At 38.7% G+C, this 115,343-nt stretch carries 114 protein-coding genes, 1 other RNA gene and 1 pseudogene (1 of these 116 running past the window's edge); 64 read left to right on the top strand and 52 right to left on the bottom strand.

Annotation, left to right across the window (positions count from 1 at the left end; genetic code table 11):
- From ligA to rpsF, 5 genes are all read right to left on the bottom strand, one after another.
- Positions 1-1,046 carry the 5' portion of an NAD-dependent DNA ligase LigA gene (gene ligA / locus BGO88_RS17300; RefSeq protein ID WP_286707722.1) on the bottom strand. It extends 952 nt beyond the left edge of the window, so only the first 1,046 of its 1,998 coding nucleotides appear in the window; the start codon lies at positions 1,044-1,046; its stop codon lies beyond the left edge, outside the window.
- Positions 1,047-1,117: 71 nt separating this feature from the next.
- Positions 1,118-1,594 carry a DUF6495 family protein gene (locus BGO88_RS17295; protein WP_056065791.1) on the bottom strand — a complete coding sequence of 159 codons (477 nt, stop codon included), beginning with the start codon at positions 1,592-1,594 and terminating at the stop codon, positions 1,118-1,120.
- A gap of 132 nt (positions 1,595-1,726) precedes the next feature.
- Entirely contained in the window at positions 1,727-2,167 is a 441-nt protein-coding gene (gene rplI / locus BGO88_RS17290) for a 50S ribosomal protein L9 (RefSeq protein ID WP_056065789.1), read from the bottom strand.
- Positions 2,168-2,226: 59 nt separating this feature from the next.
- Complete coding sequence (gene rpsR, locus BGO88_RS17285; protein WP_020211613.1) at positions 2,227-2,523, bottom strand: 30S ribosomal protein S18; 297 nt, start codon at positions 2,521-2,523, stop codon at positions 2,227-2,229.
- A gap of 5 nt (positions 2,524-2,528) precedes the next feature.
- A complete protein-coding gene (rpsF, locus tag BGO88_RS17280; protein ID WP_056065785.1) occupies positions 2,529-2,870 on the bottom strand; it encodes a 30S ribosomal protein S6 in 342 nt (113 codons plus the stop codon).
- Between the two features lie 174 nt (positions 2,871-3,044).
- Here rpsF and BGO88_RS17275 point away from each other — a divergent pair, with 174 nt between their 5' ends.
- Complete coding sequence (locus tag BGO88_RS17275; RefSeq protein ID WP_056065783.1) at positions 3,045-3,740, top strand: LytR/AlgR family response regulator transcription factor; 696 nt, start codon at positions 3,045-3,047, stop codon at positions 3,738-3,740.
- Here BGO88_RS17275 and priA read toward each other — a convergent pair.
- The 3 genes from priA to nadC form a co-directional block, all read right to left on the bottom strand.
- A complete protein-coding gene (gene priA, locus BGO88_RS17270) occupies positions 3,737-6,190 on the bottom strand; it encodes a replication restart helicase PriA (protein ID WP_286707721.1) in 2,454 nt (817 codons plus the stop codon). The two genes, BGO88_RS17275 and priA, sit on opposite strands and share 4 nt — an antisense overlap.
- A gap of 474 nt (positions 6,191-6,664) precedes the next feature.
- Positions 6,665-7,588 carry a YihY/virulence factor BrkB family protein gene (locus BGO88_RS17265; RefSeq protein ID WP_056065778.1) on the bottom strand — a complete coding sequence of 308 codons (924 nt, stop codon included), beginning with the start codon at positions 7,586-7,588 and terminating at the stop codon, positions 6,665-6,667.
- A 10-nt stretch (positions 7,589-7,598) separates the two neighbouring features.
- Positions 7,599-8,456, bottom strand: a complete 858-nt coding sequence (gene nadC, locus BGO88_RS17260; protein ID WP_286707720.1) for a carboxylating nicotinate-nucleotide diphosphorylase — start codon at positions 8,454-8,456, stop codon at positions 7,599-7,601.
- Positions 8,457-8,627: 171 nt separating this feature from the next.
- Between nadC and rlmH the strand changes: the two genes are divergently transcribed.
- Complete coding sequence (rlmH, locus tag BGO88_RS17255) at positions 8,628-9,101, top strand: 23S rRNA (pseudouridine(1915)-N(3))-methyltransferase RlmH (RefSeq protein WP_056065771.1); 474 nt, start codon at positions 8,628-8,630, stop codon at positions 9,099-9,101.
- A 299-nt stretch (positions 9,102-9,400) separates the two neighbouring features.
- On the opposite strand, the gene folP is transcribed toward rlmH, so the two are convergent.
- A complete protein-coding gene (folP, locus tag BGO88_RS17250) occupies positions 9,401-10,219 on the bottom strand; it encodes a dihydropteroate synthase (RefSeq protein WP_286707719.1) in 819 nt (272 codons plus the stop codon).
- 127 nt (positions 10,220-10,346) lie between these two features.
- Here folP and BGO88_RS17245 point away from each other — a divergent pair, with 127 nt between their 5' ends.
- The 6 genes from BGO88_RS17245 to BGO88_RS17220 all read left to right on the top strand — a co-directional run bounded on the left by BGO88_RS17245 (position 10,347) and on the right by BGO88_RS17220 (position 18,630).
- Positions 10,347-10,889, top strand: coding sequence for a DUF1599 domain-containing protein (locus tag BGO88_RS17245; RefSeq protein ID WP_056065768.1), 543 nt, complete (start codon positions 10,347-10,349; stop codon positions 10,887-10,889).
- 57 nt (positions 10,890-10,946) lie between these two features.
- Complete coding sequence (locus BGO88_RS17240; protein ID WP_286707718.1) at positions 10,947-12,044, top strand: MauE/DoxX family redox-associated membrane protein; 1,098 nt, start codon at positions 10,947-10,949, stop codon at positions 12,042-12,044.
- A 6-nt stretch (positions 12,045-12,050) separates the two neighbouring features.
- Positions 12,051-13,127 (top strand): ABC transporter permease, encoded by a 1,077-nt coding sequence (locus tag BGO88_RS17235; protein WP_056065763.1) that lies wholly within the window; start codon positions 12,051-12,053, stop codon positions 13,125-13,127.
- A 110-nt stretch (positions 13,128-13,237) separates the two neighbouring features.
- A complete protein-coding gene (locus BGO88_RS17230) occupies positions 13,238-13,735 on the top strand; it encodes a TlpA family protein disulfide reductase (protein WP_286707717.1) in 498 nt (165 codons plus the stop codon).
- Positions 13,735-14,487: a triose-phosphate isomerase gene (gene tpiA / locus BGO88_RS17225; RefSeq protein WP_056065756.1), complete on the top strand. Its 753-nt coding sequence runs from the start codon at positions 13,735-13,737 to the stop codon at positions 14,485-14,487. Before BGO88_RS17230 ends, tpiA begins: the two co-directional genes overlap by 1 nt.
- A 195-nt stretch (positions 14,488-14,682) precedes the next feature.
- Positions 14,683-18,630 carry a choice-of-anchor I family protein gene (locus BGO88_RS17220; RefSeq protein WP_286707716.1) on the top strand — a complete coding sequence of 1,316 codons (3,948 nt, stop codon included), beginning with the start codon at positions 14,683-14,685 and terminating at the stop codon, positions 18,628-18,630.
- Between the two features lie 265 nt (positions 18,631-18,895).
- Here BGO88_RS17220 and BGO88_RS17215 read toward each other — a convergent pair whose 3' ends face one another.
- Positions 18,896-20,113 carry a porin gene (locus tag BGO88_RS17215; protein ID WP_286707715.1) on the bottom strand — a complete coding sequence of 406 codons (1,218 nt, stop codon included), beginning with the start codon at positions 20,111-20,113 and terminating at the stop codon, positions 18,896-18,898.
- 178 nt (positions 20,114-20,291) lie between these two features.
- Here BGO88_RS17215 and prmA point away from each other — a divergent pair, with 178 nt between their 5' ends.
- Genes prmA through BGO88_RS17200 form a run of 3 tightly spaced genes read left to right on the top strand, consistent with a single transcriptional unit; the run spans position 20,292 to position 21,913 of the window.
- Positions 20,292-21,125 carry a 50S ribosomal protein L11 methyltransferase gene (gene prmA, locus BGO88_RS17210; RefSeq protein WP_273237847.1) on the top strand — a complete coding sequence of 278 codons (834 nt, stop codon included), beginning with the start codon at positions 20,292-20,294 and terminating at the stop codon, positions 21,123-21,125.
- Positions 21,126-21,139: 14 nt separating this feature from the next.
- Positions 21,140-21,415, top strand: a complete 276-nt coding sequence (locus BGO88_RS17205) for an ATP-dependent Clp protease adaptor ClpS (RefSeq protein ID WP_056065742.1) — start codon at positions 21,140-21,142, stop codon at positions 21,413-21,415.
- A 21-nt stretch (positions 21,416-21,436) separates the two neighbouring features.
- A complete protein-coding gene (locus BGO88_RS17200) occupies positions 21,437-21,913 on the top strand; it encodes a DUF1572 family protein (RefSeq protein WP_273237846.1) in 477 nt (158 codons plus the stop codon).
- A gap of 54 nt (positions 21,914-21,967) precedes the next feature.
- Here BGO88_RS17200 and BGO88_RS17195 read toward each other — a convergent pair whose 3' ends face one another.
- Positions 21,968-22,399 carry a lipocalin family protein gene (locus BGO88_RS17195; RefSeq protein WP_143395025.1) on the bottom strand — a complete coding sequence of 144 codons (432 nt, stop codon included), beginning with the start codon at positions 22,397-22,399 and terminating at the stop codon, positions 21,968-21,970.
- A 135-nt stretch (positions 22,400-22,534) separates the two neighbouring features.
- Between BGO88_RS17195 and BGO88_RS17190 the strand changes: the two genes are divergently transcribed.
- The 13 genes from BGO88_RS17190 (at position 22,535) to BGO88_RS17130 (ending at position 46,159) form a co-directional block, all read left to right on the top strand.
- The gene (locus BGO88_RS17190) at positions 22,535-25,336 is read left to right on the top strand and encodes a triple tyrosine motif-containing protein (RefSeq protein WP_286707714.1); all 2,802 of its coding nucleotides are present in this window, start codon (positions 22,535-22,537) and stop codon (positions 25,334-25,336) included.
- Positions 25,337-25,589: 253 nt separating this feature from the next.
- Positions 25,590-28,655: a SusC/RagA family TonB-linked outer membrane protein gene (locus BGO88_RS17185; RefSeq protein ID WP_056065734.1), complete on the top strand. Its 3,066-nt coding sequence runs from the start codon at positions 25,590-25,592 to the stop codon at positions 28,653-28,655.
- Positions 28,656-28,667: 12 nt separating this feature from the next.
- Complete coding sequence (locus BGO88_RS17180) at positions 28,668-30,143, top strand: RagB/SusD family nutrient uptake outer membrane protein (RefSeq protein ID WP_286707713.1); 1,476 nt, start codon at positions 28,668-28,670, stop codon at positions 30,141-30,143.
- A 12-nt stretch (positions 30,144-30,155) separates the two neighbouring features.
- Positions 30,156-31,712 (top strand): PKD domain-containing protein, encoded by a 1,557-nt coding sequence (locus tag BGO88_RS17175; RefSeq protein ID WP_286707712.1) that lies wholly within the window; start codon positions 30,156-30,158, stop codon positions 31,710-31,712.
- Between the two features lie 5 nt (positions 31,713-31,717).
- Positions 31,718-33,367, top strand: a complete 1,650-nt coding sequence (locus tag BGO88_RS17170; protein WP_101472294.1) for a glycoside hydrolase family 16 protein — start codon at positions 31,718-31,720, stop codon at positions 33,365-33,367.
- 85 nt (positions 33,368-33,452) lie between these two features.
- On the top strand, positions 33,453-35,747 hold the full coding sequence (gene bglX, locus BGO88_RS17165) for a beta-glucosidase BglX (RefSeq protein WP_286707711.1): 2,295 nt from the start codon (positions 33,453-33,455) through the stop codon (positions 35,745-35,747).
- Positions 35,748-35,757: 10 nt separating this feature from the next.
- Positions 35,758-36,525: a glycoside hydrolase family 16 protein gene (locus BGO88_RS17160; protein ID WP_056065725.1), complete on the top strand. Its 768-nt coding sequence runs from the start codon at positions 35,758-35,760 to the stop codon at positions 36,523-36,525.
- 242 nt (positions 36,526-36,767) lie between these two features.
- Positions 36,768-37,310 carry a helix-turn-helix domain-containing protein gene (locus BGO88_RS17155; protein WP_286707710.1) on the top strand — a complete coding sequence of 181 codons (543 nt, stop codon included), beginning with the start codon at positions 36,768-36,770 and terminating at the stop codon, positions 37,308-37,310.
- A 116-nt stretch (positions 37,311-37,426) separates the two neighbouring features.
- Positions 37,427-38,029 (top strand): TetR/AcrR family transcriptional regulator, encoded by a 603-nt coding sequence (locus tag BGO88_RS17150; protein WP_056065716.1) that lies wholly within the window; start codon positions 37,427-37,429, stop codon positions 38,027-38,029.
- Between the two features lie 418 nt (positions 38,030-38,447).
- The gene (locus BGO88_RS17145) at positions 38,448-39,590 is read left to right on the top strand and encodes an efflux RND transporter periplasmic adaptor subunit (RefSeq protein ID WP_082482133.1); all 1,143 of its coding nucleotides are present in this window, start codon (positions 38,448-38,450) and stop codon (positions 39,588-39,590) included.
- Positions 39,591-39,602: 12 nt separating this feature from the next.
- On the top strand, positions 39,603-42,767 hold the full coding sequence (locus BGO88_RS17140; protein ID WP_286707709.1) for an efflux RND transporter permease subunit: 3,165 nt from the start codon (positions 39,603-39,605) through the stop codon (positions 42,765-42,767).
- A 2-nt stretch (positions 42,768-42,769) separates the two neighbouring features.
- Complete coding sequence (locus BGO88_RS17135) at positions 42,770-44,185, top strand: efflux transporter outer membrane subunit (protein WP_101472299.1); 1,416 nt, start codon at positions 42,770-42,772, stop codon at positions 44,183-44,185.
- A 123-nt stretch (positions 44,186-44,308) separates the two neighbouring features.
- Entirely contained in the window at positions 44,309-46,159 is a 1,851-nt protein-coding gene (locus tag BGO88_RS17130) for a monovalent cation:proton antiporter-2 (CPA2) family protein (RefSeq protein WP_286707708.1), read from the top strand.
- 47 nt (positions 46,160-46,206) lie between these two features.
- On the opposite strand, the gene BGO88_RS17125 is transcribed toward BGO88_RS17130, so the two are convergent.
- A complete protein-coding gene (locus BGO88_RS17125; RefSeq protein WP_056065705.1) occupies positions 46,207-46,620 on the bottom strand; it encodes a DUF6691 family protein in 414 nt (137 codons plus the stop codon).
- A gap of 77 nt (positions 46,621-46,697) precedes the next feature.
- The gene (locus BGO88_RS17120) at positions 46,698-47,255 is read right to left on the bottom strand and encodes a YeeE/YedE family protein (RefSeq protein ID WP_056065702.1); all 558 of its coding nucleotides are present in this window, start codon (positions 47,253-47,255) and stop codon (positions 46,698-46,700) included.
- 119 nt (positions 47,256-47,374) lie between these two features.
- Between BGO88_RS17120 and BGO88_RS17115 the strand changes: the two genes are divergently transcribed.
- From BGO88_RS17115 to creD, 10 genes are all read left to right on the top strand, one after another.
- Positions 47,375-47,848, top strand: a complete 474-nt coding sequence (locus BGO88_RS17115) for a DUF4199 domain-containing protein (RefSeq protein ID WP_056065697.1) — start codon at positions 47,375-47,377, stop codon at positions 47,846-47,848.
- Positions 47,845-48,306 (top strand): 2-dehydro-3-deoxyphosphooctonate aldolase, encoded by a 462-nt coding sequence (locus BGO88_RS17110; protein ID WP_286707707.1) that lies wholly within the window; start codon positions 47,845-47,847, stop codon positions 48,304-48,306. The genes BGO88_RS17115 and BGO88_RS17110 overlap by 4 nt, the downstream gene beginning before the upstream one ends.
- 174 nt (positions 48,307-48,480) lie before the next feature.
- Positions 48,481-49,299, top strand: coding sequence for a 3-deoxy-8-phosphooctulonate synthase (gene kdsA / locus BGO88_RS17105; RefSeq protein WP_286707706.1), 819 nt, complete (start codon positions 48,481-48,483; stop codon positions 49,297-49,299).
- A 41-nt stretch (positions 49,300-49,340) separates the two neighbouring features.
- Positions 49,341-50,204 carry a hypothetical protein gene (locus BGO88_RS17100; RefSeq protein ID WP_286707705.1) on the top strand — a complete coding sequence of 288 codons (864 nt, stop codon included), beginning with the start codon at positions 49,341-49,343 and terminating at the stop codon, positions 50,202-50,204.
- A 99-nt stretch (positions 50,205-50,303) separates the two neighbouring features.
- Positions 50,304-50,927, top strand: a complete 624-nt coding sequence (locus tag BGO88_RS17095) for a hypothetical protein (RefSeq protein WP_101472304.1) — start codon at positions 50,304-50,306, stop codon at positions 50,925-50,927.
- A complete protein-coding gene (locus BGO88_RS17090) occupies positions 50,914-51,333 on the top strand; it encodes a hypothetical protein (RefSeq protein ID WP_286707704.1) in 420 nt (139 codons plus the stop codon). Before BGO88_RS17095 ends, BGO88_RS17090 begins: the two co-directional genes overlap by 14 nt.
- A 1-nt stretch (position 51,334) precedes the next feature.
- A complete protein-coding gene (locus BGO88_RS17085) occupies positions 51,335-51,631 on the top strand; it encodes a winged helix-turn-helix domain-containing protein (RefSeq protein ID WP_056065667.1) in 297 nt (98 codons plus the stop codon).
- Between the two features lie 49 nt (positions 51,632-51,680).
- Positions 51,681-52,136 (top strand): hypothetical protein, encoded by a 456-nt coding sequence (locus tag BGO88_RS17080; protein ID WP_286707703.1) that lies wholly within the window; start codon positions 51,681-51,683, stop codon positions 52,134-52,136.
- A 2-nt stretch (positions 52,137-52,138) separates the two neighbouring features.
- A complete protein-coding gene (locus BGO88_RS17075) occupies positions 52,139-52,567 on the top strand; it encodes a cytochrome c oxidase assembly factor Coa1 family protein (protein ID WP_286707702.1) in 429 nt (142 codons plus the stop codon).
- Between the two features lie 44 nt (positions 52,568-52,611).
- Positions 52,612-53,937, top strand: a complete 1,326-nt coding sequence (creD, locus tag BGO88_RS17070; protein WP_286707701.1) for a cell envelope integrity protein CreD — start codon at positions 52,612-52,614, stop codon at positions 53,935-53,937.
- Positions 53,938-54,032: 95 nt separating this feature from the next.
- On the opposite strand, the gene BGO88_RS17065 is transcribed toward creD, so the two are convergent.
- Complete coding sequence (locus BGO88_RS17065; protein WP_286707700.1) at positions 54,033-54,413, bottom strand: hypothetical protein; 381 nt, start codon at positions 54,411-54,413, stop codon at positions 54,033-54,035.
- Positions 54,414-54,504: 91 nt separating this feature from the next.
- On the bottom strand, positions 54,505-55,707 hold the full coding sequence (locus BGO88_RS17060; protein WP_286707699.1) for an NAD(P)-dependent oxidoreductase: 1,203 nt from the start codon (positions 55,705-55,707) through the stop codon (positions 54,505-54,507).
- A 310-nt stretch (positions 55,708-56,017) separates the two neighbouring features.
- Here BGO88_RS17060 and BGO88_RS17055 point away from each other — a divergent pair, with 310 nt between their 5' ends.
- A complete protein-coding gene (locus BGO88_RS17055; RefSeq protein ID WP_273237832.1) occupies positions 56,018-57,214 on the top strand; it encodes a serine hydrolase domain-containing protein in 1,197 nt (398 codons plus the stop codon).
- Between the two features lie 189 nt (positions 57,215-57,403).
- Positions 57,404-57,622 (top strand): hypothetical protein, encoded by a 219-nt coding sequence (locus BGO88_RS17050; protein ID WP_286707698.1) that lies wholly within the window; start codon positions 57,404-57,406, stop codon positions 57,620-57,622.
- An 84-nt stretch (positions 57,623-57,706) separates the two neighbouring features.
- On the opposite strand, the gene BGO88_RS17045 is transcribed toward BGO88_RS17050, so the two are convergent.
- Complete coding sequence (locus tag BGO88_RS17045; RefSeq protein ID WP_286707697.1) at positions 57,707-58,066, bottom strand: DUF4260 domain-containing protein; 360 nt, start codon at positions 58,064-58,066, stop codon at positions 57,707-57,709.
- 257 nt (positions 58,067-58,323) lie between these two features.
- On the opposite strand from BGO88_RS17045, the gene ssrA reads away from it, so the two are divergent.
- Positions 58,324-58,720, top strand: a transfer-messenger RNA (tmRNA) gene (ssrA, locus tag BGO88_RS17040).
- A gap of 136 nt (positions 58,721-58,856) precedes the next feature.
- On the opposite strand, the gene BGO88_RS17035 is transcribed toward ssrA, so the two are convergent.
- Entirely contained in the window at positions 58,857-59,447 is a 591-nt protein-coding gene (locus BGO88_RS17035) for a hypothetical protein (protein ID WP_286707696.1), read from the bottom strand.
- Positions 59,448-59,480: 33 nt separating this feature from the next.
- On the bottom strand, positions 59,481-59,888 hold the full coding sequence (locus BGO88_RS17030) for a hypothetical protein (protein WP_286707695.1): 408 nt from the start codon (positions 59,886-59,888) through the stop codon (positions 59,481-59,483).
- 611 nt (positions 59,889-60,499) lie between these two features.
- Between BGO88_RS17030 and BGO88_RS17025 the strand changes: the two genes are divergently transcribed.
- Genes BGO88_RS17025 through BGO88_RS17005 form a run of 5 tightly spaced genes read left to right on the top strand, consistent with a single transcriptional unit; the run spans position 60,500 to position 63,213 of the window.
- Positions 60,500-61,288 (top strand): SDR family oxidoreductase, encoded by a 789-nt coding sequence (locus tag BGO88_RS17025; RefSeq protein WP_286707694.1) that lies wholly within the window; start codon positions 60,500-60,502, stop codon positions 61,286-61,288.
- 2 nt (positions 61,289-61,290) lie between these two features.
- Positions 61,291-61,725, top strand: coding sequence for a DUF2147 domain-containing protein (locus BGO88_RS17020; RefSeq protein WP_277014883.1), 435 nt, complete (start codon positions 61,291-61,293; stop codon positions 61,723-61,725).
- Positions 61,726-61,730: 5 nt separating this feature from the next.
- Positions 61,731-61,931: a hypothetical protein gene (locus BGO88_RS17015; RefSeq protein WP_101472327.1), complete on the top strand. Its 201-nt coding sequence runs from the start codon at positions 61,731-61,733 to the stop codon at positions 61,929-61,931.
- A gap of 6 nt (positions 61,932-61,937) precedes the next feature.
- Positions 61,938-62,291, top strand: a complete 354-nt coding sequence (locus BGO88_RS17010) for a DoxX family protein (protein WP_286707693.1) — start codon at positions 61,938-61,940, stop codon at positions 62,289-62,291.
- 13 nt (positions 62,292-62,304) lie between these two features.
- Positions 62,305-63,213 carry a helix-turn-helix domain-containing protein gene (locus BGO88_RS17005; RefSeq protein WP_056065612.1) on the top strand — a complete coding sequence of 303 codons (909 nt, stop codon included), beginning with the start codon at positions 62,305-62,307 and terminating at the stop codon, positions 63,211-63,213.
- A gap of 185 nt (positions 63,214-63,398) precedes the next feature.
- On the opposite strand, the gene BGO88_RS17000 is transcribed toward BGO88_RS17005, so the two are convergent.
- Entirely contained in the window at positions 63,399-63,749 is a 351-nt protein-coding gene (locus tag BGO88_RS17000; protein WP_056065610.1) for a winged helix-turn-helix transcriptional regulator, read from the bottom strand.
- Positions 63,750-63,833: 84 nt separating this feature from the next.
- Between BGO88_RS17000 and BGO88_RS16995 the strand changes: the two genes are divergently transcribed.
- Complete coding sequence (locus tag BGO88_RS16995) at positions 63,834-64,592, top strand: SDR family oxidoreductase (protein ID WP_286707692.1); 759 nt, start codon at positions 63,834-63,836, stop codon at positions 64,590-64,592.
- 236 nt (positions 64,593-64,828) lie between these two features.
- Here BGO88_RS16995 and BGO88_RS16990 read toward each other — a convergent pair whose 3' ends face one another.
- Positions 64,829-66,802, bottom strand: coding sequence for a sensor histidine kinase (locus tag BGO88_RS16990; RefSeq protein WP_286707691.1), 1,974 nt, complete (start codon positions 66,800-66,802; stop codon positions 64,829-64,831).
- A gap of 325 nt (positions 66,803-67,127) precedes the next feature.
- Here BGO88_RS16990 and BGO88_RS16985 point away from each other — a divergent pair, with 325 nt between their 5' ends.
- Positions 67,128-67,250 carry a hypothetical protein gene (locus BGO88_RS16985; RefSeq protein WP_273237821.1) on the top strand — a complete coding sequence of 41 codons (123 nt, stop codon included), beginning with the start codon at positions 67,128-67,130 and terminating at the stop codon, positions 67,248-67,250.
- 22 nt (positions 67,251-67,272) lie between these two features.
- Positions 67,273-67,494: an SDR family NAD(P)-dependent oxidoreductase gene (locus tag BGO88_RS16980; protein ID WP_353743430.1), complete on the top strand. Its 222-nt coding sequence runs from the start codon at positions 67,273-67,275 to the stop codon at positions 67,492-67,494.
- Positions 67,495-67,720: 226 nt separating this feature from the next.
- Here BGO88_RS16980 and BGO88_RS16975 read toward each other — a convergent pair whose 3' ends face one another.
- The 3 genes from BGO88_RS16975 to BGO88_RS16965 all read right to left on the bottom strand — a co-directional run bounded on the left by BGO88_RS16975 (position 67,721) and on the right by BGO88_RS16965 (position 70,099).
- Positions 67,721-68,794, bottom strand: a complete 1,074-nt coding sequence (locus BGO88_RS16975) for an alpha/beta hydrolase (protein WP_286707690.1) — start codon at positions 68,792-68,794, stop codon at positions 67,721-67,723.
- 125 nt (positions 68,795-68,919) lie between these two features.
- Positions 68,920-69,657 carry a YoaK family protein gene (locus BGO88_RS16970; RefSeq protein WP_286707689.1) on the bottom strand — a complete coding sequence of 246 codons (738 nt, stop codon included), beginning with the start codon at positions 69,655-69,657 and terminating at the stop codon, positions 68,920-68,922.
- A 61-nt stretch (positions 69,658-69,718) separates the two neighbouring features.
- Entirely contained in the window at positions 69,719-70,099 is a 381-nt protein-coding gene (locus tag BGO88_RS16965; protein ID WP_286707688.1) for a winged helix-turn-helix transcriptional regulator, read from the bottom strand.
- A 90-nt stretch (positions 70,100-70,189) separates the two neighbouring features.
- Here BGO88_RS16965 and BGO88_RS16960 point away from each other — a divergent pair, with 90 nt between their 5' ends.
- Together BGO88_RS16960 and BGO88_RS16955 are read left to right on the top strand one after the other, a co-directional pair.
- Positions 70,190-71,191: an alpha/beta hydrolase gene (locus tag BGO88_RS16960; protein WP_286707687.1), complete on the top strand. Its 1,002-nt coding sequence runs from the start codon at positions 70,190-70,192 to the stop codon at positions 71,189-71,191.
- An 18-nt stretch (positions 71,192-71,209) separates the two neighbouring features.
- Positions 71,210-72,370 carry an MFS transporter gene (locus BGO88_RS16955; protein ID WP_286707686.1) on the top strand — a complete coding sequence of 387 codons (1,161 nt, stop codon included), beginning with the start codon at positions 71,210-71,212 and terminating at the stop codon, positions 72,368-72,370.
- Positions 72,371-72,382: 12 nt separating this feature from the next.
- Here the strand turns inward: BGO88_RS16955 and BGO88_RS16950 are convergent, their stop codons facing one another.
- From BGO88_RS16950 to BGO88_RS16930, 5 genes are all read right to left on the bottom strand, one after another.
- Positions 72,383-73,117: a hypothetical protein gene (locus BGO88_RS16950; RefSeq protein WP_286707685.1), complete on the bottom strand. Its 735-nt coding sequence runs from the start codon at positions 73,115-73,117 to the stop codon at positions 72,383-72,385.
- Positions 73,118-73,410: 293 nt separating this feature from the next.
- Entirely contained in the window at positions 73,411-73,560 is a 150-nt protein-coding gene (locus BGO88_RS16945; RefSeq protein WP_286707684.1) for a hypothetical protein, read from the bottom strand.
- A 51-nt stretch (positions 73,561-73,611) separates the two neighbouring features.
- Positions 73,612-74,184: an NAD(P)H-dependent oxidoreductase gene (locus tag BGO88_RS16940; RefSeq protein ID WP_286707683.1), complete on the bottom strand. Its 573-nt coding sequence runs from the start codon at positions 74,182-74,184 to the stop codon at positions 73,612-73,614.
- 84 nt (positions 74,185-74,268) lie between these two features.
- A complete protein-coding gene (locus BGO88_RS16935; protein WP_286707682.1) occupies positions 74,269-75,084 on the bottom strand; it encodes a helix-turn-helix transcriptional regulator in 816 nt (271 codons plus the stop codon).
- A gap of 341 nt (positions 75,085-75,425) precedes the next feature.
- Positions 75,426-76,925: a T9SS type A sorting domain-containing protein gene (locus BGO88_RS16930; protein ID WP_286707681.1), complete on the bottom strand. Its 1,500-nt coding sequence runs from the start codon at positions 76,923-76,925 to the stop codon at positions 75,426-75,428.
- 223 nt (positions 76,926-77,148) lie between these two features.
- Between BGO88_RS16930 and BGO88_RS16925 the strand changes: the two genes are divergently transcribed.
- From BGO88_RS16925 to BGO88_RS16910, 4 genes are all read left to right on the top strand, one after another.
- Complete coding sequence (locus tag BGO88_RS16925; RefSeq protein ID WP_286707680.1) at positions 77,149-77,661, top strand: low affinity iron permease family protein; 513 nt, start codon at positions 77,149-77,151, stop codon at positions 77,659-77,661.
- A 10-nt stretch (positions 77,662-77,671) separates the two neighbouring features.
- On the top strand, positions 77,672-78,154 hold the full coding sequence (locus BGO88_RS16920) for a CinA family protein (RefSeq protein ID WP_286707679.1): 483 nt from the start codon (positions 77,672-77,674) through the stop codon (positions 78,152-78,154).
- A gap of 167 nt (positions 78,155-78,321) precedes the next feature.
- Positions 78,322-78,564, top strand: a complete 243-nt coding sequence (locus BGO88_RS16915; RefSeq protein WP_286707678.1) for a hypothetical protein — start codon at positions 78,322-78,324, stop codon at positions 78,562-78,564.
- Positions 78,565-78,643: 79 nt separating this feature from the next.
- On the top strand, positions 78,644-79,648 hold the full coding sequence (locus BGO88_RS16910) for an SDR family oxidoreductase (protein ID WP_286707677.1): 1,005 nt from the start codon (positions 78,644-78,646) through the stop codon (positions 79,646-79,648).
- Here BGO88_RS16910 and BGO88_RS16905 read toward each other — a convergent pair.
- On the bottom strand, positions 79,645-81,213 hold the full coding sequence (locus tag BGO88_RS16905) for an FAD-dependent oxidoreductase (protein ID WP_286707676.1): 1,569 nt from the start codon (positions 81,211-81,213) through the stop codon (positions 79,645-79,647). The genes BGO88_RS16910 and BGO88_RS16905 overlap by 4 nt on opposite strands.
- A 44-nt stretch (positions 81,214-81,257) precedes the next feature.
- Positions 81,258-81,560, bottom strand: coding sequence for a hypothetical protein (locus tag BGO88_RS16900; protein ID WP_273237812.1), 303 nt, complete (start codon positions 81,558-81,560; stop codon positions 81,258-81,260).
- 229 nt (positions 81,561-81,789) lie between these two features.
- On the opposite strand from BGO88_RS16900, the gene BGO88_RS16895 reads away from it, so the two are divergent.
- Positions 81,790-82,335, top strand: a complete 546-nt coding sequence (locus tag BGO88_RS16895) for a 2'-5' RNA ligase family protein (protein ID WP_286707675.1) — start codon at positions 81,790-81,792, stop codon at positions 82,333-82,335.
- Between the two features lie 16 nt (positions 82,336-82,351).
- Here BGO88_RS16895 and BGO88_RS16890 read toward each other — a convergent pair whose 3' ends face one another.
- The 5 genes from BGO88_RS16890 to BGO88_RS16870 all read right to left on the bottom strand — a co-directional run bounded on the left by BGO88_RS16890 (position 82,352) and on the right by BGO88_RS16870 (position 86,673).
- Positions 82,352-83,317: a T9SS C-terminal target domain-containing protein gene (locus BGO88_RS16890; protein WP_286707674.1), complete on the bottom strand. Its 966-nt coding sequence runs from the start codon at positions 83,315-83,317 to the stop codon at positions 82,352-82,354.
- Positions 83,318-83,327: 10 nt separating this feature from the next.
- A complete protein-coding gene (locus tag BGO88_RS16885; RefSeq protein WP_286707673.1) occupies positions 83,328-84,485 on the bottom strand; it encodes a zinc-dependent alcohol dehydrogenase in 1,158 nt (385 codons plus the stop codon).
- 143 nt (positions 84,486-84,628) lie between these two features.
- Positions 84,629-85,369 (bottom strand): DUF72 domain-containing protein, encoded by a 741-nt coding sequence (locus BGO88_RS16880; RefSeq protein ID WP_286707672.1) that lies wholly within the window; start codon positions 85,367-85,369, stop codon positions 84,629-84,631.
- The gene (locus tag BGO88_RS16875; protein WP_286707671.1) at positions 85,366-86,097 is read right to left on the bottom strand and encodes an endonuclease; all 732 of its coding nucleotides are present in this window, start codon (positions 86,095-86,097) and stop codon (positions 85,366-85,368) included. The genes BGO88_RS16880 and BGO88_RS16875 overlap by 4 nt, the downstream gene beginning before the upstream one ends.
- An 18-nt stretch (positions 86,098-86,115) precedes the next feature.
- Entirely contained in the window at positions 86,116-86,673 is a 558-nt protein-coding gene (locus tag BGO88_RS16870) for an HD domain-containing protein (RefSeq protein ID WP_286707670.1), read from the bottom strand.
- Positions 86,674-86,913: 240 nt separating this feature from the next.
- On the opposite strand from BGO88_RS16870, the gene BGO88_RS16865 reads away from it, so the two are divergent.
- On the top strand, positions 86,914-87,219 hold the full coding sequence (locus tag BGO88_RS16865) for a SemiSWEET family sugar transporter (protein ID WP_286707669.1): 306 nt from the start codon (positions 86,914-86,916) through the stop codon (positions 87,217-87,219).
- 24 nt (positions 87,220-87,243) lie between these two features.
- Here the strand turns inward: BGO88_RS16865 and BGO88_RS16860 are convergent, their stop codons facing one another.
- Positions 87,244-87,693, bottom strand: coding sequence for a response regulator (locus BGO88_RS16860; RefSeq protein WP_286707668.1), 450 nt, complete (start codon positions 87,691-87,693; stop codon positions 87,244-87,246).
- 691 nt (positions 87,694-88,384) lie between these two features.
- Between BGO88_RS16860 and BGO88_RS16855 the strand changes: the two genes are divergently transcribed.
- Positions 88,385-89,563, top strand: coding sequence for a sensor histidine kinase (locus BGO88_RS16855; protein WP_286707667.1), 1,179 nt, complete (start codon positions 88,385-88,387; stop codon positions 89,561-89,563).
- A gap of 64 nt (positions 89,564-89,627) precedes the next feature.
- Here BGO88_RS16855 and BGO88_RS16850 read toward each other — a convergent pair whose 3' ends face one another.
- The 4 genes from BGO88_RS16850 to BGO88_RS16835 form a co-directional block, all read right to left on the bottom strand.
- The gene (locus tag BGO88_RS16850) at positions 89,628-89,876 is read right to left on the bottom strand and encodes a hypothetical protein (protein ID WP_286707666.1); all 249 of its coding nucleotides are present in this window, start codon (positions 89,874-89,876) and stop codon (positions 89,628-89,630) included.
- Positions 89,877-89,878: 2 nt separating this feature from the next.
- Positions 89,879-90,475, bottom strand: a complete 597-nt coding sequence (locus BGO88_RS16845; protein ID WP_286707665.1) for a DUF4142 domain-containing protein — start codon at positions 90,473-90,475, stop codon at positions 89,879-89,881.
- 131 nt (positions 90,476-90,606) lie between these two features.
- Positions 90,607-90,837: a hypothetical protein gene (locus BGO88_RS16840; RefSeq protein WP_245867842.1), complete on the bottom strand. Its 231-nt coding sequence runs from the start codon at positions 90,835-90,837 to the stop codon at positions 90,607-90,609.
- A 6-nt stretch (positions 90,838-90,843) separates the two neighbouring features.
- Positions 90,844-93,021: a hypothetical protein gene (locus BGO88_RS16835; RefSeq protein WP_286707664.1), complete on the bottom strand. Its 2,178-nt coding sequence runs from the start codon at positions 93,019-93,021 to the stop codon at positions 90,844-90,846.
- Positions 93,022-93,221: 200 nt separating this feature from the next.
- On the opposite strand from BGO88_RS16835, the gene BGO88_RS16830 reads away from it, so the two are divergent.
- The 3 genes from BGO88_RS16830 to BGO88_RS16820 all read left to right on the top strand — a co-directional run bounded on the left by BGO88_RS16830 (position 93,222) and on the right by BGO88_RS16820 (position 94,458).
- Positions 93,222-93,473 (top strand): hypothetical protein, encoded by a 252-nt coding sequence (locus BGO88_RS16830; protein WP_286707663.1) that lies wholly within the window; start codon positions 93,222-93,224, stop codon positions 93,471-93,473.
- Positions 93,474-93,550: 77 nt separating this feature from the next.
- Entirely contained in the window at positions 93,551-93,802 is a 252-nt protein-coding gene (locus BGO88_RS16825) for a hypothetical protein (protein WP_286707662.1), read from the top strand.
- Entirely contained in the window at positions 93,799-94,458 is a 660-nt protein-coding gene (locus tag BGO88_RS16820; protein WP_286707661.1) for an MgtC/SapB family protein, read from the top strand. Before BGO88_RS16825 ends, BGO88_RS16820 begins: the two co-directional genes overlap by 4 nt.
- A 21-nt stretch (positions 94,459-94,479) precedes the next feature.
- On the opposite strand, the gene BGO88_RS16815 is transcribed toward BGO88_RS16820, so the two are convergent.
- Positions 94,480-95,319: a mechanosensitive ion channel family protein gene (locus BGO88_RS16815; RefSeq protein ID WP_101472351.1), complete on the bottom strand. Its 840-nt coding sequence runs from the start codon at positions 95,317-95,319 to the stop codon at positions 94,480-94,482.
- Positions 95,320-95,444: 125 nt separating this feature from the next.
- Positions 95,445-96,200 carry an SDR family oxidoreductase gene (locus BGO88_RS16810; protein ID WP_286707660.1) on the bottom strand — a complete coding sequence of 252 codons (756 nt, stop codon included), beginning with the start codon at positions 96,198-96,200 and terminating at the stop codon, positions 95,445-95,447.
- A 191-nt stretch (positions 96,201-96,391) separates the two neighbouring features.
- Here BGO88_RS16810 and BGO88_RS16805 point away from each other — a divergent pair, with 191 nt between their 5' ends.
- The 4 genes from BGO88_RS16805 to BGO88_RS16790 all read left to right on the top strand — a co-directional run bounded on the left by BGO88_RS16805 (position 96,392) and on the right by BGO88_RS16790 (position 98,852).
- A complete protein-coding gene (locus BGO88_RS16805; RefSeq protein ID WP_143395031.1) occupies positions 96,392-96,625 on the top strand; it encodes a hypothetical protein in 234 nt (77 codons plus the stop codon).
- Positions 96,609-96,887 (top strand): hypothetical protein, encoded by a 279-nt coding sequence (locus tag BGO88_RS16800; protein WP_286707659.1) that lies wholly within the window; start codon positions 96,609-96,611, stop codon positions 96,885-96,887. Before BGO88_RS16805 ends, BGO88_RS16800 begins: the two co-directional genes overlap by 17 nt.
- 246 nt (positions 96,888-97,133) lie before the next feature.
- Positions 97,134-97,583 carry a response regulator gene (locus BGO88_RS16795; RefSeq protein WP_286707658.1) on the top strand — a complete coding sequence of 150 codons (450 nt, stop codon included), beginning with the start codon at positions 97,134-97,136 and terminating at the stop codon, positions 97,581-97,583.
- Positions 97,584-97,793: 210 nt separating this feature from the next.
- Entirely contained in the window at positions 97,794-98,852 is a 1,059-nt protein-coding gene (locus BGO88_RS16790; protein ID WP_056065554.1) for a 3-oxoacyl-ACP synthase III family protein, read from the top strand.
- A gap of 58 nt (positions 98,853-98,910) precedes the next feature.
- Here BGO88_RS16790 and BGO88_RS16785 read toward each other — a convergent pair whose 3' ends face one another.
- From BGO88_RS16785 to rbp, 3 genes are all read right to left on the bottom strand, one after another.
- Entirely contained in the window at positions 98,911-99,102 is a 192-nt protein-coding gene (locus BGO88_RS16785) for a cold-shock protein (RefSeq protein ID WP_056065551.1), read from the bottom strand.
- 15 nt (positions 99,103-99,117) lie between these two features.
- Positions 99,118-99,552 (bottom strand): cold shock domain-containing protein, encoded by a 435-nt coding sequence (locus BGO88_RS16780; protein ID WP_056065548.1) that lies wholly within the window; start codon positions 99,550-99,552, stop codon positions 99,118-99,120.
- 168 nt (positions 99,553-99,720) lie between these two features.
- Positions 99,721-99,996, bottom strand: coding sequence for an RNA-binding regulator (gene rbp, locus BGO88_RS16775; protein WP_056065543.1), 276 nt, complete (start codon positions 99,994-99,996; stop codon positions 99,721-99,723).
- 350 nt (positions 99,997-100,346) lie between these two features.
- On the opposite strand from rbp, the gene BGO88_RS16770 reads away from it, so the two are divergent.
- The 3 genes from BGO88_RS16770 (at position 100,347) to BGO88_RS16760 (ending at position 106,410) form a co-directional block, all read left to right on the top strand.
- Positions 100,347-102,251, top strand: coding sequence for a sensor histidine kinase (locus BGO88_RS16770; RefSeq protein ID WP_286707657.1), 1,905 nt, complete (start codon positions 100,347-100,349; stop codon positions 102,249-102,251).
- 296 nt (positions 102,252-102,547) lie between these two features.
- Entirely contained in the window at positions 102,548-105,556 is a 3,009-nt protein-coding gene (locus BGO88_RS16765; protein WP_286707656.1) for a sensor histidine kinase, read from the top strand.
- Positions 105,557-105,645: 89 nt separating this feature from the next.
- A complete protein-coding gene (locus tag BGO88_RS16760; protein ID WP_286707655.1) occupies positions 105,646-106,410 on the top strand; it encodes a LytR/AlgR family response regulator transcription factor in 765 nt (254 codons plus the stop codon).
- Positions 106,411-107,634: 1,224 nt separating this feature from the next.
- On the opposite strand, the gene BGO88_RS16755 is transcribed toward BGO88_RS16760, so the two are convergent.
- The 7 genes and pseudogenes from BGO88_RS16755 to BGO88_RS16725 form a co-directional block, all read right to left on the bottom strand.
- The gene (locus BGO88_RS16755; RefSeq protein ID WP_286707654.1) at positions 107,635-108,534 is read right to left on the bottom strand and encodes a hypothetical protein; all 900 of its coding nucleotides are present in this window, start codon (positions 108,532-108,534) and stop codon (positions 107,635-107,637) included.
- Positions 108,535-108,575: 41 nt separating this feature from the next.
- On the bottom strand, positions 108,576-109,499 hold the full coding sequence (locus tag BGO88_RS16750) for a hypothetical protein (protein ID WP_286707653.1): 924 nt from the start codon (positions 109,497-109,499) through the stop codon (positions 108,576-108,578).
- Between the two features lie 27 nt (positions 109,500-109,526).
- Positions 109,527-110,435, bottom strand: a complete 909-nt coding sequence (locus BGO88_RS16745; RefSeq protein ID WP_286707652.1) for a hypothetical protein — start codon at positions 110,433-110,435, stop codon at positions 109,527-109,529.
- Between the two features lie 261 nt (positions 110,436-110,696).
- Positions 110,697-111,602 carry a hypothetical protein gene (locus BGO88_RS16740; protein WP_286707651.1) on the bottom strand — a complete coding sequence of 302 codons (906 nt, stop codon included), beginning with the start codon at positions 111,600-111,602 and terminating at the stop codon, positions 110,697-110,699.
- A gap of 13 nt (positions 111,603-111,615) precedes the next feature.
- The gene (locus BGO88_RS16735; RefSeq protein WP_286707650.1) at positions 111,616-112,530 is read right to left on the bottom strand and encodes a hypothetical protein; all 915 of its coding nucleotides are present in this window, start codon (positions 112,528-112,530) and stop codon (positions 111,616-111,618) included.
- Between the two features lie 335 nt (positions 112,531-112,865).
- Entirely contained in the window at positions 112,866-113,774 is a 909-nt protein-coding gene (locus tag BGO88_RS16730; protein ID WP_286707649.1) for a hypothetical protein, read from the bottom strand.
- A gap of 539 nt (positions 113,775-114,313) precedes the next feature.
- Positions 114,314-115,343: pseudogene (locus tag BGO88_RS16725) on the bottom strand (hypothetical protein); the annotation flags it as partial.

The raw sequence follows: 115,343 nt of genomic DNA, 5'->3' as shown, positions 1-115,343 counted from the left end.
TTTACAATGGTTCCCGCCAATTGTACCGGCTCGAGATTAGCAACCGGCGTAATCGCTCCGGTACGTCCCACCTGATAGGAAATAGAATTCAGCCGTGTAGAAACCTGTTCTGCCTTAAATTTATAAGCAATCGCCCAACGCGGTGATTTGGAAGTATAGCCTAATTCTTCCTGATAATGCAGGTTATTTACTTTTACAACTACGCCATCGGTTTCATAAGGCAATTCATGACGGTGAATGTTCCAGTAATCGATAAAGTCAAAAACTTCCTCAATACTTTTTACCAACCTGGCCTCTTTAGGCACTTTAAACCCAAAACTTCTGGCTTTTTCAAGGCTTTCAAAATGGGTTGAGAATTTAACATCATTACCAATAAAAGTATATAGAAGGCAATCCAACGGACGTTTTGCCACTTCAGAACTGTCTTGTAACTTCAAACTACCTGATGCAGTATTTCTTGGGTTTGAATAGGGAGTTTCGCCAATCTCTATCAATTCCTGATTCATTTTGGCAAAACCTTCCAACGGCAAAATAATTTCACCGCGTATTTCAAAACTATCCGGATAATCGCCTTTTAACTGTAATGGAACCGATTTGATTGTTTTGACGTTATTGGTTACATCATCGCCCTGAAATCCGTCTCCCCGCGTTACGGCACGTTTTAATTTTCCGTGCTCATAGGTAATTGAAATAGAAGCTCCGTCATATTTCAATTCACAGGTATATTCCAGCGGCACATCTCCTAATATTTTTTGGATTCTTTTTTCCCAATCCAAAACGTCTTCTTTTGAATAGGAGTTATCCAAAGAATACATTCGGTTTTTATGGGTAATGGTTTCAAAGTTTTTGGTAATCATCCCTCCCACACGCTGTGTCGGGGAATTTTCATCAAAAAACTCGGGGTGTTTGCTTTCAAGCTCCTGCAGCTCTTTCAGTTTTGTATCAAAATCATAATCTGAGATTGTAGGATTGTCCAAAACATAATAATTGTAATTATGCTGATTTAGTTCTTCCCGCAATGATTGGATGGTACTCTGAATATCCATAAAAAAAATTGGCTAGTTTAGTTCTGTAAACAGAGCACTAAAATAACCAATTTCCAATAAATAATACGATTTTATGACGATTGAATTATGCCGTTGACCTGCAAATACAATTGGCCGTCACTTAGGATAGCTCCTTGCTGTATCAGGTTAAAAATAGCATCGTTCCGTTCCTCTTCATATTCTTTCTGCCCTATCTTAATCTCTACCGTTTCAGTAAACATATTGTCACTCAACCACTGCAATCCTTCGCGGGTCATAAAATCGACTTCCGGAATAAGCGCTTTGAGTACGATTGACTTGATTACTTTTTCCTGACAATGGAAAAGAAAGATATAGCTTTTAGAAAAATGTTCCAAATAATGAGCTCCTGTCAAAACGCCTTCCCAAATCAAATCAGAAAACACATCCAATTCCTGCTCGGCAACTTCCGGTTTTTCAGCCTTGATGGCATCCCATTCCTTCTTATCGATTGACTGCGTTGCCAAAAAATTGGCAAATTCCATATGGAGCGCTTCAAACTGTTCTTTTGTTAATCTTTTGTATTTCATTATTTTGCTGTAAGCTATAGGCTTTAAGCTCCCACAAGCGTAATGCCTACGGCTTATTGCTTAAAGCTTTTCTATAATTTAAAAAAAAATCCCGACTTTCATCGGGACTTTTATATTTCAGTATTGAAAATATTATTTTTCAGCTACGATTTCGTAAGGCAAATCAACGATAACCTCTCTGTGTAATCTTACAGTCGCATTGTATTTACCAGTACGCTTAACGATTCCAGAAGTGATGAATTTTCTGTCGATTGATTGACCTTGCTTCTCCAAAGCTTCAGCGATATCGATGTTAGTGATAGAACCGAAAAGTTTTTCACCACCAGCTTTAGCTGAAATTTTGATTTCAAGAGCTTTAAGTGCTTCTGCCAATTTCTTAGCATCTTCAACAATTTTAGCTTCTTTGTGCGCTTTTTGTCTTAGGTTTTCAGCCAATACTTTTTTCGCAGAAGGAGTTGCCATGTGAGCGAATCCTTGTGGAATTAAGTAATTACGTCCGTATCCGTTTTTCACAGTTACGATATCATCTTTAAAACCTAAATTTTGAACGTCTTTTTTTAATATAAGTTCCATGTTGTTGTCCTTATTTGTAGAAGTTAGGTTTCATTGTGAAACCAACAACTTTGTTTTTACTATTTTAATAAATCGGCCACGTATGGCATTAAAGCTAAATGTCTTGCTCTTTTAACAGCTACAGACACTTTTCTTTGGTATTTCAATGAAGTTCCTGTTAAACGACGTGGAAGGATTTTCCCTTGCTCGTTAACGAATTTCAATAAGAAATCAGGATCTTTGTAATCAACATATTTGATACCTGATTTTTTGAAACGGCAATACTTCTTAGTTTTGTTTGTTTCAATATTTAAAGGCGTAAGATATCTGATATCTCCGTCTTTTTTTCCTTTTGCTGATTGTTCAATCGTAGACATAATAATTACGCTTTAGATGCTTTTAGTTTTTCTCTTCTTCTTTCTGCCCAAGAAATTGCATGTTTGTCAAGACTTACAGTCAAGAAACGCATTACTCTTTCGTCACGTCTGAATTCAGTTTCGAAAGCAATTAATACTTCAGGAGCTACTTTGAATTCAAACAGGTGGTAAAAGCCACTTTTTTTGTGTTGGATTTCGTAAGCCATCTTTTTTAGGCCCCAATCCTCTTTTGATACCATCTCTGCACCTCTGGAAGTAAGAAAATCTTCGAATTTGCTTACTGTTTCCTTTACCTGTACTTCAGATAAAACGGGATTCAAGATGAAAACAGTTTCATAGTGATTCATAATACAATGATTTTATTTGTTATAAAATTGGGTGCAAAAGTAACTATTTATTTTTAATGCACAAGCGAAATCCAATTATATTCGATGAATTACAAAAAAATGCGGAAAATATTGTTTTTTAATAAAAAAATTGTTCTACATTTATCGTACCCAATCTATAAATTCTGATTTATTATGAAATTGAATTGTGTTGTAGTAGATGACAGTGCCATACAAAGAATGACAGTAACCAAATTGGTTGCAAATCATCCAAACCTGAACTTGGTGGGCGATTTTTCCAATGCCATTGAAACTAAAAATTGTCTTACCAATAAAGAAGTGGACCTTATTTTTTTAGATATTGAAATGCCTGTCATTAATGGATTTGATTTGCTTGACGGATTAAAAGTAAAACCACAGATTATCTTTATTACCTCAAAAGCAGAATATGCCGTCAAAGCATTTGATTATGATGCAACAGATTACCTTCAGAAGCCTATTTCACCCCAGCGTTTCAATGCTGCGGTAAAAAGAGCCATGGACCTTTATCTGCTTCGTAAAGAAAATATTGATGAAGACAGCGAACACATTTTCATCAAGAGTAACCTGAAAAAATTAAAAATCTTTACTTCTAAAATCAAATGGATTGAAGCTTATGGCGATTATGTTAAAGTAGTCACTGAAGACGAGAACCACCTTGTATTATCGACCATGAAGTCGTTTGAAAACGATTTATCAAAAGAACGCTTTATCCGTGTTCATAAATCGTTTATCATTAATATTGACAAGGTAGACAAATTCAACAGCAAGTTTGCCGAGATTGGTGTGACCAAAATTCCTTTGAGCAGAAATAAAAAAGAGGATTTGGTGAAAGCTTTGGCTTCGGCTTAATAGAAATCAACATTTACGGCCACTTTAATCGGTCTGTATTGCGATACCGTTTCAAAACTATTCAGTATTTTCTGGATAGTTTTTTTTGTGCTTCCTAATGGCTGGTTTTGGGGAATCTTGATTAGGATGGTGCGTATGTACTCATTCCTGATTCTGCCTATAGCCGGTTCTTCAGGCCCTAATACCGGCAGGTCGAGATTCTGGCTCATGACCTGATACAGCCACATGGAACCGTCTTTTAGTTTTTCAAAATCACGGTGTTTGAGTGTAATCTTGATGAGTCGGAAATAAGGCGGATATTTAAAAATATGCCGGTCATACAATTGTTCTTTGTACATCCCCATATAATCATTGTTGGTAACCTGCTGGATTGTGTTATGGTTCGGGTTGTAGGTCTGAATAATGACCTTCCCTCTTTTCCCGGAACGCCCTGCCCTGCCTGAAACCTGTGTCATCATCTGATAACTTCTTTCAAAAGCACGAAAATCCGGATGGTACAACATATTATCGGCATTCATAATACCTACCAGGGAAACATTATCAAAGTCCAGACCTTTGGCCAACATTTGGGTTCCTACCAAAATATCTATTTCCCGATTTTTAAAGCTGTCCAATATTTTTTCATAGCCGTATTTGCCACGGGTAGTATCCTGGTCCATACGGGCTGTCTTTTTATTGGGAAACAATCCGGCCAGCTCCATTTCTATCTGTTCCGTACCAAATCCTTTGGTAGTAAGGTCTACGCTTGAACAGTTATGGCAACGGGTTGGTTTTGCCATCGCATAGCCGCAATAATGGCACCTTAGTTGGTTTTTATGCTTATGATAGGTCAGGCTCACGTCGCATTGCGGACATTCAGGAACGTGACCACAGGTCATACATTCCAAAACAGGTGAATAGCCACGACGATTTTGGAACAATATTACCTGTTCGCCTAAAGCCAACGCTTCTGCCATGTATTCGAGCAGTGTATCGCTAAAATGACCTTTCATTCTTTTTCGGAAGTACTTGTCTTTAAGATCGACCAATTCAATTTCCGGTAGCATTACATTTCCAAAGCGTTCGGTAATTTCTACCAAACCGTATTTGCCTCCGGACGCATTAAAATACGTTTCCAGACTTGGCGTGGCAGAACCTAAAAGCACTTTGGATTTGAAATAGTTTGCCAGAACAATTGCCGCATCGCGGGCGTGGTATCTTGGTGCCGGGTCGTATTGTTTGAACGTCTGCTCGTGTTCTTCATCAATAATGATAAGTCCCAAGTCATAGAACGGCAGAAACAGTGCCGACCTTGCCCCTATTACAATCTTTGCTTTTGGAGAATTTTCCAATACCTGTTTCCATACTTCTACCCGTTCGTTATTAGTGTATTTGGAATGGAATACGGCGACCTGATTACCGAAATGAGCCGTCAATCGTCCGACCAATTGGGTTGTAAGCGCGATTTCCGGCAAAAGATATAACACTTGTTTTCCCGAGGCAATATAGCTTTCTATCAACCTAATATAGATTTCGGTCTTACCACTGGAAGTTACGCCATGCAACAGACATACTTCTTTCTCTTCAAAAGCGTTTGAAATTTCATCGAATGCTTTTTGTTGGGCTGTACTTAGTTGAAGGTTATTCTCTTTTTGGTTTTTATCAAAAGAAACACGGTCTTCCTGTATATAATATTCTTCAAAAATGGCTTTATCTACCAATGCCTTTACCACAGCAGATGTAGCCTGAGAATGTTCTAAAAGCTGTTTTACGGAAACAGGTTTTTGTTGAGAAGCATTGAGTTGAAAATAACTCAATAGAATTTCTTTTTGCTTTTGTGCCTTTTTATTTAGATTATCTATTAAGGCTATCAGATTCTGTTCGTCGACGTAATCTGTATGCAGACGGATATATTTAGTAAGTTTGGGCTTGTACAACTCTACTACTTCTTCCTGAACCGCCAGTATTTTTTTATCGATAAGTTTTTGGATTGTCGGAAAAACATTTTTCTTGCCTAATAAGGCTACAATATCCAATACTTTAAGAGAGCTTTGGTGTTGCAAGGCTTCATAAATAAGGAACTCATCGTCAGAAAGCTGCGTTTCGTCAACTTCGGTTTCTTTTTTCTGCGATATGATGGTTTCACTTTCTAACAGTAAAGCCGAAGGCATGGCACCACGATATACATCGCCAATGGCACACATATAATACGAAGCTATCCATTGCCAATGGGTAATCTGGATTTCGGTTACGACTGGAATTTCGTCTAAAATCTGATGGATTTCTTTGGCTTCGTATAGAGCAGGTTCATTTTGATGCAATTCTATAGACAATGCCGTATACACTTTGCTTTTGCCAAATGGCACTGCAATACGCATTCCTTTTTGAATGTAATTGTATTCTGCTTCTGAAACCCTGTAGGTAAAAGTTTTAGATAAAGACAGAGGAAGAATGACTTCTACAAAATACATTTAAAGGCTGTTTGGTTTTTACAAAGATAAGGGTTTGCCTGAATAGTTCTATATTCAATAATTATAATGCAAAACAAAACCTTAGCACATTAATCACTTAGAATCTTTAAATTGAATGCGGATTAAATCGATGACGCGGATTTTCGCGGATTTATAAATATGGATAAACAAAACCCAGAACCTCAGTAGCTTGCCCTCCTTAGAACCTTTTAAAATTAAATGCGGATTTACGCGGGTTTTCAAATCAGAATAAACAAAACTTAGAAACTCAGTAGCTTAGAGCCTTTAAAATTGAACGCGGATTAAACCGATGACGCGGATTTTCGCTGAATTTTAATATTAGAATGAACAAAACTTAGGAACTCAGTAGCTTGCCTAAACCAATGACGCGGATTTACGCTGAATTTTAATATTAGTAGAATGAACAAAACTTAGAAACTCAGCACCTTAGCCACTTAGAACCTTAGCAAAAACTCAATTAAACAAATTCTTTCTCTTTAATCGATTAATAGCTCCATTTAACTCAAAGCCCAACAAAAGAATCATACAATTCAACCAGATATAAATCATCAGAATTAGCAGTGTTCCGATAGAACCATAGAGTTCGTTGTATTTTGCAAAACGCACTACATAAATCCCGAAGATAAAGGAAGTCAGTATAATTAAAATGGTAGTAAAGACAGAACCTATGCTAAAAAAGGAATGGCGTCGGGTTTGTTTGGTTCCGAATTTAAAGAGTATGGAGGTTGCCGTCAGAATCATTAATCCAACGAATACAAAACGGCCAATGCTAACAAAATTGATGTTTTCAAACAAACCTTCGCTTTTCATACGCTGTATGATGTATTCGAAAACGACAATGGAGGAAACAGTTACAATTAACAGGAACGATAATATAATGGCTATACCTAAAGCCACAGCATACTGACGAAAAAAGCCACGGGTGACGGTAATATGTCTTGAAATTTCAAAACCTCCCAATATGGCATTGACACCGTTCGCCATCAAAAAGATAGAAAGCAGGAAACCCGAGGAAAGTAATCCGCGGTAACTGTTATTTAAAATATCATTGATGATTTTGTAGATGGCTTCATAGGTATTGGGCGGTACGCTTTCTTCTACGAATTTCAGGAAATCGGCTTGAAATCCTTCAATGGGAATGTACGGAATCAGGTTTAGGATAAAGAGCGCAAATGGAAAGAGCGCCATGAAAAAGCTAAAAGCAATCGCACTCGCCCTATAGGAGAAGGCTCCTTTGGCAATTCCGATAAAATAGAGTTCGAGCAGGTCGTAAAGCGATAATCCCTCCAGCCACGGCAGCTTGATACGCTGCGTGAGATGCATTAGCGGACGAATTACGGGAATTTTTTCGAGCTTGTCTTCTATTATCTTTGTCACCTTGTTTGTTTTAGATGGCTTTTAGGCTAAGATCCATATTATAGACTGAATGCGTCAGCGCTCCGGATGAAATGTAATTGACACCACAGTCCGCATAATTTCGGATTGTCTTTTCATTGATATTTCCTGAAGATTCCGTTTGACATTGGTCACCAATTAAAGCTACAGCTGTACGGGTCATATCATAATCGAAATTGTCGAGCAGTATTCTGTAAACGTTATCCGATTGCAGGATTTCGCGTACTTCATCCAGGTTTCTTGCTTCGACTATTATTTTTAAATCCAGATTGTTTTGCTTTAGATAGTCGTTTGTCTTTTGGATGGCTTTGGTAATTCCTCCGACAAAATCGATATGGTTATCTTTTAGCATGACCATATCATATAATGCAAACCGGTGGTTTTCTCCTCCTCCTATTTTCACCGCCCACTTTTCAATAGCACGGATACCGGGTGTTGTTTTTCTGGTGTCCAGTACTTTGGTTTTGGTTCCTTCCAAAAGTCGGGCAAAGGATTGGGTTTTGGTTGCTATGGCAGACATACGCTGCATGGCGTTTAACACCAGGCGTTCTGATTTTAGTATGGATTGTGAGCTTCCGCTAACATGAAAGACAACGTCACCGTATTTTACAGGTGTTCCATCCTGAATGAATGTTTCTACTTTCAGGTCTTTATCAACATATTGGAAAATCATTTTGGCAAATTCCACTCCGGCAATAATACCTTCGTCTTTTACCAAAAGCTTGGCTTTTCCTTGTGCTGTTGCGGGAATACAGGCTAATGAGCTATGGTCGCCATCGCCTACATCTTCGCGTATTCCGTTTTCTATGATTAGTCTTAATTCGTTTTGAAACTGTGCTTCTGAAATCATCTTGCCATTTTAATTGAAGCTAAAATAATAAAATCTTTAGACTTGAATGCTGTTTGCTTTATTTAATTGCCCACAATTTACCGGGTTTTCTATTTTTTGAATTCCTGATGAGATAGGCTTATCTTTGCCGTGCAACACTTAGAAACTTAGCATCTAAAATCTTAGAAAAAAATGAACATCAAGCTTATCGCCATTGGAAAAACCGACAATAAATCGTTACAAACGCTGATTGACGATTATCAAAAACGTTTGTCTTTCTATATTAAGTTTGAGCTGGAGATTATTCCGGATATCAAAAATGTAAAGAATCTTTCGGAAGCGCAGCAAAAGGAAAAGGAAGGCGAATTGATTTTATCAAAATTGGCTGCCACAGACCAGCTTGTGTTGCTAGATGAGAATGGTAAGAGTTTTTCGAGTGTCGGATTTTCTGAAGAATTGCAGAAGAAGATGAACTCAGGCATCAAGACCCTGGTTTTTGTTATTGGCGGCCCTTATGGTTTTTCAGAGGCCGTTTATGCTAAGGCTCAGGGAAAGATTTCGTTATCTGCCATGACGTTTTCGCACCAGATGGTTCGTTTGTTTTTTATTGAGCAGTTGTATCGAGGTTTTACTATTTTGAGGAATGAACCATACCATCATCAATAGTGGATAGTTGATAGTTTTTAGTGGATAGTTGTTGGAGTGGATAGATGATAGTGGATAGTGTTTAGTGGATAGTTGTTGGAGTGGATAGATGATAGTGGATAGTGTTTAGTGGATAGTTGTTGTAGTGGATAGATGATAGTGGATAGTGTTTAGTTGGGCTTGCGGTATAAACAAATTTATTTATAGAACCAGCTTTCTCTAAAATCTTAAATCAAAAATTCTCTAAAACAAACACTTCTTATCTAAACCCACTAATAACTAAAGCCTATCCATTATCAACTAACAACTGCTATAAACTATCAATTATCAACTGCTCGACAGAGCATAACTGTTTCTAAGGCTTCTTTTACATCGTGAACTCTTAAAATCTTTGCGCCTTTGAGTAGGGAAATTGTATTGAGGACTGTGGTTCCGTTCAGGGATTCCTGTGGTGTGGTACCTAATGTTTTGTATATCATGGATTTTCTGGAAATGCCTGACAGGATTGGCAATTCAAGCATTTGGAACAGTTCGAGTTTGTTCATTACTTCAAAATTCTGCTCAGTGGTTTTTGCAAAGCCAAAACCGGGATCGATTATGATGTCGTTTATGCCAAGGCTTCGGGCGTGGTTTACTTTTTCGGAAAAATAGTAAAGCATGTCTTTAATGATGTCATCATATTGCGTAAGGCTTTGCATCGTTTTCGGGTTGCCACGCATGTGCATCATGATATAAGGCACATTATATCTGGCTACGGTTTCCATCATTTTGTCATCTAATCCTCCGGCAGCAATGTCATTAATGATTGCCGCTCCATGTTCGATGGCATTTTTGGCCACCCCACTTCGAAATGTATCAACAGAGATAATAATTTCCGGGAAAACTTTTACCAACAGGTCGATTATGGGAATAAGCCTGTTTAATTCTTCCGCTTCGGAAACAAATTCGGCATTGGGTTTTGAGGAATAGGCTCCGATGTCAATAAAAGTAGCGCCTTCATCCAACATCTGTTTTACTTTATCAATGATAGCCTGTTCGTTGTCATTTTTTCCTCCATCATAAAAAGAATCGGGAGTGATATTCAATATTCCCATTACTTTGGGAGTTGAGAGGTCGATAAGCGTTCCTTTGCAGTTCATTTGACTGGTTCTCGTCTTTATATTTTTTATTGGATTGGAAAATTGTCTGTTGCAAGGCTTTTTGCTTTTCGCCCTAAACCTTTTTTCACTATTTTTGGACAAATTTCATACAAAGATACACCAAATAATGAATAGTACTTCTCAAGAATTTGACCGCATCATTGGCATCTGCCGCTCTTTATATATCAACAAAATGCAGGATTACGGTAGTGCGTGGCGCATCTTGCGACTGCCATCGCTAACCGACCAGATTTTTATTAAAGCACAGCGAATCAGAAGCCTTCAGGAAAACGACGTCCGTAAAGTAGATGAGGATGAAACGGGAGAATTTATCGGTATTATCAACTATTCTATCATGGCGCTTATCCAATTGGATTTGGGTGTGGTCGACCAGCCGGATTTGGATACGGAAAAAGCAACACAGCTTTATGATGAAAAGGTAGCTTTGACAAAAGCTTTAATGGAAGCCAAAAACCATGATTACGGCGAAGCCTGGCGTGATATGAGAGTGAGTTCCCTAACCGATTTGATTTTACAGAAACTATTGCGCGTCAAACAGATTGAGGACAACAAAGGAAAAACTATTGTTTCTGAAGGTATTGATGCCAATTATCAGGATATGATTAACTATTCTGTTTTTGCCCTGATTCTGATGGGTTTTGCCAAATAACAACTCATTAACAAATTAGATATAGCATTAGCTTTATTTTTGAGAAAACTTAAACTCATGGAAAACTTTAAAAAATACCTGCCCTGGACCATCCGTATCCTGATTTCTTTCTTATTTCTAATTTCGGCCGTAGCTAAATTATACCCGTCCCCTTATTTTGCTATTTCTACATTTGAAGTAAAACAGCTCTATCCGATGGGATTTTCAGAAGATTTTTCTGTTTTCTTTTCCAGAATATTAATCGGGATTGAATTGGCCTTGGGTCTTTTATTGCTCCAGCCGCATTATTTAAAGAAATGGGTAATTCCGGCTACGATATTGATGCTTGTCGTATTTACAACGCACTTAACCATTGATACCATTCAAAATGGTGGTAATACCGGAAACTGCGGTTGCTTTGGCAGCCTGCTTCCTATGACGCCAATTGAGGCTATTATCAAAAATGTTATTGCAATTGTGCTCCTGGCGTATTTGCTGTATTTGTTACCAAAAGGAGCTACAGATAAAAAGAATTTCTGGGTACTGACAACTGTTACTCTTGCGTGTATACTAGCAATTTTTATGATGGCTCCTATACAGCCAAAAGCGGTAGAAGGCAATATTGACGATGCTTCTGCCCTGCCTATTGAATCTTTAGATACTTTCCCAACACAATCTGCCGATTCTTTAGCGACAGCTCCTGCTGCGGAAACTAAAACTGCAGAAACTCCTGTTGTTGAAGCAGAAGCTAAAGCAGCCGATGAGCCTGCTCCGCAAAAATCAGGTTATGCGCAGTATTTCAGTAAGGCAGACCAAGGCAAGAAAATCATCTGTCTTTTTGTTCCGGGTTGTGACCATTGCCGCGATGTTGCAAAAGAATTGGCAGAAATGAGAGCAAAAAACAAAAACTTCCCGGAAGTATCTGTTTTATTTATGAACGAAGAACCTGAAAAGATTCCTGATTTCTTCAAATTTGCAGGTACAGAATATCCGTATAAAGTTTTGGAAGTGATTCCTTTCTGGAAACTTTTAGGCACCAGTAAAGATACTCCGGGCGTCATTTACCTTTGGAATGGAAACAAAATCAAAGAATGGGACGGTATCAACGAAAAGAAATTCGTAGGTTCTGAACTGCAGAGTGTCTTGAAAAAAAGCTATTCAGAGCTTAAAAAATAAGCATCGTTGATTAAATACTTAGTACATAAAATAGGATATGCACTGCTGACACTTTTCGGAGTTGTCACAGTCATATTCTTTTTATTTAATGTATTGCCCGGTGACCCGGCAAGAATGATGCTTGACCAGAATGAAAATTCAGAACAATTGGCAATTGTCAAGAAGAAATATGGATTTGACAAGCCTATTTCTACACAATATTTATATTACCTCAACGACCTTTCCCCTGTTTCTTTCCACAGCAAAAATCAGGAGGATTATACATTTCTTACGGAAGGAAAATACAATGCCCTGCGTTTGTTTTCAATCGGAAATAATGAAGTCGTATTAAAAACGCCTTACCTGCGCGAAAGTTTTCAGAAAAGTGGCAAGAAAGTATCGGATGTGATTGGAAATACGTTACCCAATACCTTTCTGTTGGCTTTATTTGCTATTATTATTGCCATTGTAATTGGAATTCTGCTGGGAATAGTTTCGGCACTCTACAAAGACACCTGGCTCGACCGACTTATCGCTTTGTTAAGTACACTTGGAATGAGTATTCCCTCCTTTTTCAGTGCCATTTTGTTCGCCTGGCTTTTTGGATTCCTGCTGCACGAATATACCGGACTAAACATGACAGGAAGTTTGTATGAGGTAGATGATTTTGGAGAAGGACACTACATTCAATGGAAAAACATAGTACTTCCAGCAATTGTTTTGGGTATTCGACCATTGGGTGTTGTGATACAACTAATGCGTAATTCGCTGTTAGAAACATTTGGACAGGATTATATCCGAACTGCCCGCGCTAAAGGACTATCAGAATTCCAGATTATAAGGAAACATGCTGTAAAAAACTCCCTGAATCCTGTAGTAACGGCTATTTCAGGTTGGTTTGCTTCGATGTTGGCAGGAGCTGTTTTTGTAGAATTTATATTTGGCTGGAACGGCTTGGGAAAAGAAATTGTAGAGGCTTTAAATAATTTAGACCTGCCCGTAATTATGGGTTCGGTATTGGTGATTGCTACAACTTTTGTAGTGATTAATATACTGGTAGATATGGTATATGCGTATTTAGACCCGAAGATTCGATTGCAGTAAATTTTATTACCAACCCTGGCAGGGTTTGAAACCCTGCCAGGGTGAAATATTTAATAAATCTTTCTGAAAACTTAGTAGTATATTTGCTTATCACATTAAGAAAAAAAACAATGAAAAAAATATTCTTATCACTTCTTGTCGTTTTAGGAACCATTTCTTGTTCTAAAGCGCAAAAAAGCGAATTTTCTCCGGAAGCACTGACTGAAAAATTACAGACATTAGACGGAAAAGAAATCTCTTTTAAGGAAATATTGAACAAACACAAAGGAAAAACTCTTGTAATAGATGTTTGGGCTTCCTGGTGTGGTGACTGTGTTAAGGCGATGCCGAAAGTCAAGGATATGCAGGAAAAAAGTCCAACGACAGATTACATCTTTATTTCTATGGACAAAACTGCCGACAAATGGAAAACCGGAATTGAAAAGCATGACCTTAAAGGGGAGCATTACCTGGCTCCGGACGGTATGAAAGGTAAATTTGGAAAAGCGATTGACCTGGATTGGATTCCGAGATATATCGTCATTGATAAAAAAGGAAAAATTGCTATCTACAGAGCTATTGAAACCGATTTTGATAAAATAAACGCTACTTTAAAAAAACTAAAATAATGAGACAAAAGATTGTTGCAGGCAACTGGAAAATGCACAAAAACGCTGAAGAAACAGAAGATTTACTAAATGACCTGATTGATAAACTTCCAAACGATGTAGAAGCCCATATCATTGTAGCTCCTACTTTCGTTAATCTGGCTTCTGCCGTTGACCATCTTGAATTTACCAACATTGGTGTTGCCGCACAAAATATGCACCAGGCCGAAAGTGGCGCCTTTACAGGCGAAATTTCTGCCGATATGCTTAGAAGTATTGGTGTAGGCATTGTTATTTTAGGACATTCTGAAAGAAGAGCTTACTTCCATGAAACGGATGCCCTTCTTGCTGAAAAAGTGAATACGGCACTAAAGCATGACATGCAGGTTATTTTCTGCTTTGGAGAAGAATTAAAAGACAGACAGTCCGGAAACCATTTCAATATTGTAGAAAACCAATTAAGAGACGGATTGTTCCATCTGGAAGCCAAAGACTGGGAAAATATCATTCTTGCCTACGAGCCGGTTTGGGCTATCGGAACAGGCGAAACTGCTACACCGGAACAGGCACAGGAAATGCACAAATTTATCAGAGAAACAATTACTGCTAAATACAGCGCTACGCTTGCTGAAGAAGTTTCAATCCTTTACGGAGGTAGCGTAAAACCAGATAATGCAAAGGAAATTTTCTCCAAGCCTGATGTGGATGGCGGACTGATTGGCGGTGCCGCTTTAAAGGCATCTGATTTTGCTGCTATTGTCGCTTCTATATAAGCATCAGATAAATTAACATAAAAAAGGCCCGGATTTCGTATTCGGGCTTTTTTATTAAGGCAATATTACGCCAGCATTATGCCTTAACATTTATAAAACATCCGGATAGCACCTCTTAAACATTCTTTTATGAGACAGTAATAGCTGATTAACACCACATAGTGACTTTTGTCGGAATTAATCAACTACATACTTATGTCACACAACTACACCTCAAAAACAGGAAAAGTACTCCAGATGCTTCTTCTCCTTTTTGCAGCCCAATTTATGAATGGGCAAACCCTTATCCATTATTGGAATTTTAACAACAATGCTTCAGTAGCCACTATTACGACTCCAACGCAGACATTGGTTACCGGTGCTTCGTTAACTGCCATTGCAGGAGGAATCAGTACTATTGACTTTGCAGGAGGAACCGGGCAAAATTTTGATGTACAAAATCTGAATGCCAGAAATAATGACGCTTCAGGTACACATTTACGTTTTAACGACCCGATTGGCGGTGCGTTGCAATTTGCATTGCCAACAACCGGCTATGAAAACATCATTGTAAAGTTTGCCACACGCCGTTCAGGTTCCGGAGCCGGAAACCAAAAATGGTCGTATACGGTTGACGGAACTACTTTTGTTCCTTTTGCTACCATTGCTCCAAACAACGGAAATCCTGCTTTAGAAATATTGGATTTCAGCGCTATTGCAACTGTAGATAACAATCCCAACTTTAAACTAAAAGTAGAATTTGAAGTTGGAGCCGGAGGAACTGTCGGCAATAACCGTTTTGACAACTTTACTGCTGAAGGCAATAGTGTTGGCGGTGGTGATACTGTGGCTCCAACCGTAACTTATGTTCCTGCCAATTCCAGTACCAATATTGCTGTAGATGCCAATATTACCATAAACTTTAATGAAGCTATCCAATTAGTTAATGATGCCGCAATCGACAATACGAATGTAGACGCTTTGGTAGAATTGCGTCTAAATAACGCATCTGGAGCCTTGGTTCCATTCGATGCTACTATTTCAGGAAATACCATCACGATCAACCCTACTTCAAATTTGGCTAATAACCAGACGTATTATGTTGCCTTGCTTCCAAATACGGTAGAAGATCTTAGTGGTAATGCAGTAACAGCGGTTACTTCAAGCTCATTCACTACCATTGCGGTACAAACTCAATTCCAGGCCAGCGATTTGGCCTTTGTGGGTTATAGAATGAATGCTTCCGGAACAGAAGACGAAGTTGCTTTTGTTACTTTTGTAGATATCCTTCCGGGTACTTTCCTGACTTTTACGGACTCAAAATATACGTCAAACACCCAACCACAATGTCCAAACGGAATTGTATGGACTGTAGGTGCTAACGAATGTATTCCGGCCGGTTCTGTAGTGAAAATCCAAACCTCAGCTTTAATTGCCAGCAAAGGAACCGTTACAGGTTCTGGTTTTGGATTAAGTTCTGGTGGCGATCAGATTATCGTTTATTCCGGAACAGCTGCTGCTCCTAATTATATCACAGCTCTAAGTTCAAACGGTTGGGTTACTACAAATGCTTCTTGCAGCGGAAGCTTATCGATGTTACCAGCCGGATTGGTTGATGGAACAAGTGCCTTAAACACTTCAACTGCTCCAGGCAACGATGCAGGAAATGCAGTAAACGCTTATTATAATGGTGTACAGACCGGAACTACGACTATTTTAAAAACGGCAATCCTGAATCCTGCTAATTGGGTAGCAATTGCCGGAGGTACAGCTCCTCAAACGTGGCCGGTTTGGAATTTTCCAAGTTCCTTACAGGTACAGAATGCTGTTGTAATAAACAACACTACTCTTCAGATTACATTTAACGCCAACCTTAATGTTGCTTCGGCTTCTAACGTTGCTAATTATACCGGAGTTGCTAACCTTAGTTCGGTTAACGTATCAAACAACATTGCTACTTTAACTTTCTCAGTTCCTTTTGCTCCTGCTACAAATTATGCATTAGTCATCAGCAATATCCAGGATGCTTCCGGTACTGCTATGGCTTGTCCTTATACTTACAACTTTAGCTTTAATGCTACCTTATCATTGGCTTCTAATTTTATTACTGTTAATGAAGATTCCGGAGTTTTAAATTTTGTTGTCAATCTTGCTGCTGCGGCAACGGGTTCTGTTGACCTGGTTGTAAAATCGGCTCCGTTCAGTACAGCAGATTCTAATGATTTTACGTTCACTACAAGAACATTAAACTTTACTTCTGCCAGCACTTTGGCACAGACTATCCAGATTCCGATTATTGACGATACAACTCCGGAACAGCAGGCAGAATATTTCGTATTGAGCCTTGAAAACCCTGTTGGATATACAATTACCGGAAATCCGATGGCTACCATCTATATCAAGGATAACGACAGAGCTGCAAAAGTTCCGAACAACGATATCCAGTTAAATTATATTGGAAGTTTTGACCCGTCAGGAAGCAATAGCAGCACTTGCGAAATTGTAGTACACGACCCTGCTTCTCAAAGATTGTTCACAACAAGTGCTGTGGCAGGTTATCTTGACATTATTGATTTCTCAAATCCAACAGACTTGACGGTAGTAAACTCCATCAACATGAATCCTTACGGAGGTGTGACCAGTGTTGCCGTTAAAAACGGAGTTGTTGCCGTAGCCTCACCAAATGCAAACGAAGCATTAAACGGTTCTGTAGTGTTTTTCAATACTGATGGTGTTTTCCAGAAACAGGTTACGGTTGGTGCACTTCCTGATATGATTACGTTCACTCCGGACGGCACAAAAGTACTAACGGCTAACGAAGGACAGCCCAATGCAGACTATACAGTTGACCCAGAAGGCTCTGTTAGTGTAATTGATATTTCAGGAGGAATCGCTTCCCTTTCACAATCTAACGTAACGACGATGCTGTTTACACAGTCCAACAGTCAGGAATCGGCTTTAATAGCTGGTGGTGTCAGAAAATTAAAAGCATCAAGTACACTATCACAAGACCTTGAGCCGGAATATATCACAATTAGTGCTGATTCTCAAAAAGCATGGGTTGCCTTGCAGGAAAACAATGCTATAGCCGAAATCAACCTGACAAACAATACGTACACTTCTATTTGGGCATTAGGCACAAAAGATATGAGTGTAGTTGGAAACGGAGCCGATATTTCTGATAATAACGGACAAATCCTGATTGCTAACTGGCCAATAAAATCATTCTACCAGCCTGATGGAATCGCTACTTATGCTGCTGGAGGTACTAATTATATCGTAACAGCTAATGAAGGTGACGAAAAAGAATACACAGGATTCGTTGAGCGTATTACTATCGGAGCGTCAGGTTACGGATTAGATGCTGTTGCTTATCCACAGGCAGCTATGCTAAAAGAAAGCTATAATGCAGGTCGATTCAGAGTCTCCGCCTTTTCAGGCAATACAGATGCTGATGCCGATTTTGAACAAATTTATGCTTTGGGAGGGCGTTCCTTCTCTATCTTTAATACCGACACCAAACAGCTGGTTTTTGACAGTGGTGACGATTTTGAAATGTATACTTCTTTGACACCATCTATTAATCCAATCTTTAATGCCGATCATGAAGATAACACACCAAAAGGAAGAAGCCGTGCCAAAGGTCCGGAACCGGAAGGCGTAACACTTGCTGAAATTGCCGGAAAAACTTTTGCTTTTATTGGTTTGGAAAGAATTGGTGGTGTTATGGTATATGATGTTACCAATCCAAACGACGTGAAATTCGTAGATTACAAAAATAGCCGTAGCGTTTCTGCTTATGCCGGTGACCACGGTCCGGAAGGCATTACGTATATCAAAGCTGCAAACAGCCCTACCAATAAAGATTATATTGTAGTGGCTAATGAAATCAGCGGTACGTTGACTTTGTTTGAAATAAACACAGAAAACCTTTCTGTACCTGGATTCGAAAATGAGCCTAAAACGTTCGTATTGTTCCCGAATCCGGCAGTTGACGGAATCGTATACTTTAACAGAATAGCTGATATCGAAGTTTTCGATTATACAGGAAAATCAATTCACCAGGCAAAACAAGCCCTGACAATAGATACTTCATCATTCGCATCAGGTATTTATCTGGTAAAAACTTCAGAAGGAATTACAAAGAAACTTGTTGTGAAGTAATCCTTCTTTTACCTTCCTTTCTTCAAAAGCCGGTTTCGTCCTGAAACCGGCTTTTTATTTGCTATCCCGTAAAGTTCTATCATAAAAAAGCCTGTCATATTTGAACAGGCTTTTATACTTAGCGTCTTGGCGCCTTTGCGAGCTGTTCACGCAAAGGCGCAGAGCCGCAAAAAAATAGTAGTAAAATTATGTTTTATGAGGTTTAGAATTAAAAAAGCTGGCTTCTACATTTTGAGCCAGCTTATTAACCATATATTTTTTATTCTTAAATTCCTATTTCTATCTGAAATCTCAAATACCAGTTTTGTTTAGTACTTCCGTCAAAATAATTCAGGTCGTCTAGTGTCAGCTCTCCTTGTAATTTAAAAGCATGTTCCCAGATGTATTTGGTAAGGCCAATGCTGTATTGTTTTGCATTAGGTGCATATTGCCTGATATCATCATGTACTTTTTGTGTAGAGAATCTTCCAATAATTTCATAATTGGTTGGGAAAAGATAACTCAATTGGTAGTCCATACCGCTTCCAACAAATACATACTTTATGTCCTGAATATCTTCGGGATTGACCGTAACCGGATTATTGGCAGTTCTTGACATATAGCTTGACATGGCAGCCCAACCATCATATTTTACGATGGCATCCAACAAGACTGATTTCATGGTTCGCTGTTCAAACAAGTCGTCACCCAATTGTCCTTGTGTTCTTCTGGCGTGGTTGTTTTGCTGGAAAGCTGCAGAAAGCATCAGTTTTGGCTTTTTCTCGCGGGCAATATCACCTTCAAAATAAACACCGTCTTTTGAAAATGCGCCAAATGGAAGAATCTCTACTTTTCCGGTAAGCGCTACGCCATTGTCATTGCTTTTTGTCCAGTTTCTTCCTTCACCGGTACTAACGGCTGTTTTGACATTATAGGAGAACTTTTCAGCATAATCATTTAAGTAATGTGCCTGAAAACCAAAATCCCTATCAATCGTAAACTTTGCATTATTGATAGAGCGGTCCGTTAGTTGCAAACCTCCGGATGAGTTAACCCTTTGCCTGTTTCCCGGAAGTTTGGTCTGTCCAAAACTAAAACTCCAGCTTTTGTTAGGCCTGTAATAGACTACCGCATCACGGATAATATTAATATTTTCACCTTCTTCAATTTCACCTACATCGCCCGGAGCAAAAGAAAGCTGTAAAGCGTATAGAAATTTTGGGTTTCCGACATAACCGTCAAAACGCAACCTCAATCGTCTGATTTGCCCGTCATAAGCCGCATCTTCACCTTCATTCTGTATATAAGTAACCCTATTCTGCATTCTGAAACGGATATTCAGTTGGAAAAGGCTGTCGGGAGACGTTAATCCCAAACCGCGACCGAAATTATAATAGGGTAAGGTGGGAAGTTTCAGGTCATTGTCTTTTGTAGTAACTTTAATGTCCTGTGCTTGTGCAGACAGTCCTAAGAACAATAGAAAGAGAGGAAAAATTTTCTTCATTTTAAGTTTTGATTGGTGTAATTTTCGACAAAGGTAAATTCACATTTTGGAAACACTTAGGACACAAATATTATTTTTCTTTGTGTAAAAATACACATACGTTATCATAGCGCAAACTTAATATTAATTTTAACCGCCGAATGTTATGATAATATTACCTTTGCAAAAATTTTATGTTATGGCAAATACCTATCTGGGATATCACTTCAAAGTAGAACCAAAAGAACTGGGTTCGGAAATCCTTGTAGCTGAATTGGGCGAAAAACCTTTTGAAAGCTTTATCGAGACTGAATTCGGAGTTACGGCTTATATCCAGAAAGCACTTTGGACCGAAGATGTCCTTGAGGATATTTTTATATTGACTTCACCTGAATTTACCGTAAGCTATACGATAGAAGAAATTGAGCAGGTAAACTGGAATGAAGAATGGGAAAAGAATTTCGAAGCAATTGATGTTGATGGAATTTGTCATGTACGTGCCCCATTTCATGAAAAAACGGATGCCCAATATGATATCGTTATCGAACCTAAGATGTCTTTTGGTACCGGGCATCACGAAACAACACACATGATGATTCAGCATCTGCTTGAAACGGATGTAGCGGGAAAGAAAACGTTGGACATGGGTTGCGGAACGGCAATTTTAGCCATTTTGGCTGAAATGAAAGGTGCACAACCTATCGATGCCATAGACATTGACAATTGGTGTTATTTAAATTCCATTGAAAATGCCGAGCGTAACAATTGCAAACACATTACCGTTTATGAAGGCGATGCGGCTTTACTTGCCGGACGTAATTATGATGTGATTATCGCCAATATCAACCGAAATATATTACTGGAAGACATGCAGCAATATGTTGATTGCCTGAATCCGGGAGGCACGCTTTTCCTAAGCGGTTTTTATGAAGAAGACATTCCTGTAATTGATGCTTCGTGCACAGAAAAAGGACTAACCTATGTTAAAAAACATCAAAAAAACAACTGGGTGGCCCTGAAATACGTAAATTAGCCAAAATTTTGATTATGAGCACTAAAGAAAAAATTTTAGAAGAAGTACTGGTTGAAGAACTGACTTCCTTAAACAATGAAATTATTCTTTATAATGACGATGTGAATACCTTTGACCATGTTATCGATACGTTGATACGGGTCTGCAATCATACTTCCGAGCAAGCAGAGCAATGTTCCATCATTGTGCATTATAAAGGAAAATGTACCGTGAAAACCGGTTCGCTGGACGAATTGAAACCACAGTGTACCCAGTTGTTAGAAGCCGGACTAAGCGCTGAGATAGTTTAAATAGAACAAGTTGTCCAAGAGATGAGTAGTCCAACCAAACTTGCCAACAGATTTCGCGAAGTAATTTTAAATGGTACCTGGATTGCAAATACCAATTTTAAAAATGAATTAGACGATTTAGATTGGGAAATTGCTACTGCAAAATTTCAAAATCTAAATACGATTGCTATTCTTGCTCAGCATATCCATTACTATATAAATGGAGTAAAAAATGTATTTCTTGGTGGACATTTAGAAATAAGCGATAAATACAGTTTTGATTTTCCTGACATTAATTCCCAACAGGAGTGGAAAAATTTTCTTGTAAAATTTTGGAATGATTCTACAGAATTTGCTCAACTGATTGAAAATTTGGATAAGGAAAAACTAAATGAACCTTTTGTCGACGAAAAATATGGAACTTATTTGAGAAATATTGACGCAATGATTGAGCATTCTTATTACCATTTAGGACAAATTGTTTTAATAAAAAAAATTATTCAAAATAGTCGGGGCTAAACCTCGCCGATTAGATAAAAAAAGGCTCCCATTAGGAGCCTTTTTTTTATCTAATCAGTTTTTTGTAAAAACTTTTACGACTTTCACCGGAACACCACTCACGTCAACCGTATTTTCATACCGCAATTCTGAGCCGTTTAATTTTGTAACCTGATAGGTGTCAGTCCCAATCGTTAGCGTATTCCCATTTTTAGCCCATGTCGACTGGCTGGCGTCTTCTACACAGGCATTGTTCTGGTCTTTATTCATCAAAACATTCCGGAAAACGCCTCCTTCTTTAAACTCAACATGGTCTTTTTCACAGCCGTTTTCATGACCAACATAACTTTGGTCAGTCGGAGTGCCATTTCCTGTTGTTACGATAGTTTTGTTATAATTCCATTTACCAACAATAGTTCTTTCGAAACCACCATCATCTGAATTACAGGATGCGAATAATAAGCCTGTAACGGCAGTCATGCAAAACAAAATTTTATTCTTTCTCATAGGGTTGTGTTTTGAAAATATAACTAAAAAACCGGCTAAAAATTGTGATATAGTGGCAATACATCCAAAAGAGGCTTGCAAAGTTTTCATTTCAAATCGTATATTCGTAATACTAAAACCTAACCCCAACACATTTTGTCGAAAAAATTACTCCTATTAGTCCTGTTCAGTTATTTTCTGGGTTTTTCCCAGGAACTCCCTCCTATACTGAAATATGCCTCCAACATGTATGGAGCCGGCAACCAAAACTGGATGATAACCCAGGACAGTAACCAGTTTATCTACTTTGCCAATAATGAAGGACTCCTGGAATTCAATGGTGCCAACTGGACGCTTTATCCATCGCCTAACGAAACCATTATACGGTCAGCAAAATCCATCAATAACAGGATATACACAGGTTGCTATATGGAGTTTGGCTATTGGGAGAGGAAAAAAGACGGCTTATTAAAATATACTTCGCTAAGCAAACCCATAATAGACAAAATGCTGGACGATGAACAGATTTGGAATATCATCGATTATGACCAATGGGTCATCTTCCAATCGCTCAACCAGATTTTTTTATACGATACCAAAACCTCCAAATTCAAGATTATTTCTCCGAAAGGAGCCATTTCAAGAGCCTTTAAAGTTAACGATGCTATCTATTACCAAACCTACACAGAAGGTCTTTTTGAAATTGAAAATGGTGAAGGCAAACTGATTTCCAATGACCCGGTCCTGTTAAAAAATAAAATTGTAAACATTTTTTCCAGAAATGGCGGTCTGTTATTACAAACGCAGTTCAACGGTTTTTACACCTATTCCAATGCCCGGTTCGAAAAATGGCATACCGAAGCAGATGCAGACCTTTCTGCCAGCAGTATTTACAGCAGCCAAATTCTTTCAGACGGAAGCTTTGCCCTGGGCAGCGTTTCCAATGGCATATTTATCATCTCCAAAGAGGGAAAAATGCTGTATCATATTACCCAAAACAAAGGATTAAGCAATAACACGGCACTTTCTATTTTTGAAGACCATGACCATAATATCTGGATTGGACTCGATAACGGAATCAATTGCATCAATATCAATTCGCCCGTGCGTTCTTTTGCAGACGATACCGGAATACTGGGCACAGTCTATACTTCCATTCTCCACGATGGAAAATTATATGTAGGGACCAATCAGGGATTATTTTATAAAAATTACGGTTCGGCAGAAGATTTCAAATTCATCAATGGCACCAAAGGGCAGGTCTGGACGCTCTATTCATATAAAGGCACTTTGTTCTGCGGCCATGATTCCGGTACATTTATCGTTAATGGAAACACGGCAAACTCTATTTTTATTACTTCCGGAACCTGGAAGTTTGAAAATGTGCCGGGTCGGGAAGATTTATTGCTTCAGGGCAATTATTACGGAGTTTCTGTCATCGAAAACAAAAACGGACAATGGATTTTCAGAAACAAAATAGAGGGCTTTGACTACTCCTCTAAACATTTCGAGATTACGAAAAACTTTGAAATATATGTAAGCCATGAATACAAAGGAGTTTTCCGTTTTCAGGTTGACCGCGACCTGCGAAAAACAAAGGAATTCATCACCTATTCCTATCCAACAAAAGGGAAAAATGCCGGACTGACAGAATTTAACGGCAGTATTTACTACTCCTATAAAAGCGGTATTTTTAAACTTGATCCAAAAACAAAGAAATTTGAAAAGGATACGGTTTTAAGCCGTGTCTTTGAAAAAGACGGTTATACATCGGGCAAATTGATGGTCGACAATTCAAACAGGCTGTGGTTCTTCACTAAAAATTACATCAATTATTTTTCATACGGAAAATTGAGCAGCCAGCTTAAGCACAATATTATTCCTATACCGTCTTCTCTTACCAACTCAATGCTGGGTTATGAAAACATTACTCAGATTTCTGATTCTGTTTACCTAATCGGGACTACAGACGGTTATTATACTATCAATATTGATGACCTGAAATTCAGCAAATACAAAATTTTCATGTCGGGCATTATGGTCAACAAGTCCAATGAAAGCCCAAGGCATGCATTGATAGACGGGCATTCCGACTTTAAATTTGCCGACAACAATATTACCTTTTCATATACGGTTCCTGAATTCAATAAATATATTAATGCAGAATACCAGTTTCTTCTTGAAAACTATCAGGACCAATGGAGTGAGTGGAGCAATAAGCCAACCATAAATTTTAAAAATCTTCCACCCGGTGATTATACTTTTAAGGTTCGTGCCAAAATAGGCAGCGAATTGTCTGAAAACACCATTTCTTATACGTTTACTATCCTAAAGCCCTGGTACAGGACTACCCTGGCCGTTATTATCTACATCATCATTTTTATTGTGATGGCCTATTTCATTAACCGTGCCTATAAAAATTACTACCACAGGCAAAAGGAAAAACTAATCGAAGAAAATAACCGACTGCTCGAAATCAAGGAACTGGAAAGCCAGCAGGAACTGATGAAAATCAAAAACCAGCAGCTTGAACAGGACTTTGAAAGCAAAAACCGTGAACTGGCGGCTTCTACAATGAGCCTCATCAAAAAGAACGAACTGTTAAGTCTCATTAAGGAAGACCTGAAAAGAACTTCGGAAGAAGGAAACAGGAATATCAAGTCTGTCATTACCACTATCAACAAAAACATAAGCGAAGAAGACACCTGGAATATTTTCAAGGATGCATTTAATAATGCCGATAAGGATTTCCTGAAAAAAGTTAAAAACCTGCATCCTTCCTTAACGCCAAACGACCTGAGACTTTGTGCCTACCTCCGGTTAAATCTTTCTTCAAAAGAAATTGCCCCTTTACTTAACATTTCTGTACGAAGTGTTGAGATAAAACGATATCGTTTGCGCAAAAAAATGGATTTATCGCACGAAGATGGACTTGTAGAGTATATACTTTCGATATAACAAACCACAACAAACAGCAAATTTACCTATACATTACCACAACAACAACGTTGTAATTAGCTTTTTAACAGTAAGAACGAAGGTGTTAGCGAAAGTTTAAAAATCTCTTAAATTACTGTTAACGCTCGTTTCTTTTTGTCAATAACGAAATTAAAGTCATATTTTTTTGAATTGTATATTTTTTGTTGTGGTTCTATTTGCCATATTCTCAAACAAGACTTCCTAATTTTAGATATCACAAAAAACAAAATATATGAAGTCAAACTTTTTCCTCATTGCTTTCCTCCTGATTTCATCTTTCTGCTATTCGCAGGAGTATGAAATAAGTGGTAAGGTAACTGAAGCTCAAACAGGACTGCCACTACCTGGAGCAACTGTCGTCGTAAAAAACGGGACATTACAAACAATAGCGGATTTAGATGGAAACTTTCAGATTTCCGGCGTTCCATCGGGTGCTACTTTAGTATTTAGCTACGTTGGATTCACTAAATATGAATTCAAGGTAACTAAAAACGAAACAATCACGGTAACACTGAATCCTGATGCGGAATCACTCGAAGAAGTTGTGGTGATTGGTTACGGAAGCCAAACCAAAAGAGAAGTAACAGGAGCTGTTGGAGTTGTAAGCAGCAAAAATCTTGAAGATTTGCGTCCGGTGAAAATCGAACAGGCTTTACAGGGAACTGTTTCCGGAGTGAATGTAACTACACAATCCGGAAGACCCGGCGGAAATCTTGATGTCAGAATCAGGGGTATCGCCACAAACGGTGAAAACAGACCAACCTTTATAGTAGACGGTAACATCATTAAAGATATCGGATTGCTGAATCCGAATGATATTGAAAGCCTTACCGTATTGAAAGATGCACAGGCAGCCATTTACGGAACTATTGGTGCCAATGGTGTTATCCTCATAACTACCAAAACAGGGAAGAAAAACTCAAAAACAAGAATTTCCTACAACACTTACATGGGTTCACAGGAAACCAGCAGAAAACTTCCATTATTAAATGCAACAGAATACGGACTGTTATTAAATGAAAGCTATGCCAATGCAGGCAGTCCGCTACCATTTCCTAATGTTTCTGCACTTGGAAAAGGAACCGATTGGCAGGACGAGGTTTTTGACACCGGAGTACCAATCGTTAGCCACGACCTTTCGGCCAGCGGTGGTTCAGACAAAGTTACCTACAACATTAGCGGCTCGCATTTAGATCAGGGCGGTATCATTGGCGGCTATAAATCCAATTTCTTGAGAAATACAGCGCGTTTGAACCTTAATGCTGACCTGACAGACAAATTAAGAGCCAAAGCAAACGTAATGTACCTGTATACCAGTTCACGAACTTTCAACGAAAATGCTTTGGGTTCGGTTTTATTTAATGCAATTAACACACCTTCCATCTATAAGCCTTATGACCAGAATGGAAATCTTACCCTATTGCCAAGCGGCGATGTGAATATTCCGGGTAGTAATATCGGTTTTGAGGTTATTAACCCATTAGCACAGATTGAAAACACTTTTAATTCCTATAACCTTAAAAGAGTTAGCGGTTCCTTTGCTTTGGAATATGACGTAATTAAAGATTTGACTGTTACGGGCCGTATTGGTTTTGAAACGTCAAACAGCGAAGGAAAAACCTTTAACAAGCTTATCAATTATGGTCCGGGAAAAGTCTTTAACAATCCGCGAAGCAGCGTAGACCAAAGTGCAGTCAATGACAACAGCTATACGTTTGATTTATTTGCAACTTATAAAAAGACATTGGCCGAAAACCACAATTTTGCACTAACAGCCGGTACAACCGTTTTTAAAGAATATGGAAACGGATTGAACGCAACCGGATTCGACGTACCAAACAATTCATGGCAATTTGCCGATATTTCTCTGACAACTGGTTATGTTGACAGAAAAGCAGCAGGTTCCTATGCTTATGACGAAAGAAGATTATCACATTTCGGAAGATTGCAATACGATTATAAAGGTAAATATTTATTATCTGCCATGATTCGTAGGGATTTGTCTACCAAATTCGGACCTTCCAATCGTGTAGCTTATTTCCCTTCTTTCACGGCGGGCTGGGTGATTTCTGACGAAAGCTTCTTTCCTGAATCAAAAACTATCAATTTCCTGAAATTAAGAGGAAGTTACGGAACCCTTGGTAACGACCAGATTAAATCAAATGCTTATATCTCATTATTGGGTGGTGAAGCCACTTACATCTTTAACGGTCAGCTCGTTAACGGAAATGCCATTGGATTACTGGCCAATCCGGATGTTAAATGGGAAGAAGCCAGAAAATTCGACGTAGGTTTGGATTTCCGCCTATTCAACAACAAAGTTGAAATCGCTACCGATTATTTTATCGATACCCGAAAAGACCTTCTGATTGTAAATGTGCCTATTAGTGCCATAACAGGTATTGCAGCTCCTGGAGCATCTTCGCCTGTAATCAATGCCGGAAGTGTTAGAAACAAAGGTTTTGAATTTGCAATAAACTATAGAGAGCAGGTATCAGACAACTTCTCTTTCAACATCAACTATAATGTTACCACACTAAAGAACGAAGTCACTGAAGTCAATAACGGCACCGGATTTATTGAAGGTGGTCTCTTCGGAACAAGCACCCTAACTTCAAGAATGCAGGTTGGTCACGAAATGGGATACTTCTACGGTTATAAAACCAACGGTATTTTCCAGAATCAGGACGAAGTTGACGCGCATCCGTCACAACTGGCTTTAGGAGCAGAAGCAAAACCGGGTGACCTGCGTTTTGTAGACGTCAATGGCGATAACAAAATCGATGCTAATGACAGAACTGACCTGGGAAGTCCAATTCCGGACGTGACAATGGGACTTAACTTCAGCCTGAACTACAAAGGTTTTGATTTCACTGCCTATGCTTTCGCATCTATCGGAAACGACATGGTAAGAGCTTATGAAAGAACCCAGAATGACGTTAACAGAATGAACTATACATTAGGCAGATGGACAGGCGAAGGCTCAACCAACAGCGTTCCCAGAGTAACTACGGCGGCTACAGCCAACAATGTATTCTCTGACTATTTTGTTGAAGACGCTTCGTATTTGAGAATCCAGAATGTACAATTAGGCTATACGATAAATTCAGCCTTCACAGAAAAGGCAGGAATATCCAAATTGAGAATTTATACCGGCGTTAACAACCTTTACACTTTTACAAAGTATATGGGTTATGACCCTGGAGCTTCAAATGGAAATCCGATTGGCGGTGGTGTTGACAATGGGTTCTACCCAATACCAAGAACGTATTTGTTTGGTGTAAATGTTAATTTTTAATTGATGACAAAAATGAAAAAGAATATAATCACAGCCTTTATGGCACTAACGCTCCTCACTACCGTTTCTTGCGGAGATGATTTTATTGACAGGGAAGTTCCCTATTCGATTGGGGCAGACAATTATTTCAATAATGAGCAGGAATATCACAATGCGCTGATAGCTGCTTACGATATATTACAATCTACCTATGTGAATGTTTTGTTGGGCGAAATTGCTTCAGACAACACCTTGTCGGGTGGAGAAAGTGCGAATGACGTTATCGGATTCCAGCAGGTAGACGAAATGATACATACGCCGGTAAATGCCAACGTAAAAAACGTATGGGACTGGATGTTTGCAGGAGTCAACAGAGCCAGCTACATCATGGAATTCAAAGACAAAACTGATTTCCCTAACAAACCTCAGATTATTGCAGAAGCCCGTTTCCTGAGAGCCTATTTCCAGTTTGAATTGGTAAAGTGGTTTGGAGGTATTCCATTGAAACAGGATGCACGATTTAAACTGGGAGATGAAAAGACCATTCCAAGGTCATCAAAAGCAGAAGTATATGCTTCTATTGAAAACGACCTGATTTTGGCTATTGCCGATTTAAGTCCGACTGCTCCACAGGTGGGACGTGTTACAAAAGGTGCGGCTCAGGCTTTATTAGGAAAAGTATACCTCTATCAGGACAAATTTGATTTGGCTGCCCTGACATTGGAAAATCTGATTACGGTAACCGGAGGCTATTCACTAATCTCAAACTACGATACTATTTTTGAAGAAGCACAGGAAAACGGGGTTGAATCTGTTTTTGAAATACAGTATACTGATGTTGAAGGTGCAGGATTCGAATGTCTTCAATGTAGTGAAGGAAACGTTGCCGTAGGATTCAACGGTCCAAGAAATTATTCCGGACCAAGGTTTTCATCAGGATACAGCTTTAACGTTCCAACACAGGAAGCAGTAGATATTTACGAAGCAGGCGACCTGAGAAAAGATGTTGCAATTTTGGATATTGCAGCCTGGGCAACAGCAACAGGGGCTACCTATGGTGTAGGCTACAAGCATACAGGATATTTTAACAAAAAATACATTCCAAGAACCCGAAGTGCCAATGCAGCCGGAGACTTGAACCTGACCAACCCAAACAATTACAGAGCTATCCGTTATGCTGATGTGCTTTTGATGGCAGCAGAAGCCTTTAACAGAGGCGGAATTGACGATACAAAAGCAAGATTCTACCTTAACCAGGTAAGAAGACGTGCCTTTGGAGACACCAACCATGATATCAACGGAACCGGAACAACGCTTACTTCACTGATATGGCAGGAAAGAAGAAGAGAACTTATGGGCGAAGGACACCGTTTCTTTGACCTTGTAAGAACCGGAAGGGCAGCAATTGAAATCGACGGCTTTACTGCTGACAAAAATGAAGTCTTCCCTATTCCTTTCGAAGAAATTCAGTTTTCAGCCGGAAACTGGCAGCAAAATCCCGGATACTAAAATTTAAGACTTATGAAAAAATTCAAATCAATAATAAGCTTAGTGTTGCTGACAATCCTTATAGGATGTTCCGGCGACGATACGAGCCTTGATTCTGTTACAAACGCACCAGCACCAACCAATCTCTCAGCATTGTTTACCATCACACAGGACAACTCCGGATTGGTAACCATCGCGCCAAGAGGTGAAGGACTGGTTAAGTATGATGTCTATTTTGGCGATGCTACGGCAGAGCCGGCAGAAGTTAATGTTGGAGGAACTGTAGACCACACCTACGCAGAAGGCCAATACAATGTGAAAATTGTAGCGACAGCCATCAACGGACTTACAAGCGAGGTTGAACTTCCTTTAACGGTTGCCTTCAGGGCTCCTGAAAATCTGGATGTAACTATCACTCCGGTAGTTGGAGATTCCTTTTCCATAGGCGTCACAGCTTCTGCCGATTATGAAACTTTCTTTGCAGTCACTTTTGGTGAAGACCCGCAACAGGAGCCTGTACAATTCATGCAGGGCGACCCTGCTGTAACGCATACTTATGCCAACACGGGTACTTATACCGTAACAGTAACGGCCTACAGTGGTGGTGTTGCTACTACAACCTATACTGAAAACGTGGTTATCTCCAACCCTATCTTGCTACCCTTAACTTTTGAAAACGCAGCATTGAACTATTCTTTTAGCGATTTTGGAAACGTTACTACCAGCAAAGTAAATAACCCGGATGTTTCAGGAATCAACCTAAGCTCTAAAGTAGGAAGAACAGTAAAAAACAACGGAGCAGAAACCTGGGGAGGAACTACTATGGTTTTAGATAATCCGATTGACTTCTCAACTTTAAACAAATTCAGAATCAAAGTATGGTCACCTCAGGTAGGCGCTGTTGTGAAGCTGAAAATAGAAAACCTTACAGATGCCGGAATCAACCATGAAGTGGACCAGGTTACTACAGTAGCGAATGCGTGGCAATATCTTACCTACGATTTTTCAGGAGTCAACACCTCACAATCGTATTCAAAAGTCATACTGTTTTTTGACTTTGGAAACCCGGGCAACGGGGCAAGCTATTACTTTGATGATATTTACCTGACAAACGGTGATGAACCTAAAACACTGCCATTGACATTTGAATCTTCCACAATCAATTATGGTTTTGGGGATTTTGGAGGTGCTTTTGCCACAAAAGTTACCAATCCTAACCCTTCAGGAATAAACACCACGGCAAATGTTGCCCGTGTCGTGAAAAATGCCGGGGCAGAAGTTTGGGCCGGAACAGCAATTACGCTTACAGAGCCAATCGATTTCTCAGTATACCATAAAATAAAAATCAAAGTATGGTCGCCTCAGGCAGGAATACCGGTACTGTTGAAACTCGAGAATTCGACAAATACAAACATCAACATCGAACTTCCGGTTACAACAACTGTTGCTAACGGTTGGGAAGAACTGACCTATGATTTCACAGGAATCAATACTAATAATGCCTATCAGAATGTAGTGCTCTTCTTTGATTTCGGAACCAACGGTACCGGGGCAACCTACTACTTTGACGACGTCAAACTTTCAAATTAAAAGGGATGAAAAACATACTAAAAAATATCGGAAAATTAGCCCTGCTGCTAGCTATGGTCAGCAGCTGCCAGGATGACGACAAGACTTTTGGCAGTCTCGATGCTCCAAAAAATATAGAATTAACCTATGAAATCGTAGGTAAAGATGCAGAACATCCGGATGGAGACGGTTCCGGAAAAGTAATATTAAAAGCAACCGCAGATAATGCTGTCAGCTTCAAATATCTTTTCAGTGACGGAACATCCCAAAATGCTCCGGGTGGGGTTTACACCAAAACCTTTACCCGCAACGGAGTAAACACCTACACCGTTAATGTAGTTGCTTTCGGAAAAGGCGGAACAGCCAGTAATACCTCATTTGAAGTTACCGTATTCAGTAATTTCTCAGACCCGGAAGCCATCACGCTTTTAACAAACGGAAGCTCCAAGAAATGGTATTGGGCTGCAGCCGTACCTGGCCATTTGGGTGTTGGTCAAAATGACGGGGATATTACGAAAAACTTCTATCCTAACTACTATGCTGCGGCTCCTTTTGAAAAAGCAGGTTCTCCGGACAGTAGCTGTCTGTATGACAATGAACTTCGTTTCTTCGTAGAAAACGGCGTTTTGAAATATGAATTAAATAATGGCGGTAAGACCTTCTTTAATGCTGCGTTCTTAGGTGTTGGAGGTGGTTCAGGAGGCTCAGACCTTTGCCTGAACTACAATACCAGCGGTGTCAAAACGGTTGCCCTAAGTCCTAGTGAATCGCTGGTACCGGCAGATAAAAAACGTGGTACATCGATGACCTTCTCTGACAATGGATTTATGGGGTACTACATCGGACAAAGTACTTATGAAATCATGGAGCTTACAGATAGCAAATTGGTTGTAAGAGCTGTTATGGGAGGCAATCCTGCCTTAGCCTGGTATCATACTTTCAGTAACCAGCCACCGGTTCAGGGAGGCGGAAATGACCCGGATTACACCAATATGGTTTGGAGTGATGAATTTAATGTTGACGGCGCACCAGACCCTACAAAATGGTCTTACAATCTTGGCGCCGGCGGATGGGGCAACAGTGAGTTGCAGCATTATACTGACAGACTGGACAATGCGGTTGTTCAGGGAGGCGTATTGAAAATCATTGCTAAAGCAGAGAATTTCTCCGGTTCCAACTATACTTCTGCCCGATTGGTTACAGAAAACAAATTTGAGTTCAAATACGGTAAGGTTGAAGTAAGAGCCAAATTGCCTTCGGGCGGAGGAACATGGCCTGCTATATGGGCACTTGGTGAGAACTACGCTACCAATATCTGGCCGGCTTGCGGAGAAATTGATATCATGGAACACAAAGGCAATTCACCTAACACGATACACGGAACTCTACACTATCCGGGACGTTCTGGCGGAAATGCCGATACCGGAACCACAACGGCCAGCAATGTCTCATCAGAATTCCACATATATAAAGTGATATGGAGTCCAACGTCAATTAAATTCTATATTGACGACCAGCCGGCTTACCACTCATTTGTAAATTCGGCCTCTACCCCATTCAACAGTGATTTCTTCCTGATACTGAATGTGGCTATGGGAGGAACCTTTGGCGGAACTGTCGACCCTGCATTTACTCAATCTGCAATGGAAGTCGATTACGTAAGAGTCTACCAGTAATCCAACTCTTACGCTTCTAATCAGGGAGGTTAGCTTTGCTGGCCTTCTTGATTATTGCCTATCATAAAATTTCGAAACCAATAAAATGAAATACAAAACAATACGATACGGATTTGCCGCAGCCGTGCTTTTGGCTATGGGATGCAGCAGCTCCAGACAACATAACTTTTCAGAAAAAAACAGGCTTCCCATAGACCGGAAAGTAGACTCTGTATTAAAGCTGATGACTTTGGAAGAAAAAGTCGGTCAGATGAACCAATACAACGGCTTTTGGGATGTTACCGGACCGGTTCCTAAAGACGGGCAGGCTGCAAAAAAATACGAAAACCTCAAAAAAGGACTCGTAGGCTCCATGCTCAACGTCCGTGGAGTTAAAGACGTAAGAGCTTTGCAGAAAATTGCGGTAGAAGAAACCCGCTTGGGCATTCCGTTAATTTTTGGCTTTGATGTCGTTCACGGTTATAAAACCATTAGTCCTATTCCATTGGCAGAAGCCGCTTCATGGGATTTGGAAGCCATGAAAAAATCAGCCGAGATTGCCGCAGCAGAATCTGCCGTAGCCGGATTGAACTGGACTTTTGCGCCTATGGTTGATATTTCCAGAGATGCCCGTTGGGGACGTGTTATGGAAGGTGCCGGTGAAGATCCTTACCTCGGAAGCCAGATTGCAATAGCCCGTGTGAAAGGATTCCAGGGCGACAAATTCAATGAATTCCGCCTGGCTGCCTGTACAAAACACTTTGCAGGATACGGTTTTGCCGAATCAGGCCGTGATTACAATACGGTTGACATCAGCGATAATACGCTGCACAATATCATTTTGCCACCGTTTAAAGCAACCGTTGATGCCGGGGTGTTGACTTTCATGAACTCGTTCAACGAGTTGGAAGGAATTCCGGCCACCGGAAACAGCTACCTGCAAAGAGAGCTGCTTAAAAAAGACTGGAAATTTGATGGTTTTGTGGTTTCAGACTGGGGCTCGCTGGGTGAAATGATTCCCCACGGTTACGCAAAAGACCTTAAAGATGCTGCCATGAAAGCCGCCAATGCAGGTTCAGATATGGATATGGAATCTTACGGTTATGTAAGCCATTTGGCAGATTTGGTTAAAGAAAGTAAAGTTTCTGAAGACAAAATCGATGATGCCGTGCGAAGAATCTTAAAAGTAAAATTTGAATTGGGGCTTTTCGACAATCCTTATAAATATTGCGATGAAAACCGCGAAAAAGAATACACCGGCAAAAAAGAATTCCATGAGGGTGTTCTGGACATGGCAAAAAAATCAATCGTACTCCTGAAAAATGAAAACAGCCTGCTTCCTCTAAAAAAACAAGGACAGAAAATTGCGGTTATCGGGGCGTTGGCTAACGACAAAACCAGTCCGTTAGGAAGCTGGAGAATTGGTGCCGACGACAATACTGCCGTTTCTTTTCTGGAAGGGATGGCCAACTACAAAGGCAACCAGATTACCTATGAAAAAGGAGCCGATGTAGCACTTGGCGAGCCGAGATTTATGCTGGAAACAAAAATAAATACGACTGACAAAAGCGGTTTTGAAAAAGCTATAGCAGCTGCAAAACAAGCCGATGTGGTTATTATGGTATTAGGCGAACACGGACTGCAAAGCGGTGAAGGACGAAGCCGAAGCGACATTACGCTTCCGGGTGTACAACAGGAACTGCTGGAAGCAGTTTACAAAGCCAATCCGAATATTGTACTCGTATTGCAAAACGGGCGTCCACTGGCTATTCCATGGGCCGCAAAAAATATTCCTGCCATTGTTGAAGCCTGGCATTTAGGAACACAAAGCGGCCATGCCATTGCCCAGGTATTGTATGGAGATTATAATCCTAGCGGCAAACTGCCAATGACTTTTCCTAGAAATGTAGGCCAGCTTCCTATCTATTATAATTATAAAAACACCGGAAGACCGTCTACAGACAATCCGGAAAGCGTATTCTGGTCACATTATACAGATATTGAAAACACGCCGCTATATCCTTTCGGATATGGACTGAGCTATTCTAAATTTGAATATTCGAACCTGAAACTTGATGCAAAGACATTACATAAAAACGGAAAAATAAAAGTTTCTGTCGATGTAAAAAACAACAGTACGGTTGACGGAAAAGAAGTTGTACAATTATACATCAGAGATTTGATAGCCAGCGCCACGCGACCTGTAAGAGAATTGAAAGGTTTTGAGCTTACCGAAATAAAAGCCGGACAAACCAAAACTGTCACGTTTACCATTAACGAAAAAACCATCGAATTCTATTCAGCCAGAAAAATATGGGAAGCCGAACCCGGAGACTTCCAGTTATTCGTAGGTGGCAGCTCTATGGCGACATTACAGGCCGATTTCAATTACAGCAACTAAAAAAATCATCATGAAAAAAACAGCAATCCTACTACTGCTCACCGGCTGTTCCGTTTTTGGACAGGTTAAAAAAGGAAAACTTATTTGGGAAGAAAATTTCAATGGCAACAAGCTAAATGAAAAAGTCTGGAACTATGAATTGGGTGATGGTTGTCCAAACATCTGTGGCTGGGGAAATAACGAACGTCAGATTTATACCAAAGAAAACCATAAAATTGTAGATGGCAAATTGATTATCACGGCAAAAAAAGATGGTAACCAATACACCTCTACCCGAATTACAACTGCCGGAAAAAAAGAATTCAAATACGGCTATATGGAAACACGCGCCAAAATTCCTGTTGGTCAAGGCATCTGGCCTGCTTTCTGGATGCTCGGTTCCAATATAAAACAGGTTGGATGGCCTAAAAGCGGTGAAATTGACATACTGGAATATGTTGGTAAAGAACCACATATGGTTTATACGACACTACACACCAAAGCCAATCACGGTGACAACGCCAGCTCACACAAAACCCGGTTCGATAACATCGAAGAAGGCTTTCATACATTTGGTGTAGACTGGACCAAAGACAAAATGGATTTTTATGTAGACGATACTTTAGTCTTTACTTTTAATCCGTCAGATAAAAACGAAGACGTCTGGCCTTTCAACCAGCCATTCTACTTTATACTGAATGTAGCCGTTGGCGGAAACTTTGGCGGGCCTGAAGTAGACGATACCATTTTCCCTCAAGAATTTATCATTGATTATATAAGAGTTTACTCCAATAAATAATTAGTTTAAGTTTTGAGTTAGTAGCAATCGCAGGGAATTCGTTTCCTGCGATTGTTTTTTATAAAATGACCATTTTTCATTTTGCGCCTTTGCGCCTTCGTGTTTTGCGAGCAATTATTTTCACGCAAAGACGCAGAGCCGCAAAGCCTAGAGTCACATTTATGGCCTCTATTTTGATGTATAGTTTTCTATAATCATCTCTTTTCATTTAACTTTGTAATGCAAAAGCAGAAACCCGGCTTATGATGAACAACGTTAAAACCCTAAGAGAAGCAAAGAACCTCACCCAAACAGAACTTGCTGAAAAATCCGGACTTTCCTTACGAACCATCCAAAGGATTGAAGCCGGGAGTATTCTCAAAGGTTTTACATTAAAAGCAATTGCACAATCCTTAGAAACCCAGCCGGAAAACCTGATGGTTGACACCGATGAAAATACCGGAATCGACAGGGCGAAACTAATCAACCTTTCCGCTTTATTTGGACTTATATTTCCCTACGGAAACGTTATACTTCCCTTAATCCTCACTTATAAAACCAAAGACGCAAAAAATAAAGAATTAGGGAAAAATATAGTAAGCATCCAAATTGTTTTATCGGTTATCGCATCGCTACTCATGATGGTGAGTCCGTTCCTTCAAAAAGCTTTTTTGCTACGGTTTCCGCTCTTCCTTATTTTTTTAATAGCGATTATAGGCATAAAACTAATAGTCATCATACAAAACGGAATCAACCTGAATCGAAAAAGTGAACTGTATTTTAAGCTTAAAACCAGCTTTTTATAAGGAAACACTATCTCATTTATAGTTGCATAAGAAAATTTTATAATTCGCTTGTTTCATATTATAAAAAAGCTGTAATTTTGCTTAACGGTGTTAAACCATTTAATACCCAATAAAAAATGGCAAGCAAAGATCGAATTTTACGACAAAAAGAAGAGACCCGGAATAATATTCTGGATGCTGCCTATTATATTGTGAAAGAAGAAGGCTGGCAAGGCCTCAGCATGCGTAAAATAGCAGACCGCATAGAATATACTGCACCAATTATTTACGAGTATTTTTCCAATAAGGAAGCTATACTACAGGAACTCACCAAAAAAGGTTTTTTATGCCTGACAAAAGACCTGGAAAAAGCAAAAGCAGTTTCAGCAGACCCTGCAGAACAGCTTGAGGCAATGTGGATGGCTTATTGGAACTTTGCCTTTGCAGACAAAGAACTTTATCAGGTAATGTTTGGAGTAGAAATGACTTGCTGTATGCAGCGTGTTCCTGAAGCCGAAGGACCTTTTCAATTATTTACGCAAGCAATTGCCGAAATAATGAAAGGACAAAAACCTTCTGACGACGTTATAAAGCAAAAATATTTTACTTTTTTCTCAGTTATCCACGGACTGATTTCTATCAATATCGTAGGCAATGGGTTAGCATCTAATATCAATAATCAAATATTGAAAGATGCCATCGGAGGGATAATTAAATCAATTCAGGTAGTAGAAGTCTAATTTTTTTGACATCTACTTAACACTGATAAATGATTTAATAAGAATAATTTAATAATGGATTAATCACGAAAAATTTTTTAATCCGTTACTTAACAGTGATAAATAATTTAATGCCAATCTGTAATTAACAGTTTGGCCTGAAAATCTATACCTTTTTTCGTTTACTTACTTAACAATGTTAGATTATTTAATTCAGTTATGACTATTAAAAACAAACTAATACCAATGGCAATGTAGCGCGCTGGAAACCCGTGTTGCTGTTCTCAGGAAGAACACCTCACACCAAACAAAAAAGCTGACTTTCAGGCCGTCGGCTATAAACAATTATAAAATGAATCAGCATGTTAAACGCTAAAAAAATGCAAAGCAAAAACAGAAATCAATCAAAATGTCCAACAAATTCAAAAATCATAAAACAATGAGAAATACGATTCTAACCAGCCTTCTGCTTGCAGCCATACTGATAGGATGTTCCGATAAAAACCAGGGTCAGGCTGCCCCACCTCCCCCAACTTTGCCGGTTTATGCTATCCAAAGTGCTACCACTACTACAGATTCTGAATATCCCGCTTCGATTCAGGGAACCGTTGATGTTGAAATTCGCCCACAGGTGAGTGGAAATCTGGAAAAAATTTATGTTGACGAAGGGGCTTTCGTTACTAAAGGTCAGCCGTTGTTCAAAATAAACGAACAGCCTTTTCGTGAACAGCTAAACAATGCGCTTGCCAGCCTTCACGGTGCTGAAGCGGCTTTGATAAATGCGCAGTTGGAAATTGATAAGCTAACGCCTCTTGTTCAAAACAAGGTTGTTTCTGAATACCAATTAAAAACGGCCAAAGCTTCTCACAGAATCGCCTCTGCCAATTTAGACCAGGCAAAAGCAATGGTAGGTTCAGCAAAAATCAATTTGGGCTATACTACCATTACAGCACCGGTTAGCGGTTATATCGGAAGATTGCCAAAGAAACAGGGAAGTCTGGTTTCTGCAACCGATATTGAACCATTGACAAAACTTTCAGATGTTCATGAAGTATATGCTTACTTTTCATTAGGCGAAACCGATTTTATCAATTTCAAAGCACAATATTCCGGAAACACTATCGATGACAAAATCAAAAAGCTGCCACCGGTTTCATTAGTGCTTGCAGACAACAATGTGTATGCCCAAACTGGAAAAATCGACATGGTTGACGGCCAGTTTGACAAAAACACAGGCGCCATCACACTTCGTGCTACTTTTCCTAATGCAAACGGGACTTTGCGTTCCGGAAATACAGGTAGAATCCGTTTAGGAATCCAACATGACGATGCAATTCTGGTACCACAATCTGCTACAATGGAAATGCAGGATAAAGTTTTCGTCTTTACAGTAAATAAAGAAAACAAGGTAACCAAAGCACCAATCACCATTATTGGTAAAAGCGGTAGCAACTATCTTATTAAAGACGGTGTAAAATCAGGTGACCAGATTGTACTAAGCGGCATCGACAAACTTCAGGAAGGTCAGGCAATTCAGCCTGAAAAATCGAATAAAATTGCTCAAGTAATTAACAAAAAATAATTAAAGCTAAAAATGTTCAAAATATTCATACAGCGACCTGTACTGGCCACTGTTATCTCTATCCTATTGGTAATATTGGGTCTGTTGGGACTTTCGAAATTACCCCTACAACAATTTCCGGATATTGCCCCACCGTCGGTTTTAGTAACGGCGGTCTATCCGGGAGCCAATGCTGAAACCGTCTTACGTTCGGTAGCACCTTCTTTGGAAGAATCCATAAACGGTGTCGAAAACATGACTTACATGAGTTCAACAGCCAGTAATGACGGTACTCTAGCCATTACCGTTTTCTTTAAATTAGGTACAGATGCCGACCAGGCTGCCGTTAACGTACAAAACCGTGTGGCACAAGCTACAAGCCAGTTACCGGCCGAAGTCGTACAGCAAGGTATCATTACGGCAAAACAGCAAAACAGTTTTATTATGGCAATTGGTATGTATACCGAAGACGAAGCCAAATACGACCAGACTTTTGTTGCCAACTATGCCCAAATCAATATCATTCCGGAAATCAAACGTATTCCCGGAGTAGGTTCTGCCGCTATTTTTGGAGGAACGAAAGACTATTCTATGCGTGTCTGGTTAAATCCGACACAAATGGCAACTTACAATGTAACGCCAAACGAAGTTATGGCGGCAATTCAGGACAAAAGTTTAGAAGCCGCACCGGGTAAATTTGGAGAAAGAAGTAAGGAAGTTTTCGAATATGTTATCAAATACAAAGGAAAACTGACCAAACCGGAGGATTACATGAACATTGCAATCCGTTCCAATGCAGACGGTTCTATCCTGCGCCTGAAAGATGTTGCCAGAGTCGAGCTTGGTGCCTATTCCTACAACAGTTTGACCCGTTTGAACGGTAATAAAGGTGTCGTAATTGGTATCATACAGTTGGCAGGGTCCAACTCAAACGATATTCAGATTGCGATTAACAAACTGATGGAGAAAGCCTCCAAAGATTTCCCAAAAGAAATAAAGCACAATATATTTTACAGCACAAAAGTATCTCTTGACCAGTCAATTGCTCAAGTTCAGCATACTTTACTGGAAGCATTCATACTGGTATTTATTGTCGTATTCCTGTTCCTTCAGGATTTCAGGTCGACCTTAATTCCAGCTATTGCAGTTCCGGTAGCCATTTTAGGTACGTTCTTCTTCATGCAATTATTTGGATTCTCCATTAACCTGCTGACGTTGTTCGCCTTGATTTTGGCGATTGGTATTGTCGTCGATGACGCAATTGTCGTCGTCGAAGCCGTACACGCCAAAATGGAACACAAGCATTTGTCTCCAAAAATCGCAACGCATGAAGCCATGCACGAAATTACCGGAGCAATCATCTCGATTACGCTGGTAATGGCGGCGGTATTCCTGCCGGTTGGTTTTATGGAAGGTTCAACGGGAGTTTTCTATCGACAGTTTGCCTTTACAATGGCCATTGCAATTGTAATTTCTGCTGTAAACGCCTTAACATTAAGCCCTGCCCTTGCCGCTTTATTTTTAAAAGACAATCATGAAGCGCATGACAAGGAAAAACCCTATTCCAAACCCGGATTCAAGGAAAAATTCTTTATCGGATTTAATAAAAGTTTTACCGCTTTAACCAATCGTTATGTGGGCGGATTAAAGTTCTTAATCCGTAACAAATGGGCAAGTTTGGGTGGTCTGGTTGTAATTCTGGTTGCAACAATTGTAATGGTTCAAAGAACCCCAACAGGATTTATTCCAACAGAAGATCAGGGATTTATTGCCATTGCAGTAAACACACCTTCCGGAACCTCTTTAGACGGAACCCAAAAAGTAATGACTGAAGCCGAAAATACGTTAAAAGCTTTGGAATCATCCCGATTTGTAACCGCCATTTCAGGTTTCAACCTTTTGACAAACTCCACGAGCCCATCATCTGCAGTTGTTTTCGTATTGCTGAAACCAAATGAAGAACGTGGTGCTATTAAAAACATTGATGAGATAATGAATCAGGTTCGCGGCCAATTAGGCGCCATATCCGGAGGTAATTTCTTCGTATTCAGTTTTCCAACCGTACCTGGATTCAGTAATGTGGAAGCTCTGGATTTAGTATTGCAGGACAAAACAGGCGGCAAACTGGATAAGTTTAGCGGTGTTTCTCAAAATTTCATCGGAGAATTAATGAAACGTCCTGAAATTGCTGTAGCCTTTACCTCTTTCAAAGCAGATTATCCGCAATTGCAATTGGATATCAATGATGAAAAAGCAGACCAGTTAGGCGTAAAAGTAAAAGACATTTTGCAAACAATGCAGGCTTATTTTGGTAGTGCCCAGGCTTCTGATTTCAACAGATTCGGGAAATATTACCGGGTTGTGGTACAGGCCGATATTGCAGACAGAGCCGACCCGACAACTATTGACCGTGTATTTGTAAAAAATAAAAACGGTGAAATGGTTCCTATAAATACTTTGGTAAAACTAACCCGTATTTATGGTTCTGAAACCGCTTCGAGATACAACCTGTTTAATTCGATCTCGATTAATGCGATTCCGAAACCGGGTTTCAGTTCCGGAGATGCCATCAAGGCCATTGAAGAAGTAGCTGCACAGCAGTTGCCTGCCGGTTATAGTTATGAATTTTCAGGACAAACCCGTGAAGAGATTTCATCCGGAGGACAATCAACAACCATTTTCTTATTGTGTCTGGTGTTTATTTATTTCCTGCTTGCGGCACAATATGAAAGTTATATTTTGCCTTTAGCGGTAATCTTGTCCATCCCAACCGGAATCTTTGGAGTATTCGCAGCTATTGGTTTGACCGGTATTCAAAATAACATTTATGTACAGGTTGCACTCGTCATGCTTATTGGGCTTCTCGCCAAGAATGCTATCCTAATCGTGGAATTTGCGGCACAAAAAAGAAGGTCCGGCCAGGCATTGGGCAAAGCGTCAATTGATGCGGCGAAACTGCGTTTACGACCAATCATCATGACTTCGCTGGCCTTTGTTGTGGGATTGATTCCAATGATGAGCGCCACAGGTCCATCAGCACAAGGTAACCATTCCATCAGTATTGGTGCTGCCGGAGGTATGCTTTCAGGAGTAATTCTTGGTTTATTTATCATCCCGGTTCTATTTATCATATTCCAGTATTTACAAGAAAAAGTTAGTGGAAAACCAATAGCCGTAATCCATAACGAAGAAAAATAAAAATGAAACGAAACATCAATAAATATATAGCTGTACTGGTTTTAATCACCACACTGACAGCATGTAAAGTTTCGAAAGATGTCGAAACTCCAAAAGATGCCTTGCCCGAAAACTTCAGGAATGTTAGCTCGCAGGACACTACCAGCATTGCCGACCAGAGCTGGAAGGAATTCTTTACAGAACCTTCGCTCCAAAAACTGATAGACAGTGCTATTGTCAGAAACAATGACCTGCTTATCGCTCAAAAAAATATTGAAGCAGCGCAATGGCAATTAACGCAGTCCAAATGGGGAAATGTTCCGAAGCTCAACTTTGAGGCTACGGCCACATCAACCCGGTTGTCTGACAATAGCCTGAACGGATTGAGTACCAGTACATTTTTGAAAAAGAAACATATCGAAGATTATAATGCGGCACTCAACCTGTCATGGGAAGCAGATATCTGGGGTAAAATCAGAAGCCGTAAGAAAAATGCTTTGGCGGAATACCTCCAATCTGAAGAAGCCAAAAAAGCATTGCAAACTACTATTGTAGCGAATGTTTCTACAGGATTCTATAATCTTTTGATGCTGGATGCCCAATTGGAAATAGCCAGAAAGAATCTTGCGTTGAATGACAGCACATTGTTTGTCATCAACCTGCAATATGAATCCGGACAGGTAACCTCTTTGGCTAAACAACAGGCAGAAGCGCAACAATCTGTAGCTGCACAGCTTATTCCTGAACTGGAACAGGCCATTGCCTTACAGGAAAATGCGCTGAGCATCATTACCGGAAGCTTTCCGGGTGCTAAGGAAAGAAAAACTACGCTTGGGGCCATCGCTTTAAAAGAAAATGTATCTGCCGGAATTCCTTCTTCATTAGTAAGCAGAAGACCCGATGTTAAAAATGCAGAACTGGCTTTAAAAGCGGCAAACGCAAAAGTAGGCATTGCCAAGGCATCACTCTATCCAAGCCTGAACATTACAGCTGCGGGCGGACTCACCTCTTTTAAATCGAGCAACTGGTTTAATACTCCCGCTTCGCTTTTTGGAACTGTAGCCGGAAGCCTTGCACAGCCATTGCTAAACGGAAGAAGTCTTAAAGCCCAATACGAAATTTCAAAAATCGAAAGAGAAAAAGCCGTACTCAGCTTTAGGCAATCGGTTCTTGTAGCTGTTGGCGAAGTAGCAGATGCGCTTGTAAAAGTTGAAAAACTAAAAGAACAGCAAGCAATAGCTGCGAACCGCGTTACTACATTGCAAAATGCAGTAAAAAATGCAGACATGCTTTTCAAAAGCGGTATGGCTACTTATCTTGAAGTGATTGTGGCACAAGGAAACCTGCTGCAAAGCGAGCTGGAACTTGCCACATTAAAACGCACTAGCCTTGAAGCCGATGTTGAGCTTTACCGCTCCTTAGGTGGCGGCTGGAAATAACGGCTACCCATGGCCCTTTGAAATCAATTGCCTGGAAATTCATTCAGGCAGTTGATTTTTTTATTTCCAAAAACCAAAATCTTTTTTCAAAATAGCTATTTTTATATTAAGTAAATGAATCACATGCAGGACACTTTCTTTTTTCAGGCCATGATTTATCTGGCAGGAGCCGTTATTATGGTTCCCATTGCCAAAAGACTTGGCCTGGGTTCCGTGCTGGGATATCTTCTGGCAGGAATCATCATTGGGCCGGCCTTTTTAGGACTCATAGGAACCGAAGGACATGACATTATGCATTTTGCCGAATTTGGTGTTGTTATGATGCTATTTGTCATTGGACTGGAACTCGAACCCGAACGTCTTTGGAGAATGCGGAAAAAAATAGCCGGCATGGGAGGTTTGCAGGTTGCCGGGACAACACTCGTCCTTACAGCTGCTGCACTGGCCTTTGGATTGGACTGGAAAACCGCATTGGTTTTGGGAATGATAATTTCCATGTCTTCTACCGCTATAGTCATGCAGACCCTTAATGAAAAAGGCTGGATTAAAACCGTAGCCGGACGGAGTTCCTTTGCCGTATTGCTTTTTCAGGACATTGCTATCATTCCTATGTTGGCACTGCTACCCTTGCTCGCCAGTAAGGAATTACAACAGGCAGCAGTAACCGCACATCCCACTTTGATGGATGGTTTTTCAAAATGGACACAGGCTCTTTTCGTACTTTCTTCAATAACCATAGTATTGCTTTCCGGAAAATACCTCTTACGTCCTATTTTCCATGCCATGGCAAAAACAAAACTAAGTGAAATGTTTACCGCAATGGCATTACTTGTTGTGGTAGGCATTGCTGTATTGATGACCTCTGTAGGATTAAGTCCGGCATTGGGTGCTTTCTTAGCCGGAGTCATGCTTGCCAACAGTGAATATAAACACCAGCTCGAAATTGCCATTGACCCTTTCAAAGGACTTTTGCTGGGACTTTTCTTTATTTCTGTAGGCAGTTCGATAGATTTTCAGCTTTTGCTGTCAAAACCATGGCTTATTATGGGACTCGTGGCAGGTATTATCATCATCAAAATTACAGTATTGTACCTTCTGGGTAAATTCTTCAGAATTGGACATACCCAAAACTTTATTTTTAGTTTTGGACTTAGTCAGGTGGGCGAATTCGCTTTTGTGCTTTTGAGTTTTTCATTACAGGAAAACATCCTCAGCAAAGAAATCACAGACCTTATGATGGCTGTGACCGCACTGAGCATGGCCTTTACGCCGCTGCTGATGATGTTCAATGAAAAGGTACTGATGAAATCCAAATGCTCTATGAGCGGAAACGAAGAAGAAACCGAGAGTGATGTTGATTCTGAAAGCAATCCTGTTATTATAGCCGGATACGGTCATTTCGGGAATACTGTTGGACGATTTCTAAGAGCCAATAACATACAGGCTACCGTACTCGACAATAACAGCGATAATGTAAACATGCTGCGAAAACTCGGATTCAAGGTGTATTATGGCGACGCTTCACGACATGATTTGCTGGAGATAGCCGGAGCCGGCAGAGCGCAGATTATCATTATTGCCATAGGCAATCGCGAAAAAAGAATGGAAATGATAGAAATGGTCAAAAAACATTTCCCAAACCTTTACATACTCGTACGTTCTGAAAACAGAGACGATGCCTATGACCAGATGAATGCGGGGATTATGCACATTTACAGGGAAACTCTCGACACGAGCCTGCGTGTGGGTATAGATGTCATGAAACTATTAGGACACAACACTTATGAAGCCACACGTTCTGCCAGAACTTTTTTTACACACGATGAAAAAACACTCAAGTATCTCGCCAGTATCCGCAATCAGGACGAATACATCAGTGCGGTGCGTGAAAAAATCGAAGAATTGGAACAGGTCATCCTTGCTGACAGAGAAGCCATGTCACTGGAAAACACTGAAAAATCAATGATTGCATAAAAAAGCCCCGGAAAATCCCGGGGCTTTTTTATGTTTTTAGTCGCCAATTAATGAGGCAGCTTATTTTTTAATAAGCCGTAAAGGAACGTACCAATCAAGGCACCTAAAAGTACAATCCCAATACTGTAAAAACCGGCTCCAATCAGGATAAATATAGGTCCAGGACAAGTTCCAATCATGCCCCAGCCCAATCCGAAAATGGTTCCGCCAATAATGTAGTTTTTAAATCCTTTATCCTTATCGGCAATCTGAATCTGTTTGCCATCAAGTCCAACCACTTTATTTCTTTTATAAATCTGGATTCCAACAACACCCACCGCAATAGCTGTCATGATAATTCCAAACATATGAAAAGATTCAAACTGGAACATTTCATAAATTCGGTACCAGGACACGGCTTCCGATTTGGTTAATACAATACCGAAAAGAATTCCAACAAGTAAATATTTTATAAATTTCATCGTACTGATATATTTTATTTTCCGTTTCACCCTGCCAGGGTTTAAAATCCTGGCAGGGTGAAACCGAAAATATTAAACTAAAAAATCAAAGGCAATAAAAAGTGAGCCGCAATTAATCCACCGATAAAAAAACCGATTACGGCTATCAATGAAGGCAACTGCAAATTACTCATTCCGGTAATGGCATGCCCGGAAGTACATCCGCCCGCGTATCTGGAACCAAATCCAACCAAAAGTCCACCAAAAAGCAGGAATCCGAATATTTTTGGAGTAAAAACATTTTCAGCAGAAGTAAACAATTCAGGAATCAGTTTTCCATTTGGCGCATCGATATTCATTTCTTGCAATTTGGCTACCGTAGCCGGATTCAGATTTACTCCGGAACCATCGCTTAAAAAATGTACAGCTATAAAACCGCCAATCATGGCTCCAAGTACAACTACCAGGTTCCAACGCTGCGACTTCCAGTCAAACCTGAAAAAATCAGAAAATTTTCCCGCTCCGGAAATGGAGCAAAGCGTGCGAAGATTGGACGACATTCCAAATGTCTTTCCAAAATAAATCAGTAGAAGCATTACTGCTCCGATTAAAAAACCGGAAACATACCAGGGCCAGGTGCCATAAAAACTATACATAGCTCAAATTATTTGCACAAAAATAAACATTCGCTCCCATACCTCGTAATATTCCCGTCTAAAATATAGCCCAATTAAAATAATCATTTAATTTTGACTCTGAATTATATCCACACATAATGAAAAAATTTGCGATTGAAATTAAATGGGGCATCCGGTACATCTTTTGTTATCTGGCATGGGCTATTTTGGAAAAAACGTTAGGCATTTATGGCGAAAACATGAGCTTTTATATGTTGTCTTCCCTATTGTTTTACATTTTCGCCGGACTTATCTATTCGCTGGCATTAAGAGAAAAAAAGACTAATTATTTTAACGGACACATGGACTGGAAACAAGGTTGTGCCACCGGACTTTACATGACCATTGTTATTGCCTTATTGATGCCTTTAGCACAGGCTTCCTTCCATGAACTGATTGCACCGGAGTTTTTTGAAAACATGATTAATGCTTCAAAAGACAAAGAAGCTGCCGCCAACTATTTTAATTTAAGGAGCTATATCATACAGAGTATCTTTTTTACGTTATCTATAGGAATGGTAATCTCGGCTATCGTAGCCTATTTTGTTCAAACAAAAAAGCAAACTAAATGAAAATCAGAAGCCTTATCCTGGTCTTATTAACAGGAATCCTTGCCGTTTCCTGTATCAGTACCCGTTCAACTATCAAGAACATTGATGACAACGCACCGGAACCTGTCATTACAAAAAATGGCTGGTTTTTGCTTACAGAATACAGTAAAGACAAAAAATACGGCTACGACAAGGACTATCCTATTAATGTATATTACCGAAGTGTAGCAGACGAAGACATTAATCCAAAACGCTTTTTAGATGCCCTGACCGGACCAAAAGGCGAAACCATAACGTATAAAAAAATTGAAAGCTGCTGCCCTTTCCCAACTAAAAGAAATGAAATGGGCGCCGGATTATTAGATGTTTATGAAGTCACCTGGCCCGGAATTGCAAAACCCATTCGCCTGTATTTTAATATCTTCGAAAAAGGATATCTTTATGTACCGAAAGGATTTGGACTTAAGAAAAACGAATAAAACAACAAACACGAAATCAACACCCTGATTCGTGTTTTTTTATACCCGAAAAAAGCGTTGGAAAAAAGAAAAAAGACAGCCGATAAATCCCTGTGTTTTTGCTTCTTAAAGTTTTAACAGAAATTATCTTTCGATTGATATAATTTGTAAATTTGCGCTTTCAAAAAACAACATATGAATTTACAAGATATCCCAAAAATAAAGCATCTCGACAGTAATAACTTTTTTCTTCTGGCTGGTCCATGTGCCATAGAAGGAGAAGAAATGGCACTTAGAATTGCTGAACGACTTGTTGAAGTTACCAACAAGCTGGAAATTCCTTACGTTTTCAAAGGTTCTTTCAAAAAAGCCAACCGTTCCAGAATCGACAGTTTTTCAGGAATTGGCGATGAGAAGGCCCTGAAAATCTTACGAAAAGTTTCTGAAACCTTTGATGTTCCAACCGTTACCGATATCCACACCAACGAAGATGCAGCTATGGCGGCAGAATATGTGGATGTGCTTCAGATACCTGCTTTTTTGGTTCGCCAGACAGACCTTGTCGTTGCGGCTGCCAACACAGGAAAGACCGTAAACCTGAAAAAAGGTCAGTTTATGAGTCCGGAAAGCATGAAGCATGCCGTACAGAAAGTATTGGACTGCAACAACCAGAAAGTAATGGTTACTGACAGAGGAACGATGTTTGGATATCAGGACATGATTGTAGATTACAGAGGTATTCCTACCATGCAGCAATATGCTACAACAGTCCTTGACGTAACCCACTCTTTGCAACAGCCAAACCAAACGGCAGGTGTAACCGGTGGAAGACCTGACATGATTGAAACCATCGCTAAAGCAGGAATTGCAGTTGGCGTTGACGGAATTTTTATTGAAACCCACTTTGACCCTGCCAATGCAAAAAGTGACGGAGCCAATATGCTGGACCTGAAATATTTCGAAGGACTCATGACCAAGCTGGTAGCCATTAGAAAAACCGTAAATAATTTTTAAACCGAATAACCTGATTTTTTAATAATAAATAATTCCCAATTTTGAAACATCCATTAATAGTGGGTGTACTTACTTTTTTTTGTGCTTTTTCACAGTACACCTTCGCCCAAGAGCTGGCAACGAGTCCTGAAAAATACACTGCCCACAACAAAGGAAAATTCTTTATCTATTGGGGTGGCAACAGAGAATCTTACACAAAATCAGACATTACCTTTAAAGGCGATGGTTACAATTTCACAGTAAACGATGTGAAAGCGCATGACAAGCCTAAAGGGTATCACTTAGATTACCTGAATCCGGCCAGAATGACTATTCCGCAAACCAATCTTAGGATTGGCTACTTTATCAGTGACCATTATAATGTTTCCATTGGTGTTGACCACATGAAATATGTAATGACTCAAGGCCAAACTGCCAATGTAACAGGAGAAATTAATCTTCCGGCATCAGAAGCAGGAGCCATACACAACGGCACCTATAACAATACACCAACTGTTATGTCTGAGGACTTTTTGAAATTTGAACACACGGACGGTCTTAATTATGTGCATGCACAAATCAACCGTGTGGATGATATTTCCAAGCTTTTCAGAATCTGGAATACAGACAAAATCCAGATTAACCTGACAGAAGGTATTGGAGGCGGACTTCTCTATCCAAAAACAAACGCAACCCTATTGAGCAAGAAAAGACATGACGATTTCCATATTTCCGGATACGGAGTATCTGCCCAGGTAGGTTTGAACCTGACTTTTTTCAAGCACTTTTTTATTCAGGGCGAATTAAAAGGCGGTTATATTGACATGCAGGACATTAAAACAACTGCCAGCAATGCCGATAGCGCTTCGCAACACTTTGGGTTCTTCCAAAGAATAATTACAGTAGGCGGAATCTTCAGGCTATAAGCAATTTAGAAAAATAATTTAAAGTCCCCCGAAAATTTCGGGGGATTTTTTTTGCCATTTCATTTTTATTATCTTACTTTGTTATTCAAAGTACTTTATATGGAGACAAACAAATATCTCAATGACATTTCAGAAATCAAGAATATGATGAACCGTTCTTCAAGGTTTATTTCCTTGAGCGGTCTGTCTGGTGTTCTGGCCGGTGTGTATTCCCTGATTGGTGCCTGGATGGCTTATAAGACCATTTATAGTGACAGCTCTGATTTAGGTAGTTATAAAAATCTGGTCGTTTCAGAAAGTTCCATAAAGAGACTTTTCGCTATTGCCATTATTGTTATACTCCTATCCATAGCAACGGGAATTTCTTTAAGTATCAAAAAGGCAAAAAAAGAGAATGAAAATATTTGGGATGCCTCTTCCAAAAGGCTGTTGATTAATTTTGCTATTCCTTTGGCAACCGGAGGTTTTTTCATACTGTTTCTCATTGAAAAAGAAATCTACGGATTTGTAGCTCCCCTAACCCTCATTTTTTATGGTCTTGCCTGTGTCAATGCCAGTAAATATACTTTGGGCGACGTTCGTTATCTGGGTATTACATTGATTATCATTGGCCTGATTTCTTCCTATTTCATTGGATATGGATTGTTGTTTTGGGCACTTGGTTTTGGTGTCTGCCATATTTTTTACGGGTTTAAGTTGTATTTAAAGCATGACAAAAATTAAAATTATATTTAAAGCGCTACAAATACTATCTTTGGCAGCGTTGTTTTCATGCGGAGGAACCTGGGAAAATGATGAAACGGTTTGGAAAAAGACTTTTAATTCGGAAAAGCCAAAAGAGGTGACTATAGTAAATTCAAAAATTTGGGTTTCGTCTCACTGGAGCTATGAATTTCAATCCTTTATGGAAGTAAAATCGAATAAAAAACTGTTGCATGCCTTTGAGAAACAATATGAGCTAGAAGACTCTCAGAAGTTTGAAGTTATAGAAATAACAGAAAAACCAAAATGGTTCACCCCTAAAACAGAAGAACATTATATCATAAAAAAAAGTAATCTTTATAATGACTTCAGGATTTTTATTGATAAGCAAACAAAGAATCTATTTATAACCTGTTCACAATTATAGTTTGAAAAATATCATCCAAAATATAAATAAGGCGTTCGACCACAGAATCCGACTCGGGATTATGTCTGTACTGATGGTCAACGAAGCTGCTGATTTTAATATGCTGAAAGAGCTTTTGGGTGTCACCGACGGCAATCTGGCCAGCCACACTAAGGCGCTGGAAGCTGAAAATTACATTTCAATTGAAAAACAGTTTATTGGGAAAAAGCCAAATACACGTTATATTGCCACAAAAGAAGGAAAAAAAGCCTTTAAGGAACACATTGACGCCCTTGAAAAACTAATCCAGAAAAGTTAAGATTTTTTTTATCCATTTACTTTGAAATACAAAGTACTTTTAAAATAATATGAGAGATTTATTTATCGAAAAACTATACGACATCAGTAAAAAGCCTTATCAAAAGCTTTTGAAAAAGAATGAACCCTGGAAAATTACCCATGCAGAACTGCTGCTTATGCCAAAACAAACTTTGGGATTCCATCTGGGCCAATTCCTATCCAAACACGGTTTTGAAATACAATCCAAACTCGAAGATCATGACGTGTTTCATGTGCTTACCAATACAGGAATTAAAGTTCCTGAAGAAATAGGCATGCAATACTTTTTGTTCGGAAACGGTAAACGGAGCCTGTATCTGTATATGGTAATAGCCACAGGAACGCTTTTCTATCCTGATAAAATTGGCTATTTCGAAAATCAGTACTTACGGGGTAAAAATGCGTTCCAATTCCATAATCTGGATTATTTCAAGATGCTTTCAATTCCTTTAAAAACAATACAAACCACTTTTAAAATCAAATAATTATGAAAAAACAAACAACCTTAAAAAACTGGTGGAAGATAAATTACAAATGGTCGCTTTCTTTGGCCGCCTTTATTATTGCCTGCTTGATACTGGCCTACAACATAAGCCGGGGCAGTTTCAAAGACATGGCCCAGGCCTATGCAGACCCTACCCTGTTTCAGAATGCCATAACCAAAGCCAATGAAAACACGAAAGTGATACAGGTTTTTGGAACGCTTGAGCCTATAGACAATCTGGCTATACTTGAAGGCAACACAAAATATACAAACGACAACAAGGCAATTGAGGCTACAGTAAGGGTAATCGGAAAAAAGGCACAGGGCAAAATGGACATTTCTGCCCAAAAAAACGGTTCAGAATGGACTTATGGACTTATTAAACTTAGGGTTGCAAAAACCGGACAGGAAATAACCGTCATCAAATGCTAAATATTCCAATTTTCTAAATCCGTTAACTTTAAAAATCATTTTTTATGAAAACCGAAAATTCTTTTCTTCAATCAACAACAGCCCGATTAATCCTGATAGGTGTACTTACAATTGTTCTGTTAATTCCATTGACATTTGTACAGGATTTGATTACCGAGCGTTCTTTTCGAAAACAGGAAGTCATTTCTGAAATTACAGCAAAATGGGGCGACAGCGTCCTGCTTTACGGACCAATAATCAAAATTCCTTACACGGTGCATTATCCCGTAAAGAATACGACAGAAACAGTTTCCGAAACCGAATATGCTTATTTTTTTCCGGAGCAGCTTAATGGCCATATCGATGTAAATACGACTGCGAAAAAAAGGAATAATTATGAAGCAGTGGTTTTTAGTTCGTCCATGAAGTTTGATGGAACTTTTACCAAACCCGATTTTAGCTCAAAAGATATTGCTACAGAAAATATACAATGGGATAAGGCTACTTTACTGATAAGGGCCAACAATCTTAAAAGTATAAAAGACGGTATGAAAATAAAACTGGGAGATAAAACCATGTCTTTTGAAACGGCTACCAGCGACCCTGCAACGTCAGTTTCTACTTTAGAAACACCCAACTTTGCTATTTCTGAATATTTTACAGACGAAAAACTGAATTTCAATTTTAATGTTGCCTATGATGGAAGCCAGGAATTAAAAATTGTTCCAATTGGGAAAACAACTTCTGTAAGTATGAAATCCAACTGGACATCTCCTAAATTTACAGGCTATTTTTTACCGGGCGGCAATTTAAAAAAATCGGACGATACCGGTTTTGAAGCCAGCTGGAAAATTCTTGATTTCAACAGGCCATTCGCTCAAAACTATTTTGGCGACTTTCCGGAATTGAAAAATTATTCTTTTGGGGTTGATTTTATTATTCCGGTTGACGAATACCAAAAGAATGAACGTGCTTCAAAATATGGCTTTCTGGTAATAGGCCTTACATTTCTAATCTTTTTTGTCATCCAATCCATCAGTAAAATCAGTATCCATATTTTCAATTACACCATGATTGGATTGGCTCTGGTTATGTTTTATACGCTTCTGATATCTATCACAGAACATAGCAGTTTCCTGAAGGCCTATTTAATTGCCGGAATTTCTGTAGTACTGATGATTTCGCTCTATTCTGTTTCCATATTAAAAAGTAAAAAGTTTGCGGCTTTTATAGGTCTTTCACTAACAGGTCTTTACTCCTTTATTTTTGTTATTATCCAACTTGAAAACTATGCGCTTTTGGCAGGCAGTATCGGGCTTTTTGTTATCCTGGGATTGGTAATGTACTTTTCAAGAAAAATTGATTGGAATGCGATAAAAGAAGAAGTTTAATTAGGAGTTAAAATTTAGCGTCTTAGCAACTTTGCGAGACTATTTCACGCAAAGTCGCTAAGACGCAATGTATTGAATGTTATACTTATTAAATATTACTTCTCTAATTCCCGAACCGTAATATAATTATCATCTTCCATTTTCCAGGAATTGCCTTTTATCTTAATCGTTTCGCCTATGGCTACTGTACGGTATTGTTTCGGGTCTTTCAGATTAGGAATACTGATTGTGGCATAATAAATCTTTCCGTCTTCGGCGGTCAGGATAGCCGTATAGCCGTCTTTCCCCTTGTTGATTTCATTGACTTTGCCCTGTACGGCAATCGTGTCGTTTTTTTCTTCTTTTCCTTCTTCAGGCGTCCTGATTTTCACGACTTCCGTTCCGTCTTCTTTAATAGTTGCCTGTTTGTTGGAATTACAGCCGGAAATAGCAATTGCCGCCACAAGCACAAATGATTTTAAAAATAGTCTTTTCATAGTGATATAATTTCCATAAAGATAAAGATAGCATCGTTAAAAAAGACAAAACAAGGCATAAAAAAAGCCCTGATAAACCAGGGCCTTATTTTTATTTACCATCAACAAAAGGTTGGAGATATTCAAATCTTTTGGTTAGTTTTCCATTTTCGGTTATTTTGGCACGTTGCAATATGCCGTCCTTGTCGCCATTAAAAAAGGCAGGAATGACATGTTCCATAAACATTTCACCAAAACCTTCGCTGGCATCTTTTGGCAGTTCGCATGGCAGGTTATCAACCGCCATAACTACAATAGCCGCCGGGTGATAAATCTCAACTTCCTTGTGCTCACTTGGCAAATAACCATACAATGGCTCAGCAATGGTTGAAGCTTTGATGGTTGACGCAATCGGACCGTCAACATCACAAGAAATATCGGCTACAATCTTAATTTTATTGTCTTTTGAATTAAGCATTTCTCTGGTCAGAATAACCGGAGCGCCGTTACCGTAGAAATGTCCGGCCATAAAAATATCTGCAACTTTTGAAAAACGCTCAAAATCTGAGGTATAGTCTTGCGGGTTATTATAAAAATCTTCTTTATCGATAACCTTTCCGTCAATACGTTTGTTATAATCCAATACATCAATTTGGGTATAAACAGGCTGGGTGTATTTTTTGGACAGAAAATCTTCCGGTGTTACTTCCTTTACCTTCATCCCATCAAGGATTTCCTTAGCTCCCATGCCCACTTTTCCGTGTCCGGTGAGAACTATTTTGATTGGAGGCAATATTTGTCGCTTTAATCGTGCCACCAAATCACTTTTTCCTGAAAGTGTTTCTGCTTTTGGCAGGTTAAACAATTCAAACTTAATTCCAAATGCCCTTATTCCATTATAGGCTCCAACTATTCCCGCATATCTTCCAAAACCTATAAGCCGTCTGTTATCGGTATCAACTATCGTTTCATGGTCATACAAATCGATATTTTTTTCCAGAATGGCCTGTAAAAGTTTGCGGTTATGGGGTTGTTTTTTTATGGTATGGGAAAAGAAAAAATACTTTTTCCCAGGAATCAATGCCTCAACAGGAACCTCTTTTACGCCAAAAAATACGTCACAATCTGAAACATCATCAGTTACATTCAAGCCTTGCGACCTGTATTCATCATCATTAAATATTCTGATATCAGAGCTTTCCACTTTCAGCTCCACTTCCGGGTGTTCTTTTAATAATCTTGAGGCTTCTTCCGGGGTAAATACTACTCTCCTGTCGGGTGGGTTTTTTCTTTCCTTAATAATTCCGAATTTCATAATAGTTTTTAAAAAATAAAGGGTGGTGTTTAGGTTAATTTCAGAAATGATTGAAAGCTTTTCAATATTTTAACAAAATCATTTCTTGGATTACAACTTTGTAACTACAACGTTATAATTTGTTCCAAATATAACATTAACCGCTAGCCCTCCAAAACTTTTATTCATAAAATATTGAGGATATTTTGTCATTTATACCCTAAAATGTTAAAGGAATATAACAATACAATAAGTTGCTTTTTATTTTGTTAAAGTAGAAACCATAATGTGCCTGTTTTTCTATATTTGCTTCCCAACCATTATAATTACAATGACATTTTCAAAATATATATACCCTTTGCTTGCTTCGGCATTGTTGCTTACATCATGCCAGGAAAAAAACAAACAGATTGCCTCTAACGAACCCGTTGAAAATAACACCGATGCGCTTTCACCTTACAGTATAAAATCAAAAAAACTTCCGGCCAGCTATGTTACTCCCAAACAGGAAAGTCTGGAAAAATTTTACGAAAAAAACTGGCCCAACAACTCTATGAACGGCGGTTTTCTGGTAGCCAAAAACGGGCAGATTATTTTTGAAAAATATGAGGGAAAGTCTAATTTTTCTAAAGGTGAAGACATTAGCGCCACTACTCCGCTGCACATCGCTTCGGTTTCCAAAGTATTAACAGCTACAGCCATATTGCGGCTTATAGACCGGGAAAAATTACACCTGGAAGACAAGGTGAATGCTATACTGCCTTCCTTTCCTTATGAAGAGATTACCATTAAAATGTTGCTGAATCACAGGAGCGGCCTGCCAAACTATGCCTATTTTGCTGATGATACTAAAGTATGGAACCGTTCAAAAATGCTGCACAATCAGGATATTCTTGATTTGCTGGCACAGCACAAATTCGGCCTGTATTTCAAACCTGACAGAAAATTTGGCTACTGCAATACCAATTATGCCATTCTTGCATTGGTTATTGAGAAGATTACGGGAAAAAATTACCGTGAGGCCATGAAAGAGATGATTTTTGAACCGCTCGGTATGAAAAACACCTATGTTTACGATTATTCAAAAGACAAAGAAACGGCAAGTCTTTCCTATAAAGGCAACAAAGTACTTTATGAACTGAACCATCTGGATGATGTGTATGGCGACAAGAATATCTATTCCACACCTCGCGACCTGCTCAAGTTTGATATGGCCACCTATTCAGACAAGTTCCTGAATCCGGTACTGGTTAGCGAAGCTTTCAAGGGTTACAGCTATGAACACCGCGGTACTAAAAATTACGGTCTTGGTATTCGTATGCTGGAATGGGAAACCGGAGAACAGCTGTTTTATCATAACGGATGGTGGCATGGAAACACTTCTTCTTATGTAAAGCTGAAAAAAGATACGGTAGCCTTGTTTGCCATTTCAAACAAATACACCCAAAAGACGTATAAAATCTGGAAATTGGCTCCTCTTTTTGGTACCTATCCTATTAAACTTGACAAAGACGACGTAATTAATTAGTAAAATATATTCTTTATTAAATTTTGTTGAAATGGCCTTGCATATTCAAAGGGTTAATCTTTTATAAAATATAGTAAACATGAAAAGCTAGTATATTACAACGCAATAGAGCTTTTACTAAAAAGCGTCGTTTTAATACAATTCTAAAAAAAATATCGGGTTTAATTTTGTTTTGTAATATCTCATATTATGAAAGTAGCACAAAACAAAATATCCCTATTTGCCCTGTTCATCCTTATTGTTTTTTTACTTTCCGATTGTCCAAGTAATGATAAAAATTTTCCAATAGATGCATATTGCAAAATTGACCGGAAAGACGAAGTATTTACAGGTCCTTTAGTCAACATGATTACCTGCGGTCATAATTCATCGTTTACAACGGTTTCGGATGCCAAAAGCGAACATTGACTGGTCTTGAAAATTTAAAAGTACCAATGTATATCGTCTGGAAGTAAAATCACAATACAGCGTTAAGGCATACTACCAAGATTTTCAATATTCTTTTTTGCCTATCTGCCCCAAATGAGTATTCTTAAAACTGTCATTATATTTTAATCCGTAACCCAAAATTCTATCCATCGATAAATGGGCTAATAGAATTATTCCAATCAACACGAGCAGGGAATTATGATACCAATACCCTATAACCATTACAGCAATTGCTATTAATTTATGATGGAAAAAATTATAAATCAAAGCACCCGTTCTGGAGCCAAAAAGGTAACCAATCATGGAGAAATCCGGAAGCAACAAACAAGCCGGAAAATACCACCAGGAATAATCCAATTGAGAGAATAAGGCTATTGAGAGTAAAAACTGGCCGACTTCTTCCAGTTTCAAAAGATTTTTCATTCCATTTGTCATAAGTTACTGAATGTATGAATGCTCATACAAAAATGCAAAACTTTAATATCCTGATACTGATAAAAACAATAATTTTCAATGGTATTTTTAATTCACCGTGCCATTCAAAAGACTTAAACATGAAAGAATTGGATTTTCTTTTCAGGACTTATTCACAGATTCAAAATCAAGGATTGGAAATGTATTTTTTTTAACTACTTTTGCGGTATGGTTTTTGCTTTATAGCAAGAGTTCTTAAACATATTGGGGTCGACTGGTTTTGACAGCGAGTCGAATTGAAAAGTAAGCACGTCGAGAACTGGGACAATTCTCGTTACTAAATGGTCCTACACTTTTACACGGCGAAAATAATTACGCTTTAGCTGCTTAATCTGAATTATAGTACGATTTGCCTAGTTCCTGCAAGGCAGGAAAGCTAGATTCTCCTTGAAAGCCTTGGTTTGTGGCGTTCTTAAAAGGGGAACCGTAAAAATAAACCTAGAAACAGTCAAGCTTCGGGGCTGTTTTGACAACTAAGAAGATAAGCATTGTGTGGCTGTTCCTGGCCTTGCACAATGACGAAAATCCAATCAGGAACTAAACGTGTAGAAAGCCTTTTGGTTGCTTGTTTGGACGGGAGTTCGACTCTCCCCGACTCCACGAAAAGCGACGATTTAGCTTAATAGAGCTAAATCGTCGCTTTTTCAATTAAAACACTCAAATACCTTCATCAGAGTATTTAATAGCGGTAGCCTGTTCTTCAGAATGATTGCTTAGACAGTTTTCAACTGCCAATACTTTAGATATTCTGCGATATCTTATCATTGATCATTTCATGCATTTTCCTGATATTGCCAATAGTTTCACTTTTTGTAACACTCAGTACAGGATTATTCTTAATAAAGGGTTTGGCTATCATTTTAAGCAAAAACGGCTGCCCCTTAAGCAGGCTGGTGGTATCTTTAAATGTCAACCTCATGAAAGGACTTTCGACAGGCCCCAACAGTTCAGCTTTTTTTATGTTTTCCCATGGCACAAACGCATTATAAAGCATTTGCTGGTTAATAAATATTCCATTACTGGCCACCCCAAATGAAGGCTTTTTAAGATCTTGCTTGAACCGCAAATAAAGATAGATAACCATAAAAGCAATGGCAAAACGACTACCCCACGTATATATGGTTGCAGGCCACCCAACGTCGGTTACGTACCGTAAATCTTTATATCTCCACGAGGTTACCAAGGCGCGGCGGGTATACTCCCAAAAAAACAGCCTGCAAATTGCAGCAGGAATGGCGCACACCAGTATGAGCACCGTAATATTTCGAAAGGATTTATTAATCGCTTGCCTGTTATGCGCAGCGGTTTCAATTAGATTCAGATTTTTCATTATACTGTTTATTTGGTTGATCTATATTCTCTACTACGTAATTTTAACTGGATCAGGAAAATCATTCTCCGTTAAATATGTCACTGTTATTTTTACTGGTTGCCCTTGTAGTTCCATACTTTGGAAATCTTCATCTGCTTCAACCTCACATAGAAAAGCTTCTTCCGAAATTGCATCACCCAGAATAATCCAGGGATGTCCAAATTGTGTTTCCACGTAGTAAATTTCCATTTTCGTGTTTCCCCTAGCGGATATAGTGCATCCCCCACCGGATAACCTTTGGATTTCGCCAATTAATATAAGGCTTACCAGCGTTAGCAATTCCAAAAGTAAGAAACAAAAACAAAAGGTAAGCAGATAATAAACTAACGTTAATTTCCGTGATACAAACGTTGGATATCCGCTAACAACTGTTTTTGAAGCTGATATCCCTCTTGCCATAAAAGCTAACTTAGTAATCCAGTTTTCCTATTTACGGCCATTTTTTAGTTATTAAAGTGATTTCTTTCACTTTGCGAAACAAATACCGCCTTAGCTTCTGCACCTTTACTGCCATCAGTAAGGTTTGTCGCAACACCGTTTTTCCATATTTTGGCAATTTTTTTGTGGCTGCATTCTCCTCATATCCTGCCATATATACAAATTGTTCTCATGAAAAAATACTAATAAACAAACAGCATTTTAAATTGACCAGTAGCAAATGCGTTTCCGCAATGGTTATTAAGCTATCGCAAGCGGTATTTTTTTACCTACTTAAACAAAAAAAAACTATCACTGAATACTATGAAAGGAAATTTAATAATGACATCGGAAAATGCGGATGCCTTCGAGATGAGTATCGGCATGCCGGACAACACGATAAAGGAAATGCGTCGTGTATCTTTTGAGAGAAAACTTCTTTAAAAACTGTCAAGCAGTGTTGGCTGCTTTTTATATCTACTAAAATCCAATATTATTTAACCGACTGACGTACTATGGCTACAACATTACGCCTTTCGGCTACAGTGCTCTATAGGTAATGACAGAACTTTGTATCATCAAATGTTATTACTATGGATTTAAAGAACAGTACTGTCCTCATTACAGGAGGAACCAGCGGTATAGGCCTCGAACTTGTAAAGCAGCTTACTGAAAAGGGAGCCCAGATAATTATTACGGGGCGCAGGCTTGAGGCTTTGAATGAAACAAAGAAGCAATTCAGTAACATTCACACTTTTCAGAGTGATGCGGGCAATCCGGAAGATACAAGGCGGCTTTTTGAAGAAGTTACCCGACAATTTCCAGACCTTAACATCATTATCAATAATGCTGGCGAAATGCGACTGATTGACATGTTGGACTCTTCCAAAAGCCTAGAAAACCTGATGCGTGAAATTGACATCAATCTTTCGGGAACCATCCGGATGGTACATCAGTTCCTGCCCCATCTAATCGAAAAACAATCTGCAGCTATTGTCAATGTCTCTTCTGCCATCGCATTTTTGACCTACTCTTCGGCACCTGTCTACAGCGCATCAAAGGCGGGAGTTCACGCCTTCACCATGGCTTTACGCCTGCAATTGAAGGGAACGAATGTAAAAGTGCTTGAATTTATTCCGCCGGGAGTCAATACTAATCTGCAAAATGAATGGATACTACAGCCGAACCCACGCCAGATGATGGACGCAGACAAAGTAGTGCAAGTGGCTATTAAGGGACTACAAAAAGATACGCCCGAAATCATGCCTGTTCTGGTAAAGATCATCAAGTTTCTGGGGCATATCATCCCTAAAGCACTGATGAACTTCGGCCACAGGGAATTTCAAAGATTCAGACAACTTAATAATCAACTAAAAACATAAAAATGAAAAAAAATGCTTTTGCAGTAATACTGCTACTCGTATCGATTACATCCTTTGCTCAGAAATTACCTGCCGACAAAATCGTGGGCGTTTGGCAGTGCGAAGATTATAAAATAGAAGTATTCAAATCAGGTAATACCTACTCGGCAAAGCTCTTGTGGTCCAAGGACATGTTCGAGACAGATGGCAAAACACCCAAGAGAGATAGTAAGAACCCTGACTCAAAAATGAAAAACCGACCGGTACAGGGCATCACCCATATTACGGGATTGGTATATGAAGATGGCGTATATGTAGACGGAAAACTCTACAGCATACAAGATGGCAATACTTACAGCCTCAAAGGCAAGCTTAAGACCGCCGATGAACTTGAGACCAGAGGTTATAAGGGAGTGCCGATGCTTGGGAAAACTTTTAAATGGAATCGTATAAAATAAGTAAGATGGAAACAAAAAATAACGACACACTATCAAAGTTCTGGTTCATGGCTTCCAACACTGTTCCTCCGATAGGTTTTTTTCTGTTTTTCAAGCACAGGAACCGCCACCCGAACAAAGCACGCCAGGCATTGGCAAGTGCCGTAATTGGCGTGCCAATCGCAATAGCCATGGGCTATATAATGAATGCTTACCTCCTTAAATAATATAATATGGTTAAAAATATAATTTCATTAGTTCTGCTGATTATATCGGTAGCACTTAATGTCCGACATTCTTGGAATACGTTCAATTACAAGGGCAATCCGGAGTCTGTCAAAGCAATGGCGGATCTTGGCATAGGCGAATCCGCCGTTCCTTTCCTTGGGGCCCTTGCTCTGCTGATTGCGGTACTTTTACTGATTCCAAGAACATTTTTCCTGGGAAACCTGCTCAATGCTTTTGTAATTGTCCTGATTATGTCATTGGCATTGCGTGCTGGCAATTACAAGATGGCACTGTTTGAGATTCCGTTTCTTGCAATGCCATTAATTATGATTGGGTTGGGATACCCTTTCAAAAAATAACTTAACTTGCATTATGGCAAATTCGACACCTTACAGGATAAAATCAGTATCGGAAATACACCGCTTAATGGGGCTTCCCAGCCCCTGCCATCCACTTATCAGTATTGTTGACCTTAAAGGCCTTCGGAATGATACCGGTATTGATGCGGTTATCTTTGACCTTTATGTAATTTCTATGAAAAGGGGCTGCGATGGTCTGCACTACGGGCAGCAGAAGTATGATTTTGACGAAGGGATTATGGCCTTTTTATCACCAGGACAGGTGTTGCGGGGCGAAGACGGCGGTGTGCCTCCCCATCTTGAAGGCTGGATGCTTTTTGTGCATCCTGATTTTTTATGGAATACCTCACTGGCCAAAAAGATAAAGAAGTATGAATACTTTGGATATTCGACCAGTGAAGCCCTGTTCCTTTCCGATAAGGAAGAGACTGTTATCAATGAAATTACAAAAAATATCAGGGACGAATACCATTCCAACATTGACAAATTCAGTCAGGACATTATCATTTCCAATCTTGAAACGTTACTGAATTATTCGGAGCGTTTTTATGAAAGGCAGTTCATCACACGTAAAGTCACCAACCATAAATTGCTGGAAGGCGTTGAAGAGCTGCTGGAAGATTATTTTAGCACGAACGAACAGGCATTGCACGGCATCCCTTCTGTCGATTTCCTTGCCCGAAATCTTGCAATCTCTCCAAAATATCTCAGCAGTATGCTCAAGCAGCTCACCGGGCTTACGGCCCAACAACACATACAGATGAAGATACTTGAACAAGCCAAAGAAAAGCTTTCAACCTCTGGACTTACCGTCAGTGAGATAGCATTTAGCCTTGGGTTTGAGCATTCACAATCGTTCAGCAAGTTTTTTAAAGGTAAAACAAAACTCTCTCCTTTGGAGTTTAGGCGGTCGTTCAATTGAATACTTGTTACCTCCGTTCCTGAGAGCTATCACGGCAGGCACACTACTTTCTGATTATTCGGAATACCCACTAAAAATGAAAATATACATAAAAATATCTCCTATTCACTTACTTAATATTCTTCCCAATTAAGTAAAACCAAGGTAATGCGGGCTGCTTATTCTGCTCATCACATTCCTGATGGCTAGTCACCCTTATCTTTCAACTTTTTTCGGTGGTTCCGTCCCCAGTCTCCCATAGCATTGGCTACTTCTTTCACGCTAAGCGCATATTCGGTGATCCTGTACTCTACTAATATTGGCGAAGTGTCATGCACTTTCCTGGTGATCAGCTTATTGGCCTCGAGCGCCTTAAGCTCTGCGGAAAGTACCCTGTTGGTGATCTTTGGCACAAAATCCTTTATGTCCTTGAAACGGTGGTTTCCATGCTTGATTGCGATGATTATTGGCAGTCTCCATTTTCCGCCGATTACATATAATGTGTCCTGCACGTGCAGGATCAGCTCCTTTATCTGCAATGCTACTTCTTCCGTCATGTCGGTATCCTTTAGTATATCGGTTACAAATGTATACTAAAACCAGATACCTTTGCAGGAGTAATAATTAAAATTTTAAACAATATGAAAACAGCGTTCATCACTGGAGCGAATAAGGGAATTGGCTTTGAGACCGCAAGGCAATTATTGCAACAAGGCTACCGTGTACTCATAGGCAGCCGCGACAGGAAAAGAGGAATTGAGGCCTTAGAAAAGCTTATCACCGAAGGATTTTCAAATGCAGAATTTATCCAGATAGATGTCACAGATACCGAATCTGTTGAAAGAGCCCGGGCGTCTTTGGGTGAAAAAACAGACACTCTGGATGTGCTGATCAATAATTCGGGAATCAACGGTATCGAATTCGATGGAGACAAACCCCTGATGCATACGGCAACAGAAACCGACGTAACCAAATTCAGGGAAGTATTTGAAGTAAACGTATTCGGGGTTATCAATGTAACGCAGGCATTTATGGATCTGCTCAAGAAATCAGATGAACCCAGAATTGTCAACGTAAGCTCCAGCCAAGGCTCGCTTACCCTTCACAGCGATCCTGATTTTATCCATTACAGGCACAAAGGTGTCGTGTATCAGTCCTCCAAAGCGGCATTGAACATGTATACACTTGTACTGGCCTATGAACTTAGAGACCTGCCGTTCAAGGTCAATGCAGTAAGTCCGGGCTCAACAAAGACAGATTTCAACCATCAGCTCGGGCAGGGTTCTGTTGAAGACGCAGCCAGAAGAATTATAAAATATGCAACAATAGGCAGCGATGGCCCGACAGGCAAGTTTTTTTCCGAAGATATGAATCCTGAAACAGGGGAAATTCCGTGGTAAAACCAGCAGGTAATTTTAATTCAATAAAAAGATACCAATAAGGGCAGTTTCTTATTGGTATTTTGCTTACTGCACTATTTTTGGTTTCTTTCAATTCATTCTAGCCTTTGTCATTTTAGCGCTGATTGATTTTATACAAAATGATTCCGCGATACCAATGATCGTCCATTGTTATCCGTTCTTTGATAGCATTAGGTACTTCAAAAGTCTTGGGAAAATAATAGAAATTGGAAGTATTACCGCTCATCTGGCAGTACCACAGAAAATCTGATCCTGTTTTCCTTTTGATCGACCTGAAACGTGCCTCCATTATTTTTAACGTATTCCTGGCATAATATCAGGCCAAGTCCAACGCCCTGTTCATTTCCGGTACCACGTGTAGCGCTTGCCATCTTATTCCCAATCATGTTGTCGATATCTATTCCAGGATTATCCGCAACTTCATTTTCCGTCAAAAATTGTACGCCTTCGGGTATAGATTGCAGCGTAAACCAGATCTTTCCGCCTAAGGGGGTGAATTTAATTGCATTATCGATCAGATTCCGTAACACAAGACTGACCTGATTGCGATCAGCGCTAATGATGCTATCACCTTCAACCAACTGTTCCAATTGGATACCTTTCTGTTTAATCAGAGGAAGATAGAGCACCAATAATTCATCGAATACAGCCTTTAATTCAAAACGGTCCTTTTTGGTTATCAGACCGTCCATCTGGCTTTGCGCCCAATGCAAAAGGTTATCCATCGTATAACTGACTGATTTGATTGTTTTTTTATTTTCTTCGAGTAGTTCCTGCAATTCCTCTGGAGTCAAGAGCTGCATGTCGCTCAGCGACAGGATACCTAAAAGGCTATTCAACGGGCTTCTAAGATCGTGTGCAATGATTGAAAACAGTTTGTTCTTGATGGCATTGGAACTCTCCAGCTCCTTGATAGTACTATTGAGCTGTAACGTACGTTCGTGTACCTTTTCCTCGAGGCGTTGATTCTGTGTTCTTACCAAAAACAGATTTTCGTCCCTGACCTCTTGTTCTGTTTTAATAAGCACTTTATACCGATCGCCCAGTGCGAAGGAAAGCAATAACAGTTCAAGGGTTGAGCCAATAGGCACCAGTTGAATCGTGAATTCGCTGGACGGGATAAGTCCGCCCAGGCTTAGCGTAACCATCGCTACAGTCACCCAGATAAAGAACCAGGCCACGATATAATACTTTGCAGGTCGGTGTCCGTTCCGATAGGCAATTACACCCGCAATCCATGCCACTACGGCTACTGTGACGGTCAGGAATTGAGCAATAGTTGTTGCCGTGTGTTTGAATCCCAAAGCACTGACAAAAAAAAGAATCAGACCAAGGCCACCAATCCCATAGAAAATGCCCAGCATCTTAGGTGCTCTTTGCCGCAGGTGGAGGAACTTATTGCAGAACAGTAGCGAGGCTATTACCGAAAAGCTCAGGAGAACATGTGGATACTGATTAAAAAAGATCCTTATTTCATCGCCAAAAATAAAACCGTATCCCCTGATGTAGATCAGCAGGTAGCTTGATAACGTAAGGACATATAATACGTAATAAAGATAAGTGATGTCCCTGACGCTGACAAACAGGAACAGGTTAAACAGCAACAGCCCAATCAACAACCCGATATAGATATATTCGATTCCCTGTTTGAACTCCTGCCCCTGTATCACGCTTTCTGCCGTAGCCAACTTTATTGGTGCCAGCAAGATATTATTTGTCTTCAATCGTAGATAGATCGTTTTATTTTCAATCTTTGAGGTGACCGGAAGATTCAGCATAAAGTTGTTTCGGACGATTACATTGGGCTGGGTAGTCCTAAGGGATCCCGTCTTAAAAAGGACTGTTTGGCCATTGCTATCGGTTGTGTAGGCATCGATATATTCGATATTGGGCGCATCAATGATAAGATACAGAGGTAAGTCCTGCTTTACAGTGTAACTGATTTTTATCCACCATGCCGAAGAAGTGTTACCAAAATTCAGGATTTCGTCCTTCCCTTTAGTAAATTCGGTATCGGCTAGTTTTTTGACATCGGTTAATGACATCGCTGAACTTTTATCTTCCAGGTAGTAAAGATCGTCACCTATATTTTGATAACTGAAATCATTGGTCGACTGTCCCTTGCAGCATACCGCGAAAAACATCAGGAATAAGGTTATTCCAATAGTGAAATGGATGTTTGACCTCAAGCTAATTCTATTCAGTAAACAGCTTATCAAAAAATTCCGTTGCAACATATTCCAAAATCTAAAATTAGCAGATGACAAAAATAGTACAAAACGGTATGTTCTTCGTAAGGTTCTATATCGAAGTTTTTGACATCCACACGGCACACAGTCATTTGTTAGTGTTACAGCTCTTTTCATGGAAGTTCTAGTATTAATATTAACAAAAACAAAACATTTGATAAATTCAGATGTAAGGAATGATCCCTCAAAAGGCAGCTCTGAGAGTTATTGCTATTCAATTTTTTACAAGCCTTTTTTAATACAATTCAACAGAAATCTCATCAGTATGCAGCTTGAATATAAATGCGGGCAATGTGACTGGCAACTTAGAAGCTTTCTCGATATGACTACAAATGTTCCTGATTTGGCTACATTCATAGCTAACAAAATCAGGAACTTTGCTATGTAAAATTTAAAAGATATAATTATGCATACACAATGAGAGAAAAACAGCACTGGTTTCAGGTGCTAACACTGGTGTCGGGTTCCAGATAGCCAAAGCTTTGGCTGATAATGGATACACGGTATATTTGGGCTTCAGAAACCTTAAAAAAGGAGAAGCGGCTGTTGCAGCCATCGGTGGCCTTACTAAAGCCCTTCAATTGGACATTACGGATAACGACTCTATAAAAGCGGCAGTGAACGGTCATTGAAAATGAATTCGGATACCTCACCGTACTTGTGAATAATGCTGCTATTTCAAATGCAGGAAAACCTGGACGGACTATGCAGGAAATTTTGTCAGCACAACTTGCCAGTATCACGTCGATAAATGAGATGAAGACCGTTTGGGAAACGAATATCTTTGGAACTCTGGCAATAACGCAGGCGTTTTTGCCATGGAATTGCTCCCTTATTTGCCATAAAAACTGAAGACAATTATCGTAAAATTTTACTGCATTTTTTAATTTTAGTACGCAGTCTTTTCGTTACCTCTCTCATTTCCGATTTGGACAAGTGTTTATCCTCCGCTGTATTTTTTAATGCTTCCTGATAAAAGGATTTTGCCTCTGAAACACGGTTTAAATGGAACAATGCATCTGCTTTTATTTCAAGATGACCCCAAAAACCCGGGAACTGCTTTAATTTATTGTCCTGTTCTTCCAGAATATTTATCCATTCCCATTCGTCATAAACAAAGCTAAGTCCTAATCCAAAACCTACTACCGGAGTAGCATTGTGGGCAAAGCCTGTCAAATCATTAAAACCAAAAGAAAGGTTCTTTTGATTTCTTAGTGTTTTTTGTACCTTAAACACGTTTTTTCTTAAGGAAATTTCATCCCATCTCTTATCACCAACGGCTAAGTAGAAGCTGCCATGAAGAAGGCTTGCCTTTTCAAGTAATAGTTCGATAACATCATTTTTGTTTGGCCAGTAAGCCGGACTAATTGCTATACAAGAATTAAAAACATCATTATCCTTCAGAAATGCGTACGTTGCAAAATATCCACCAAAAGAATGACCTGCTATGGTTATTTTATTTGCTTTCCCACACTTATCTTCAAGCAAAGGAATCAATTCTTCTTTAAGAAAATTTAGCAACTTGTCTTTCTCCAAAAGTTCCGTATTCCTGTTTTCGTGAATTATTCCAATCAAATAGCTCTGTGGTATTTCTTTATTAGCGATTAAATTGTTGGCAGATTGTAGAAATGACCCATTGATATTTTGGTCATCTGCATCCATATATACAATATAGTTGCTTTGTTTCTCCTCTGTCTTTGCAGGTGAGGGTTTTGTTATAATTACTTTTCTTTTGGCATCAAATACTTTTGAATGGATCGTTATCGTATCTGAAATACTCAAGTGTGAATAGCTTTGGGAAAAGCAAAAATTACAAGCAAAAAGTTGAATGAACAGAAAAATATTCCTTTTTGAAACAGTCGTTACCCAACCTGTTTTGAATGTTTTTTTAGCATTTTCTATAAAGTCTCCCAAAAGTGTAACGTATTGCATGGCATTTTTTTATATTTCAAAACTAAGCGAAACAATAACGAAAAAATTGTAAAATTGAGACATTAGCAATTTAAGGTTTTGCAATGTATTTCTTTTCCAAAACAGTTAGGTGGTAAAACAGAAATTCAATTGTGAACTCTTAATTTACGCCTGATGTGGTAGATTCTCAAAAGTATACTGTCATACCAAAGTGCCGCGGCCAGTAAGGCAACCGGAATGTATAGCGTCCTGATTCCAAGTTGGAGAAAAATAAAACCGCCCAAAAGTCCCCCTATAAAAAAGCAGCCGATAATTGCGGCTTTCAAAAGGATACTCTTTCTTAAGATAGCACGCTCAGACAATCCTCTGTAAAATAGTAATTGTGAGAGCTCTATTCCCAAATCGGTAAATAATCCGGTCAGGTGGGTGGTCCGTACTACAGATTGGGAAACTTTGGTCACAAGCGAATTTTGTAGACCCATGGCAAATAGCAGTAGACACGAAAGGAAAACTTTTGAAGGGAACTGGTCGTTGTCCATAGGCGTATCAGCAAAGCTAACCACCAGAAGCACAATAATTTCCAAACTTATAGGCAATGCATAGGAATGGATTACATTGCGTCTGGCAGCGATTTCAATTAAGATACTTGAAACGAATGCCCCGGCTAAAAAGAACACAACATAGAAAAGATATACCCAGACAAGGCCGTAATTTTTTGTGACAAATTCTTCCGATAAGAAAGCAAAATGACCGGTAACGTTGGTCGTCAACGTATTAAGACCCAGCACTCCGACAATATTTACAATACCCGCTACCGCCGACAAAAGTGAAGCCAGCCTGAGGTTGTGCAAATAGGTTCGCCCCTTTCCCGTATGTCTAAACATCCTGTTAACGCTTTAAAGTCAAATTAATAAAAACCCTACTCTATCATACAAATGGCCAATCCTACATCCCTGCGGGAATTTCTTCCTGAATTAATTTTTTATGCTTATTTCCCCAATCACTCAGTTGCTTCCAGATAGGAACCAATTCATTTGCAATCTCTGTCAGCTCATAATCTACCCTTGGAGGAACCTCAGCATGTACGGTTCTTTTTACCAAACCTGCTTTTTCTAATTCGCGGAGCTGCAATGTCAGCATTCTTTCCGTAATTCCGGTAATTCTATTTCTGATTTCGCTAAAACGGAGTTTTCCGTGTTCAAGTTTGCACAGGATAAGCAATTTCCATCTTCCCCCAATCTTACAGATAGCATACGTAAGGTCGCACTCCGTAATAATATACTGTTCATTGATGCTGTTTGTTGAATTTTCCTTTCTCTTTCCCATTACTTACAAATTTGTTCGTACCACACAATTAGCTGTGTACAATGCAAATGTATGGCTTCTATTTAATTTTGCCTAAAACTTAAATAAAACATGAAAAAACTTATCGGAATACTTATGATAGCGGGACTGATTTCCTGTAAAACAATTAACAGTAATAACAAAATGAATAAAATTGAATTGACCCCGGAACTATCCAAAATAGTGGACAATCTCCAAAAGATCCATGTGTTTGACGGCAAAAATCCTTTAGATATCAGCCGGAAAGGATATGAAACGATGGCCGTTCAGCTTGGTGGCAAAAAAGAAATGGTCAGGATGATTGAAGAATTTGAGATTTCTCAAAAGAATCACAAAATTCCGGTGAGAATCTACAGACCTAACGGAAATGAAAGTAAATCGCCCGCCATCGTTTATCTTCATGGCGGTTGGTTTGTTTCCGGAAGTTTTGAAACCCATGACGCTATTGTTCGCCAATTGGCCAATGCTACGGGCGCCGCCATTGTCTTTGTTGATTATCGTTTGGCTCCTGAATATCCTTTTCCTGCAGGCTTTGATGATGCCCAATCAGCCACTGAATGGATTATTGCTAATGCAGATTATTTAAATTTCGATAAAAATAAAATCGGAATTATAGGCGACAGCGCGGGAGGAGCTTTGGCTGTAGGTGTTTCAACACAACTTGCCCGCCAATTGAGATTTCAGGTGCTGATTTATCCTGCGACAGATAATAAATTAAATACAAAAACATGGGAAGTCTACGAAAATGGTCCCATAATTAATAAAGAAGAAGGAATAAGAGCCTGGAACTGGTATTTGTCCAGTCCCAAAGACCTGCAAAACCCTTTGGCAGTTCCTTCTCTGATCAAAGATTTTAAAAATACGCCACCAACTTTGGTTGTATTAGCTGAACACGATCCCCTGCGGGATGAAGGACAACAACTGGCAGAGAACATGAAAGCATCCGGAGTTCAGGTTAAGATTTTGGATTACAAAGAGATGGTTCATGGTTTTATGCACATGGGGGCTGTTTTAAAAGAAACCGGAGAAGCAGTTCAGCAAATCGCAGCATTTACGAAAGAAAATTCAAAATAACATTCCAAAGAGTTTTATATGAAGAAGTATGCCTATATTGGTTGTTTGGGCTTTATTGCCGTTATCACCACCGAATTCGGGGTTATTGGAATTTTACCGCAGATTGCTGAACATTATAAAATAAGTATTGATAAGGCCGGTTACCTTTTAAGTGCCTTTGCTCTGGTCATTGCACTTACAGGACCATTCATGACCTTACTGGTTTCGGGTTTTGATCGTAAAAAGATTATGCTCACCTCCATTGCCATATTTCTTATAACAGGTTTTGTCTCCTCCTTTTCGCCTCCATTCTGGATTTTGATGTTGGTGCGGATTCTTCCCGCATTTTTACAACCCGTTTATATTGCCACGGCCCTATCTGTTGCTGTTTCTAATGCTGATGATGATAAGAAAAACGAATTAATGAGTATTGTTTTCAGCGGAGTAACCCTGGCAATGGTGACTACGGTTCCTTTTGCGACGTGGCTTTCGAGTCTGTGGTCCTGGGAATATTCATTTATGCTCCAAACAGTTGTAAGCCTTATTGCCTTGTCCGTGATTTATCTTATGCTTCCTTCAATGCCTGTAAGCAAGAAAAAATCCTATGGAACACAATTGAAAATCCTGACCCAGCCGGCGTTTATTTTAAGCACCGCAGCTAACTTTTTCATGATTACTGCGTGGTTTTCCACCTATAGCTATTTTGCCGATTATTTGAATAGAGCAAAAGGAATGGACGAAACCATGATAAGTTATATGCTGTTTGTCTTTGGAATTGTTGGTGTTTTTTCAACCTGGCTTGCAGGAAAAATGCTTAACCGGAATGTGACCAAAACAACGGCTTTTTTTCTTTCCGGAACTTTAGTAATTCCCGTCCTGTTGTACTTTTCGAACGGTAATTTGTTACTAACTATTGCAGTGATTGCAATCTGGGGTTTTATGTACTCGCCAAGCTTCCTGAATGCCTCTACCTATATGATCTCGTCGGTTCCCGATTCTCTGGAATTTGCAAACAGTCTGGCAACCTCATTTGGAAATCTGGGAGTAACCTTAGGAACTACTCTGGGTGGCTGGATGATTGTAAGCAAAGGTGTAGCATACAATCCCTGGATTGGATTTGTATTTGGTTTGCTGGCCTTTCTAATGATGATATTAAGGAGCTTTTATGAAAAGAGCGATAGACAAATTATTGCACACTAATCAGTATACTATTTATTCAATTCCATATTTTAGTTTTATTTCTTTTCTCTTTTTTTCATCCGCCATCTTAAAACCAAAATCGCTGCTTTGAGAGCCAAAAACCTGATAACCATATTTTAGACCATAATACCTGTCAATCAGCATTTTCAAGGGTGTTGAACTCAACTCCTTCTCTTTTACTGCAATGTGAACAACAGGTAAGTATTTTTCCATCATTTCAATATTTGAATGCTGAATAACAGCCCACATAACACTTTCGAATTTTTCACCTACCAAACTTTTACCTATATAGGTTTTGTACTTTTTGTGCAACTCGTTTATAATTTTTTGGTTCTGGCTGTCCAGTTCTTTTTGTTTGGTTAGGAAGTCTTTGGTGTCCCTGTATTTTCGGTCATCACTATCAATCTGATAGATTTGCTGAATTAAGTTATAGTCCAGATTATTTTTCAGGGAATATTCTTTAGCATCAAAATTCTTTTGTGTTGAAATTAATTTACATTCTTCCATTTTTTTATCATACTCTGCCCGGACAATATCAAATTTGGGATTCTTGTTTAAAGAGTTTTCGAATGTAATACAGTATTCGCAACTGCCATTGGCATTCTTAAACTTTTCGAATGCAATTTTTATATTTTCATTACTTTCCTCTAGTTTGAGGAAAGCAATGAATACATTGAAATAGTCGGCAAGATTGAAATTTTCAGGACGATTCTTTGTTGCTGTTTTGGTTTCATTTAAAATCATCATTCCGTAATCAAAATCTTTTTTAGAAACATTTGAGTTTTGATTAGGGTATAAGCAAGAACCTGACTTTCAAAATTATCATAGTCAAATCTCACTGAATTTTGAGCCTTACAATAAAACGTACCTACTGTTAATAGAAGAAATATAATTTTTTTCATTTTGATTGTTCTATATTGAATTTCACTATGTTTTTTGCTACCAGCAATTTTATTGGCTATTGTACACGAAAAACACCTGCGGAATTTTGCAATAGTAAAAATATGAAATATGTTATGATGATTGGCTATTTGCTTCAATTACTCCCATGCCATAAACGCTTCAAAAGCAAAATAAAGCAAGGCGATATAAAAGCCGTACTTGATAATTTTCTTAACAGACCTGTACAGCATTAACAAATATGGATTGTAGACAGCGCTATTGAATATTGGTTTTGTTTCCTGTGTCATTTTTTTAAGTTTTAAAGATTAATTTACTAAGCGGATTGCCAATTTCTGATTTCAGGCATAGGCATCGATAATTTTAGATGTCCATTCACTGGCCATTTCAGCCGTAGCACGGTCGGCCCGGTCAAAAAAGAAATGCTGTCTGATGTTAAGTCCGCAATAGGTATAAATGCCCTTGTCCGACGTCAGTTTTAGGGCATTATCCATACCTGTTTCCCCATATTCCGCAGCCGACTTCCCATGTGAATTAATGATATAGGCCAATTTGCCCGTTAGTAGTCCTTTTTGTATGCCCTGGTCGTAACGGTAGGCAAAACCATAACTGAACACCCTGTCGATATATCCTTTCATGATAGCGGGCATGCCCGTCCACCAGATAGGATAGATAAAGGTGATGGCATCTGCCCATGTGATGTATTCCTGTTCCCTGCTGACTTGTTCGCTAACCATACCCTTACGCTGTCCTTCCATGTCTTCCAGCGACAGAACGGGGTCAAAACCTAATTGGTAGAGGTCACGCACCATTACTTCATGGTTCTGTTGTTTAAGTGTTTTTTCAACGGTTTGCCTGAATAAGCTGTTGAGGCTTGTCCCATTAGGATGGGCATAAATAATAAGATGTTTCATGCTTCTTCTTTTTAAGTGATTGTCTGAAGCAAAGGTATAGGGGTTAAAAGTGGGAAAATTGTAAGAAAACGAAAAGCACGGGTGTTAAATGGCCTGACAGATATCCTGCTGAAACTTCACGAAAGTTTTGGGAGAAAGACCTATAAAATGCTGAAAATCATGAATAAGCTGGCTTTGGTCATAATAGCCGCATTGCCCAATAATCTCAAACCAATCGACTTCACTTGCGGAAGCCATTGCCTGCTCTATGAAATCAATTGCCTTGATGAAACGCTGATATCTGTTGATTTCCTTTGCACTGTAGCCAAAGTGTTTTTTGTGCTTCAGTTGAATATTACGTTCGCTTTGTCCCATTTCCTCTGCAACGGATTTGATGGGATTTACGGGACCTGATTTGAGCTTTACCAACAAGGTGGAAGTGGTATTTTGTAGTCGTAGGTAAGGTCTGCAAAAGTCCAGAATACGGTCGATTCTTTCCGTTACTTTGTCGATACTATTAAGTTGGTGCCACAAACAGGTAAAACAGTTTTCTTCCATGGCTTCATCCGGATGGACAGGCAAGTGACCGGAAAGGGAGGCCTTACCGAAAAAACGATAAAAGGCGTCATCCTTAAAATTGGCGACCAGTATCTTTGCGCCGGGCGGGAGTGAATATTCAAATGCCTGTTTGATGGGCCCCAACACAATGCATTTGTCCATTTCTATTGCTGTGCCCTGTTTGGAAACCAAGGATGCCCGGGCTCCAAAATTAAAAACCATAATCGTCTGGAAAGAAGGCAGCAAGGTCTTGCTAAGGATGCTTGTACCATTATTTTCCGCACTATAAAAATGGGAAAATACATCTCCGAATTCCTGCGGAACGGGCAGTCTATAGTGATGATATGAAGGTTCTTCTGACACTATTGTTCATTTTTATTATTTCTCCAACTTCGGTTATTTTTAAATCTTTTTATTTTAGAGCTGATTTGGTCTGATAATTTTTAACGTGCTTGGAAAGTCTTTAATTTATACATTCTCTGAAACCGAACCATGAAAATCAGTGCCTTTGCCACATTCATAAGTTTTTTTAATACTTTTTATTAAAGCTATGATTCAATAAAAAATAGTATAAAGATTAAAGTTGCTTTTACCATTATGAATGGTTTAAGGAATATAAAATTATAAATTAATAGATTCCAATAGCGGATTTATCTTTTTATTTTCCAGACATTTTTTTCCTTTTGCAACTAACTATTACTGTTTTATTCTTTTATAAATTTTGTTGAAACATAGCTCCCATTTTCAAGGCTAATCCTTAAAAAATACATCCCGTTTAAAATTCCGGAAACATCATAAGCATAAGGTGAAACCTGATTTACAGTTATTCTTTTTCCCGTCATGTCATAAACCGAAATTTCCTGTAGGGTTTTATTCGTCCGGATAGTAAGAATATCTTTAACCGGATTGGGGAAAATGGTGGCTTCTACAGCTTTATTTTCCGGAAGTCGCAATCTACAGTCTTCAATATTCATATACGAATCTACCAACATTGGCGAAGACATTTCGGAACAGCCATTAACCGTAGTCAACACCCTGTAGGCTCTTCCGGGTTCAACCTGCAAGGATTGATTTGTTGCCCCGTTTATTGGGCTTGTTTCATCATACCATTGATAGCTATCTGCTGGCTGTGTCCAAAGTGTTCCAGTTTCATCCGGGCAAAGTAAAAGATTTGGGTAAATGGTATTCGTGTGGGCGCAAAAATTTACGGTACGTTCAAAAACCGACTCTATATTCTGCCCTAAAAAACATTTGTAGGAAGTCAGTCTGATTGTATAAGTCCCATCGGCAGAATAACTATGTGTTGGCGTGCGGTCTGTTGCTGTTGTCCCGTCACCAAAATCCCATATAAAGGAATTTCTGTAAGTGGTATCATTGCGGTTTATTTTTATCTCATTATGGCCGGTTCCTATAACATAATCAAAATCTGAAACCGGGACATATCTTCCTATATACCATTGTTCCATCTGGTCAAACACTAAAGTTTTAGCCACATTTCTTATAATGGATGCCGTATTTGCATCCAAACCATAATTATTAGAAATCTGTCCGGGATTTTTTCTGAAAATAGTAGCATAAAAGCAACAGGCGGCAAGATAAGAACCGGCTACAGACGGATGGCTGCCATCAGCCTGATACAACTCTATGGAAGGGTAATTTTCCCTTATATGTTTCCAGACTACTCCCACAGGTGTAATTTCGGATTCGAACAAATCTGACATGCTTACATATCGGTTCGTCAATTGGGTCTGCATTCCGTCATAAGTACACACGCCCGGATTTGCAGAACAATTTTGAGTATCCCCGTTTTTATATCCCCAGGTCATAAAAGACATAACCTGTGCACAAGGCTTATTTGCTTTTATAAACGTTGTCAGGTTATTAAACCCGTTCATGAATCCGCTTGGAATTATAAATGCCGGCCGTTGGCTTTGCTCCTGTAATATGATATAATCCCAATTTTGTGACCTGATTTTGTTTAATGAAACAGTGCTTGCAAAATGGTCTTCCAAAGTATATCCTCCTATTAAATGGCTGTCATAAACTAAAACATCACCCACACTGGCAGCCAATTCAGAAATTATATAGGGCAGGTCATTTACATAAGTATAACTGTTCCCTAAAAACAACACCTTTCTTGTCTGATTCTGACCGGATGCTTTTACCATAAAAAGCAATAGTATTAACAGGACTAAATTTTTCATAGTATTTTAAGAAATATTAAATGAGCCGCTAAAGCCAAACCGATTCAAAATTACATGTTTCTTTTTATATAAAATTGTACAGAAACGACATAAAGCCAATCCTTTATAGTTCATAAATACCGGATTTAATTTGTAAAAAATTCTGTAAGGCTTCTCAAAAAAAATATAACACCCATCAACAGGGTATTTATGAACTTTATACTAAAAGCTAACATAAAGACCTATGGAATCAAAAAACAAAAAAAAGAAGGATTTTTTTGAAACTTTCGCTTCAAAAGTTGCTCATGCGACAGGCTCCACACCCGCTTTTCTGGTCGCTTTTGCTATAGTAGTAACCTGGGGAATATGCGGTCCTGTTTTTAACTATTCCGAAACCTGGCAGCTGGTAATCAATACCGGAACTACAATTATCACTTTCCTGATGGTTTTCCTTATCCAAAAATCTCAAAACAAGGATTCGCTTGCCATGCAGTTAAAACTTAATGAGCTTTTGGCTTCCAGCAAACTGGCCAGCAATCGCCTTGTGGATATTGAAGACCTTACTGAAGAAGAAATGCTAATCATTAACAGGTATTACAGCAAGCTGAATGAATTGGCTAAAAAAGAAAGGGCACTTCACGAATCGCATTCACTTGATGAAGCCAAAGAAGGACATCAATACAAAATACGCCCCAACAAGCTGAAAAAGAGCAAACGTCCGGTAACAAAGAAACCACAAAATCCTAAAAACACTTAATCCTTACATCATGGCCATAGAAAGTATTTTAGAATGCAGCAAACTTATAGCCGGGAAAAAATTAAAGATTGCTTTCGCTGAAAGCGCGACTGCGGGATGGCTCGCCTCAGAATTTTCATTCGTCCCGGAATCCGGAGAGATATTTTTGGGCGGTATTGTTTGTTATGATGTTTGTGTAAAAGAAGAGCTCTTTGGCATTCCTAAAGAAACCATCGAAAAATATACGGCAGAATCTTCTGAAGTAACAGAATTGCTTGCAGAAAAACTGGTGAATTTTTTTAAAAATGATATTTCAGTAGCCATTACCGGATTAACGTCACCTGGCGGTAGCGAAACTCCGGAAAAACCTGTGGGAACTATGTTTATCCACATCAAAATGAGTGACAAAAAATATGTCGCCCACAGAGAAGTATTTACGGGCAGTCCCAAAGAAATTATTTCCCAGACTATAAACAAGGTAGGACTTTTGCTGATTGAATTGCTAAGCACTTAAAATTCAATAATTACTATTTCATTCTATGGAAGCCGGGCGTATTTACAACTTTACACTAAAATCATATAATCCCTTATTCGTTAAAGCATACTAATTTTGGTAGGCAAGGAATAACAGTTATACCTAAAGTAAGTCCTGCATCTATAACTTTAATAAAAAAAATGATTATGAAAAAAGTAATTTTAACCATGATGGCAGTATTGGCATTGAACCTCGCCTCTGCTCAAACGGATACGACGAAAACGGATACTTCGCGTACACAGACAAGCAAAAAACAATCTTCGACGCAACAAAAACGTCATCACGCAAAGAAAAAAAGTGATCAGAAGGATATGCAAAAAGACACTATTAATGATCGGGATAGAAAAACCCGCAAAAACACCAGCCCAACAGGAACGGGCAAGCAGTAAATTAAACCCGGCTCATGCCGGGTTGCTTATCTAAACGGGAATGTCACCTTCCCATATTGTTTACTTTTAATGTTTTTTTATGAGCAAAAATAATACAATGAATCGCCGCGAAGCGCTAGGCGGAATCGGGGCAGTATTAGCTACTGTAGCTTTACAGCCTGTTATGGCGGAAAATTTAGGGACTATGGAAACAGTAGCACTTAAGGATTTAGAAGACCCTACTACAAAATATCCTCGACCGCCATTTAAAGGGCAATCCCAACCCTGGCCCGGACTTGCCGGTAAGATGGAACCCCGTCCGGACCATGGTGAAAAGAGCTATAAAGGTTCGGGACGTCTGAAAGGAAGAAAAGCACTGATTACCGGAGGTGATTCCGGTATGGGGAGAGCCGCAGCTATTGCCTATGCCAGAGAAGGAGCTGATGTGGCCATAAACTATTTACCTGCTGAAGAAGAAGATGCCCGAGAAGTTATACAGCTTATTAAGGCAGCCGGACGAAAGGGTATTGCTATTCCAGGCGACCTGCGTGATGAAGCCTTTTGCAACAGGCTGGTTTCTGAAGCAGTTACTGCATTGGGTGGACTTGACATAGTAGTAAATAATGCCGCCAGACAACAGGCAAATGACTCTATCCTTGCCATTTCAACAGAAGAATTTGACTGGACAATGAAAACCAATATCTATGCTCCTTTTTGGATAATCAAAGCGGCATTGCCACACCTGAAACCCGGTTCTTCTATTATTGGCACCAGTTCACAACAAGCATACGACCCAACGGAAGATTTATATGATTATGCCCAGACCAAAGCTGCTACAACCAACTATATAAAATCATTAGCCAAACAACTTGGCCCAAAAGGCATTCGGGTGAATGGCGTAGCTCCCGGACCTATATGGACACCATTACAGGTGAGCGGTGGAGCAAGCCAGGAAAAATTAAAACAATTCGGTAAAGATACACCATTAGGCAGACCAGGACAGCCAGTCGAACTTGCTTCTATCTATGTGCAGCTTGCCGCTAACGATGCCAGTTTTTCAACCGGGCAAATTTATGGAGCCAGTGGTGGTTCAGGACAACCTTAAGTAATACGAATTTTTCGTAAATTTTCTATTGATGGTCCATTCACCACTTTGCCTTCATGCGTAAATCGGGAACCATGACACGGACAATCAAATGATTTTTCGTCATTATTCCATTGTACGATACAGCCCAAATGGGGACATACTGCATTAAAAGCACTTAGCTTATTGTCATAATCACGGTATACCGCTATTTTACGTATGCCATGGGAAAGGACACCACCCTGCCCCGGTTCAAGGTCGGCAATATTTTGGAGGTCGGGACTGCCTATCCAGTCGATATATTGTGCGGCCATATTGCCTGCTTCTTTTAAAAAATCGATGGCAGTGCTTAAAGTAATGCGGGAAGGGCTGTACAATTCCTGCCATCTATTAGGAATGCCTCTAATGCTATCGCAGATAATCATACCGCCCAATGTGGCGTGTGTCATTCCGTTTCCTGAATCGCCGGTTATGATGTAGATGTTCTCATCACCCGGGTTTTTGCCCATAAATCCTAAGGAATCAACCGGTTCAATAATCTGGCCTGACCAACGGTAGGATAAATCTCCAAGCATAGGAAAACGTTCACGCGTCCAGGCTTCCAGTTTGTCATAACGTGCAGACTCCAGAAGGGACTCCTCATCTCCCTGCCCTGTTTTATGGTCTTCTCCACCCACTATGAGCAGGTCATTTTCTGAATCATATTCCGCTAACCTTGCATAATGATACGGTTGTGATACCCATTTGGAATCCATGTCGCCCGTATCCCACCATAAAGCATAAGGAAGCAGACCTTTCCTGATTTTGCCGGCAATGACATAACTTCTGTAAGCATGTTGTTTGGTGTGCATTGTCAGAACATCATTTACGGGAGAATTTGTTGCTACAACTATGTAGTCTGCCCTAAAAGCAAATCCATTTACCGTAGCTCCTTCTTTAGTGATGTTTTCAGCATGTGCTTCTGTGTAAATAATCCCTCCATAACTTGTTATTGCTTTTGCAAGTCCGCTCAAATACTGAAGTATATGGAATTGAGCCTGATTAGGAAAAACAATACATCTTTGGTCACTGCCTCCAGCCATAGTTGGAATTTTTGGCAACAGGGTTGTGGAAATTCCTGCTCTTTGCGAGGCTTCCAGTTCCTTATCAAGATTCTCTTCCTTATCTGATGGATGCAGGAATAAGTAACCATTTACTCTCCTGAATGCACAATCAATATGTTCTGTTCTGATAATTTTCTCAATTTCATCAATTGCCGCCGTGTGGCTTTCTGCCGATAATGCGGCCGCTTCTTTTCCAAAAACCCGCTCCAGATAATAATAACGGTCATCAAGTGCATTACTTAAATGGGCCGTAGTTCTTCCTGTTTCACCGCTTCCTATAAATCCGTCTTCTACAACTATGACTTTCTTTCCTGCTTTTGAAAGAAGGTAGGCAGTAGTAAGTCCTGCAATACCACCACCAATAATCAGTACTTCGGTTTTTGCAGGACCTTCCGGTTTTTTAAAAGAAATTATGGGCGTAGTATCTATCCAAAAGGATACATTATCGCCTGAAGAAATGAGTGCATCGCTGAAATTATCCATAGTATTTTATTCAATTAAGAAAGAGTACATGTATCTAAAAAAATTTATTGTCCGTCATTAGTATCGCCTCCGGGTGAGGTTTTGCTTCGCGGACCATGTGCCCTGTTTGCCTTTTGGTTATTATAGCGGCTGTCTCCGTTTTCAGGAACCTGACTGTCAACTATCGTCTTCCCTTTATTGAGCTGCCCATCTTTTGTGTTTGTTGTTTCATTGTCGTCCGAACCAAAATCACCGGAACCACTATATTGATTACGGGCCGTATCTTTATCGTCTGTAGCTTTTGCAGCTGTTTTGTTAGCTGCCGGCTTTTCTTTTTTTGATTGCTCTTTTTGATTATCCTTTTTCATGTCTGTATTTTTTAAGTTATCCATCTTATTCCATTCTGTCCGGAAAAAGATTGTCCTATTAAATTTCCAAATAAAAACTACTTCGGGCATTATATAATTTTAAAATAAACTTACATGACGTTTTTGAGCGCATCTGGCCTTAAATTATATAATAATTTCTGAGCTTTTTAGTAGGTAAAAAAGACAGGAACAGATTACATTTGGATACAGAAATATCTTTATTTTAATTATGAAGAAACGCATCCATAACCAGACTTCTTTGTTCGGGCCTGACTATGCCTATCTTGTCGTACTTTCTCCTCCGGACGACATTAAGGCTGATATAGCCCTGATCAAGAAGGAACTGAATGCTATTGCGGATATTACGGAAAAGAACGTCCATTCTATTGCCCATATTACCCTAACAGACCGACGTACGGACGACGAAGCCTTACCTGAAATTATAAAGGAACTGACATCCGGAAGCAAGCCTTTCCCGATAAAAGTGCAGGGTTGGGATTATTTTGACCACAAAAACAGCGTTACCGTTTATTTAAAAATCAATAATCCGGAACCTATTATAGAGTTAATGATTTCTGTGAAATCCAAAGCCAGAACTCCCCATATTAGCCTGGCGAAAAAAATCCCATATAAAACATTTGAGGTACTAAAGCCTTATCTTGAAAAATTGGAGTATACTGCCGAATGGACCTGTAAGGAAGTTACAGTGCTTAAAAAGCTGATGTCTAAAAAAGAACTTGGATTTAAGGACAGGGTGTCGATACCGCTGCAATAAGAGTGACTATTGCCCTCTATTCCAGATCAATGACATGCAATTTCTGCCTGGTGTGAAAAAAATACAAATGCCATTCTTCATTAATAGCATAATAACGTTTGCCATCTGAAGTTGCCACACCTTCCACCTGATGGAAAGGAATCCTAAGCTTAATCTGTTTCATATTGCCGCCAAAAAAATCATGGTTTTCAGTTTCTGGAAATACGAGCAAAAAAGGCCTGAGCAAGAGGTTGTAGCCACAAAGCACAAGTTGTTTTGTTCCGCTATCATAAGAAGCTCCTGTAATCAGTATTCTCGTTTTTAACGTCGATTTGTATTTGGCAATAGAGAGGCCAGGCCGGTTTGATAATGTAAAAATTCTGGTTCGCCTTTCTCTTTTTTGTTCTTTGGTAAAAAGATACAGGCTATCGCCAACAACGGTTATTGCTTCACAGTTAAAATTGATTTTTTTCCGTTTTCCATCGGTCAATGTTTCCGGCCAAGTAAACCGAATCTTTTCAATGGAAGGCTTTTGCCTGATCAAATCGTGTTTGCCAATACGGAGAATTTCGACCGTATCTTTCTTTTCTGTATTGTTTCCGGTAGCACCCAGATAGAAATAATCCTCATCTTGTGCCAAATCTTCCCAATCATTGTTTGCCACTCCGGGCAGCAAATATTTTTCTATAATTTTTCCCGTTGCAGTATCTAACGAAAATAGTACCGGTTCACCGCTATCGTTATGAGTCCACAGCATTCCTTTCCAGACACATAACCCGGAACCTTCAGGAATTTCATGACTTAATTGAAAAGTTTGGGAAACTTTGAGCCTGCACTTTTTACGTGTTGGCTTTTTAAACACTTCCAGTTCCGGCTTTTGCTGTATCTGCGCATGGGCAATGCCTGAGGAAAGCAGCACTAAAAAAATAGCTGTAAATAAGCGCAGTATTCTATGCTTCACTTTATTTTTACAGCTATCCTTTCTCTTTATTAGATAATCCATTCTTTTTAGATTATGGCTTTAGTACTACTTTTACGCAGTTATCTTCTCTTTTACTAAACACATCATACATTTTTGAGGCCTCAGACAGCGGAACTTTATGAGTTATAATGTCCTCCAGCACCACCTTGCCTGTGGCTACCAAATCAATCAGGTGGTCTATATAGTTGTGTACAGGAGCTTGTCCTCCCCTAAGTTTGATTCCCTTGTCAAACCATTGGTGCAGCGGAAAATTATCATAAGGCGACCCGTAAACTCCAACAACAGTAACTGTGCCTCCGCGTCTCACGGCATCCATACAAAAGCCTAATACTTTCATGGTTCCTACTTCGCCCTGAATTAAATTTTTAGCTTTACTCAAAAAACTTTGGTCAGCTTCCATCCCAACGGCATCTACACAAACATCAGCACCATAGCCACCGGTCATGTCACGAATCATTTCGACCGCATCATTATCTTTCGCGTTTATAGTTTCTACATTTGCTGCCTTGCCAGCCATATCCAAACGATATTGGCGGGTGTCAATACCAATAACCCTTCCTGCTCCGCGGATCCACGCTGATTTCATTGCCATAATTCCCACCGGACCGCATCCGAAAACAGCCACTGTTTCGCCTCCTTTTAATGCTGCCCAGTCAATAGCAGACCAACCGGTTGGAAAAATATCCGTCAGAAAAAGAGCCTGCTCATCGGTTAGATTCTCCGGCACTACCCTTGGTCCATAATCTGCATAGGGCACTCTCACAAATTCAGCCTGCCCGCCACTATATCCGCCATACAAATCTGTATATCCAAATAAGGCACCGCCTTTACCTTTTAATAATTCACCTTCCGGACCATAGTGTTCCGGATTTGAATTTTCGCAATGTGTTGGAAGATTGAGATTACAAAAATGGCAGGTGCCGCAGGAAATAGGAAAAGGAACAACCACCCTGTCTCCTTTTTTCAGATTTCTCACACTTGCACCCACTTCTTCAACTATGCCCATAAATTCATGTCCGAGTACCAAATTTCGCGGTTGCGGAAAGAATCCGTTATAGATATGAAGGTCAGAGCCGCAAATTGCGGTCGATGTGACTTTTAGTACAACATCCCTGCTTTGTTCAATAATTGGATCGGGTACCGTATCTACCCGAACATCTTTTGGCTTATGGAATACTAATGCTTTCATAGTAATTGATTTTAATGACTTGTTACTTCGGTTTTCACAGCAGGTATTTTTGCTTAACCTGACTTATCATAAAGTTGGTACTTTTAATTACCCGTTGCATTATAGCATTTTATGCAAAAATTGCAGGATTTGGCAGACAGGGCTTAAACCCGATTTGATTTTAATAATTCCTTCATTTCAAGTGCATTTAAGACGCCTGCGGTGCTGGCAGTATTATTGAAATAGACGAATACTTCTTTAAATTCATTTGCGCTGAGAATCTCACTTTGAGCTTTTTCTAATATTTCCCGGTCATAGGCTGAATAAAATAATTTAGGATTTCCATGAAATCTTACATAGCCAATGTCAGAAGTCACCATAATATCTGAAGGCAGTTTAGGATAATTCACACTGCAAAAGGTTATATTTCTTTGCTTTAAAACTTCAAATACTTCGGGTCTCCACCAATTTTGATTACGAAATTCGACTACGTTTTTAAATTCAGGGTTCAGGCTCCCTGCTATCAGTTCCAGACCTGAGGCACTATAATCAAACCCTGGTGGCAATTGAAATAAGACACAACCTAATTTTCCGGCAAGTCCTTCACTACTCACCTCATAAAAATCTTCTATTAGCTGTCTGCATTCTTTAAACCTGTGAATATGGGTAATTTGTTTTGGCGCTTTTATTGAAAACAGGAAGTTTTCGGGTGTTTTATTGTGCCATGACTGCAAACTTTTAAGTGTAGGAAACCTGTAAAATGTCGAATTGAGCTCATAGGTAGAAAAATGTTCGCAGTAATATTCAAACCATTTGGTTTTAGGTAAATTTTCCGGATAGAAAACACCTTTCCAGTCAGCAGTATTATAACTGGAACAGCCTATGTATATATTTTTCTTTTTCATTGGTACAGTATCTGGCAATTCTCACAAAAAAAGCTCCTGCGTTTTTTCACTCCTGTATATTTCTTCAAAATTGGGAGGTCACATCGAAGACATGTTTTTTTGGTATGGGCAAGCCAATGTTTTTTAAGTTCAAACTTTTTTTTCCATTCCAAAAACTGAAAGCTGTAATTTCTGGCTTCTTCTATAATCTCGTCCCTTTTTTTTGAAGGGATTTTTCCGACTAAGGATTCCGGATGAACACGAACCCTGTACAGTACTTCATTTTTTATAATATTGCCAACACCGGAAAAAATGTCCTGTTCCAGCAGAGCATCGCAAATTTGTTTGTTCGGGATGTTTTTTAATTTTTCTCTGGTCTGTTTCGGATTCCAGTTTTCGTTCATCACGTCTGCACTCCAGTCATAATGCAGGTTAACATCCCCTTCCAATATTTTTACAGAGGAAGAATAGAAATTTATTTCACCCGATGGAAAAGTCAGGTTGAGGCGAACCGGAGCATCTTTGGTTTCATTAATTCTATAAGTTCCAAACAGCAGGAAATGGATACGGACTGTAAAATCTTTAAAACAAATCAGAAAGTGCTTGCCCCAACTTCGGAAAGCGATTACTTTTTTACTTAACAGTCTGTTCTGGTCAATTTTGCTGTTTCCGGAAACGGAAATAATTTCCTGACCTTCAAACTGCCTGGCTTCTTCTTTTAAAATAACTATGCTTGGACCTTCGGGCATTTTCTTCTATTTAAATCATCAATCAGGATAGGTGTTTTCCAACTCCTTTTCTACAGTTTCCACAGCAATTTTATACAACTCCGGATTGCCTTTGTCTGCTTCTCTTAATACGGCAAGACATTCTTTGAGAAACAGTAGTGCAAAATCAGGGTCGTTTGCCGCTATTTCCCTGCAATTATCAATAATGTCTGCATATTTTATAGTCTGTGATTCCGGACTTGTTAACTTTATACGCTCCAGTTCATGCCTTTTTCTTTTTTTCCTGTTCCATTGCGGATAATTCTCTTTAACATACACATCTGTTAATTCCTTAACGAACAATAAAGTTTCTGAAACATCTTCATCTGATAAGAGCATTTTTAAAAAGGAGGCAATTTGCTTTTCATTAACAGCGGTGTCTTCCAAAACATCATGCAACAGGGCTGCTGCAAGCACTGGAAGCCTGTCATCATACTGCCTGCAGATTTTCATAACCCGAACAGGATGGACAATATAACGCTCAGGAGAATATTTGCGCATTTGATTTCCATGCGCTTTATCTGCATAATGTTCTATTTCTTTGAGGATATCTTCCATGGCTTATTTTCTGTTACAAACCAAAAACTATTCTAAAGTTTCAGGCCGATACTTAAAATTAAGCACCTCATCAAAATAGTATCTTATATTATTTCTGGTTTTGTTTGTAGGTTACTGCATGATTTGGTTGTATTAGCAGCATTCAATCCTACAACATTTTGAAGGAAAAATATAAGCCTCAATAATTTTTATTTTGGAAATTAGACAATACCATTCCAGTAATTGATTTAAGCGCACTCAATGGAAACAACAACCATAATAGGCACCCTTGCGGCCATTTTCACTACTATTGCGAATATTCCGCAAGCTTATAAAATAATAAAAGATAAGACCAGCAAAGGTGTTTCTGCCGGAACTTATCTGGTTTTGCTAATCGGAACATCACTTTGGACAGCTTATGGCATCCTCAAGTCGGACTGGCCGCTTATTATCACAAACTCTATTTCTTCTTTATTGAGTATTGTTATACTGATTCTCCACCAGATTCCTGACAGGAAAATAAAAAAAGTAAACAAGGTGCTTTCAAATACTGGCAGCAAAAAATAAAATCCGGATATGGGGATATAGGCATCAGACAACAAATACAAATGTTTCCCTGTTTAATTCTGCCGATTGAAACTGCCAGTTCATTTTTATTACTTTCCTTAGGGTTTCTTTGAGTGTTTCAAAATCATTGGGTTTTTTGACATAAATATTGGCTCCGGCAATCAGTGAATCTTCAATATCTTTTTCAGCCGAGGATGTTGAATAAATTACCACAGACAGTTTTTGATATTTTTCATCTTTTCTTATTTCACGCAATATTTCTATACCTCCAAGGGTAGGCATGTTGAGGTCAAGAAAAACAATGTCCGGAATTTCTGCTGTTGTATACAGATAATCCAGTATTTCACGTCCATCTTTAAATATTGTAAGGTTTTTGCCGGAATCCAGTTCATTGAATGCTTCTTCAAAAAGTAATCGGTCGTCTGTATCGTCATCTACAAGTATAATCTGCATCAATTTGTCTGAGGTTTTCATTTTGTTTAGTTGATAGTGTTTAGTTTTTAGTGTATAGTTGATAGTTGATAGTGTTTGCTTCTATTCCAAAAAATACTATGGCATAAAAATTGCTACTATATAGTTATCCGAAGATTAAAAATCAGTTAACGAAATAGCGTTGCCAGCTTTCTGGTAGAAAGCATTTCTAAATTGATGTTTAGGAATAAAATAGTCCGAAAGGACTTTGATGTAAAAATCTCCTCAAGTACGAGGGTTGAATAAAAGATTAACTAAGATAAGTATTGTTAAATACAATTAAAAGAATTTAACATTTTATTTTTCAGGTTGCCTGAAAAACGTATCTCTTTAGAACACAAAATATTGGAAAATTATTAAAATTTATATCCCGGCAAATTAAAAAAAGAACTGTCTTTTTATATATATTTGCTCCACAGTGCGTGTCACTTTGATTCATACATTTTACTTCACAAGCATATTGCTTACTGCTAAATCTTCTTAGGTCTAGCGAGAATATTGATGTTTATTTATAAAACCTGTTCGTACAAAAACTACGTTACGGAAAGGAAAATAGCACCAAAAATTTTATACAATTCAACCTAAATCTCAAGGTGGAAATATCGAATTACGATTCGTTCTTTCCATGCAATAACAATTTGACTTTCCGGTAAAATGTGTTTCGGTAAAAAAGGCGCACAAGTCATAACCAAGAATGAAGAAAAAAACAGATGAAGGCTATATGTCTCATCTCGAAAACGAGTTGAGACAACGAAATGCGGAATTGGAAAAAAACAGAGAGCTCTTGCAGGCTACTCTGGACAGTTCATTGGATATGGTTCAGGTATTTGAAGCTGTCCGTGATGAAAAAGGTAAAATAATAGATTTTATATGGGTCCTGAATAATTATACTTCAGAAACCTATTATGGTGATGTTATAGGCCAAAGCCTGTTGAAAAACAATCCGGGTGTTGTTCATACCGGAATATTTAACAGCTTTGTCGAGGTAACTGAAACGGGCATACCTCAACAATATGAGAAGCATTATGTAAATGAGCAGTTTGACGGCTGGTTTTACCAATCTGTTGTAAAACTGAATGATGGAGTGGCAACTTCAACTTCTGATATAACGGCACGAAAATTGGCCGATGACAGAATAAATGCGCTCAATAAGGAACTCAGCCAGAAAAACCGTGAACTTGAATCCTTAAACTCGGAGCTAACTACATTTAATAATATCGCCGCAAATGATTACAGGGAAACCTTGCAATCATTATATATGTATCTGGAATTTATTATCAAGACAGATGCTCCCAACATTAGTAATGCCGGAAAGGCCAACATTAGAAAAGCCCAGGGCGCCATACAAAAGCTAAAATTGCTGACAGAAGACATCGTTTCGTTTTCCAGGATTCCGGCCATGGATAGCAATCTGACATCTGTTGATTTGGAAGAACTGCTCAATGCACTTCTTTCAGATATGGCACAAAAAATCAGTGAAAAAGAGGCAATTATCACACGTTCCGGGATATTCCCGGCCATTACAGGATATCCTTTATTACTGTCGCTTCTGTTTTATCATTTAATTGATAACGCACTAAAATTCCTGCCGAAAGGGAAAAATCCGGAAATTAAGATAAGTAGTTCTGTATGTTCTGAAGGAGCATGCAAAGGAATGTACGAAATAAGCATTGAAGATAATGGTATCGGATTTGACCAAAATCAGGCAGAAAATTTATTTGCCATTTTTTTCAGATTGCATGACAGGAGTATATACAAAGGTTCCGGAATTGGATTGGCTGTCTGCAAAAAGATTATGGATTTGCACAACGGGCATATTGTTGCCATATCTGATGGAAATGGGGCGATTTTTAAATGCTATTTTCCTGTTTAAGCAAGCATAAAAATATGTAAAGCCCGCAATGCGGGCTTTATAATATTCCTAAAAACAAATCTGATTAATCTGACCTTCGCCTGCCTTCTTCGAGTGCAGCCGAATCTCTTTGTGTCGGACCTACAGCTGTTCCCGGCTTGTTCATAGTATCTTTTGTACCGCTACTAATGGTTCCTTCATTAGTAAACGTTTCCTTTTGGCTGGCTCCATCAGATTCATATCGGTTGGTGTTGTTATCCCTGCATGACAATATCATAACCATACAGGCTATAAGAATGAGCAGGAATATGTATTTATCACTATTTTTCATCATACTTATTTTTTACGGTTATCTATTTTTTCCTTAAGGCTTTTTGCGTGTTCAAGGTGTTCCGTCAGCGTTGGTATTTTGTTGGTTGCCCAATATCTGATTTCTTCATCTGCCGCTTCTTCAGCCGCCTCAGTCATTTTATCGATTGCCTTTTCATGACCTTTAACCATCATTTCGGCAAATTTTTTATCAAAATCCAATCCGCTCTTTTTATTAAGGTCGTCATATTCTTTTCGCGCCTCTTCCGTCATTGAATCCGGCAATGAGATATTTTTTCTTGCAGCCAGTTTCTTGACATCTCCGGCAGATTGGGAGTGGTCGTCTACCAGCATTTTTCCAAAAGCCTTAACATCAGGGTCAGTACTCTTTTCCTGGGCAAGTTTTCCAATTTCAATTTCCTTACTGTCTGTTTCTGCCGCCTCTACCAAATAACGGGAGTCTTTTTCATCCTGTTTGGAGTTATCAAACTTTTCTTCATTTTCTTCCTGTGCAATTTCTTTAGCATCAATGTTTTTATCCTTTTTGCAGGAATTAAAGACAAAAGCAAATAAGATAATCGTTCCCGTAAAAAATAGATTCTTAAGAATTTTATTCGTTTTCATAGTTTCTTTTTATTGATTATGGTTAAACAACTAATTTACAAATTGTTATTGGCTTAAAATTTACAGGATAGTTCTTAAAATATTACATCATTAATTATTTCAACCTGACTCTTCAAAGATTTGTCTGTTATTCAGCGTAGTCTTTTTTCAAATTTGTCCTGAACATTTTGTGAAATATAAGTAGCCAGTTTTTTACCCGAAACAGCCAGCTTTTTCATTTTTTCAACAGCCTCTTTTCCTGTACTGGCATAAGTATAAAGATAGATGTCACCATCCATAAACTGCACAGCAATACCTTCCGGTACGATTTCGTATGCCTTGATTCCGGATTGTCCGCTGCTATTTTTATAAGTAACCATCATAATGAATTACCAACTGATTTTGACCTTGCTGTTGCCTGTGATTGCGTATTGCATCAGCCCTGGTGCTATTGATTTTGAGGCAATAGTATCAGTATGTGTGCTAACCTTATGCTCCCGATGACCAATTATATAGACATGACAAGGCATCAATGAAGAACCTAATGTATGGAAGTGCAAACTATTGCTGATTTTTCGGAATCCTTTAACCGGATAGTCCACAAAAAACAGAAGGTCTTCTTCCTCCAGTCTATAATATTGCCTTGATACAACGGCAAAAGGCAATCCGGCCCCATATACTTCCTGTCCTACCTGCCCCGCTTTTTCCCATCCGTCATTAAGGTCTTCCAACGGAATCCAAAGCGAATGTTGCAGTTCTCCTGTCCGGACTTCGTCAGATAAAATGTCGCGTGGTAGCATTGGCGGATAGTAGTAGGGCATTCGTGACAGCGAATATTTTATAAATTCAGATAGCAGCAATAATAATCCTGACGGCATGGTAATTCCTTCTGAAGACAACACATAATCATAGAGCGCTGCATATACTTCAACTTCTTCATAAGCTGCCGAATAAGGTGCTTCATTGAGTGGAAATACAGTAAAAAAATTGGGATAATGCTTTGTGTTTCCATAATTGCATTCCGCAAGCCTCACATTTTTGAACAACCCCGCCAAACAGGCGAAACTTGATTCGAGATAATTCTGTTTTCCGGTCAGTTTGAACAATTCCAAAAGCGCCGTCGCCGCAAATGCCGTATTATTGGCCTGGTAAAATATATCGAAACCCAATCCTTCCAGTTTCCTTGCTGCTTTTTCTGCTTCTCTAAAATAAAGCGGATTATCCGTAAGTTTCCACACCAACAACATTAAATGGACATAGGAACCTGCCACATCTCTCTCACCTCCTCTCCCCGGCTCTGTCTCTTTCCGTATCACTTCGAGGGTATCCATTTTATAAAATACAGGCCATTCATATTTGAAATGTCTGGCTACTTTAACTGCAAAATCAACAGACTTTAATAGTAATTTCTTAGAGATTTTATCACCCGCCAAAGCTAACCTTGCAAGATTCATGAGCGGATGATGCAGGTACCAGGAATCCATGACCATTTCTTTTTTCTGTTCCTCAGAATTATCGAGTTCCTCACTAAGTGCAGGAAGCCATCGGACAATACTTTTAATACGGTCATCATAAAATTCCGGCAATGTACATTTCAACTCATTATATAATTCCGGTTTTATCTTTTTCCAGTCTGAAAACTCTTTTAGCGGAAGCAATACCGACAGCTGTACCATTATTTCAGGAGGAGTTTTATAGTCACATAAATAAGCATTCAGGTAAGGAATTCCGTCTGCCTGTGTCCAACAACCTTTATTATGTTGCAAGTCGTCCATTGCTTTTTGGCTGAGTGATAACCAGTCATGGTATTCCGTATCAGGTTTTGGCAGGTGTATATAAACATTCGCAAGATTTTCTATAAAAGATTGGGTAATTTCCGGCTCCGATACGGGAACTGTTTCGCTCAGCAATACAAACGCATCTGTCAACACTACTTTTTTTCCGGCTGGTAACGGATTTTCTTGCGATACCGGCAATTGAAACCCTATTTCCGGCCATTCACCGCCTACGGTTTCGCCAATAGACGTTTGGGTAGCTTCGCAATAATCCGAAAGTGCACTTAGATTTTGAAAATAAAATACAGAGCCGGTTTTAGGCCGTGTCAGGCTGAAATAAATTAGTCCGGAACGCGTCCCAATCTGGCTGGTATGAATTTTCGCCGACGTATTTTCAAAACTTCCTGTTTTAGTTAACGGAACAATATCTCTTGGCCAGAAGGGAATACAGAACGAAAAATCAGCTTCAAAAGTGGTAGTATATCTCACTAGATGTCCTTTCTTTTCAGGAAAGCTTACTTCTGAATTGTATTTTCCCAAACGGGTATTGGCTCTGATTTGTAATAGGCCTTTGCGGTCTGTTACCACAACATTTTCAAAATGACCATTTAATGCAAAAGCTATCCTGAAAGCAGTTCTTGTTTTATCAGGCCAAACGGCTACAATCCATAGGGAATCGCCGGTATTGAAAAGTTCAAAATTAAAACCGGATTGTAATGTTGAGGCAATCAGTTCTGCTGTTTCAATATCAGACTGCGCCATGGCTGTCCATGAGGTAAACTTTTTATCCATATTTGTTTTAAGGCTTTAGCAGTATAAATTTAGACCTCCCCCTGTAAAGAGCTTTTATATAATCTCACACAGGATTTATATGTTAATTTTTTGTCTGAACCAGTCCTTATGGACTACTATATAACTTCTGTTCAGTATTATATAAGTAAGGAAAACATATTTTTTTGTCACTTTACATTATAACCATTTAAAAAAAACTTATGGAAAATTTAATCAATGAAGAAAGAGAAGAAGGAAAAGTCGCAAAGGCAATTGAGGAGCAGACTTCAAAACTGCCATCAGATTTATTCCTGTATGCCGGATTGAGTGCGATGGGCATATCTGCAACACTTAAAATAATGGGGATGAAACATACCAGCCTTTTTTTTGGCCAGTGGGTTGCCCCTTTCCTGTTACTTGGCATCTACAATAAGATTGTGAAGGTTGAGGGACATGACAAAGCAGATGAGTAGCCACCTTAAAAAATCTCATAAACTTTATTTTTTTGACCCGGCTATAAAGTCTTGTTTAATGAGCACACTGAAAAGGTATGGAAAAATTTAGAGAAGCTATCATTATCCTGTTTGCCAGCTATGAGATAAAGTATTCCCTGGAAAAAGGAAGAAGTAAGGATAAAACAGAGCATTTTATTTTTGTGCAAAGCTTTTTACAGGAGTTTGAAGAAAACCTGGAAAGTTTTGCACAAAAATATTTTAAAGACAATAATTTTAGTCCGGAGGCTATGGCTGAAGGGAAAAGATATATGGAAAAAATAGTAGAAAAACTCGCTTCTAAAGTATGATTGCATGGTATGAAATAATAGCAAGGCTTTTGTTTGCAGCACTTTTAGGTGGCATGATAGGATTTGAACGCGAACGAAAAGATTGGGCTGCCGGTATTAGAACGCACATGATAGCCTGTATGGGCTCTACATTGGTTATGCTCGTTTCCTGCTTTGGTTTTTCTGATATTTTAGGCTATCCTAATGTAGAATTGGACCCCTCGCGTGTTGCTTCTTCAGTAGTTATCGGTATTGGCTATCTGGGTGCAGGAATCATATTAATTCTTAAACGGGGAAATATCAAAGGACTGACTACCGCTTCCGGATTATGGGCTACCGCAGCTGTTGGACTTTCCATTGGTGGCGGAATGTATATTACAGGTCTTGTAGCCACCATTATTACAGTACTCATCTTGTATGTTGTTCAAAAATTGCAGAATAAAAAGTCGCAAGTCCGTGAACACAGAATGACCGTCCGATTGTATAAAAAGGAAGAAGGTACGCTGTTGCTTGAAAAATTAATTTCGTACCATTTGAATTTTTCTCTTTTGGCAATGGAAAAGAAAAATAAAAAATATACCGTCAAAGCCCATTTTGTTGGTGCTAAAACTGATGTTTTGCATTTGACCAACGAATTGAAATTACTTCCTGTTGTTCAAAAAATCAGATTTAAATGATAAAGAATCTTTTTTTAGCACTTATTTCTCTTTTGTATCCCGGTAGTTTTTAATTTCAATAATAATCTCGCGTTTGGGAGCCGGATTGCTAATGCCCTGTTCTTTAAACGATTTTTTAATATTTTCCAAAAAGTCAGAGACAACCCATCCGTAGTCTTCGTTTGTTGTCCACATCAATACAGACAGCAGCAGCGCATCTGCAGTAATGTCTTTAATCATAACCGCAGGTTCAGGCAGTTGAAGTATTCTTTTGTCAGAACGTATAACATTAAACAATAGCGCCTTTACCAGCGAAATATCACTGTCATGATTCACACTCAGCGTAATTTCGGCACGGCGTAACTTTTCCTTTGAAAAGTTTCTGATAATTCCATTAGACAAGGCTCCGTTTGGAAGGTAGATGGATTGATTGTTTCCGGTAATGATTTTTGTGCTAAAAATAAAAATTGCAGCCACTGTTCCTGCTTCTCCCTGGGCTTCCACATAATCACCAACCCGTAGCGGTTTAAAAAGAATAATCAGCAAACCGCCGGCAAAGTTAGATAAGGAACCCTGAAGTGAAAGTCCAATAGCAAGACCAGCTGCTCCAATAGCCGCTACAAAAGCTGATGTTTCTACACCAAGTTTGGTAATAATACTCACAAAGAGCAGCGCACGCATTGTCCATACTGCCACATCCATTACGAATTTAAGAAGTGTAGCGTCAAAACGTTTCTTCTCAATGAGCCTCATCATAAATTTCCGGAAAAGCCGGATAATTATGAATCCTACTACAAGTGTAATAATAGCTGATAGTAAATGTGGAAGAAAAGCCGTTGTGGTATGAACAGCCTTTTGGAAATATTGGTTCAAGGTTTCCATCAAGTGACTTTTATAAAAAATTCAGGGCCAACATTGCAGCCATCTAACCCTATTACCCAAAATCATAAATCTAAAATCATAAATCTAAAATCATAAATCTGAAATCATGATCTTCCTCCAAATGCTTATATAATTTGTTTAAGCGGACGAATCTGCATGCTTACTATATCACAATGACTGGGACGCGAAAGGCAAAAAGCAATAGCTTCTGCAATATCACAGGCATCAAGCATTTCCATAGCATCGACTTTCTCCTGGCGTTCTTCACCGCTTCCGGGTTGCATATCTGTATTTACGGCTCCGGGTTCTATCAGCGTAACCTTGATCTGGTCCGGATTGAGTTCTTTGCGCAATGCGGCAGTAAACCCCTGTATTCCTGATTTGGTTGCCACATACACGCTGCTACCGGTTTCCCGAATTTCGGCACTCATAGACCCGACATTAACAATTTGTCCTCCCTTTTTTGTTTTCATTCTGCTGATTGCCGCATTGGCACAAGCTATATATCCTAAAAGATTGGTATTGAGAATATAGCTCCATTCTTTATAATTGCCTTCAGCAGCACTGTTGGCAGACAAAGCTGCATTGTTGACCAATATGTCAATAGCACCAAATTCAGATTCCATTGCCTGGAATACTTTTTCGATTCCTTCCTCAGAAGACAAATCTGAAACAATACCCGATAACATGGCATCCGGATAAATGGTCTTACCGTCACGCAATGTTTCTTCTAATTGTTCCTGATGGCGTCCGGTAATGAATACCCTGGCTCCCAATGATGCCAAAAGATGGGCTGTAGCTCTTCCTATTCCTGTTGTGCCCCCTGTTACCAATATTACTTTATCTGACAAGGCAAGCGTATAAATATCTCTCTGTTTCATGATTGTTATTTTAAAATTTACTAAAATAAAATTCGGAATTTCCAGAGCAGCCTGCCTTATATAATTTTATTATTTGTTTGTAAATGCCCTTAAAAAGACTTTGGCGAGATATAACAATCTTCTGTAATAATATAAAACGGCTCTTTAAGAATTGTTTAACTTTACTATTGCACAATAATATACAAAAAGCCATGTCCCAATTAAAAACTATATGTCTGTTGCTAATTTTTTACTCCATCGTTTCCTGCAATAGACGAAAAGACGGTATTGAATCTGATATTAAAAACCCGCCAACCTCAGCCGATACTGTACTCCCTGCCACAAAACCGGAAGGCGATTCAATACAGAACGATGCTTCACGATTATCAACTGGTAAAGACTCTGTAAAGGGTGAAATAACACCACCCAATGCTAAAAATCAATAGTAAGGACATGAACAGTACTTCTCTTTTTTATATCGAGACCCTCTTACTGTTAGGTATTCATGACCGAATTCCTATTGAATTGTACAATCTGGGATGTAATCAGGCATTTGAAGAAGAAGACACAAGTGTCAACATTGCTGTCTTACAGTTGATTATGAAAGAATTGAGAATAGAAACACCGGAAAGAGAAAAATACCTGAAAGCTTTTTTGATGGGATATCTCGACGGATTTAAGATTTCCTTTCTCTCCTCAAAGAATTAAAAACTTACACTAGGATACCTTAGCTATTGCTTAAAAGAATTCGATGTTTGTCCTATGAACTCTTTCGACGAGCAAATTGTTCACGATTTTGCCATTACCCCACTGCGTACCGAAAGCTGATTTTTCTTTTTCCTATCCGGAAAAGCAAAGAAATGGGTGTATTTTTTACTATTTTTTTTAGAAATCATTAACATTTGTTTAAGTAGTGGATTTATAATTTTATTTGTCCCTTAATTTGCACCAAGAATGAAAAACCTAAACGAAAAAATGCACATTATTCTTGTGGATGATGATGCGGAAGACCGTATGATTTTCGAAGAGGCATTCTCTCAGTTGAATTCCGGGAATCAACTCCTGATGTTCCAGAATGGCCTTGAGGTATTAAATTACCTGAATGAAAACGAAACTGTCCCGGACATTATTTTTCTGGACCTGAACATGCCCATTATGGGTGGTCTGGAAACATTACGGGAAATGAGGAAGAATGACCGCTACAGACAATTGTCTGTTGTAATCTATTCGACTTCTTCCGCAGAAAAAGATATTGAAGATACATTGATTGCCGGTGCCAATGTCTATATTACAAAACCCAATAATTTTGAAACCCTAAGAGATACAATTGCCAAGGTAATTCATGTCAACTGGCAATTTCTTTCTTCGGGTCTGGACCGCGAGACCTTTGTATTTGTTACCTGATAGTAGTGCAAAATGAAGTAAACCTCTTCTAAATGCAATATACATTTACAAAAGACACACTATGAAAACTATTGACAACCATTAAAACAGTGCATTGAAATACAAAAGAATCAGATAATAAAATAGCATATAATCTAAAATCATTATATTTACCGCATCACTTTAATTCTCTTCATAAAATGAAGTTACTGTAAAAAGTGACCTTTATTAATGACGAGTAAAATTATAGGCGTGGGAAACTATATACCTTCCCAGGCCATTACCAATCTATTTTTTGACAAGCATCACTTTTTAGACCAGGCGGGAGATGCCTTAAAACAAGACAATGCAACCATTGCGAGTAAACTGAAAGAAATTACCGGTATTGAGGAAAGACGTTATGCGCATCCTAATCAGGTCGCTTCTGATTTAGGCTTTTTGGCCGCCCAATCTGCCATAGAAGATTCAGGAATCGACCCAGAAACACTTGATTACATTATTTTCGCGCATAATTTTGGCGATGTCCGTACAGGAACAATCCAATCTGATATGGTTCCAAGCCTTGCATCGCGTGTCAAGCATCTTTTAAAAATCAAAAATAATTTTTGTGTAGCCTATGATGTCTTATTTGGCTGTCCGGGCTGGATTGAAGGCATGATACAGGCGCATGCCTTTATCAAATCGGGAATAGCCAAAAGATGCCTTGTTATTGGAGCGGAAACCCTTACGCGTGTAGTCGATGCGCATGATAGGGATAGTATGATTTATGCTGATGGTGCCGGTGCCGCTATTCTTGAAACCAGCAATGACGAATCGGGAATAAAATCACATCTCTCCGGTTCTTTTACCCTTAACGAGAAAGATTACCTGTATTTTGGAAAATCGTATAATAATGAAAACTGTCCCAATATACGGTACCTGAAGATGGATGGTAGGAAAATTTATGAATTTGCCCTTTTGAATGTTCCCGGTGCCATGCAAAAATGCCTGGATGACAGCGGTTATTCTATTAATGACCTCTCTAAAATAATCATCCATCAGGCCAATGAAAAAATGGACGAAGCAATCGTAAACCGTTTTTATAAAATTTACAAAACTCCGGTGCCCGAAAATATAATGCCCATGGTAATACACAAGCTTGGAAATAGTAGTGTGGCTACAATTCCGTCACTGTTAACCATGATTTTAAAAAACGAGCTGCCACAGCATTCAATCAAAGAAAACGATATTGTTCTTTTTGCTTCTGTAGGAGCCGGAATGAACATCAATGCTTTTGTGTACCGTTTTTAAAAATAAAAAGGTGTATAAATTAAATTTTATACACCTTCTTACAAACAAATACAGGTAATTATCTTCTTTTGACATTTACGGCCATCAAACCTTTTTGACCTTTTTCAATATCAAAAACAACCTTGTCGTTCTCATTAATTTTATCCAATAATCCGGTACTGTGGACAAAAATATCCTCGTTGCTTCCGTCTTGTGAAATGAATCCAAATCCCTTAGATTCATTAAAAAATTTTACTGTGCCTTCTTGCATCTCTTTTTTTATTTGTTATTTATTGCTTTTTATATCTGTTGCCTGATATCCTTTTGGTGTTTTTTCTTTTTTATAATGTACTACATCATGTTTTTTAACAGCTTCATTTAATTGTCCGTAATGGAAAAAAATATTTTCATTGCTGTTTTCTTCTGTAATAAAACCGTAGCCTTTCTCGCTCATATAGGAAACTATGCCCGAAAAAATTGTGTCTTCCGTAATCATTTCTGCCTTTTTAGATTGCCTGGCTTTAGCAGCATCCTCTTCCCTGTTCTGAGCATGGGGCGGCAATGAAGTGAAATTTCCATTGATATCGACATAAACAATCATATCATCAAGCTCTTTCCCTTTATTGTTATTTGTTTTTCGTTCTTCTCTTCTGGAAATTTTATCCTGCTGCTTCTTTTGTTTTTTTTTATTGTTTTCTTTTTTAAAAAACGAATCTGCCATATTGGGTACTTTTTATTTAAATGGAAATGAGGATTTACTTTTAAGATGGAATTATCATTCCCATATAGTTCATTGCATGAACATAGGCTAATCATATCCGTTGGTTAAAAGCCTAACCATCCTTGAATCGTTTACAAACGAATAATGACCAAAATGAAATACTGATTTCTAATAGTGTTTTTTTCTGGAACGCGTATCGTTTTCTTTTGGCATTGCTTCTTTTACTGCCATTGTACGTGAGTCAAACTCAGAATCGTTCAGGTTGTCTACAGCATTCTGCGCTTCCTCCTGTTCAGGCATTTCAACAAAGGCAAAGCCTCTGGAATTTCCGGAAAATTTGTCTGTAATGATTTTAACTGAAGTTACTTCTCCATAAGAAGCAAATAAGTCGAACAATTGTTCTTCTGAAGTCTTAAAACTCAGATTGCCAACAAAAATATTCATAAGTAAATAATTTTAAGATTAAAAAATGGCACCTGAGAAAGCAAAAACTGAGAGAGAGAAAAAGAGTGTTTTAAACTATTCCAGAGAAGGCAACAGAAACCTGTTATATAATATCGCAACAAATGTAGTCAATGATAATTGATAATCAACTAAATATATTTTTTTATTTTAAAAATAAAAAGCTATTGAAATCAATTCGAGAGATTTCCGGCTTTTATTCCGAACATTATTTATAAAAAACTTCCTCTGTAACTTTCAATAAGCAAGGAAAAATATCATATTATTATTCTTACTTTATCAAAAACCGCTTCGCATGATTTTAATCCTTATTTTTACAAAAAAATAAGAAGATGCCCAAATTATTCCCCTTAAAAAATATTTTGTTTTTGGCTCTGTTTTTACTCTGCATTTCCTATTCCCATTCCCAAACCCAGGAAATACAGAAACTTCAAAAGAGTCTGCCACATGTAAAGGACAGTATTTCATATGTCAACAAAATCAACCGTATTGGTATGCTGATGCATATGAAAAATCCGGACAGCAGTTTGATTTATGCGATGAATGCCCGTACTGTTGCCGGAAGAATCCGGTATAAAAAGGGAGCCGTTGATGCAGAAAATGTAATTGGAATCTCATTAGCCTTAAAGGGACTTAGTAATGAGGCTGTAAAAATATTCGGCCAGGTTCTTGCCGATTATGAAAAAATGGGCGACAAACAAAATACGGTGCAGCTCTACATGAATTTTGCGAGCCTACAGATGCAAATCGGAAACCAGCTTCGGGCCGTAGAATATAACAGGCAAGCTTTGAAAATTGGAAAAAGTATGCCGACAGACAGCATCATGAGCAGAGTATATGCCAATTATTGCATGGCAAATCCACAGCTTTCTGAAGACAGTGTTCAGTATTATCTGGAACGTTCTAATAAAATTGGAGAAAAACTAAACGACCAGTCACTCCTTATTGGCAACAAGCAGATTCTTGGCATTTTTTATATGGTGCGCGGCGCCAGAGATAAAGCATTACCGTTATTGGAAAGTTCACTTGAGGAGGCAAAAGCAGCCAAACTTGAGCGATTACAGCTCCAGGGACTTAACGCTATGGCAGAATTTAACGCTAACAATCCGGAACTAGCGCTGAAATATATGGAAGAACAGCTGGCCATAATAGAATCTAATGGTTATGATGAATTAAAAGCCCCGGTCTTATTTTCTATGCTGCGGTTCGCAAAAATGAGCGGGAATATTGAAAAAGAACGCGAATTAAGCGAAAAGATGATTGCGGCACAATTAAAGCGGCAAGCCAGCCTGGAAAAATTTATTGGAGATTATGTGCATTATTACCAAATACAGGAAAATAACAAGGAACTGGAACGATCACAGAAAGCATCACGACAGACTATCATAATATTGACCGTCTTTTCAATAGTGTGCGGTATTTTGCTATTGCTATTATTCCGGGCATATAAAAAAATCCGAAATGATTCTAAAAAGAAAGCCGCATTATATGAAATCATCGACAAAAAGAATGCTTCCTTATCTGAAGCCGATGCCATGAAATCCAACCTGGTTTCTATTCTTGCACATGACTTCCGTTCGCCTCTTATTTCAACCCTCTATATGGTTAGACTCTTAGAGCGTAATACAGAACTTACCGAATCTGAAAAGGAATCTTTTTATCTGACAATCAGTAATGATATTTCCGGAACGCTGGAAAATTTTGATGCTACCCTGCAATGGATCAAACGCCAACTTGGAGAGTTCAGAATTAATTTTGAAACGGTGGATATCCGTTCGTTACTTGACGAAGCCATTAGCGGCTACAATGCGCAGCTCAATGAAAAAGGAATTACGGTTATCAATAATGTGCCGGAAGGTATTTTGGCCACATCAGACAAGGAAATGCTTCAATTTGTAAATAGAAACCTGCTTTCCAATGCTTTAAAATTCTCACCTAAAGGTAAGACTATTGCTGTAGACGCATTTAAAACCGATTCTGAGATTGTTATCTCCGTAAAAGATGAAGGACCGGGCTTGTCACATACTCAGATAGAAAAACTGTTTTCTATTAGCAGTAAGGGTGGCTCAATGCATGAAGGTGCCGGCATAGCACTTTCGTTCAGTAAGGATTTTATAGTAAAACTAGGTGGAAGAATTTGGGCGGAAAACCGTAACTCGGCTGGTAGTATCTTTAGTTATGCAGTTCCATCCAACCCCGTTGACAAGGAAAGTATACAGTCAAAAATTGTAGCTTAATATACCAGTTAGGGACAGGCAAAAAATAAAATTACTCCCACAATTTATTAATTTACCTGTCGCAGTAAACTGGTATAGGGTGCGTATTCCCCCATCTTTAATAGTTCAAAGGTTTAAATTCTTTTGCGAAACCTAAAGCAAGAAGTAACAAAAGGTCATATTTGGGAGTAAGTGGTTAAATTGGGGAGTAAGTGGTAAATTGCTTTCAAAAAACATATTGTTATTTATTTCTATAAAATGACTATTTTAGTTGTGTAATTTATTTTTCCATGCATTTACGCATAACTCTATTTTTTTTGTTATTTACTGTTTGTGTATCCGGACAGGATTATGCTTTAAAAGAAGCCCAGATTCGCGACGGATTTAACACTTATCTTTTTTCGAGTTCGGCTTTTGTTGATAATAGCCGGTTTGTTTGGTATGCAACCAATCGTGATGGGGATTTTTATAGATTTGACGGAAAAAACAAGCTCCGGTATCAATTTTATAAAGATGGGAACAGCCATGACGACAACTTTTATATTTCCAAAAACGCATGGATTCAAGACCATAATAATACCATTTGGGCTGCCGAACTGGATAAGGCTTATATCATTACGGCAGATAAACTTCAGGTGGATCGCATTCAATATCCTACGGAAAAATTAAGCTCCAAATCATTTATTGCCAAAGACGAAATGGATAATCTTTGGATTAGTAATGGCTCGCGCTACCTTATTAAAATTACACCCGACAGAAAGGTTACCCAGGTCACTCACCTCCTTTTGAAAGGGAAACACGAAATTGAAATAATCAGGGTTTTAAACAATGGCAGGATCATTGCAAAATCCGGATACAATCTTTTCTATATTGATTCTGAAGGAATACATTTTTTTATAAACATCCATACTCTGGATAAGGAAATTAATCCTGAATTTACTCTTTTTGAAAACGGTAAAATTGTAACCGAAAACAGTAGCGGTTATTATAAGTACAACAATGTGCCTTACAAATACATCTATTTAAAAGGATTGAACATACAAATATTTAATTATCCGTATGATGAAACCTGCTATTTAGGCAGCTGTAACTGGAGTAGCAGAGCTTTGGTTGTAGATTCAAAGCTTTATTTGGCAGATGATTCGAATCTCTTTATTAATCAGATTAATAAGAAAACTAACGAAATTACTACCATTGACACCCTACACTTCAAAAAGCAAATTTCAATATCCAACAACAAGCATTATCCTAATTTTATATGGATATCCGGTTATGATGAACTTTTCAAATTACTAATAATACCAAATAATTTTAAAAGGAAACTGCAATTCGATGACAAGCAGTATAGTACAAGAGGCATTGTTTCAGATTCAAAAAACAATCTGTTCATAGCTACCTACGAAGGCCTTTTCAAACAGGAAAAGGATAAAAAACCGGAAAAATTTTTAATTAAAGGTGAAAAAAAAGGCTCATACGATATTATCGTTTTAGACAAAAATGATTCTATCTTATGGGGTTCACAAGAATACCATTGGATTAAAAAAATAAACCTGCTTACCCATACAATAAAAAACATTGAGTTACCAAAAGGTTTCAAGGTTGAATACATGAAAGAAAAATTACCTGATGAATTATGGATTGGCTCAAACAAAGGCTTATATATTCTCAATAAAAAAACAGAAGAAATAAATCCTTACGTAGAAGATGGTTATTATTTGGGTAATATTCCTGTTCTCAGCCTTACAGAGGCTAAAGATGGTAAAAAATGGATTGCAACCCGGGATGGGCTTTTCTTAAAGGAAAAAGGAAAAGATTTTATAAATTTCAAGAATATTAACCCAGCCTTTGATTATAAAAGCCTGTTGACATTACATGAAGACGAAAAAGGCAATCTATGGATTGGTACTGATGGCAGAGGAATTGTTTTCCTGGACCCAAAAACAAATTGGTTCAAAAACCTGACACAATCTGACGGACTCTCAAATAATACTATATGTGGCATATTGGAAAGCAAGGAAGCATTATGGTTTTCAACCTATTACGGGCTCACCCGATTTGACAAACAGAAAGGTTTTTTCGCCTTGTATTATAAAGAAGACGGTCTGGCTGACAATGAATTTAATCTCAGATCTGCCTACAAAAAAAATGAGAGTGCATTTTATTTCGGAGGCCTAAACGGTATCGTCGAATTCAATCCCGGAAAAATAGAACTCCGGGGAAAACATCCCCATACTATTTTTTTGTATAGCTCAACCTATTTTTCCAGTGACAGGAATAAAAATGTAACCGATTATTTAAGTCTTAATAAAAAAACAATCAACCTTCCTTACAATAAAAATTATTTCTCGGCAGTATTCTCCATTAATGAACTGTTTTATATTGAAAAAAACACCTATCTCTATAAAATAGAAGGACTCAGAAATGAGTGGATAGATGCCGGAACATCGGGGCTTGTTGAGCTTCCCAGTCTACCGCCCGGGAATTATGTATTACGGGTAAAAGGAAAAGATGCGAAAGGCATTGAAACCCTCAACGAAATAAAGATTAACCTTCACATAGAACAGATTTTTTATAAAACGCCGCTCTTCATCATCTTAATGTCATTGTTGGCGCTTGGTTCCATAATCTATTTTTTTATCAGGCGCAATCAAAGACAAAAAAGATTTTTTGAAAGGGAAAAAGAAATCAAGGAACTAAAATCCAGTGCCCTAAGAGCCCAGATGAACCCTCATTTTGTATTTAATATTTTAAATAATATGCAAAGTGTTCTGATTTTAAAAGGAGAAGCCGAAGCCAACAAATATTTTGGTGCTTTTTCTAAACTTTTCAGGCAAACGCTCGACATTTCAAGGCAGGAACTCATCACGCTCAAAAGCGAAATTGAATACCTCAACAATTATTTACTACTCAACAATTTGCAGCTCAACGATGAATTAAAATATTCTGTAAATGTTCAAAACAGCGTTGGGGATACCAATACTATTTTTCTACCAGGAATGCTAATCCAGCCTTTTGTAGAAAATGCCATACTGCATGGGCTTTCTAAAAAACAGGACAAAAAACTAACGATCAGTTTTTCTATGGAAGAAGGGTATTTGGTGGTTGTTGTCGAAGATAATGGAATTGGCAGAATTATGGCTGCAAAAAATGCTGTAAATAAAAAAGAATCACACAAATCATGGGCTACCACAATAGTCAATGAGCGCATTAACATCATGAACTATTCCAATAATAATGCTAAAACTGTTATCCTTAAAATTGACGATTTAGAAAAAAACGGAATGCCTTGCGGCACACGGGTAACTTTAAAATTACAACAGCCTTGAGAGTGATTCTTAATTTTCACTTAATTATTTAACTTTATTGGCAGGTTTGCAAAATTTTCTTAACTTTAGTCTCCTCCAATTTTAAACATATGCAAGCCCATAAAGCCCTCATAATTGACGATGAAGTCAACAATATAGCCTTATTAAAACATTTCGTCACCAAATACTGCCCGAGTATAGAAGTCGTGGGCGAAGCCCTGACCATATCAGAAGGCATTTCAGAAATCAGGGAGAAGGAACCGGATATTCTTTTTTTGGATATAAAATTAAACGAAGGCAATTCCTTCGAAATCCTTGACCAATTGGATGACCTTAAAGCGCAGGTAATTTTCGTTACTTCTTATGACGAGTATGCTCTTAAAGCTTTTAAGTATAATGCTGTGGATTATATTCTAAAACCAATCATTATAGAAGATGTAATTTTGGCCGTAAACAAGGCTATAAAAAATATTGAGCAACAAGACTTTTTTGATTTTGGGAAGCTGACATCATTTTCAGGCGAACCCGTTTCTTTTTCAGAAAACAAAGAATATATAGCTATTCCTTCCCTGGATAAGGTTGATATGGTTAAAAGCAGCCAGATTACCTATATTGAGGCAGACAATAAGTATACTGTTTTCCATACCATTGAAGGCAAAAAATACACCTCAAGTAAAAATCTTTTAAGTTTTGAGGAAACATTGGACAAAACCCGCTTTTTCAGAATACACCATTCTTTTATACTCAATATTGAGCACCTTATTACGATTATCAAAAAAGATGGGAGCTATTGCGAAATGTCGGACGGCACGTTATTACCTATTGCCAGACGTAAACTCGAAGATTTTCATCGATTTCTCAAAATCAAAAACTAAACTTTCTTTCCTTGTTTTCCTTTTACAGCAGTTGTTTTTAATTGATTATCGGTAACTCTACACCAAAAAGATTCTTATTTAGGTAAAGTAAGTTTTATAACTTGTCCTGTTTTGGGTCTCTTCGCCCTTGTATGAAATAATGGCTCGCAAAGGCGCAGAGTCGCAAAGTAATTAAGCCTTATAAAAGAAAAAATTACGACAGTAACCCTTTTCGGGTTTTCTTTCATTTTATATAGATTCTTTAAATCTGTCAAATCATTTTAATCTGTGGCTAAATTCACTATTCTGTTGGTATGCCCCGCTATAGCCACCTGTTTTTTAAACACTCTAAAAAACCACTTACTCCCATATTCTTCCAGTTATTCGCAATAACAACCAGTTATTACTTTGCGATTGGCTTTATTATTATAATCTGCAATCTTTGTATAGGCAAACTTCCAGAAACGAGATTTTTGCCAAAGGCAGTAACATATTATATGTTCGTAGCTATAGTGTCTCTCACCAACAACGTTCTTATAAAAGTTTAGTTTAGATAAAAATCGAAAAACTAGAGAGACACTATAACTATGCTGTCTAAAAAAATAAAAAAAACAGTTATTTGTTTGATATAAAAACATGCAATAAGAAAGCGGGCTCTAAATTTTTCGTAATGGATTATTTTTGATAAAGACGCAACAATTAGGAATAAATAAAAGCCGCTTTCTTTTATCAATTGACAATAAATACACTACTTATTAAATAAACAAGTGCCTCTCATAACATTCTCAATCCTCAGATATGTTACTATGAATTATAGATTTGGGCTTCTAATTATTCATAATATCTAGTTAAAGAGGCACTTTGTATTAAAACAGGAGGTCATCCTACCATCTTCATAAAAAAATCATCATAGTTTAGTAGGAAAAAATACATCGTTATACAAACATGAAACAGATGGCCTCCTTTTTTACTCTTTCACCAAAGGCAAAAAATTCTTTAATGGCTATCGGGTAGTTTCACGTATGGGCGAAAACTTGAATGACTTTTGGAAACTTTATTCAAAAATAAATTTCTTCCCTGCTTTGCGGCTCTGCGTCTTTGCATGAAATAGTGGCTCGCAGAGTCGCAATGTTTAAATGAAGCGTGAAAAGCTGCCCTTTACTCACGATAAATTTCATAAAACTGTGCAGGCAGCAAAATCATAACTTTCTCACTGTGCTCTATTTTTTTTGCTTTGGAAAAAAATCAATCCAGATATACCCCGTCATAAACCACAGACAAAACCTTAAATGTCGGGACATATACATAACCGAGATCATTCCAACGGGTAATATTAAGCCAGATGCCATGAGGACCGGCAGATAAATTAAAGACTCCGGAAATTTTAAACTGTAACGAGGATTGTAGATAATGTTGCTGTACAATCTGAAAGAAATTTGTGGCTACTCCGTCAATAATTATTTCACAACGGAAATAAGGACTTTTATAATAGCTAGGATATAAAACATCGCCAGCCAATCCTACAGCAACATTTAAAATTACGGGGCTGGCAACAGGCATTGTAAACATTGTCTGACTTTCGGGAATAAGTGTAGGATTGCTGTCAGACAGTGTAAATGCTGATATATTAGAGCTTTCTCTCTCCATTCCGTACGCATAGTCCAATGCCTTTTTAACAGTCACAGATGTCACTTTACTATCCATAATTGCTAATAATTCCCAGGTACTGCCCGTGACTGTACCCCTACTGACTAATTTTGCATAATAACCCGGCGGCACCGTTACTGAAGACATATTGGCTGTTCCATATATAGTTTCCTGTGCCGGAGCAATAACGGTTAGCATGTAATTGCTGGTATTCTTTATACTGTAAACACGCCCTTTTAAAGAGCCCCATCCGGCCGGAGGAAGATGGAGCATAGCATCAGCATTGCCGTTATAGGCCGTATAATAATCCGTATAGCCCAAGACAGTATTTCCGGTTATAATTTTATAATCGCCCGCGACAGAGCCGTTAACTGTCAAGCGGCTGCCCGGGTTTTTGGTGTTTATTCCGGTATTTATTGCGGTGTTCTGGGCAAAACTTCCGGTTGCCGAAGCAAACAAAAACAGTAGTATGAAATATTTCTTATATTGTAACTCCATAGCGTTTTTTTTTAAATCAGGGGGCTAAAAAAGAGATTAATTTATGTCCGGGTTATGCTATCAACACTTAGCAGGATCGATAAAACTCCTAACACATGATTATTCGCAGACCCAAAACTATTCCAGGCAGAGATTTTAGCATGGATAGTAGGCCACCATCCTGTAGGTACGAAATTGTATTTACCGGACAAGTTAAACTGCAGACCCTTACTATTCTCCTGCACAACCTGGAAAATGCCTGTGGGCATATCGTTTACAAAAAGTTCGCAACGATAATAAGAAATAACAGAACCCGGTGGAAAAACCTGTGTACCGGAATCTACAAGAGCAAGCCCTACTGTAAAGTTTAGAAATAAAGCTCTGGGGTTATCATCCGTCAAGAAAAACGAACCTCTGCTACCCGGAATTACAACATCTAAACTGCTTGGAGGCCCAATAGTAAATAGCGATTGATAACTGCTATTCTTTGGCACTCCTATTGCAACATTTAACAGTCGGGTCATTTTTGAAGACAATTTAGTAGGCGCCAACATAGAAAGCTCCCAGGTAGTTCCGGTGGTAGTGCCCTTGCTAATCAATTCAGCATAATAGCCGGGAGGCACCACTATATAATCTACATCGCCTGTAGCGTCAATCTTCTCCAAACTCGGTGCTTCAGAAAAAACGAAAAGTTCACCCTGGGCGCTTATATTCTTAATTCCGTAAATGCGTCCTTTAAAATTGCCCGGCCCGCTAATAGCCTTAGGGAGTAGTATTGTACCTCTACCAATTCCATTAAAGGCAATATAAAAATCGGAATCATCTAATGTAACATCGCCACTAACTATCTTATAATCGCCTGCAAAAGAACCGTTAACAGTCAAGCGGCTGCCCGGATTTTTGGTGTTTATTCCGGTGTTTATCGCGGTGTTTTGAGACATCACGCCCGTGCTGTACAGCAACAGGATTAAAAAAAGCTGTTTCATAATAAAATCTTTTTGGCTCATAGTTCTTTAATTTATATATACGGCACTTAACAAAAGTGACAAAACTCCGAATGTATTGGCTGTTCCCGACGAAACTCCTCCTCCAGACCTCCATAAAGAAAGTTTGGCATGGATAGTATGCTGTCCTGCAGGCAAATCGCGTACGCCAGACATGCTGAACTGTAATTGTGACCCTATATAATTTTGCTGTACAATCTGGAAAATACCCGTAGCCACATTATCTATATACAGTTCGCAACGGTAATAAGGCATCATAACAATCTGTCCAAATACCATAGATTCTAAATCATCAATTCCTAACACAAAGTCTAAAAATACTGTTTTGGGTTCAGACAAGGTAAACGAATTACTGCTACCGGGAATTACAATGTCTAAAATACTGGGATTGCCTCTTACTATAGTAAATCTATCCTGAGAAGAGCTAACTGAATTCCTTGCTACAGAACTTGCAACATCTACCAGTTTGGTCACTTCAAAAGATGACACTGCGGGCACCCGCATAGAGAGTTCCCAGGTAGTGCCGGTGGTAGTGCCCTTGCTAATGAATTCAGCATAAAAGCCGGGAGGCAGCAGTATACTGCTTACTTCCGTCGCCGCATCTATTTTTTCTAAATTCTGTGCAGCAACCGTAAGATTCCGATTGCCGGTTGTATTCTTAATCCTGTAAATACGTCCTTTGAAGTTGCCCGGCCCGCTAATGGCCACGGGCAGTTGAATTATGCCGTCGGTATTTCCATTATAGGCAATATAAAAATCGGAATCATTAAGGATAACATTGCCGGTCACTATTTTATAGTCGGCTGCAAAAGAACCGTTAACAACCAAATTGCTGCCCGGATTTTTGGTGTATATACCGGTGTTTTGTGACATCATGCCTGTGCTGTAAAGCAACAGGATTAGAAAAATCTGCTTCATAAAAAATCTTTATGGCTTATAACTAAAATTTGCAGTCAATTTATGACTGCTTTGTATCTGGATTGTTATGCTGTCATTACTATGGACACAAATCTAACCAATAATAATGAGAATTTTTTGAAAAACGGTTTAAAATCCCGGATTCCAAAAAAACTTTTTTTACTTTTTCTGCCTGGACAAGATTCCCGTTAATTGTGTTCAACTTTTATTCATTATTCCGGCACCTTAATTTCTTTATCTTGACTAACCGCAAAGCATCTATTACTGCCTAAGCAGATATACCCCATCATAAACCACAGACAAAACCATAAATTGTTGGGCACCTGTATGGCCGTCATCATTCCAACGGGTAATCTTGAGCTGGATACTATTACTATTAGAACTGGGATATACATAAAAGACATCGGAAAGATTAAACTGTAACGAGGAGCCTACATATTGTTGCTGTATAATCTGGGTATCATATAATCGTCCGTTAATATACAATTCACAACGGTAATAAGGACTTTTTGAAAACACTTTCGGCGAAGTCAAATCAGCCAGCCCTACGGCAACATTTATGAATACAGGAGTCAAAACTCCAACAGACGTGGTAAACATTGTCTGGCTTTCCGGAACAAGCACAGGATTGCTGTCCGGCACTGTAAACGCTGTCGGAGGTATCGGATAGGCACCTCTATCCATTCCAAAAGAATAGTCCAACGCTTTTTTAATATTCTTGGGTTTCACTTTAGTATCCGTCATTGTTATTACAGCCCAGGTAATGCCCGTGATTGTACCCTCACTGATTAATTTTGCAGAATAACCCGGTGCAACTAATAGCGTGTTATAATTACGTATCTGCTCCTGTCCCGAGGGAATAACGGTTAGATTGTAATTGCTGTTATTTTTTATAATATAAACACGTCCTTTTAAAGAACCCGAGCCGGCCGGAGGCAGATGGACCGTGCCGTCAGCATTGCCATTATAGGCCGTAAAATAATCTGTAAAGCCCAGGACAGCATTTTCGGTTATAATTTTATAATTGCCCGCAAAAGAACCGTTAACTGTCAAACGGCTGCCCGGATTTTTGGTGTTTATCCCGGTATTTATTGCAGTGTTCTGGGCAAAACTTCCGGTTGCTGTAAACAAAAAAAGCAGTATGAAATATTTTGTAAATTGTAACATCGTATAATTTTTTTTACATGTGACCATATAGACTAAGCGACAAAACTCCATATGTCATATTCCGCGGCTGCCCAAAGTCATGCCAGGAAGAGAGTCTGAGTTCTACATTGTGCATGCCTGCCGGCAAATAATATGTACCATACGCGTTAAACTGCAGACTCTTACTATGCTCCTGCACAACCTGAAAAATGCCTGTGGGTGTATTATTTATGAACAGTTCGCAACGGTAAAAATGATAATAATCACCCGGAGAGAAAAAATTTATAAGACTAAGCCCTGCTGAAAAGTGAAAAAACAGAGCTGTGGGTTGTTGCAGATAAATACTTCCTGTGCCAAGCGGAATTGCAACATCTGTAACGGTTGGAGGACTTAAAGTGAATTTTAATTGTGGACTGCTATTCTTTGGAACTTCATATTTAAAGATTGTAATTTTACTGAATTGTTCGGAATATCCACCTAATCCAACATGAGGCATAAACTTAAAAAGTTCCCAGGTAGTTCCGGTGGTAGTACCCTTGCTAACCAATTCAACATAATAGCCTTGAGGCACCACTATATAATCTACATCGCCTTCGGCATCTATTTTCTCCACACCCAATGCCTCAAGAGTTATTTTAATAGTACCCATTTGCATGATACCGTTATTTATAATTCTGTAAATGCGCCCCTTAAAATTGCCCGGCCCGCTAATGGCCTTAGGAAGTTTAAATGTGGCGCCATAGTATCCACGGTAAGCAACATAAAAATTGGAATCATCCAAAACAATATCTCTATTTTCGTCACCAACCATTTTATAATCGCCTGCAAAAGAACCGTTAACAGTCAAGCGACTGCCCGGATTTTTGGTGTTTACTCCAATGTTTATTGCGGTGTTTTGAGACATCGCGCCTGTGCCGTACAGCAACAGGATTAAAAAAAGCTGTTTCATAATAAAATCTTTTTGGCTCATAGTTTTTTAATTTAACCTGAGTTCGGGTTAAGGATTTTGTGTAAGCATTAATAAATCAGATGTTTAAATTTTATGATTTATGATTTATGGTTTCTGATTTATGGTTTCTGATTTATGGTTTCTGATTTATGGTTTCTGATTTCATTCTCTTAGTTTTCAGGATATAAAAACAAGTGTGAATTGAAATATTTTGTTCATTTACTATAAAATTTTAAGGGACTAAAAATCTAAAACCCAGATAAGATAATCGTTATTATGCCTATTATCAATATTTTAATAATTATTTTATTGTTGTTTCTTATCACGAACTCAGGTTAATTTGTATATGTGGCACTTAACAAAAGTGACATGACTCCAAATTGAGTGGTAAAAGTATTATTTCCACCGGCAAACCATAAAGAAAATTTGGCATGGATAGTATGCTGTCCTGCAGGCAAATCACGAACGCCAAACAGGCTGAACCGCAAATGAGAACCCTCTCCATCTAGTGGCACAATCTGGAAAAGCCCCGTAGCCACATTGTCTATATACAGTTCGCAACGGTAAAAAATTGTTGGCATCGTTTGCTGCCCCGGTTGAAGAGTCGCTATATTATCAATTCCTGCTGTAAAGTTCAGAAATACTGATTGGGGTTCAGACAAGCTAAACGAAGTACTGCTATGGGGAAGTATAGCATCGATAATAGGCTGCGGATTTCCGTTTTTTATTGTAAACCTCTCAGCGGTTATGGTACTCGAATTCCTTGGTACAGAATATGCAATATCTACCACTTTGGCCTTTGGTAAAGATAGCCTTACGGGCACCCGCATAGTGAGTTCCCAGGTAGTGCCTGTGGTAGTGCCCTTGCTAATGAATTCAGCATAAAAGCCGGGAGGCAGCAGTATACTGCTTACTTCCGTCACCGCATTTATTTTTTCCAGATTCTGTGCAGCAACCGTAAGATTCCAATTGCCGGTTGTATTCTTAATCCTGTAAATACGTCCTTTGAAGTTGCCCGGTCCGCTAATGGCCACGGGCAGTTGAATTATGCCATCGGTATTTCCATTATAGGCAATATAAGAATCAGAATCATTAAGGATAACATTGCCGGTCACTATTTTATAGTCGCCGGCAAAAGAACCGTTAACAGCCAAACTGCTACCCGGGTTTTTGGTGAATATCCCAGTGTTTTGTGACATCATGCCTGTGCTGTAAAGCAACAGGATTAAAAAAATCTGCTTCATAAAAAATCTTTATGGCTTATAACTAAAATTTGCAGTCAATTTATGACTGCTTTGTATCTGGATTGTTATGCTATCATTACTATTGACAAAAATCTATCCAATAATAATGAGAAATGTTTGAAGACCGGTTTAAAATCCCGGATTCCAAAAAACTTTTTTTACTTATTCTGTTTAAGTACTATTTTCTCTAATTGCTTTTAAGACATTATGTTAAATACCAAATAAAGGAAAACTTATTTTGGCAGAACAATTTGAGTTACAATTTTTATTTTAGCCACAGATACAGATTTATGAAGCCCACACTCAATGAAAGTCAGCTTTTCAAACCTTTTATACTTTACGGTTCTGTATCTTTATAAAGATAATTGCCCGCTAAGGCGTAGAGTAGCAAGCAAAAATATAACTATGAATCTATCCTGGTATAAATTTTCCTAATAATTAATTTATATTATTCATTTTGAATTATTTTATTCCAAACTTACCCCAATAAGCAGGCACAGGAGCCGGTTTGAAATCCCGGCTCCTAAAACCTGTTTACTTTATTTTTTCTGTTCAAGCACTATTTTTTCTAATTGTTTTAAACGTTCGTCCATGCTTTTTGTAGCTTCTTTTAGCTGGTTTATTTCCTTATCTTTAGCCTCCAGCTGTTTTTGCTGCTCAATAGTGTGCAGATACAATTCTTCAACTTTTTCCAGCATCTGTATTGAAAGTTCAGACATATTAAAGATGTATTCGCCTTTATCGTTTTGACGTAAGTCTTTGATGCTGGTAATACCCGGCAAGTGTTTATTTGTGTTGATAAACTCTTCGACTTCTTTTATAGATTTGAAAGTATAGTCTTTTTTCAGTTCAGAAGTACCGTTAAAATAGTCTTCAAATACATAATCGGCATAAGTAGAATTGGCTGTTTCTATTGAACCGTTAACGGCAAGCAGCACATTTGTATTGGTAGTACTTAACATATTCGTAGTGCCTATACCTACCTTTCCAGCACTCGAAACATGCACTCTGGTAGTACCATTGGTGATAAGTTCAAGAGGTCTGGCAGAAGTATTTGCAGTCCCTACTACAAGTCCTGTAGAAGTACCGCTTGAAACAAGTTGGGCACGGTTACCCGAGTCCTGATATAAATCTACTATACTGCCTCCGGATGACACTCTTATGTTAGACCTGCCTGTTGTCGTAGCATTTGTTAAATAAGCCCCAGTAGAGAAGTCAAATATCGTTTCTCTTGTTTCAGGTGTTGTTGCTCTGAATCTAAGAGTCTTACCATTTGTATTTACTACTCTATTGTCTAATAAACTACCATCAGCCGTATAAATGTTATCCAGAGTATTTTTGTTTACCCACGTTGGAACACCTGTTGCATCAGTAGTCAGCACTTGGTTGTTACCCGCATTGGCTATTTTGGCTACGGTTACTGCATCATCAGCTATTTTGGCTGTAGTTATGGAATTGTTTGCAATGCTTAATGCTGCATCAGCCAGAACAGAGTTCGCCAAAGAGCTAGCACTGTTCACCTGAATAATACCGTCTGTAGACAGTGTCTTGCCTAAGCCTGTTGCTGTA

It is taken from the genome of Flavobacterium sp. 38-13, assembly GCF_001899155.1.
GTDB lineage: Bacteria > Bacteroidota > Bacteroidia > Flavobacteriales > Flavobacteriaceae > Flavobacterium > Flavobacterium lindanitolerans.
This window is presented reverse-complemented; position numbering and strand designations above follow the sequence as displayed.

Bases quoted from the DNA above. Each gene is read 5' to 3' on its own strand.
- BGO88_RS17295 (WP_056065791.1), bottom strand. From the start codon at position 1,594: ATGAAATACAAAAGATTAACAAAAGAACAGTTTGAAGCGCTCCATATG.
- rplI (WP_056065789.1), bottom strand. From the start codon at position 2,167: ATGGAACTTATATTAAAAAAAGACGTTCAAAATTTAGGTTTTAAAGAT.
- rpsR (WP_020211613.1), bottom strand. From the start codon at position 2,523: ATGTCTACGATTGAACAATCAGCAAAAGGAAAAAAAGACGGAGATATC.
- rpsF (WP_056065785.1), bottom strand. From the start codon at position 2,870: ATGAATCACTATGAAACTGTTTTCATCTTGAATCCCGTTTTATCTGAA.
- BGO88_RS17275 (WP_056065783.1), top strand. From the start codon at position 3,045: ATGAAATTGAATTGTGTTGTAGTAGATGACAGTGCCATACAAAGAATG.
- priA (WP_286707721.1), bottom strand. From the start codon at position 6,190: ATGTATTTTGTAGAAGTCATTCTTCCTCTGTCTTTATCTAAAACTTTT.
- nadC (WP_286707720.1), bottom strand. From the start codon at position 8,456: ATGATTTCAGAAGCACAGTTTCAAAACGAATTAAGACTAATCATAGAA.
- rlmH (WP_056065771.1), top strand. From the start codon at position 8,628: ATGAACATCAAGCTTATCGCCATTGGAAAAACCGACAATAAATCGTTA.
- folP (WP_286707719.1), bottom strand. From the start codon at position 10,219: ATGAACTGCAAAGGAACGCTTATCGACCTCTCAACTCCCAAAGTAATG.
- BGO88_RS17245 (WP_056065768.1), top strand. From the start codon at position 10,347: ATGAATAGTACTTCTCAAGAATTTGACCGCATCATTGGCATCTGCCGC.
- BGO88_RS17240 (WP_286707718.1), top strand. From the start codon at position 10,947: ATGGAAAACTTTAAAAAATACCTGCCCTGGACCATCCGTATCCTGATT.
- BGO88_RS17230 (WP_286707717.1), top strand. From the start codon at position 13,238: ATGAAAAAAATATTCTTATCACTTCTTGTCGTTTTAGGAACCATTTCT.
- tpiA (WP_056065756.1), top strand. From the start codon at position 13,735: ATGAGACAAAAGATTGTTGCAGGCAACTGGAAAATGCACAAAAACGCT.
- BGO88_RS17220 (WP_286707716.1), top strand. From the start codon at position 14,683: ATGTCACACAACTACACCTCAAAAACAGGAAAAGTACTCCAGATGCTT.
- BGO88_RS17215 (WP_286707715.1), bottom strand. From the start codon at position 20,113: ATGAAGAAAATTTTTCCTCTCTTTCTATTGTTCTTAGGACTGTCTGCA.
- prmA (WP_273237847.1), top strand. From the start codon at position 20,292: ATGGCAAATACCTATCTGGGATATCACTTCAAAGTAGAACCAAAAGAA.
- BGO88_RS17205 (WP_056065742.1), top strand. From the start codon at position 21,140: ATGAGCACTAAAGAAAAAATTTTAGAAGAAGTACTGGTTGAAGAACTG.
- BGO88_RS17200 (WP_273237846.1), top strand. From the start codon at position 21,437: ATGAGTAGTCCAACCAAACTTGCCAACAGATTTCGCGAAGTAATTTTA.
- BGO88_RS17195 (WP_143395025.1), bottom strand. From the start codon at position 22,399: ATGAGAAAGAATAAAATTTTGTTTTGCATGACTGCCGTTACAGGCTTA.
- BGO88_RS17185 (WP_056065734.1), top strand. From the start codon at position 25,590: ATGAAGTCAAACTTTTTCCTCATTGCTTTCCTCCTGATTTCATCTTTC.
- BGO88_RS17180 (WP_286707713.1), top strand. From the start codon at position 28,668: ATGAAAAAGAATATAATCACAGCCTTTATGGCACTAACGCTCCTCACT.
- BGO88_RS17175 (WP_286707712.1), top strand. From the start codon at position 30,156: ATGAAAAAATTCAAATCAATAATAAGCTTAGTGTTGCTGACAATCCTT.
- BGO88_RS17170 (WP_101472294.1), top strand. From the start codon at position 31,718: ATGAAAAACATACTAAAAAATATCGGAAAATTAGCCCTGCTGCTAGCT.
- bglX (WP_286707711.1), top strand. From the start codon at position 33,453: ATGAAATACAAAACAATACGATACGGATTTGCCGCAGCCGTGCTTTTG.
- BGO88_RS17160 (WP_056065725.1), top strand. From the start codon at position 35,758: ATGAAAAAAACAGCAATCCTACTACTGCTCACCGGCTGTTCCGTTTTT.
- BGO88_RS17155 (WP_286707710.1), top strand. From the start codon at position 36,768: ATGATGAACAACGTTAAAACCCTAAGAGAAGCAAAGAACCTCACCCAA.
- BGO88_RS17150 (WP_056065716.1), top strand. From the start codon at position 37,427: ATGGCAAGCAAAGATCGAATTTTACGACAAAAAGAAGAGACCCGGAAT.
- BGO88_RS17145 (WP_082482133.1), top strand. From the start codon at position 38,448: ATGAGAAATACGATTCTAACCAGCCTTCTGCTTGCAGCCATACTGATA.
- BGO88_RS17140 (WP_286707709.1), top strand. From the start codon at position 39,603: ATGTTCAAAATATTCATACAGCGACCTGTACTGGCCACTGTTATCTCT.
- BGO88_RS17135 (WP_101472299.1), top strand. From the start codon at position 42,770: ATGAAACGAAACATCAATAAATATATAGCTGTACTGGTTTTAATCACC.
- BGO88_RS17130 (WP_286707708.1), top strand. From the start codon at position 44,309: ATGCAGGACACTTTCTTTTTTCAGGCCATGATTTATCTGGCAGGAGCC.
- BGO88_RS17125 (WP_056065705.1), bottom strand. From the start codon at position 46,620: ATGAAATTTATAAAATATTTACTTGTTGGAATTCTTTTCGGTATTGTA.
- BGO88_RS17120 (WP_056065702.1), bottom strand. From the start codon at position 47,255: ATGTATAGTTTTTATGGCACCTGGCCCTGGTATGTTTCCGGTTTTTTA.
- BGO88_RS17115 (WP_056065697.1), top strand. From the start codon at position 47,375: ATGAAAAAATTTGCGATTGAAATTAAATGGGGCATCCGGTACATCTTT.
- BGO88_RS17110 (WP_286707707.1), top strand. From the start codon at position 47,845: ATGAAAATCAGAAGCCTTATCCTGGTCTTATTAACAGGAATCCTTGCC.
- kdsA (WP_286707706.1), top strand. From the start codon at position 48,481: ATGAATTTACAAGATATCCCAAAAATAAAGCATCTCGACAGTAATAAC.
- BGO88_RS17095 (WP_101472304.1), top strand. From the start codon at position 50,304: ATGGAGACAAACAAATATCTCAATGACATTTCAGAAATCAAGAATATG.
- BGO88_RS17090 (WP_286707704.1), top strand. From the start codon at position 50,914: ATGACAAAAATTAAAATTATATTTAAAGCGCTACAAATACTATCTTTG.
- BGO88_RS17080 (WP_286707703.1), top strand. From the start codon at position 51,681: ATGAGAGATTTATTTATCGAAAAACTATACGACATCAGTAAAAAGCCT.
- BGO88_RS17075 (WP_286707702.1), top strand. From the start codon at position 52,139: ATGAAAAAACAAACAACCTTAAAAAACTGGTGGAAGATAAATTACAAA.
- creD (WP_286707701.1), top strand. From the start codon at position 52,612: ATGAAAACCGAAAATTCTTTTCTTCAATCAACAACAGCCCGATTAATC.
- BGO88_RS17065 (WP_286707700.1), bottom strand. From the start codon at position 54,413: ATGAAAAGACTATTTTTAAAATCATTTGTGCTTGTGGCGGCAATTGCT.
- BGO88_RS17060 (WP_286707699.1), bottom strand. From the start codon at position 55,707: ATGAAATTCGGAATTATTAAGGAAAGAAAAAACCCACCCGACAGGAGA.
- BGO88_RS17055 (WP_273237832.1), top strand. From the start codon at position 56,018: ATGACATTTTCAAAATATATATACCCTTTGCTTGCTTCGGCATTGTTG.
- BGO88_RS17050 (WP_286707698.1), top strand. From the start codon at position 57,404: ATGAAAGTAGCACAAAACAAAATATCCCTATTTGCCCTGTTCATCCTT.
- BGO88_RS17045 (WP_286707697.1), bottom strand. From the start codon at position 58,066: ATGAAAAATCTTTTGAAACTGGAAGAAGTCGGCCAGTTTTTACTCTCA.
- BGO88_RS17035 (WP_286707696.1), bottom strand. From the start codon at position 59,447: ATGAAAAATCTGAATCTAATTGAAACCGCTGCGCATAACAGGCAAGCG.
- BGO88_RS17030 (WP_286707695.1), bottom strand. From the start codon at position 59,888: ATGGCAAGAGGGATATCAGCTTCAAAAACAGTTGTTAGCGGATATCCA.
- BGO88_RS17025 (WP_286707694.1), top strand. From the start codon at position 60,500: ATGGATTTAAAGAACAGTACTGTCCTCATTACAGGAGGAACCAGCGGT.
- BGO88_RS17020 (WP_277014883.1), top strand. From the start codon at position 61,291: ATGAAAAAAAATGCTTTTGCAGTAATACTGCTACTCGTATCGATTACA.
- BGO88_RS17015 (WP_101472327.1), top strand. From the start codon at position 61,731: ATGGAAACAAAAAATAACGACACACTATCAAAGTTCTGGTTCATGGCT.
- BGO88_RS17010 (WP_286707693.1), top strand. From the start codon at position 61,938: ATGGTTAAAAATATAATTTCATTAGTTCTGCTGATTATATCGGTAGCA.
- BGO88_RS17005 (WP_056065612.1), top strand. From the start codon at position 62,305: ATGGCAAATTCGACACCTTACAGGATAAAATCAGTATCGGAAATACAC.
- BGO88_RS17000 (WP_056065610.1), bottom strand. From the start codon at position 63,749: ATGACGGAAGAAGTAGCATTGCAGATAAAGGAGCTGATCCTGCACGTG.
- BGO88_RS16995 (WP_286707692.1), top strand. From the start codon at position 63,834: ATGAAAACAGCGTTCATCACTGGAGCGAATAAGGGAATTGGCTTTGAG.
- BGO88_RS16985 (WP_273237821.1), top strand. From the start codon at position 67,128: ATGCAGCTTGAATATAAATGCGGGCAATGTGACTGGCAACTTAGAAGC.
- BGO88_RS16975 (WP_286707690.1), bottom strand. From the start codon at position 68,794: ATGCAATACGTTACACTTTTGGGAGACTTTATAGAAAATGCTAAAAAA.
- BGO88_RS16970 (WP_286707689.1), bottom strand. From the start codon at position 69,657: ATGTTTAGACATACGGGAAAGGGGCGAACCTATTTGCACAACCTCAGG.
- BGO88_RS16965 (WP_286707688.1), bottom strand. From the start codon at position 70,099: ATGGGAAAGAGAAAGGAAAATTCAACAAACAGCATCAATGAACAGTAT.
- BGO88_RS16960 (WP_286707687.1), top strand. From the start codon at position 70,190: ATGAAAAAACTTATCGGAATACTTATGATAGCGGGACTGATTTCCTGT.
- BGO88_RS16955 (WP_286707686.1), top strand. From the start codon at position 71,210: ATGAAGAAGTATGCCTATATTGGTTGTTTGGGCTTTATTGCCGTTATC.
- BGO88_RS16950 (WP_286707685.1), bottom strand. From the start codon at position 73,117: ATGATGATTTTAAATGAAACCAAAACAGCAACAAAGAATCGTCCTGAA.
- BGO88_RS16945 (WP_286707684.1), bottom strand. From the start codon at position 73,560: ATGACACAGGAAACAAAACCAATATTCAATAGCGCTGTCTACAATCCA.
- BGO88_RS16940 (WP_286707683.1), bottom strand. From the start codon at position 74,184: ATGAAACATCTTATTATTTATGCCCATCCTAATGGGACAAGCCTCAAC.
- BGO88_RS16930 (WP_286707681.1), bottom strand. From the start codon at position 76,925: ATGAAAAATTTAGTCCTGTTAATACTATTGCTTTTTATGGTAAAAGCA.
- BGO88_RS16925 (WP_286707680.1), top strand. From the start codon at position 77,149: ATGGAATCAAAAAACAAAAAAAAGAAGGATTTTTTTGAAACTTTCGCT.
- BGO88_RS16920 (WP_286707679.1), top strand. From the start codon at position 77,672: ATGGCCATAGAAAGTATTTTAGAATGCAGCAAACTTATAGCCGGGAAA.
- BGO88_RS16915 (WP_286707678.1), top strand. From the start codon at position 78,322: ATGAAAAAAGTAATTTTAACCATGATGGCAGTATTGGCATTGAACCTC.
- BGO88_RS16910 (WP_286707677.1), top strand. From the start codon at position 78,644: ATGAGCAAAAATAATACAATGAATCGCCGCGAAGCGCTAGGCGGAATC.
- BGO88_RS16905 (WP_286707676.1), bottom strand. From the start codon at position 81,213: ATGGATAATTTCAGCGATGCACTCATTTCTTCAGGCGATAATGTATCC.
- BGO88_RS16900 (WP_273237812.1), bottom strand. From the start codon at position 81,560: ATGAAAAAGGATAATCAAAAAGAGCAATCAAAAAAAGAAAAGCCGGCA.
- BGO88_RS16895 (WP_286707675.1), top strand. From the start codon at position 81,790: ATGAAGAAACGCATCCATAACCAGACTTCTTTGTTCGGGCCTGACTAT.
- BGO88_RS16890 (WP_286707674.1), bottom strand. From the start codon at position 83,317: ATGGATTATCTAATAAAGAGAAAGGATAGCTGTAAAAATAAAGTGAAG.
- BGO88_RS16885 (WP_286707673.1), bottom strand. From the start codon at position 84,485: ATGAAAGCATTAGTATTCCATAAGCCAAAAGATGTTCGGGTAGATACG.
- BGO88_RS16880 (WP_286707672.1), bottom strand. From the start codon at position 85,369: ATGAAAAAGAAAAATATATACATAGGCTGTTCCAGTTATAATACTGCT.
- BGO88_RS16875 (WP_286707671.1), bottom strand. From the start codon at position 86,097: ATGCCCGAAGGTCCAAGCATAGTTATTTTAAAAGAAGAAGCCAGGCAG.
- BGO88_RS16870 (WP_286707670.1), bottom strand. From the start codon at position 86,673: ATGGAAGATATCCTCAAAGAAATAGAACATTATGCAGATAAAGCGCAT.
- BGO88_RS16865 (WP_286707669.1), top strand. From the start codon at position 86,914: ATGGAAACAACAACCATAATAGGCACCCTTGCGGCCATTTTCACTACT.
- BGO88_RS16860 (WP_286707668.1), bottom strand. From the start codon at position 87,693: ATGAAAACCTCAGACAAATTGATGCAGATTATACTTGTAGATGACGAT.
- BGO88_RS16855 (WP_286707667.1), top strand. From the start codon at position 88,385: ATGAAGAAAAAAACAGATGAAGGCTATATGTCTCATCTCGAAAACGAG.
- BGO88_RS16850 (WP_286707666.1), bottom strand. From the start codon at position 89,876: ATGATGAAAAATAGTGATAAATACATATTCCTGCTCATTCTTATAGCC.
- BGO88_RS16845 (WP_286707665.1), bottom strand. From the start codon at position 90,475: ATGAAAACGAATAAAATTCTTAAGAATCTATTTTTTACGGGAACGATT.
- BGO88_RS16840 (WP_245867842.1), bottom strand. From the start codon at position 90,837: ATGATGGTTACTTATAAAAATAGCAGCGGACAATCCGGAATCAAGGCA.
- BGO88_RS16835 (WP_286707664.1), bottom strand. From the start codon at position 93,021: ATGGATAAAAAGTTTACCTCATGGACAGCCATGGCGCAGTCTGATATT.
- BGO88_RS16830 (WP_286707663.1), top strand. From the start codon at position 93,222: ATGGAAAATTTAATCAATGAAGAAAGAGAAGAAGGAAAAGTCGCAAAG.
- BGO88_RS16825 (WP_286707662.1), top strand. From the start codon at position 93,551: ATGGAAAAATTTAGAGAAGCTATCATTATCCTGTTTGCCAGCTATGAG.
- BGO88_RS16820 (WP_286707661.1), top strand. From the start codon at position 93,799: ATGATTGCATGGTATGAAATAATAGCAAGGCTTTTGTTTGCAGCACTT.
- BGO88_RS16815 (WP_101472351.1), bottom strand. From the start codon at position 95,319: ATGGAAACCTTGAACCAATATTTCCAAAAGGCTGTTCATACCACAACG.
- BGO88_RS16810 (WP_286707660.1), bottom strand. From the start codon at position 96,200: ATGAAACAGAGAGATATTTATACGCTTGCCTTGTCAGATAAAGTAATA.
- BGO88_RS16805 (WP_143395031.1), top strand. From the start codon at position 96,392: ATGTCCCAATTAAAAACTATATGTCTGTTGCTAATTTTTTACTCCATC.
- BGO88_RS16800 (WP_286707659.1), top strand. From the start codon at position 96,609: ATGCTAAAAATCAATAGTAAGGACATGAACAGTACTTCTCTTTTTTAT.
- BGO88_RS16795 (WP_286707658.1), top strand. From the start codon at position 97,134: ATGAAAAACCTAAACGAAAAAATGCACATTATTCTTGTGGATGATGAT.
- BGO88_RS16790 (WP_056065554.1), top strand. From the start codon at position 97,794: ATGACGAGTAAAATTATAGGCGTGGGAAACTATATACCTTCCCAGGCC.
- BGO88_RS16785 (WP_056065551.1), bottom strand. From the start codon at position 99,102: ATGCAAGAAGGCACAGTAAAATTTTTTAATGAATCTAAGGGATTTGGA.
- BGO88_RS16780 (WP_056065548.1), bottom strand. From the start codon at position 99,552: ATGGCAGATTCGTTTTTTAAAAAAGAAAACAATAAAAAAAAACAAAAG.
- rbp (WP_056065543.1), bottom strand. From the start codon at position 99,996: ATGAATATTTTTGTTGGCAATCTGAGTTTTAAGACTTCAGAAGAACAA.
- BGO88_RS16770 (WP_286707657.1), top strand. From the start codon at position 100,347: ATGCCCAAATTATTCCCCTTAAAAAATATTTTGTTTTTGGCTCTGTTT.
- BGO88_RS16760 (WP_286707655.1), top strand. From the start codon at position 105,646: ATGCAAGCCCATAAAGCCCTCATAATTGACGATGAAGTCAACAATATA.
- BGO88_RS16755 (WP_286707654.1), bottom strand. From the start codon at position 108,534: ATGGAGTTACAATATAAGAAATATTTCATACTACTGTTTTTGTTTGCT.
- BGO88_RS16750 (WP_286707653.1), bottom strand. From the start codon at position 109,499: ATGAAACAGCTTTTTTTAATCCTGTTGCTGTACAGCACGGGCGTGATG.
- BGO88_RS16745 (WP_286707652.1), bottom strand. From the start codon at position 110,435: ATGAAGCAGATTTTTCTAATCCTGTTGCTTTACAGCACAGGCATGATG.
- BGO88_RS16740 (WP_286707651.1), bottom strand. From the start codon at position 111,602: ATGTTACAATTTACAAAATATTTCATACTGCTTTTTTTGTTTACAGCA.
- BGO88_RS16735 (WP_286707650.1), bottom strand. From the start codon at position 112,530: ATGAAACAGCTTTTTTTAATCCTGTTGCTGTACGGCACAGGCGCGATG.
- BGO88_RS16730 (WP_286707649.1), bottom strand. From the start codon at position 113,774: ATGAAGCAGATTTTTTTAATCCTGTTGCTTTACAGCACAGGCATGATG.